117 protein-coding genes, 3 tRNA genes, 1 pseudogene and 3 riboswitches (1 of these 124 cut by a window edge) are annotated in these 111527 nt (G+C 61.5%); of the genes and pseudogenes, 54 read left to right on the forward strand and 67 right to left on the reverse strand.

What is annotated here, in order from left to right; genetic code table 11:
- Positions 1-501, reverse strand: a protein-coding gene (locus LUA85_RS08550; RefSeq protein WP_231466484.1) for an IS5 family transposase whose coding sequence is annotated in 2 segments (ribosomal slippage) — positions 1-189 and positions 189-501 — 768 coding nt in all (it extends 266 nt beyond the left edge of the window). Because the reading frame shifts where the segments join, the coding sequence is not laid out codon by codon here.
- 55 nt (positions 502-556) lie between these two features.
- Between LUA85_RS08550 and LUA85_RS08555 the strand changes: the two genes are divergently transcribed.
- The 3 genes from LUA85_RS08555 (at position 557) to LUA85_RS08565 (ending at position 1875) form a co-directional block, all read left to right on the forward strand.
- Positions 557-724, forward strand: coding sequence for a hypothetical protein (locus LUA85_RS08555; RefSeq protein ID WP_231466483.1), 168 nt, complete (start codon positions 557-559; stop codon positions 722-724).
- A 75-nt stretch (positions 725-799) separates the two neighbouring features.
- Entirely contained in the window at positions 800-1486 is a 687-nt protein-coding gene (locus tag LUA85_RS08560; RefSeq protein WP_231468764.1) for a DUF433 domain-containing protein, read from the forward strand.
- Positions 1483-1875: a hypothetical protein gene (locus LUA85_RS08565; protein WP_231468766.1), complete on the forward strand. Its 393-nt coding sequence runs from the start codon at positions 1483-1485 to the stop codon at positions 1873-1875. The genes LUA85_RS08560 and LUA85_RS08565 overlap by 4 nt, the downstream gene beginning before the upstream one ends.
- A gap of 75 nt (positions 1876-1950) precedes the next feature.
- Here the strand turns inward: LUA85_RS08565 and LUA85_RS08570 are convergent.
- Positions 1951-2040, reverse strand: a tRNA-Ser gene (locus tag LUA85_RS08570).
- A 131-nt stretch (positions 2041-2171) separates the two neighbouring features.
- Between LUA85_RS08570 and LUA85_RS08575 the strand changes: the two genes are divergently transcribed.
- The 11 genes from LUA85_RS08575 (at position 2172) to mazG (ending at position 12294) form a co-directional block, all read left to right on the forward strand.
- A complete protein-coding gene (locus LUA85_RS08575; protein ID WP_231468768.1) occupies positions 2172-3200 on the forward strand; it encodes a lytic transglycosylase domain-containing protein in 1029 nt (342 codons plus the stop codon).
- Positions 3184-4119, forward strand: coding sequence for an SPOR domain-containing protein (locus tag LUA85_RS08580; RefSeq protein WP_231468770.1), 936 nt, complete (start codon positions 3184-3186; stop codon positions 4117-4119). The genes LUA85_RS08575 and LUA85_RS08580 overlap by 17 nt, the downstream gene beginning before the upstream one ends.
- Before the next feature lie 46 nt (positions 4120-4165).
- A complete protein-coding gene (locus LUA85_RS08585) occupies positions 4166-5341 on the forward strand; it encodes a D-alanyl-D-alanine carboxypeptidase family protein (protein WP_231468772.1) in 1176 nt (391 codons plus the stop codon).
- Positions 5338-5970, forward strand: a complete 633-nt coding sequence (gene tmk / locus LUA85_RS08590; RefSeq protein WP_231468774.1) for a dTMP kinase — start codon at positions 5338-5340, stop codon at positions 5968-5970. The genes LUA85_RS08585 and tmk overlap by 4 nt, the downstream gene beginning before the upstream one ends.
- A complete protein-coding gene (locus LUA85_RS08595) occupies positions 5967-6932 on the forward strand; it encodes a DNA polymerase III subunit delta' (protein ID WP_231468776.1) in 966 nt (321 codons plus the stop codon). The genes tmk and LUA85_RS08595 overlap by 4 nt, the downstream gene beginning before the upstream one ends.
- A 47-nt stretch (positions 6933-6979) precedes the next feature.
- On the forward strand, positions 6980-8545 hold the full coding sequence (gene metG, locus LUA85_RS08600) for a methionine--tRNA ligase (RefSeq protein ID WP_231471806.1): 1566 nt from the start codon (positions 6980-6982) through the stop codon (positions 8543-8545).
- On the forward strand, positions 8545-9321 hold the full coding sequence (locus tag LUA85_RS08605; RefSeq protein ID WP_231471807.1) for a TatD family hydrolase: 777 nt from the start codon (positions 8545-8547) through the stop codon (positions 9319-9321). The genes metG and LUA85_RS08605 overlap by 1 nt, the downstream gene beginning before the upstream one ends.
- A complete protein-coding gene (locus LUA85_RS08610; RefSeq protein ID WP_231468778.1) occupies positions 9318-10085 on the forward strand; it encodes an MBL fold metallo-hydrolase in 768 nt (255 codons plus the stop codon). Before LUA85_RS08605 ends, LUA85_RS08610 begins: the two co-directional genes overlap by 4 nt.
- Positions 10082-10252, forward strand: a complete 171-nt coding sequence (locus tag LUA85_RS08615) for a hypothetical protein (protein WP_231468780.1) — start codon at positions 10082-10084, stop codon at positions 10250-10252. Before LUA85_RS08610 ends, LUA85_RS08615 begins: the two co-directional genes overlap by 4 nt.
- 143 nt (positions 10253-10395) lie before the next feature.
- A complete protein-coding gene (locus LUA85_RS08620; RefSeq protein ID WP_231468782.1) occupies positions 10396-11391 on the forward strand; it encodes an IS30 family transposase in 996 nt (331 codons plus the stop codon).
- 126 nt (positions 11392-11517) lie between these two features.
- Positions 11518-12294 (forward strand): nucleoside triphosphate pyrophosphohydrolase, encoded by a 777-nt coding sequence (gene mazG, locus LUA85_RS08625; RefSeq protein ID WP_231468784.1) that lies wholly within the window; start codon positions 11518-11520, stop codon positions 12292-12294.
- Here the strand turns inward: mazG and hflX are convergent.
- The 7 genes from hflX to dusB form a co-directional block, all read right to left on the reverse strand.
- Positions 12271-13620 carry a GTPase HflX gene (gene hflX / locus LUA85_RS08630; RefSeq protein ID WP_231471808.1) on the reverse strand — a complete coding sequence of 450 codons (1350 nt, stop codon included), beginning with the start codon at positions 13618-13620 and terminating at the stop codon, positions 12271-12273. The genes mazG and hflX overlap by 24 nt on opposite strands.
- The gene (gene hfq / locus LUA85_RS08635; protein WP_231468786.1) at positions 13617-14198 is read right to left on the reverse strand and encodes an RNA chaperone Hfq; all 582 of its coding nucleotides are present in this window, start codon (positions 14196-14198) and stop codon (positions 13617-13619) included. Before hfq ends, hflX begins: the two co-directional genes overlap by 4 nt.
- 168 nt (positions 14199-14366) lie before the next feature.
- Positions 14367-15752, reverse strand: a complete 1386-nt coding sequence (locus LUA85_RS08640) for a sigma-54 dependent transcriptional regulator (RefSeq protein ID WP_231468788.1) — start codon at positions 15750-15752, stop codon at positions 14367-14369.
- Between the two features lie 11 nt (positions 15753-15763).
- Positions 15764-17962 (reverse strand): ATP-binding protein, encoded by a 2199-nt coding sequence (locus LUA85_RS08645; protein ID WP_231468790.1) that lies wholly within the window; start codon positions 17960-17962, stop codon positions 15764-15766.
- A gap of 117 nt (positions 17963-18079) precedes the next feature.
- Positions 18080-19516 carry a sigma-54 dependent transcriptional regulator gene (locus tag LUA85_RS08650; protein ID WP_231468792.1) on the reverse strand — a complete coding sequence of 479 codons (1437 nt, stop codon included), beginning with the start codon at positions 19514-19516 and terminating at the stop codon, positions 18080-18082.
- Entirely contained in the window at positions 19513-20634 is a 1122-nt protein-coding gene (locus LUA85_RS08655; RefSeq protein ID WP_231468793.1) for a nitrogen regulation protein NR(II), read from the reverse strand. Before LUA85_RS08655 ends, LUA85_RS08650 begins: the two co-directional genes overlap by 4 nt.
- On the reverse strand, positions 20631-21686 hold the full coding sequence (dusB, locus tag LUA85_RS08660; protein WP_231468795.1) for a tRNA dihydrouridine synthase DusB: 1056 nt from the start codon (positions 21684-21686) through the stop codon (positions 20631-20633). Before dusB ends, LUA85_RS08655 begins: the two co-directional genes overlap by 4 nt.
- 100 nt (positions 21687-21786) lie before the next feature.
- Between dusB and LUA85_RS08665 the strand changes: the two genes are divergently transcribed.
- The 3 genes from LUA85_RS08665 to LUA85_RS08675 are packed head-to-tail and all read left to right on the forward strand — an operon-like array spanning position 21787 to position 24023.
- Entirely contained in the window at positions 21787-22947 is a 1161-nt protein-coding gene (locus tag LUA85_RS08665; RefSeq protein WP_231468796.1) for a bifunctional 2-C-methyl-D-erythritol 4-phosphate cytidylyltransferase/2-C-methyl-D-erythritol 2,4-cyclodiphosphate synthase, read from the forward strand.
- A 19-nt stretch (positions 22948-22966) separates the two neighbouring features.
- The gene (locus tag LUA85_RS08670; RefSeq protein WP_231468798.1) at positions 22967-23515 is read left to right on the forward strand and encodes a hypothetical protein; all 549 of its coding nucleotides are present in this window, start codon (positions 22967-22969) and stop codon (positions 23513-23515) included.
- Between the two features lie 4 nt (positions 23516-23519).
- The gene (locus tag LUA85_RS08675) at positions 23520-24023 is read left to right on the forward strand and encodes a CinA family protein (protein WP_231468800.1); all 504 of its coding nucleotides are present in this window, start codon (positions 23520-23522) and stop codon (positions 24021-24023) included.
- Here the strand turns inward: LUA85_RS08675 and LUA85_RS08680 are convergent.
- Positions 23984-24445, reverse strand: coding sequence for a type II toxin-antitoxin system RatA family toxin (locus tag LUA85_RS08680; protein ID WP_231468802.1), 462 nt, complete (start codon positions 24443-24445; stop codon positions 23984-23986). The genes LUA85_RS08675 and LUA85_RS08680 overlap by 40 nt on opposite strands.
- A 16-nt stretch (positions 24446-24461) precedes the next feature.
- Positions 24462-25400 (reverse strand): lipoyl synthase, encoded by a 939-nt coding sequence (lipA, locus tag LUA85_RS08685; protein ID WP_231468804.1) that lies wholly within the window; start codon positions 25398-25400, stop codon positions 24462-24464.
- A gap of 66 nt (positions 25401-25466) precedes the next feature.
- Here lipA and LUA85_RS08690 point away from each other — a divergent pair, with 66 nt between their 5' ends.
- Complete coding sequence (locus tag LUA85_RS08690; protein ID WP_231468806.1) at positions 25467-26120, forward strand: carbonic anhydrase; 654 nt, start codon at positions 25467-25469, stop codon at positions 26118-26120.
- Between the two features lie 80 nt (positions 26121-26200).
- On the opposite strand, the gene LUA85_RS08695 is transcribed toward LUA85_RS08690, so the two are convergent.
- The gene (locus tag LUA85_RS08695; RefSeq protein ID WP_231468808.1) at positions 26201-27526 is read right to left on the reverse strand and encodes a lipopolysaccharide assembly protein LapB; all 1326 of its coding nucleotides are present in this window, start codon (positions 27524-27526) and stop codon (positions 26201-26203) included.
- Between the two features lie 313 nt (positions 27527-27839).
- Here LUA85_RS08695 and gyrA point away from each other — a divergent pair, with 313 nt between their 5' ends.
- Both gyrA and LUA85_RS08705 read left to right on the forward strand, forming a co-directional pair.
- Positions 27840-30590: a DNA gyrase subunit A gene (gyrA, locus tag LUA85_RS08700; RefSeq protein ID WP_231468810.1), complete on the forward strand. Its 2751-nt coding sequence runs from the start codon at positions 27840-27842 to the stop codon at positions 30588-30590.
- Positions 30587-30940, forward strand: coding sequence for a DUF952 domain-containing protein (locus tag LUA85_RS08705; RefSeq protein WP_231468812.1), 354 nt, complete (start codon positions 30587-30589; stop codon positions 30938-30940). The genes gyrA and LUA85_RS08705 overlap by 4 nt, the downstream gene beginning before the upstream one ends.
- Here LUA85_RS08705 and LUA85_RS08710 read toward each other — a convergent pair.
- The gene (locus LUA85_RS08710; RefSeq protein ID WP_231468814.1) at positions 30937-31593 is read right to left on the reverse strand and encodes a lysoplasmalogenase family protein; all 657 of its coding nucleotides are present in this window, start codon (positions 31591-31593) and stop codon (positions 30937-30939) included. The two genes, LUA85_RS08705 and LUA85_RS08710, sit on opposite strands and share 4 nt — an antisense overlap.
- Positions 31594-31660: 67 nt before the next feature.
- Between LUA85_RS08710 and trmFO the strand changes: the two genes are divergently transcribed.
- Positions 31661-33028, forward strand: coding sequence for a methylenetetrahydrofolate--tRNA-(uracil(54)-C(5))-methyltransferase (FADH(2)-oxidizing) TrmFO (gene trmFO / locus LUA85_RS08715; protein ID WP_231468816.1), 1368 nt, complete (start codon positions 31661-31663; stop codon positions 33026-33028).
- A gap of 3 nt (positions 33029-33031) precedes the next feature.
- On the opposite strand, the gene LUA85_RS08720 is transcribed toward trmFO, so the two are convergent.
- Complete coding sequence (locus LUA85_RS08720; protein ID WP_231468818.1) at positions 33032-33505, reverse strand: EF-hand domain-containing protein; 474 nt, start codon at positions 33503-33505, stop codon at positions 33032-33034.
- Between the two features lie 84 nt (positions 33506-33589).
- Positions 33590-34177 carry a hypothetical protein gene (locus LUA85_RS08725; RefSeq protein WP_231468820.1) on the reverse strand — a complete coding sequence of 196 codons (588 nt, stop codon included), beginning with the start codon at positions 34175-34177 and terminating at the stop codon, positions 33590-33592.
- A gap of 276 nt (positions 34178-34453) precedes the next feature.
- On the opposite strand from LUA85_RS08725, the gene LUA85_RS08730 reads away from it, so the two are divergent.
- The 3 genes from LUA85_RS08730 to LUA85_RS08740 are packed head-to-tail and all read left to right on the forward strand — an operon-like array spanning position 34454 to position 37604.
- Positions 34454-36346: a Tad domain-containing protein gene (locus LUA85_RS08730; protein WP_231468822.1), complete on the forward strand. Its 1893-nt coding sequence runs from the start codon at positions 34454-34456 to the stop codon at positions 36344-36346.
- Entirely contained in the window at positions 36343-36939 is a 597-nt protein-coding gene (locus LUA85_RS08735) for a TadE/TadG family type IV pilus assembly protein (protein WP_231468824.1), read from the forward strand. The genes LUA85_RS08730 and LUA85_RS08735 overlap by 4 nt, the downstream gene beginning before the upstream one ends.
- Positions 36936-37604: a TadE/TadG family type IV pilus assembly protein gene (locus tag LUA85_RS08740; protein WP_231468825.1), complete on the forward strand. Its 669-nt coding sequence runs from the start codon at positions 36936-36938 to the stop codon at positions 37602-37604. The genes LUA85_RS08735 and LUA85_RS08740 overlap by 4 nt, the downstream gene beginning before the upstream one ends.
- A gap of 53 nt (positions 37605-37657) precedes the next feature.
- Here the strand turns inward: LUA85_RS08740 and LUA85_RS08745 are convergent, their stop codons facing one another.
- From LUA85_RS08745 to LUA85_RS08765, 5 genes are all read right to left on the reverse strand, one after another.
- Positions 37658-39022 carry a pyruvate dehydrogenase complex E1 component subunit beta gene (locus tag LUA85_RS08745; RefSeq protein ID WP_231468827.1) on the reverse strand — a complete coding sequence of 455 codons (1365 nt, stop codon included), beginning with the start codon at positions 39020-39022 and terminating at the stop codon, positions 37658-37660.
- A gap of 1 nt (position 39023) precedes the next feature.
- Complete coding sequence (pdhA, locus tag LUA85_RS08750; protein WP_371823662.1) at positions 39024-40151, reverse strand: pyruvate dehydrogenase (acetyl-transferring) E1 component subunit alpha; 1128 nt, start codon at positions 40149-40151, stop codon at positions 39024-39026.
- Positions 40152-40377: 226 nt separating this feature from the next.
- Positions 40378-40454: transfer RNA gene (locus LUA85_RS08755), tRNA-Arg, on the reverse strand.
- Positions 40455-40520: 66 nt separating this feature from the next.
- A tRNA-Arg gene (locus tag LUA85_RS08760) sits at positions 40521-40597 on the reverse strand.
- A gap of 14 nt (positions 40598-40611) precedes the next feature.
- The gene (locus tag LUA85_RS08765; RefSeq protein ID WP_231468829.1) at positions 40612-41076 is read right to left on the reverse strand and encodes a (deoxy)nucleoside triphosphate pyrophosphohydrolase; all 465 of its coding nucleotides are present in this window, start codon (positions 41074-41076) and stop codon (positions 40612-40614) included.
- Between the two features lie 59 nt (positions 41077-41135).
- On the opposite strand from LUA85_RS08765, the gene LUA85_RS08770 reads away from it, so the two are divergent.
- Both LUA85_RS08770 and LUA85_RS08775 read left to right on the forward strand, forming a co-directional pair.
- Positions 41136-41318 (forward strand): Flp family type IVb pilin, encoded by a 183-nt coding sequence (locus LUA85_RS08770; protein WP_231468831.1) that lies wholly within the window; start codon positions 41136-41138, stop codon positions 41316-41318.
- A 97-nt stretch (positions 41319-41415) separates the two neighbouring features.
- Positions 41416-41595: a Flp family type IVb pilin gene (locus tag LUA85_RS08775; RefSeq protein ID WP_231468833.1), complete on the forward strand. Its 180-nt coding sequence runs from the start codon at positions 41416-41418 to the stop codon at positions 41593-41595.
- A gap of 293 nt (positions 41596-41888) precedes the next feature.
- Here the strand turns inward: LUA85_RS08775 and LUA85_RS08780 are convergent, their stop codons facing one another.
- From LUA85_RS08780 to LUA85_RS21595, 5 genes are all read right to left on the reverse strand, one after another.
- Positions 41889-43367: a M48 family metalloprotease gene (locus LUA85_RS08780; protein ID WP_231468835.1), complete on the reverse strand. Its 1479-nt coding sequence runs from the start codon at positions 43365-43367 to the stop codon at positions 41889-41891.
- A gap of 107 nt (positions 43368-43474) precedes the next feature.
- On the reverse strand, positions 43475-44419 hold the full coding sequence (locus LUA85_RS08785) for an acetyl-CoA carboxylase carboxyltransferase subunit alpha (RefSeq protein WP_231468837.1): 945 nt from the start codon (positions 44417-44419) through the stop codon (positions 43475-43477).
- Positions 44420-44451: 32 nt separating this feature from the next.
- Positions 44452-45345: a tyrosine recombinase gene (locus tag LUA85_RS08790; RefSeq protein ID WP_256448238.1), complete on the reverse strand. Its 894-nt coding sequence runs from the start codon at positions 45343-45345 to the stop codon at positions 44452-44454.
- A 2-nt stretch (positions 45346-45347) separates the two neighbouring features.
- On the reverse strand, positions 45348-47243 hold the full coding sequence (locus tag LUA85_RS08795; protein ID WP_231468839.1) for a hypothetical protein: 1896 nt from the start codon (positions 47241-47243) through the stop codon (positions 45348-45350).
- Entirely contained in the window at positions 47240-47371 is a 132-nt protein-coding gene (locus tag LUA85_RS21595) for a hypothetical protein (RefSeq protein WP_256448239.1), read from the reverse strand. Before LUA85_RS21595 ends, LUA85_RS08795 begins: the two co-directional genes overlap by 4 nt.
- Before the next feature lie 94 nt (positions 47372-47465).
- Here LUA85_RS21595 and LUA85_RS08800 point away from each other — a divergent pair, with 94 nt between their 5' ends.
- On the forward strand, positions 47466-48047 hold the full coding sequence (locus LUA85_RS08800; protein ID WP_231468841.1) for a shikimate kinase: 582 nt from the start codon (positions 47466-47468) through the stop codon (positions 48045-48047).
- Positions 48038-49147, forward strand: coding sequence for a 3-dehydroquinate synthase (aroB, locus tag LUA85_RS08805; RefSeq protein WP_231468843.1), 1110 nt, complete (start codon positions 48038-48040; stop codon positions 49145-49147). The genes LUA85_RS08800 and aroB overlap by 10 nt, the downstream gene beginning before the upstream one ends.
- Positions 49148-49164: 17 nt before the next feature.
- Here the strand turns inward: aroB and LUA85_RS08810 are convergent, their stop codons facing one another.
- From LUA85_RS08810 to LUA85_RS08895, 18 genes are all read right to left on the reverse strand, one after another.
- Positions 49165-49947: an enoyl-CoA hydratase-related protein gene (locus LUA85_RS08810; protein WP_231468845.1), complete on the reverse strand. Its 783-nt coding sequence runs from the start codon at positions 49945-49947 to the stop codon at positions 49165-49167.
- Positions 49948-50010: 63 nt separating this feature from the next.
- The gene (locus LUA85_RS08815) at positions 50011-50979 is read right to left on the reverse strand and encodes a glucokinase (protein WP_231468847.1); all 969 of its coding nucleotides are present in this window, start codon (positions 50977-50979) and stop codon (positions 50011-50013) included.
- Positions 50980-51029: 50 nt separating this feature from the next.
- A complete protein-coding gene (gene edd / locus LUA85_RS08820) occupies positions 51030-52853 on the reverse strand; it encodes a phosphogluconate dehydratase (protein WP_231468849.1) in 1824 nt (607 codons plus the stop codon).
- A complete protein-coding gene (locus tag LUA85_RS08825; protein WP_231468851.1) occupies positions 52850-53476 on the reverse strand; it encodes a 6-phosphogluconolactonase in 627 nt (208 codons plus the stop codon). Before LUA85_RS08825 ends, edd begins: the two co-directional genes overlap by 4 nt.
- The gene (gene zwf, locus LUA85_RS08830; protein ID WP_231468854.1) at positions 53469-54917 is read right to left on the reverse strand and encodes a glucose-6-phosphate dehydrogenase; all 1449 of its coding nucleotides are present in this window, start codon (positions 54915-54917) and stop codon (positions 53469-53471) included. Before zwf ends, LUA85_RS08825 begins: the two co-directional genes overlap by 8 nt.
- Before the next feature lie 206 nt (positions 54918-55123).
- Positions 55124-56758 (reverse strand): alpha-amylase family glycosyl hydrolase, encoded by a 1635-nt coding sequence (locus LUA85_RS08835; RefSeq protein WP_231468856.1) that lies wholly within the window; start codon positions 56756-56758, stop codon positions 55124-55126.
- A 175-nt stretch (positions 56759-56933) separates the two neighbouring features.
- Positions 56934-57941 (reverse strand): zinc-binding dehydrogenase, encoded by a 1008-nt coding sequence (locus tag LUA85_RS08840; protein WP_231468858.1) that lies wholly within the window; start codon positions 57939-57941, stop codon positions 56934-56936.
- Positions 57942-57951: 10 nt separating this feature from the next.
- A complete protein-coding gene (locus LUA85_RS08845; protein ID WP_231468860.1) occupies positions 57952-58809 on the reverse strand; it encodes an SDR family NAD(P)-dependent oxidoreductase in 858 nt (285 codons plus the stop codon).
- Positions 58810-58841: 32 nt separating this feature from the next.
- Positions 58842-59375, reverse strand: coding sequence for a 2,4'-dihydroxyacetophenone dioxygenase family protein (locus LUA85_RS08850; RefSeq protein WP_231468863.1), 534 nt, complete (start codon positions 59373-59375; stop codon positions 58842-58844).
- Positions 59376-59382: 7 nt separating this feature from the next.
- Positions 59383-59919 (reverse strand): 2,4'-dihydroxyacetophenone dioxygenase family protein, encoded by a 537-nt coding sequence (locus tag LUA85_RS08855; protein ID WP_231468865.1) that lies wholly within the window; start codon positions 59917-59919, stop codon positions 59383-59385.
- A gap of 11 nt (positions 59920-59930) precedes the next feature.
- Entirely contained in the window at positions 59931-60464 is a 534-nt protein-coding gene (locus tag LUA85_RS08860) for a 2,4'-dihydroxyacetophenone dioxygenase family protein (RefSeq protein ID WP_231468867.1), read from the reverse strand.
- Positions 60465-60523: 59 nt separating this feature from the next.
- A complete protein-coding gene (locus tag LUA85_RS08865) occupies positions 60524-63025 on the reverse strand; it encodes a TonB-dependent receptor (protein WP_231468869.1) in 2502 nt (833 codons plus the stop codon).
- A gap of 161 nt (positions 63026-63186) precedes the next feature.
- Positions 63187-64116 (reverse strand): helix-turn-helix domain-containing protein, encoded by a 930-nt coding sequence (locus LUA85_RS08870; protein WP_231468871.1) that lies wholly within the window; start codon positions 64114-64116, stop codon positions 63187-63189.
- A gap of 14 nt (positions 64117-64130) precedes the next feature.
- On the reverse strand, positions 64131-64394 hold the full coding sequence (locus LUA85_RS08875) for a hypothetical protein (RefSeq protein WP_231468873.1): 264 nt from the start codon (positions 64392-64394) through the stop codon (positions 64131-64133).
- Positions 64355-65389, reverse strand: coding sequence for an MFS transporter (locus LUA85_RS08880; RefSeq protein WP_231468875.1), 1035 nt, complete (start codon positions 65387-65389; stop codon positions 64355-64357). The genes LUA85_RS08875 and LUA85_RS08880 overlap by 40 nt, the downstream gene beginning before the upstream one ends.
- A 118-nt stretch (positions 65390-65507) precedes the next feature.
- A complete protein-coding gene (locus tag LUA85_RS08885) occupies positions 65508-66053 on the reverse strand; it encodes a VOC family protein (protein ID WP_231468878.1) in 546 nt (181 codons plus the stop codon).
- 58 nt (positions 66054-66111) lie between these two features.
- A complete protein-coding gene (locus tag LUA85_RS08890) occupies positions 66112-67152 on the reverse strand; it encodes an NAD(P)-dependent alcohol dehydrogenase (RefSeq protein ID WP_231468879.1) in 1041 nt (346 codons plus the stop codon).
- 71 nt (positions 67153-67223) lie between these two features.
- The gene (locus LUA85_RS08895; RefSeq protein ID WP_231468881.1) at positions 67224-68024 is read right to left on the reverse strand and encodes an IclR family transcriptional regulator C-terminal domain-containing protein; all 801 of its coding nucleotides are present in this window, start codon (positions 68022-68024) and stop codon (positions 67224-67226) included.
- Positions 68025-68134: 110 nt separating this feature from the next.
- Here LUA85_RS08895 and LUA85_RS08900 point away from each other — a divergent pair.
- From LUA85_RS08900 to LUA85_RS08920, 5 genes and pseudogenes are all read left to right on the forward strand, one after another.
- Positions 68135-69355: pseudogene (locus LUA85_RS08900) on the forward strand (Tm-1-like ATP-binding domain-containing protein).
- Positions 69356-69362: 7 nt separating this feature from the next.
- Complete coding sequence (locus LUA85_RS08905; protein ID WP_231468883.1) at positions 69363-69809, forward strand: biotin/lipoyl-containing protein; 447 nt, start codon at positions 69363-69365, stop codon at positions 69807-69809.
- Positions 69806-71140, forward strand: a complete 1335-nt coding sequence (locus LUA85_RS08910; RefSeq protein WP_231468885.1) for an acetyl/propionyl/methylcrotonyl-CoA carboxylase subunit alpha — start codon at positions 69806-69808, stop codon at positions 71138-71140. The genes LUA85_RS08905 and LUA85_RS08910 overlap by 4 nt, the downstream gene beginning before the upstream one ends.
- Positions 71137-72609, forward strand: coding sequence for a biotin carboxyl carrier protein (locus tag LUA85_RS08915; RefSeq protein ID WP_231468887.1), 1473 nt, complete (start codon positions 71137-71139; stop codon positions 72607-72609). The genes LUA85_RS08910 and LUA85_RS08915 overlap by 4 nt, the downstream gene beginning before the upstream one ends.
- Positions 72606-73448, forward strand: a complete 843-nt coding sequence (locus LUA85_RS08920; protein ID WP_231468888.1) for an HAD-IIA family hydrolase — start codon at positions 72606-72608, stop codon at positions 73446-73448. The genes LUA85_RS08915 and LUA85_RS08920 overlap by 4 nt, the downstream gene beginning before the upstream one ends.
- A gap of 29 nt (positions 73449-73477) precedes the next feature.
- Here LUA85_RS08920 and LUA85_RS08925 read toward each other — a convergent pair whose 3' ends face one another.
- A complete protein-coding gene (locus LUA85_RS08925) occupies positions 73478-74380 on the reverse strand; it encodes a DMT family transporter (RefSeq protein WP_231468890.1) in 903 nt (300 codons plus the stop codon).
- A 306-nt stretch (positions 74381-74686) separates the two neighbouring features.
- Here LUA85_RS08925 and LUA85_RS08930 point away from each other — a divergent pair, with 306 nt between their 5' ends.
- The 4 genes from LUA85_RS08930 to LUA85_RS08945 all read left to right on the forward strand — a co-directional run bounded on the left by LUA85_RS08930 (position 74687) and on the right by LUA85_RS08945 (position 79627).
- Positions 74687-76306, forward strand: coding sequence for a hypothetical protein (locus LUA85_RS08930; protein WP_231468892.1), 1620 nt, complete (start codon positions 74687-74689; stop codon positions 76304-76306).
- A 58-nt stretch (positions 76307-76364) separates the two neighbouring features.
- Complete coding sequence (locus tag LUA85_RS08935) at positions 76365-76574, forward strand: hypothetical protein (protein ID WP_231468893.1); 210 nt, start codon at positions 76365-76367, stop codon at positions 76572-76574.
- Positions 76571-77965: a 50S ribosomal protein L11 methyltransferase gene (locus LUA85_RS08940; protein ID WP_231468895.1), complete on the forward strand. Its 1395-nt coding sequence runs from the start codon at positions 76571-76573 to the stop codon at positions 77963-77965. The genes LUA85_RS08935 and LUA85_RS08940 overlap by 4 nt, the downstream gene beginning before the upstream one ends.
- Before the next feature lie 123 nt (positions 77966-78088).
- Positions 78089-79627, forward strand: coding sequence for a CpaF family protein (locus LUA85_RS08945; protein WP_231468897.1), 1539 nt, complete (start codon positions 78089-78091; stop codon positions 79625-79627).
- Here the strand turns inward: LUA85_RS08945 and LUA85_RS08950 are convergent.
- Complete coding sequence (locus tag LUA85_RS08950; RefSeq protein ID WP_231468899.1) at positions 79624-79842, reverse strand: hypothetical protein; 219 nt, start codon at positions 79840-79842, stop codon at positions 79624-79626. The two genes, LUA85_RS08945 and LUA85_RS08950, sit on opposite strands and share 4 nt — an antisense overlap.
- Before the next feature lie 60 nt (positions 79843-79902).
- Here LUA85_RS08950 and LUA85_RS08955 point away from each other — a divergent pair, with 60 nt between their 5' ends.
- Positions 79903-80817 carry a DMT family transporter gene (locus tag LUA85_RS08955; protein ID WP_231468901.1) on the forward strand — a complete coding sequence of 305 codons (915 nt, stop codon included), beginning with the start codon at positions 79903-79905 and terminating at the stop codon, positions 80815-80817.
- A 91-nt stretch (positions 80818-80908) separates the two neighbouring features.
- Positions 80909-81040: a hypothetical protein gene (locus tag LUA85_RS21600; protein ID WP_256448240.1), complete on the forward strand. Its 132-nt coding sequence runs from the start codon at positions 80909-80911 to the stop codon at positions 81038-81040.
- 62 nt (positions 81041-81102) lie between these two features.
- On the opposite strand, the gene gcvPB is transcribed toward LUA85_RS21600, so the two are convergent.
- The 13 genes from gcvPB to LUA85_RS21605 all read right to left on the reverse strand — a co-directional run bounded on the left by gcvPB (position 81103) and on the right by LUA85_RS21605 (position 92288).
- Positions 81103-82659 (reverse strand): aminomethyl-transferring glycine dehydrogenase subunit GcvPB, encoded by a 1557-nt coding sequence (gene gcvPB, locus LUA85_RS08960; RefSeq protein ID WP_231468903.1) that lies wholly within the window; start codon positions 82657-82659, stop codon positions 81103-81105.
- Complete coding sequence (gene gcvPA, locus LUA85_RS08965; RefSeq protein ID WP_231468905.1) at positions 82656-84014, reverse strand: aminomethyl-transferring glycine dehydrogenase subunit GcvPA; 1359 nt, start codon at positions 84012-84014, stop codon at positions 82656-82658. The genes gcvPB and gcvPA overlap by 4 nt, the downstream gene beginning before the upstream one ends.
- Before the next feature lie 4 nt (positions 84015-84018).
- The gene (gene gcvH / locus LUA85_RS08970; RefSeq protein ID WP_231468908.1) at positions 84019-84390 is read right to left on the reverse strand and encodes a glycine cleavage system protein GcvH; all 372 of its coding nucleotides are present in this window, start codon (positions 84388-84390) and stop codon (positions 84019-84021) included.
- Complete coding sequence (gcvT, locus tag LUA85_RS08975) at positions 84390-85544, reverse strand: glycine cleavage system aminomethyltransferase GcvT (RefSeq protein ID WP_231468910.1); 1155 nt, start codon at positions 85542-85544, stop codon at positions 84390-84392. Before gcvT ends, gcvH begins: the two co-directional genes overlap by 1 nt.
- Positions 85545-85577: 33 nt before the next feature.
- A riboswitch (glycine riboswitch) is annotated at positions 85578-85701 on the reverse strand.
- Positions 85702-85802: riboswitch (glycine riboswitch) on the reverse strand. It lies immediately after the preceding riboswitch.
- Positions 85803-85855: 53 nt separating this feature from the next.
- Entirely contained in the window at positions 85856-86533 is a 678-nt protein-coding gene (locus LUA85_RS08980; RefSeq protein WP_231468912.1) for an NAD(P)H-binding protein, read from the reverse strand.
- Entirely contained in the window at positions 86526-87701 is a 1176-nt protein-coding gene (locus LUA85_RS08985; protein ID WP_231468914.1) for a deoxyguanosinetriphosphate triphosphohydrolase, read from the reverse strand. The genes LUA85_RS08980 and LUA85_RS08985 overlap by 8 nt, the downstream gene beginning before the upstream one ends.
- Positions 87702-87705: 4 nt before the next feature.
- Positions 87706-88395 (reverse strand): aspartate/glutamate racemase family protein, encoded by a 690-nt coding sequence (locus LUA85_RS08990; protein WP_231468917.1) that lies wholly within the window; start codon positions 88393-88395, stop codon positions 87706-87708.
- A gap of 119 nt (positions 88396-88514) precedes the next feature.
- Positions 88515-88841, reverse strand: a complete 327-nt coding sequence (locus tag LUA85_RS08995) for a hypothetical protein (protein WP_231468918.1) — start codon at positions 88839-88841, stop codon at positions 88515-88517.
- Entirely contained in the window at positions 88841-90253 is a 1413-nt protein-coding gene (locus LUA85_RS09000) for an NAD(P)(+) transhydrogenase (Re/Si-specific) subunit beta (protein ID WP_231468920.1), read from the reverse strand. Before LUA85_RS09000 ends, LUA85_RS08995 begins: the two co-directional genes overlap by 1 nt.
- Complete coding sequence (locus LUA85_RS09005; RefSeq protein ID WP_225007534.1) at positions 90253-90537, reverse strand: NAD(P) transhydrogenase subunit alpha; 285 nt, start codon at positions 90535-90537, stop codon at positions 90253-90255. The genes LUA85_RS09000 and LUA85_RS09005 overlap by 1 nt, the downstream gene beginning before the upstream one ends.
- A complete protein-coding gene (locus LUA85_RS09010) occupies positions 90537-91013 on the reverse strand; it encodes an endonuclease domain-containing protein (RefSeq protein WP_256448242.1) in 477 nt (158 codons plus the stop codon). The genes LUA85_RS09005 and LUA85_RS09010 overlap by 1 nt, the downstream gene beginning before the upstream one ends.
- Positions 91010-92140, reverse strand: a complete 1131-nt coding sequence (locus tag LUA85_RS09015; protein WP_231468924.1) for an NAD(P) transhydrogenase subunit alpha — start codon at positions 92138-92140, stop codon at positions 91010-91012. Before LUA85_RS09015 ends, LUA85_RS09010 begins: the two co-directional genes overlap by 4 nt.
- Before the next feature lie 7 nt (positions 92141-92147).
- Entirely contained in the window at positions 92148-92288 is a 141-nt protein-coding gene (locus tag LUA85_RS21605; RefSeq protein ID WP_371823663.1) for an aa3-type cytochrome c oxidase subunit IV, read from the reverse strand.
- Positions 92289-92450: 162 nt separating this feature from the next.
- On the opposite strand from LUA85_RS21605, the gene LUA85_RS09020 reads away from it, so the two are divergent.
- From LUA85_RS09020 to LUA85_RS09025, 3 genes are read left to right on the forward strand one after another with little or no spacing between them, the layout of a single operon-like run.
- The gene (locus tag LUA85_RS09020) at positions 92451-93869 is read left to right on the forward strand and encodes a sigma-54 dependent transcriptional regulator (RefSeq protein ID WP_231468926.1); all 1419 of its coding nucleotides are present in this window, start codon (positions 92451-92453) and stop codon (positions 93867-93869) included.
- A gap of 20 nt (positions 93870-93889) precedes the next feature.
- The gene (locus LUA85_RS21715; protein ID WP_371823664.1) at positions 93890-94141 is read left to right on the forward strand and encodes a hypothetical protein; all 252 of its coding nucleotides are present in this window, start codon (positions 93890-93892) and stop codon (positions 94139-94141) included.
- A complete protein-coding gene (locus LUA85_RS09025) occupies positions 94075-94656 on the forward strand; it encodes an SDR family NAD(P)-dependent oxidoreductase (RefSeq protein WP_371823665.1) in 582 nt (193 codons plus the stop codon). The genes LUA85_RS21715 and LUA85_RS09025 overlap by 67 nt, the downstream gene beginning before the upstream one ends.
- On the opposite strand, the gene folP is transcribed toward LUA85_RS09025, so the two are convergent.
- From folP to LUA85_RS09040, 3 genes are all read right to left on the reverse strand, one after another.
- On the reverse strand, positions 94653-95756 hold the full coding sequence (folP, locus tag LUA85_RS09030; protein WP_231468928.1) for a dihydropteroate synthase: 1104 nt from the start codon (positions 95754-95756) through the stop codon (positions 94653-94655). The two genes, LUA85_RS09025 and folP, sit on opposite strands and share 4 nt — an antisense overlap.
- A 108-nt stretch (positions 95757-95864) precedes the next feature.
- Positions 95865-97022 carry a site-specific DNA-methyltransferase gene (locus LUA85_RS09035; protein WP_305799987.1) on the reverse strand — a complete coding sequence of 386 codons (1158 nt, stop codon included), beginning with the start codon at positions 97020-97022 and terminating at the stop codon, positions 95865-95867.
- 206 nt (positions 97023-97228) lie between these two features.
- Positions 97229-97870: a ribonuclease HII gene (locus tag LUA85_RS09040; RefSeq protein WP_231471812.1), complete on the reverse strand. Its 642-nt coding sequence runs from the start codon at positions 97868-97870 to the stop codon at positions 97229-97231.
- Positions 97871-97880: 10 nt separating this feature from the next.
- Here LUA85_RS09040 and LUA85_RS09045 point away from each other — a divergent pair, with 10 nt between their 5' ends.
- Positions 97881-99023: a PQQ-dependent sugar dehydrogenase gene (locus LUA85_RS09045; protein WP_231468930.1), complete on the forward strand. Its 1143-nt coding sequence runs from the start codon at positions 97881-97883 to the stop codon at positions 99021-99023.
- Here LUA85_RS09045 and LUA85_RS09050 read toward each other — a convergent pair.
- Positions 99020-101353 (reverse strand): S8 family peptidase, encoded by a 2334-nt coding sequence (locus tag LUA85_RS09050; RefSeq protein ID WP_231468932.1) that lies wholly within the window; start codon positions 101351-101353, stop codon positions 99020-99022. The two genes, LUA85_RS09045 and LUA85_RS09050, sit on opposite strands and share 4 nt — an antisense overlap.
- A 93-nt stretch (positions 101354-101446) precedes the next feature.
- On the opposite strand from LUA85_RS09050, the gene LUA85_RS09055 reads away from it, so the two are divergent.
- The 8 genes from LUA85_RS09055 (at position 101447) to LUA85_RS09090 (ending at position 105758) form a co-directional block, all read left to right on the forward strand.
- Complete coding sequence (locus LUA85_RS09055; protein ID WP_231468934.1) at positions 101447-102124, forward strand: pyrimidine 5'-nucleotidase; 678 nt, start codon at positions 101447-101449, stop codon at positions 102122-102124.
- Between the two features lie 60 nt (positions 102125-102184).
- Positions 102185-103021, forward strand: a complete 837-nt coding sequence (gene dapD, locus LUA85_RS09060; RefSeq protein WP_231468936.1) for a 2,3,4,5-tetrahydropyridine-2,6-dicarboxylate N-succinyltransferase — start codon at positions 102185-102187, stop codon at positions 103019-103021.
- A 98-nt stretch (positions 103022-103119) separates the two neighbouring features.
- Positions 103120-103278: a hypothetical protein gene (locus tag LUA85_RS09065; RefSeq protein WP_231468939.1), complete on the forward strand. Its 159-nt coding sequence runs from the start codon at positions 103120-103122 to the stop codon at positions 103276-103278.
- A gap of 26 nt (positions 103279-103304) precedes the next feature.
- Positions 103305-103658, forward strand: coding sequence for a hypothetical protein (locus LUA85_RS09070; RefSeq protein WP_231468941.1), 354 nt, complete (start codon positions 103305-103307; stop codon positions 103656-103658).
- Positions 103659-103779: 121 nt separating this feature from the next.
- Positions 103780-104184 (forward strand): DoxX family protein, encoded by a 405-nt coding sequence (locus LUA85_RS09075; protein ID WP_231468943.1) that lies wholly within the window; start codon positions 103780-103782, stop codon positions 104182-104184.
- Positions 104185-104297: 113 nt separating this feature from the next.
- Positions 104298-104603 (forward strand): alkylphosphonate utilization protein, encoded by a 306-nt coding sequence (locus tag LUA85_RS09080; RefSeq protein ID WP_231468945.1) that lies wholly within the window; start codon positions 104298-104300, stop codon positions 104601-104603.
- A 46-nt stretch (positions 104604-104649) separates the two neighbouring features.
- Positions 104650-105141 carry a hypothetical protein gene (locus LUA85_RS09085; protein WP_231468947.1) on the forward strand — a complete coding sequence of 164 codons (492 nt, stop codon included), beginning with the start codon at positions 104650-104652 and terminating at the stop codon, positions 105139-105141.
- A gap of 230 nt (positions 105142-105371) precedes the next feature.
- Positions 105372-105758 (forward strand): hypothetical protein, encoded by a 387-nt coding sequence (locus tag LUA85_RS09090; protein ID WP_231468949.1) that lies wholly within the window; start codon positions 105372-105374, stop codon positions 105756-105758.
- A gap of 7 nt (positions 105759-105765) precedes the next feature.
- Here LUA85_RS09090 and LUA85_RS09095 read toward each other — a convergent pair whose 3' ends face one another.
- From LUA85_RS09095 to LUA85_RS09105, 3 genes are all read right to left on the reverse strand, one after another.
- Positions 105766-106056, reverse strand: coding sequence for a hypothetical protein (locus LUA85_RS09095; protein ID WP_231468950.1), 291 nt, complete (start codon positions 106054-106056; stop codon positions 105766-105768).
- 175 nt (positions 106057-106231) lie between these two features.
- A complete protein-coding gene (locus LUA85_RS09100) occupies positions 106232-106621 on the reverse strand; it encodes a nuclear transport factor 2 family protein (protein ID WP_231468952.1) in 390 nt (129 codons plus the stop codon).
- 54 nt (positions 106622-106675) lie between these two features.
- Positions 106676-106882, reverse strand: a complete 207-nt coding sequence (locus tag LUA85_RS09105) for a cold-shock protein (protein WP_183612510.1) — start codon at positions 106880-106882, stop codon at positions 106676-106678.
- A gap of 297 nt (positions 106883-107179) precedes the next feature.
- On the opposite strand from LUA85_RS09105, the gene LUA85_RS09110 reads away from it, so the two are divergent.
- Together LUA85_RS09110 and LUA85_RS21610 are read left to right on the forward strand one after the other, a co-directional pair.
- Positions 107180-107635 (forward strand): YaiI/YqxD family protein, encoded by a 456-nt coding sequence (locus LUA85_RS09110; RefSeq protein WP_231468954.1) that lies wholly within the window; start codon positions 107180-107182, stop codon positions 107633-107635.
- A 65-nt stretch (positions 107636-107700) separates the two neighbouring features.
- Positions 107701-107835 carry a hypothetical protein gene (locus LUA85_RS21610; RefSeq protein WP_256448243.1) on the forward strand — a complete coding sequence of 45 codons (135 nt, stop codon included), beginning with the start codon at positions 107701-107703 and terminating at the stop codon, positions 107833-107835.
- A gap of 59 nt (positions 107836-107894) precedes the next feature.
- Here the strand turns inward: LUA85_RS21610 and LUA85_RS09115 are convergent, their stop codons facing one another.
- Positions 107895-108365, reverse strand: coding sequence for a hypothetical protein (locus LUA85_RS09115; protein WP_231468956.1), 471 nt, complete (start codon positions 108363-108365; stop codon positions 107895-107897).
- 136 nt (positions 108366-108501) lie between these two features.
- Between LUA85_RS09115 and LUA85_RS09120 the strand changes: the two genes are divergently transcribed.
- Positions 108502-108996 carry a hypothetical protein gene (locus LUA85_RS09120; protein WP_231468958.1) on the forward strand — a complete coding sequence of 165 codons (495 nt, stop codon included), beginning with the start codon at positions 108502-108504 and terminating at the stop codon, positions 108994-108996.
- Between the two features lie 379 nt (positions 108997-109375).
- Here LUA85_RS09120 and thiC read toward each other — a convergent pair whose 3' ends face one another.
- Positions 109376-111316, reverse strand: a complete 1941-nt coding sequence (gene thiC / locus LUA85_RS09125; RefSeq protein ID WP_231471813.1) for a phosphomethylpyrimidine synthase ThiC — start codon at positions 111314-111316, stop codon at positions 109376-109378.
- Positions 111317-111369: 53 nt separating this feature from the next.
- A riboswitch (TPP riboswitch) is annotated at positions 111370-111477 on the reverse strand.
- Between the last annotated feature and the right edge of the window lie 50 nt (positions 111478-111527).

The raw sequence follows: 111527 nt of genomic DNA on the forward strand, positions 1-111527 counted from the left end.
TGTCTGCCAGCACGATTGTTCCGGCGCCAACGTGATTGAGTAGATCGTCAGCCGCTTGCCCGTCGTGGCTTTGCCCGGCAGTCAGGCTGAGCCGGATCGGGAGGCCTTGCCCATCGACGACCGCGTGGATTTTGGTGGTGAGCCCGCCTCGGGAGCGACCGAGACAATGATCTCGATCCCCCTTTTTGCCGTCGCAGCCTGTTGGTGCGCCCGGATGGAAGTGCTGTCGATCATCTGGATATCGCCATCATGGGCGGCGGTGATGGCGTCCATCATTCGATCCCACACACCGGCTTTTCGCCATCGCACGAAGCGATTGTAGCAGGTTGTGCGCGGGCCATAGCGTTCCGGCAAGTCTCGCCACGGCGCCCCTGACCGCAGCACCCAGAAGATGCCATTCAGCACACGCCGGTCATCGACACGTGGCACGCCTCTAGGCTTGTTGGGCAACATTGGTTCGATCACACGCCACTCGAAATCGGTCAGGTCATATCGGCTCATCCAGTCCCTGAATCAGCTTTCGCTCAACAAGGAAAGGCGTGTTACGATGAACCCTATGAAGCCCTGGATGTCTTGGACGCTATTCTTCTTTGCCGCTGCCTTGATCGCATTCTTCAGCGGTGAGCAGTGGAACACCCGACTTATCGTGTTCCTGATTCTGACAATTCCGATTGTCATCTGGGCGGTGCGACAGATCAAGAAGGCTCAGACACCGTCGCGTTAATGGGTTCACGGCCTAGATGCAACCTGTCATCGGAAAGCTCTAGCGCCAAGTGCTCGGTCGGGGCATGGAGTGCATATGAGCGACGCGGCATTCGGAGTTGGCATCTATACCGTCGGTGAGGCGGCGCGGATGATTGACATGCCCGCGCGCAATCTCAGGCGCTGGCTTTCCGGCTATGACCATGATGGCAAGCATGAAGCACCTCTTTGGCACCCTCAATATGACATTGAAGATGACGAATCGCTGATCATTGGTTTCCGCGATTTAGTCGAGGCTCGCATTGTAAATTCCTTGCGCGGGCTGCGAATTGGACTGCCCACGATCCGGCGCTGCATTGCTCGCGCGCGCGATCTCATTGGCGATGATCGTCCTTTCTCGACTAGGCAGTTCAAAACAGACGGAAAATCTCTGTTTCTGGAAATATGGCGCGACGTTGGCGAACCCGAATTGATAGATCTTCGGAGTCTCCAAGGTGTTTTCTCTCGCATTGTCGCCCCTAGTCTCACTGGACTAGAGTTTGACGATGAGGCTGCTCGCCGCTGGTGGCTTTTAGACGGAAAGCGAACAATTGTTGCCGACCCGGAGCGTTCGTTTGGCCAGCCGATTGTGGCCGAGTCTGGTATTCCAACAGAGCGGCTGGCGCAGGCTGTGAGAGCAGAAGGCTCTGTGGAGGCTGTGGCGAAGTTGTTTGAGTTGCGACCGAAATTGATCCGGGATGCACTTGAATACGAAATGACGCACGCTCCCCGTAAGGCCGCGTGAAACTGCTCGTTGATAACATGTTCCCGGCACGGCTGGGGCGCGGGCTAGGCCAGCTTTTTTCTGGCTATCACCACGTTGAGCACATCAAAGACAAATTCAACACTGGCTCTTTGACGGACGAAGAATGGATAGTCCGACTAGGCAAAGAAGGGGGCTGGGCGGTTCTGTCCGGTGATCGCCGGATTGTTTCTAAACGACCATCCCGCGATTTGTTTCTTAGGAACAATCTTGTTGGATTTTTCCCGCTGCCAGCCGTCATAGACATGCCATTTACCAAGCAAACTGCCCGAATACTTACGGTATGGCCAGTAATGGAGGCGATCACGACTTCAACCGATCGCGGATGCTTCACGATTGGTGCTTCCGGCTTGAAACTGCAAGGCCTCTAGCAACTGATCTATTGGGGAGCCTTTATGGGAACTGCACCCTCAAATTTGAAAAACTCTAATTAAATCAATAGGAATTGGCGGACAGGGTGGGATTCGAACCCACGGTGAGCTTCCACCCACGACGGTTTTCAAGACCGTTGCCTTAAACCACTCGGCCACCTGTCCGCACGATTTTGGCGCCCTGAATCAGCGACAGCCAGAATCGCTTTGCCGTTAGCGGCTTCGCGGTCGGTCGCAAAGGGGATTCCCATCGCAAACTATCCGTGCGACACCGAGGCATGAAATTTTCAACGGGTATGAAGGCATTCCGAGCCGCGTTCGTGGCGGCGCTGGCGCTTGGGCTTGCTGGGCCGGCTTCCGGGCAGGTCGATGCGGAAGAAGCGGGTTTTCAGGGTTATCTTCAGCTTCTGGCCGCCAGAGCGCGGGGTGAAGGCGTACGAGAATCGACAATCTCGCAAGTGATGGCCGGGCTGACGCTCAACCAGCGGGTGATCCAGCTCGATCGCAGTCAGCCCGGATCGACGACCGGCACGATTCCGGCGTTCGAACCCTACCGTCGCAGCCATGTCGACGCTTCGAGGATTGCGCGGGGCAGGCGACAATTTGCTGCGGCCGTAGGGCAGCTTGGCTCGATCGAGCGACGCTATGGCGTACCGGGACCGATCATGCTGGCGATCTGGGGCCACGAAACCGATTACGGCGGCTATACCGGGAACTTCGACCTTCCGCGCGCGCTGGCCTCGCTGGCCTATGAAGGCCGCCGCCGCGAACTGTTTGCCGATGAATTTATCGCGGCCATGAAAATGGTTGACCGGGGAGTGCCGCGTTCGAAGCTGGTGGGTAGCTGGGCAGGCGCCTTTGGCAACCCGCAGTTCCTGCCGTCTGTCTATCTTCGCGTTGCGCAGGACGGCGATGGCGATGGCTTTGCCGACATCTGGAACAATCGCACCGATACGCTTGCCTCGATCGCCAATTACTTCCGTGATGCCGGTTGGCGGACGGGCCAGCCATGGGGCGTGGCGGTGACCGTGCCGGACGGGCTGGATCGCACAAGCCTTGGCACAACATTGAAGAGTCCGCGTTGCGTCCGTGTTTTCGACCGGCACACAGGATGGAAGACCATCCGCGAATGGCGGGCACTGGGACTCTTTCCAAAATCCGGCAATTGGCCTGCGGATGATGTGATGGCCAGCCTGCTCGAACCTGATGGGCGCGGGAAGACTGCCTATCTGCTAACCGGAAATTATAGGGTTATCCTCGATTACAACTGCTCGAACTTTTACGCCTTGTCCGTGGGACTTCTTGCAGATGAAATCAGCCGCTAGCTGGATTGCCCTTTCCGCCGTCGTTGCAACTGCCGCCTGTGGTGGCGCAAATGACGAAATTGCGCCAGTTTCCGCCGCGGAAGTGCGTGGGCCTGCGGGGGACTACCCCATGGTTCTGGGCGAGCCATTCATGATCGACGGCGTGACCTACACGCCCGCCGATACGCTCAATTACGATTCGGTCGGCTATGCCGAAACAGATGCAGCAGAGGGCATCAGCGGGTCGCACCGTACGCTTCCCTTGCCCAGCTATGTCGAGGTCACCTCGCTTGAGACCGGCCGAACGATCCTTGTGCGGATGACCCGGCGTGGCCCGATGCAGGGCAGCAACCTCGTTTCGCTGTCGCCTCAGGCATGGGCGCAACTTGGCGCGCCGCCAATGTCGCGGCTTCCCGTGCGGGTGCGCCGGGTCAACCCGCCAGAAGTCGAACGCGCGTTGCTGCGCAGCGGATCGCAGGCGCCCGCGCGAATGGACACGCCGCCGGGCCTGCTCGCGGTATTGAAGCGCAAGCTTGGGATCGCGCCAGCGCCAGGTCTGGCTGCAACGCCGCCTGCCCCTGCCGAGGCGGGGAAAGCAGTTAGCGTGCCTGCGGCGGCGGCCTTACCAAGAGCTGCCGCGAAGCCATTGCCCAAATTGCCTGCTCCTGCGTCTACGGCAACAGCAGCGATGCCCGCGCCGAAACCGGAGGCAAAGCCGGTTGCCACTGCCGAAACCGGTCTGTTCGTTCAGGTCGGCGCTTTTTCTTCGAAAGATCGTGCCGAAGCCGCAGCCAGAAGCGTTGGCGGTTCAGCCGCGCAGGCGGGAAAGTTCTGGCGTGTGCGAACCGGGCCGTACAAGGATCGTGGACAAGCAGATGCAGCGCTGGCGAAGGCGCGGCGGTCGGGCTATGCCGATGCCCAGGTCGTGACCGTGCCTTGAATGCTTGAGGCGCTCGGCGGCCCTGGATGACGTCGGGGAATGTGTCTTGCCTTCTAAACTGGTTGCAACTGCGGTAAGTGCCAGCCTTGCGGCAATCCCGGTAAAGGCCGCTGCGCCTCAACCTTTTGCCACACCGCCTGAACTGGCAATGCCGGTAATCGATGCGCCGATTGCATTGCTGGTCGATGTGGGATCGGGTCGGGTGCTTTATGCGCGCGATGCACACCGTCGCTTTGTTCCAGCATCCATAACCAAGATCATGACCAGCTATGTCGCCTTCGACATGCTGACCAAGGGCAAGTTGCGGCTTGACCAGCGGATTCCGGTCCGCCCGGAAACATTCCGGCAATGGAACCATGTCGGCAGCACGATGTTCATACCCGCCAACGCCACGCCAACCGTCGCCGAACTGCTGGAGGGCATCGTCACCGTTTCGGCAAACGATGCCTGCGTCGTGCTGGCAGAAGGCGCAACCGGTTCTGTTCCGGCATTCACGGCGCTGATGAACGCCGCTGCCGCCGACCTCGGCATGCGCGACAGCCATTTCAACACACCGAACGGATGGATGGACGAAGGCCAGACTTATGTCTCGGCGGCAGATCTGGCAACGCTCAGCAGTGCGTTGATGACCCGGTTTCCAGACCTTTATCGTCAGTTCTACGGTCATTCACAGATGACGTGGAATGGCATCACCCAGCCCAATCACAACCCGCTTTATGGCATTACCGAGGGCGCGGACGGGGTGAAGACCGGCTTCACCAATGAAGCGGGCTATGGCTTCGTTGGGTCAGCCGAGCGCAAGGGCCGCCGACTGGTGATGGTCCTTGGCGGGTATGACCGGCCGAAGGATCGTGGCCGGCAATCGCGCGATTTCATCGAGTGGGGGTTTTCGGCCTGGGCCGCGCAACCGCTTTTTGCCAAAGGTGCGCGCGTGGGCGAGGCGGAGGTGCAGGGCGGGCTTGAACGTACCGTCCCATTGATCGCGCCCCGTGCGCTTTCGGTAACCTCGCCAGCGGGGCGCAAAACGGCGTACACGCTGTCCATTCGCTACAAGGGTCCGCTGAAGGCTCCGATCGCGGCGGGAGAGACGGTTGCCAGCCTGCTTGTGCGGGTTCCGGGTGAACCTGTCCATGCCTTGCCGCTTGTCGCTGGCGAATCCGTGCCCAGGGGAGGCCTCTCCGCCCGGATGCGCGATGGCGCGATGCGGATCGTGGGACTGTGATCGCAGGCCGTTTCATCGCGCTTGAAGGCGGGGAAGGCGTCGGCAAATCCACGCAGGCGCGATTGCTGGCGCAAGATTTGCGCGCGCGCGGTTTTGACGTGGTGATCACCCGCGAACCGGGCGGCACCGCCGGGGCAGAAACCATCCGCTCCCTGTTGCTCACCACCGAAGGCGAAGGCTGGGGTGCGCGGGCCGAGGCACTGCTGTTCGCAGCCGCCCGCGCCGATCATGTCGAAAAGCTCATCCGTCCCGCTCTGGCGCGCGGTGCATGGGTGATCTGCGATCGCTATGTGGACAGCAGCCGGGCCTATCAGGGCGGTGCAGGGGGCCTTTCCGATGCCGATGTGCTGGCGCTCCACGGCATCGGCAGCGAAGGCCTGCTACCGGACCGGACATTGTTGCTGACGATCGATCCGGCAGTTTCGGCGCAGCGTCTCGCACTGCGAGACGGCGACAGCGCGGATCGCATCGGCGGGCGCGATGCGCGGTATCACGCTGGCGTGGCGGCGGCGTTCCTTCGGTTTGCTGCCGAAGAATCGCGACGATTCGCCGTTATCAATGCGCAAGGCACACCCGATGAAGTTGCCCGGCGCGCTTTCGCCGCAATTGCCGACCTGATTGCGCAATGACCGCGCTGATCGGCCATGATGACGCCTGGCGGGAATGGCATGCCGCGATGGCTGGCAGTCGCATGCATCACGGGTGGATACTTTCCGGGCGCGAAGGGCTGGGCAAGTCCATGTTTGCGCATGCAGCGGCGGCTGAACTGATGGCAGAGCAGGGCGTGTCACAGCCACCTGTCGAAATGCACCCGGACATTCTCACGCTGCGCCCGCTCCCCGCCAATGATGACGAGGTGAAGAAACGCGACGACGGCAAGGCCTTCCTGACCAAGCGGAACATCTCGGTCGATCAGGTGCGCGAAATCCAGCGCCGCCTGAACACGCGGCCGACTCTGGGTTCGCGGCGCGCGGTAATCATCGACGCCGCCGATCAGCTTGAGAAGGGCGCGGTCAATGCCCTGCTCAAGAGCCTTGAAGAGCCGCCCCAAGGCACGTTTTTCCTGCTTGTCGTCCATGCGCTCGGACGCTTGCTGCCCACTGTCCGATCACGCTGCCAGATCCTGCGTTTCCACACGCTGACCGATGCTGAAGTGGCCCGCGCGCTCGACTCCGTGGCACCGCAACTCGACAGTGCGACAAGAACCGCCGCGCTCGCCGTTGCCGGAGGATCGCCGGGAGCGGCGCTCGCCTTCGCCGAACAGGATCTTGCCAAGGCACAGGCCATCTTCACCAGCCTTGTCGAACGTGGCGATCCCGACCTTGCATTGCGCGGAGCGTTGGCAGGGGCGCTCGGCGCTCGGCCGGATCGCGAACGGCAGATGGCTGCGATAGAGGCCGCACGGATGACCGTCGTGCGCGCTCTGGCTCATGCCAGCGATACGGCAACGCTGCGCCTGGTCGAGGCGCATGCGCGTCTGGTCAAGCTGGCGGCCGAGGCCCCGATCTACAACTTCGATACTGGAATGCTGCTGATGGAAATCGGCTCCTTGCTGGCATCGGCCGCGCCGACTAGGGAAGACGTTCGATAAGACGCAGAATCCTTGCACGAGCGCGACGCATGAAAGTGACCGGCCCGATGGGCGAACCCTTCTACATTACCACTGCCATTTCCTATCCCAACGGCAAGCCGCACATCGGCCATGCTTATGAAGCCATTGCGGCAGACGTCATCGCCCGGTTCCAGCGGGCGATGGGGCGCGATGTCCGGTTCCAGACCGGCACCGACGAACATGGCCTGAAGATGATGCAGAAGGCACGCGACCTCGGCATCACGCCAAAACAGCTGAGCGACGAAATGTCATCGCATTTCATTGCGATGTGTGACGAACTCAATGTATCGTACGATGTCTTTCTGCGTACCACCGAAGATCGCCATCATGCGGCATCTCAGGAATTATGGCGCAGGCTCGAAGCCAATGGTGATCTCTACCTCGATCGCTACGAAGGCTGGTATTCGGTGCGCGATGAAGCGTTCTACGATGAAAGCGAACTTGTTGCAGGGGAAAGGGGTGAAAAACTTTCCCCGCAAGGCACCCCGGTCGAATGGACGGTTGAGGAAAGCTGGTTCTTCCGCCTGTCGAAATATACCGAACCGCTGCTTCAGCTTTACAATGGCCAACCCCAGTTCATCCAGCCCGACGGCCGCCGCAACGAAGTGATGCGTTTCGTCGAAGGTGGTTTGCGCGATCTTTCGGTTTCGCGGACCAGTTTCGATTGGGGCGTGAAAGTGCCCGGCAGCGATGGCCATGTCATGTACGTGTGGGTCGATGCCCTGACAAACTACCTCACCGGCTTGGGCTTTCCAGACGAAAACGGCGATTTTGCAAGATATTGGCCTGCAAATCTCCATTTGATCGGCAAGGATATCGTCCGTTTCCACGCCGTGTACTGGCCTGCCATTCTGATGAGCGCGGGCCTGGCCGTGCCCGCGCAAGTGTTCGGCCATGGCTTCCTGCTCAATCGCGGCCAGAAGGAATCGAAATCGCTGGGCAATGTCACCGATCCGCTGGAACTGGCGGAGCGTTTCGGTGTCGACCCGCTACGCTATTTCCTGATGCGCGAAGTGGCATTCGGGCAGGATGGTTCCTATTCGCCCGAAGCGATCGTGACCCGCTGCAACGCTGAACTGGCGAACAGCTACGGCAATCTTGTTCAGCGCGTTCTGTCCATGATTTTCAAAAACATGCATGGTGAACTTGAAGCGTTTCCGAGCATTGCTGCCGATGACGCGCTATTGGCAATGGTTTTCGCCGCCTGCCGCGAGGAACTGCCTTGTGCGTTTGCCGAACTCAATTTTTCCGGCGGGATCGACGCCTGGATGCGCGCGGTGTTTGCGTGCAATGCCTATGTCGATGAACAAGCGCCCTGGACATTGCGCAAGACCGATCCCGACCGGATGAAGGCTGTCCTGCTCACGCTGTTCATGGCCATCCGCGATCTTACCATCGCAATTTCCCCTGTTGTTCCAAGTTCCGCTGCGAAGGTGTTGGATCAAATCGGAATTCCGCTGGAGGAACGTGGGTTCCCCGCCCTGACCGATGCCGATTGGTTCATGGCGCGTGTCGCCACAGGGGAGAAGCTGGGCCAGCCGACACCGGCATTCCCGCGCCTGGAACTGCCTGAGGATGCGACCGCCGCATGATGCTGATCGATTCGCACTGTCATCTCAATTACAAGGGTCTGGTCGAAGATCAGGCCCAGGTGCTTGGCCGTGCGCGCGAAACCGGGGTGCGCGGGTTCCTCAACATCTCGACCCGGCAGAGCGAATGGGCCGCCATCGTCGCAACGGCAGAACGCGAAAGCGATGTATGGGCCAGTATCGGCATTCATCCGCATGAAGCCGATGCCCATGCCGATCTTGGTGAAGCGGCATTGCTGGACGCTGCTTGCCATCCGCGTGTGATCGGTATTGGCGAAACCGGGCTGGATTACTATTACGATCATTCAGACCGCCAGGTTCAGCAAGACCTGTTCCGGGTGCATATCCGGGTCGCGCGCGAAACCGGACTGCCGCTGATCATTCACACGCGCGAAGCCGAGGATGACACGACGCGGATCATCGAGGACGAAATGGGGAAGGGGGCCTTTCCTGCACTGATCCACTGCTTCACCGCATCGGCAGACTTTGGCAAGCGCATGCTGGAACTTGGCCTCACAATTTCGATTTCCGGGATCGTGACATTCAAGAATGCTAAAGACTTGCAGGCCATTTCTGCTGAACTTCCTGAAGACCGGCTACTGGTGGAAACGGATGCGCCATTCCTCGCGCCGGTGCCGCATCGCGGTAAGACCTGCGAGCCTGCCTTTGTCGCCGATACGTGCGCCTTCGTGGCCGGACTTCGTGGCATGACCAGCGGAGCGCTCGCCGATGTGACCGGAGCAAACTTCTTTCGCCTGTTTTCAAAGGCGTCACTGTGAAGTTGCTTGTTCTGGGATCGGGTACATCGACAGGTGTACCGCGCATCGGCAACGACTGGGGTGATTGTGATCCTGCCGAACCGCGCAACCGGCGCAGTCGGGTCGCCATCATGGTCCAGGGCAATGACGGCAGCCGCCTGCTGGTCGACACGCCAACCGACTTGCGCCAGCAATTCCTGTCGTGCGGGATCGACAGTGTTGACGGCGTATTGTGGACGCACGATCACGCCGATCATTGTCACGGAATCGATGACCTGAGGCCGCTGCGCTATGGCCGTGCCGGACCGATTCCGGGCTATGCCGCAGCGGAGACGGTGCGCCGCTTGCGCCAGCGCTTCGGCTATGTGTTTGCTGGGCAGCATGGCTATCACACGCTGTGCGAGATCGATAACCTTGATCGGGTACGCATGATTTGCGGCATTGGGATCAACCACTGCCAGATGCCGCACGGTCCCGCGCAATCGACGGCGTTTCGTTTCGATCAAGACGGAAAATCAATTGGTTACGCGACGGACTTCAGCGAGATTACCGCCGAGATGGTCGCGTTGTTCGATCGCGTGGACGTACTCGTCGTGGATTGCCTGCGTCGGAAACCGCATCCCACGCACGCGCATCTCGACATGTCGCTCGAATTGATCGAGGCTGCGCGCGTCGGCCAGGGCATCCTCACGCATCTCGACAAGTCGATGGATTATCGGACACTGTGTGCCGAAACGCCCAGTCATGTTCAGCCGGCATTCGACGGGATGGAGATCGAGATTTGAGCGGCGACGACATCGTCAGGATGATCGGGATCATCGGGGCGCTGGTGCTTGTTTCAGCGGGGCTCCGCGGACGCCAGATCGGGTTGTCGGATGGGTTGCGCATGGCAGCGCTTTGGGCATTCGTGTTCGTAGCAGCGGCTTTGACGTTTTCAGTTCTGGGCTGGTAAATCGGCGACAAAGTCGATGTTAATTTTACATAATCTCTATTATCAATCCGCTGGACATGGATCGGGGCGCGGTGGATTCTATCTGGAAGTGCGAATTTCGAGGATTTCTGGGACTTTGAGAGTCCCTCTCGGAAGGATGCCCCATGTCGCGAAGCTACCACCAACTGGACCTGGACGAGCGCGAACTGATTTTTCGCATGCGTGATGCGCGTACGCCGGTACGGCAAATTGCCGCTCGCCTCGGGCGGCACGTCTCGACGATTTATCGCGAGTTGAAGCGGAACTTCTTCTACGATGAAGACGCATGGTTTCGGGGTTACTTTCCCCGGGTCGCGCATCGCATAGCGCGATCGCGACGGATGTGCGGCGGCAAGATCGCGCGCAATGCAGTCCTGGCCACCAGCATTGCCGAAGGCCTGCGCCTGGCGTGGTCGCCTGAGCAAATAGCCGGTCACGCCCGGATGGCCGATGGTGACGCCAAGGTCTGCCACGAAACGATCTACCAGTACGTCTACAGCCCCGAAGGTCGCCGGCAAGATCTGTGGCGGCACCTGCCTCGAGCTCGCAAGAACCGGCGAAGGCGTTATGCGCGAAAACCCCGGGGTCTCAACATACCTCTCGCCAATACCATTGCGGAGCGTCCCGTGGAGATCGGCTCACGAGCCAGTTACGGTCATTGGGAGGGTGATCTGGTCGCGTTCCGCAAGGAATTTGGCAAGGCGAACCTCACCTCACTGGTCGAACGGCGGAGCCGATTTATCGTGCTCATCCGCAACCCAAGTCGGCACTCTTCCGGCGTGATGACCGGTATCGAACGCTGTTTGCGCCCCCTTCCCCCCGCATTGCGGCGCTCGATCACATTCGATCGCGGCACGGAGTTCTCAGGCTACAGAGCGCTCAAGACAAGCCTTGGCGTCGATGCCTACTTCTGCAAACCGTCGGCACCCTGGCAGAAGGGCAGCGTTGAAAACGGCAATGGCCGCCTAAGGCGTTTCCTGCCTCTCGATACGGATCTGGCAGAAATCCCGGACAGCCATCTGCAATCCGTAGCCGACCGCCTCAATCGCACGCCGAGGAAGTGCCTTGGCTACAGAACACCTTTGGACGTCCTGACCGAGGAGATCATCAGAGCCGGATGAAATTTTGCCGCCGGGGGTGGGGCTCGCCCCACCCCCGGCAAAGTGCTACCCAACCAATCGACTTTCGCACCTCAAATGGAAATCACACCGTTCTTCTTCCCAATGCCCGTTTCACGAGGCCCCTACATGGCAAATTCCAACCTGATCCGCTTGCTCTCGATCATGGCGCGCCTGCGTGATCGGGAACGCGGCTGCGAATGGGACTGCGCGCAGACCTTCGAGACCATCGCACCTTACACGATCGAGGAAGCTTACGAAGTCGCCGATGCCATCGCACGTGCTGACATGCCGTCGCTCCGTGAGGAATTGGGTGATCTGCTGCTCCAGGTCGTGTTCCATTCTCGCATGGCCGAAGAACAAGGTCTGTTCGCCTTTGACGATGTGGCCGCAGCCATTGCGGACAAGATGGAAGCGCGCCATCCCCACGTCTTTGGTGGTGAGACCGACGCGGGCCAATCGCGTGACGAGCGCTGGGAAGCAGCCAAGGCCGCCGAACGTGCAGCCAAGGGAGCGTCGAGCGCAATGGATGGCGTCGCTATAGCGCTCCCGGCCTTGATGCGCGCCGAAAAGCTGCAAAAGCGCGCTGCACGGCAGGGCTTCGATTGGGCGGACGCTCATGGTGCTGCAGAAAAGGTCACCGAGGAACTGGAGGAATTGCATGATGCCCGTTCTCACGAAGACCGTGTGGCCGAGGCCGGCGACCTGTTGTTTGCTGCCGTCAACGTCGCGCGGAAGTATGGCGTAGCGCCCGAAGATGCCTTGCGCACAGCCAATGCCAAGTTCGAGCGTCGCTTCCGGGCTATGGAAGCCTTGGCCGAGGGCGGTTTCGCCACCCTTTCGCTCAACGATCAGGAAGCGCTGTGGCAGGCCGTAAAGCGATCAGAGGCTGGTGAAGCGGCCTAGTTCCCTGGGCGTGAGGCGCACCTTTATCCGCATGGCCGGTTCGCCCCCCTCACCATCCAGTTGATGTTCTTCAACGATATCGCCGTGCGCGTGAAGCCATGCGAGCCGCTGTCCGTCTGAAAGCGGAACAGTCAAATCGAGCGTCTGGGCAGCGCCGGTCAGCATTTCACCGAGCTTTTCCAGAAACGCCTCCACCCCCTCGCCCGTCAGTGCCGAAAGCGGGGCGGTCGGAATGTCGGCGACCTTGGCGGCGATGATGTCCTTGCGCATCGCCTGCTCTTGCGCCGTCAGCAAGTCCCACTTGTTCCATACCTCGATGACCGGAATGGCGGTGCCGCCATCGGCATTCACGCCAAGGTCCGCTAGGATCTGCTCGACTTCGGCCTTCTGGTCAGCCGTCGCCGGATTGGCGACATCGCGAACGTGCACGATAATGTCGGCAGCGGTCACTTCTTCCAGCGTGGCGCGGAAAGCGGCGACGAGTTGTGTCGGCAAGTCGGAGATGAACCCGACGGTGTCCGACAGGATGGCCTTGTCCACACCGGGGAGCCGGATCGCGCGCATCGTGGGATCAAGTGTGGCGAACAGCAGATCCTCGGCCATGACCGTTGCGCCAGTCAGGCGGTTGAACAGCGTCGATTTTCCAGCGTTGGTGTAGCCGACCAGCGCAACTACGGGCCACGGCGCACGCTGGCGTCTTTCGCGATGCAAGCCGCGCGTACGGCGAACCTGTTCGAGTTCCCGACGCAGGCGCGCCATGCGGTTTCGGATCAGGCGACGGTCAGCCTCGATCTGGGTTTCGCCCGGCCCACCCAGAAAGCCGAAGCCGCCGCGCTGGCGTTCAAGGTGCGTCCATGATCGGACCAGCCGCCCCGCCTGATAATCGAGATGAGCGAGTTCGACTTGAAGCCGACCTTCCGCAGTCGCCGCGCGCTCCCCGAATATTTCAAGGATCAAGCCGGTTCGGTCGATCACCTTGCGCTTGAGCTTGTCTTCCAGATTGCGCTGCTGGATGGCTGAAAGCGCCCCGTCCACAATCACGAGTTCGGCATCGGACTGATTGCAGGCAACGCCGATGCGCTCCACCTGCCCTTCGCCGAACAGTGTTGCAGGCCGGACGGCACGGATCGGCAGGATGAACGAATCCACCACCTCGATGCCGATCGCACGGGCAAGGCCCTGCCCTTCTTCGAGCCGGGATTCAGCATCTGTGCCGAAGCCGCCCCCCCGTTGCTTGATATCGGGGAGGACGACTACGGCACGCGCGCCACGGGTGACTTCACCGGCAACGTCGCCGGTATTATTGCCAAATTCGAAAGTGCTCAGGAATCCTCGCCATCCCAGTCGCCGGTAAGATCAACGTGACCGGCAGGCTGAATTGTAGAAACGGCATGCTTGTAGGCGAGTTGGACATAGCCTTCGCGCTCAAGCAGCATGCAGAAAAGATCGTAAGACGCCACTTTGCCCTGCAGCATCACGCCGTTGACCAGGAACATGGTCACCTGAACGCCGGAATCGCGCACACTCGACAGGAACACTTCCTGTAGCAAACGCGCCTTCTTGCCGTTTTCCTCGCCAGATGTCTGGAAGTGGGCAACCGACAACTGCTGACCCGGCATGATCGTGGAAATGGCATGCTTGTAAACAAGCTGAGACTGGCCATCCCTGCGTAAAAGGATCGAGAAATTGTCGAACCAGGTGACGATTCCCTGTAGCTTGACGCCCTTTACCAGGAACATCGTGACAGGAACCTTGTTCTTGCGGAGATGATTGAGGAACAGATCCTGAAGGTTCTGGCCCTTGCCGCCGGTAGGTCCCGATGCAGGGGCAGGCGTTGCGCCTTCCACTACAGGAGCAGGTTCAGCCTTCGCGCGCGGGCGTGCGGTAAGCGTTTTTCCGGTCATTTCTCGTGACTCCGTTTTCTATTGGCTTGGCCCGTTAAATAGGCCTCGCGATCTGGCCGTTACAGCTTGCGCTGCAATTGCCGGGTTCATCATGATTGTATGTCGCCATTCGCTTCAGGTAAACCTGGGAAATGGCGCATGGCTCCTAATTCATGCGTATGCGCACACCTACTCGTCATCCTCGCCTTCACGCCGATCAGCCATGCCGAGCAGCTTGAGCTTGCGATGCAGGGCTGATCGCTCCATCCCGATAAAGCTCGCCGTCTTCGAAATATTGCCCGAAAACCGCCTGATCTGGACCTTCAGGTACTCCCTCTCGAAGTTCTCGCGCGCCTCGCGCAGGGGCACACCCATCAATGCCGAGCCGCCGGATTCGCCGCCCATCGGCGTGGCCACAATTTCCGACGGGAGCATATCGCCATCGATCCGCGCCAGCCTGTCACGCGGGGCAAGGATGATCGTGCGCTCTATCACATTGCGCAACTGGCGGACGTTGCCCGGCCAGTCGTAGCTTTGCAGCGCCGCCATGGCTTCAGGCGTAACCGCGGGGGGGGCAACGCCCTGTTCATTGGCATATCGCGCGAAGAAATGGTCAACCAGTGGCGGAATATCCTCGCGCCGCTCAATCAGTGACGGAATCGCAACGGGTACGACGTTCAGCCGATAATAGAGATCCTCACGGAAGCGCCGCTCGGCAATTTCCTTTTCCAGCGGTCGCGAAGAGGATGAGACGACCCGCACATCGACGCGCAACTGCCGATGCCCCCCGACACGCGCAAACGCCTGTTCGGTCAGCACCCGCAGGATGCGCGCCTGGCTCGATGCAGGCATGTCCGAAACCTCGTCGAGGAACAGCGTTCCACCGTCGGCCATTTCCAGAAGGCCCGCGCGGACGAGTTTGCCGTCCACTTCCTCGCCAAACAGTTCCTGCTCGAAACGCTCTGGTGTTATCCGCGCGGAATTGACCGTGACAAAGGCATTCTGCGCACGTGGGCTCCATGAATGGAGCAGGCGCGCGGCCACCTCCTTGCCCGATCCGGCAGGCCCCGTGATCAGCAGCCGACTGCCGGTATTGGCAACCCGCTTCAGCGTGGCCCTGACCTGGTTGATCGCCGTGCTGTTGCCGGTGAATTCGTCAGCCATGACGAAACCCTGGCGAAGGCGCGCGTTTTCGCGGCGCAAGCGCTCTGTCTCGGTCGCGCGCTCCACCAGCAGCAACAGACGTTCGGCTTCGAAGGGCTTTTCGAGAAAGTCCATCGCGCCGCGACTGATCGCCGAAACCGCGGTGTCGATATTGCCATGGCCCGAAAAGATGATCACCGGGAGTTCGGGTTCGCGCTTCTTGATCTCGTCGAGCACTTCCAAGCCGTCCATCGGACTGCCGTGAAGCCACACGTCGAGCAGCACGAGACTGGGGCGACGCTCATCGATTGCGGCAAGGGCTGCGGTGCTGTCGGCCGCCAGGCGGCAGCCATAGCCTTCGTCGCTCAGCACACCCGCCACCAGTTCCCTGATGTCGCGTTCATCGTCGACGATGAGGATATCGAGTGCCATGTTGGGTCCTGTCAGTCCTGTTCGGTGCCGGTGTTGGCAGAGTTCAATAGCGGGTCGCGGGCGAAGGTCATGGTAACGCGGGTGCCCCCGGCAGGCTCGGCAATGAAGGCCATCTCGCCGCCATGTTCCTCCACGATCTTGTGGACGATTGCGAGGCCGAGGCCGGTGCCCTTCTCACGGGTCGTCATGTAGGGTTCCAGAATGCGTTCGCGCTCTGCGGGCAAACCGATGCCATTGTCCGTCACGCTGACGGTTACAGCCTCATCGTTGCCGGAAAGTGCAACCGTGATCTTTCCACGGTAATCAACATCCGCAGTTTTTGATTTTGTTTCAATCGCTTCAACGGCATTCTTCAGGACGTTGGTCATGCACTGACCAAACTGGTGTCGATCACATTGAAGCGGATAGTGCGGCTCTTCGCCGGAAAAGCTGTAGGCGATCCGGGTGTGTGCGACTTCTTGCAGGAACAGCGATTGCCGCACCAGGTCACTGGCGTCTTCCGCACGGAACACAGGCTTGGGCAGCCGCGCGAATGAGGAGAATTCATCGACCATCTTGCGCAGGTCACCCACCTGCCGGATGATGGTGGCGGTCAGTTCCTCGAACAGTTCGGGGTCGGTCTCGATCTGGCGGCCATAGCGTCGGCGCAAGCGTTCCGTAGCCAGCTGGATCGGCGTCAGAGGATTCTTGATCTCATGCGCGATGCGCCGCGCCACGTCTGACCACGCCGCGCGCCGCTGGTCCAGCAACTGACGCGTGATGTCCTCGAACGTGATGACATGCCCGTTGCTGTCCTTGGCCACGCGGACCGCCAGAGTCCGCAGGTCCCCGGCCAATGGATGCTGGATCACGTTGTTGGGCTGGCCCGATGCGACCAGTTGGGCGAACACCGGCGAAACTTCGGCGAGGGGCTTTCCGATCGGCGTCTCGGCGTCGGGTGCCAGCAGCAAACGTGCGGCGGAAGAATTGATCAATTGGATACCACCGTCGCGCCCGATCGAGACGATTCCGGCGGTGATCGATTCCAGCACCGCTTCGATGAAGGCGCGACGGACTTCAAGCTGCGCGTTGGCCGACACGAGCGCCTGCGTCTGCCCCTCCAGTTGCCGGGTCATGCGGTTGAATGCGCGGGCCAGCAGGCCGATCTCATCAGTGCCGCTGCTTTGCGCCACGCGCATCGCGAAATTGCCGCTGCCGATGGTGCGCGCAGCGGATACGAGTTCGGCCAGCGGGGCCACCTGCCGGTCGGCAAAGCGCAATGCGGCCCACACCGCCACCCCGACCAGGGCGAGGCTGATGAAGAACAGCGCAATGTTGAACCGCAATTGCAACGCGCGCGCGCGCGTCGTCAGCATGTCATAGGCCTTGAGCACGGTCTGCGCCCGTTCCCACTGCTCAAGCGCCAAGGCGTTCGAATTGCGCGCCGCGTAAAGGTAGATGCCCCTGCTCTTGTCGACCGGCGTGACCGCTTCGATCCTTTGCGCGGACGCGTTCACCACCACCGCCTCACCCGCATCGAGCCGCTTGAGATCGGCCGCCGAAACGCGCTGCCGATTGTCCGACTTTTCGGGATCGACGATCGCTGCCGTCCGCAGCGAGCCATCGGGCGCACGTTCGAGAATGGCGGATTCGTTCAACTGGCGACTGAGAACCTGGAATGAATAGCCTTCGGCAAATTCGGTAGAGGTGATCGCAGCCTGATCGAGATAGTCGCGGATGTCGCCGGCCATGGTGACGGTCTCGTTGCCGACATCGCGCAACTTGTCTTCGTAATAGCCGCGCGCAAGCTGATTTGCATTTTCCAGCATCCCGCGCGAATTGTCGGAAAACCAGAACTCGACGCCCGATTGGAACAGGATCGAGGCAAAGACCACGACCAGCAGCGTCGGCACCGCCGCAATGAGGGAGAACAGCCAGACGAGCCGAACGTGCAATCGGCCGCTGGAACCCAGGACGCTGCGCGTCGCCCGATGAATGGCGAGGCGCCGGCCGCCAAGCACGAGCAATCCCATTGCCGGAACCAGGGTGCCGATCAGCAATGTGGATGTCAGCCGCGAAGGCAGTATCTGGCCTTCGCCGCTCGATCCCGTCAGGGTCAGCCAGCTGACCGCGATCATCAGGGCAAAGACAGCCGATGTGGCAAGTTCGAGCAGCAGCAGGATATTGGCGCGCCTGAGGCTGACAAGCACACGCCGCCACCACCGTGGCATGCGACGTACTTTTGCTGACCCCTTTTGCTGCATAGTTGCCATATAACAACACCCCCTGTTGCAAGATTGCAAGAGGAAACCGACGAGCGTCGGTGGCGGTGCTGCAAGGCGAGTGAATCAGTCCCTGATTGCGTAGTCGTCGATTGAAATACCAAGATCGGACAATCGCTTGCGCAAGGTATTGCGATTGATTCCGAGGATTTGAGCGGCGCGAAGCTGATTGCCGCCGGTCTGGCCAAGCGTGTTGATGAACAACGGACGCTCAAATGCAGCAAGGGCTGCATCGTAAACCTCCCCCGGCTCAGGCGCGTTTACTTTAAGCCAATGGGTGACCGCCTGTTCCAGGTCGGCAGGGCCGCTGCCGGTCGGTTCGGTCATTCTTGCAGGCGTTCCGTTGTCGGTCTGCGCCAGCAACGGTTCGATGGACGCTGCGTCGATCACTTCGTCGCGCGCCAGAAGAGCAAGGCGATAGATGAAGTTGCGCAGTTCGCGCACGTTGCCGCGCCATGGTTGCTGCGCGAGAATATGGGCGCCGGCTTCGGTAAGGTGCCGTCGCGGCAGGCCCTCTGCGGCAGCCCGCGCAAGGAAATGGCGCGAAAGGGCTTCGATATCGTCAACCCGGTCGCGCAGCGGCGGCAGTTCGATGGGCACGACTGCAAGCCGGTAATAAAGATCTTCGCGGAAGGTGCCCGCGGCGATCATCGGCAGGAGATCGCGGTTGGTGGCGGCAACGATCCGGCAATCCAGTGTGATCTCGTCGCGCCCGCCCACCCGGCGAATCCTGCCCGATTGCAGTGCCCGCAACAACCGGGTCTGGGCCTGCATCGGCATGTCGCCGATTTCATCGAGGAACAGCGTCCCGCCGCTCGCCTGCTCGAACTTGCCTATGGATCGCGCTACAGCCCCCGTAAAGGCACCTTTTTCGTGCCCGAACAGCTCGCTCTCGATCAATTCTCCCGGAATTGCCGCCGTGTTTACCGCAATGAACGGGCCAGACCGGCGGTTGCCCAACTGATGAATGGCTTCTGCGACCAGTTCCTTGCCCGTGCCGGATTCACCCAGGATCAGAACCGTGAGATCATTGCGCAGGACGCGGGTGATCATGCGATAGACCGCCTGCATTGCCGCGCTGCGGCCCACCAGCGGCAATCCTTGCGGTACATCCTGCGGCACGTCAAACGCTTCGGCTTCTGCCTTGCCGATGGCCTGCGTCACCGTGCGGATCAATTCTTCCAGATCGAACGGTTTCGGGAAATATTCGAACGCTCCGGTGTCACTGGCACGAACCGCGGTATCGAGCGTGTTCTGGGCAGACAGAATGATGATCGGCAGGCCCGGATCGGCTTCACGCACCCGCCCGATGGTTTCGATACCGTCGCCATCGGTCAGCATTACATCGGTCAGCAGCAGGCGATAGGCATGGCCCGCAAGAAACCTGTCGCGCCCTGCAATGGAATCGCAGTGATCGACGGTAAAGCCTTCGGCTTCCAGCGCGGCGGTGATGACCAGCGCAATCGAAGCGTCGTCTTCGACCAGCAGGATGCGCTTGCTCATACCACGTCTACCGATCCAGCCACGGGCAAATGCACGCGAAAGTGGGTCCATCCGCCCAGTTCATCGCGATCATGGGTGATGCGGCCGTTCATCTCGCGCACCAGTTTCTGCACCAGCGCCAGCCCCAGCCCCTGTCCATTCTTCTTGCCGGTCACGAAAGGTTCGAAAATGTGATCGCGCAATGCCTGATCGATGCCCGGTCCGTTATCGGAAACGCGCAGTTCGATCGGCAGGCGCAACGGTTTTCCACCCGGCCCTGCATGCAACTGGATACCGCTGGCAAAGCGTGTGCGAACCACAATCCGTGGCGCCGATTGCTCGTGGCAGGCCTCGCGTGCATTGCTCATCAGGTTCAGCAGCACCTGAACCAGCGAATCCGGGTTGGCCATGATCGGCGGCAGCGAAGGATCGAACTCTTCCTCGATGGCCACGGGTCCCGGAGCGCCAGCGGCGATTACCGCCTGTGCCCGTCGCACGGCTTCATGCAGGTTGCACGATTGCGCAGGCTCGGTGCGGCGGCGCGAGAGCGATTGCATCTGGTCGATCAGCTTGGCGATACGGTCCACCTCGGCCGTGATCAGGCCGGTCATTGCACGGTCCCGCTCGGACAGTTTGCGATCAAGCAACTGTGCCGCGCCGCGAATGCCTGCCAGCGGGTTCTTGATCTCATGCGCCAGCACTTCAGGCGCGCGCAGGGCTATGCCTTCCCCCCCGCCCGCGCCCCGCCCGTCACCGGATAGGGCTTCCACGCCGACGCCTTCGTGGAGCATCAGCAATTGCCAGCCAGGACAATAATTCACGGGGCTGGTCATCACGTCGAACCGGCGCGGTGCCTGCCCCCTGATCTGCACGCGCACCCCGCGCGCGAACAGCTGCGCCTCGCCCTCGGCCAGACGGCCCAGGATCAGCGGTTCGTCGAATTCGAACAGCTCAGCCACCGATTTGCCAAGAAGGCGCCGGGCGCCCTGCCCCATCAGTTGCTCCGCTGCAGGGTTCACGGCCGCAACGATCAGGTCTGGATCAAGCTGAAGCAAGGCCAGCGGCAGGCTGGCCACAACGCGCTTCGGATCGGGCTTCTGGCTCGGTTCCTGCCGTCGCCAATCCGGGAGCGCTATCATGCCGCTGCGCGCCGCTCCGCCGGAGCATCCGCGCCATGCGCCAGCTGGTGTTCGATAGCGCGGCCATAGAAGTCTGCAAGGCTGGCAAGAACTGCGTCAGGATCGTCGATGAAGTTCACCTTGTTGCGGAAGTCGGCCGATCCATGCAGCCCCTTGGTGTACCAGCCAAGGTGCTTTCGCGCCATGTTTACACCCGTCACCGCGCCATAATGCGCCTGCATCGCGTGATAGTGCTCCACGATCAGTGCGTATTGTTCGGGCAAGGTCGGGTCGGACATCCGCTCACCCGTTTGCAGCCAGTGCATCATCTGCCCCAGCAGCCAGGGACGGCCATAGGAACCGCGCCCGATCATCACGCCATCGGCCCCGCTCTGCTCTATTGCAAGTGCCACATCCTCGATCGTGCAGATGTCGCCATTGACGAGCACCGGCACCGAAACCGCATCCTTCACCCGGCGCACAAAGCCCCAATCGGCATTGCCCTTGTAAAGCTGGTTGCGGGTGCGGCCATGGACCGTGATCATCTTCGCGCCCAGATCCTCGGCAATCCGCGCGAGTTCGGGCGCGTTGAGGCTGTCATGGCACCAGCCCATGCGCATCTTGACCGTGACTGGTACGTTCACGGCCTTCACCGTTGCCTCGATCAGCCGCGTGGCCAGCGGAATATCGCGCATCAATGCCGAACCCGCATCGCCGTTGACGACCTTGCGCACCGGACAGCCCATGTTGATGTCGATGATCGCCGCGCCCTTGTCTTCCGAAAGCTTGGCAGCCTCGCCCATCTGAACCGGATCGCAGCCGACAAGCTGCATCGAAACCGGCTCCTCGGTCGGATGCCAGGCGGCCTTCTGGATCGACTGGCGCGTTTCGCGGATCGCGGCGGGACTGGCGATCATCTCGGTCACGTTCAGCCCCGATCCGAAGCGGCGAACGATGGTGCGGAATGGCAGGTCCGAAACCCCGGTCATCGGGGCGAGCACCACCGGCCAGTCGACGGTGACGGGACCGACCTTGATGGGCTTGAGCTGAGGAGGAACCGGAACTTCGGACATGCGTAAATCTGCCTAAAAAACAGGCACGCGCATAGTCGATTGCAGGCAGGACGGCAAGGCTGTTGCTCCTTGCCGCCCTGCGCTGGTAGAGGCGCGCCGAATGAACGCGTCATCCTCACTTTCCGCCGGAAGCACCGCAGCCATCGTCGTGGCAGCCGGCAAGGGCTTGCGCACCGGCGGTGACGTGCCCAAGCAATTCGTGTCATGGCGCGCAAAGCCCTTGCTGCGCCATTGCGTGGAAGCGCTGGCCAAAGCCGGAATCTCGCCCATCGTCATCGCCATCCCGCCAGGCTGGGATGATGTAGCGGCGGCTTCAGTGATCGGAATTGCAGGCGTCCGTTTTGTCCATGGCGGTGAGACCCGGCAGGAATCGGTCCGTCATTCGCTGGAAGCCCTCACCGCAGAATTCCCTGCCCGCGTGCTTATCCACGATGCCGCTCGTCCAGTGCTGCCTGCCCATGTGATCGATGGTCTGCTTGCCGCGCTGGCCGAACATGATGCCGCGATTCCCGTGTTGCCGACAGTTGACAGCATGGTCCGCGGCGAACATGGCCTGAGGGCGGAAACCGTGAACCGCGATGGACTCTATCGCGTACAGACCCCCCAGGCCTTTGCGTTCAAGGCGATTCTCGAAGCGCATCGCCAGTGGGATGGTGCACCTGATGCCGGAGACGACGCGCAAGTCGCCGTCGCGGCGGGGCTGGCCGTTGCTCTTACCCCCGGTGATGAAGCCTTGCGCAAGGTGACGTTCGCAGCAGACTTGCAGGAGCAACCGATGAACCGCCCGCCCCGCACCGGCATGGGTTTTGATGTCCATCGCCTTGTCGAAGGCGAAGACTTGTGGCTGTGCGGGGTCAAGGTTCCCCACGCAAAGGGCCTTTCCGGCCATTCCGATGCCGACGTTGCCATTCACGCGTTGGTCGATGCACTGCTCGGCGCGATAGCGGCGGGCGACATTGGCGATCACTTTCCGCCTTCCGATGCACAGTGGAAAGGCGCCTCGTCCGATCGTTTCCTTGTCCATGCCCATCAGCTTGTCATCGAAGCGGGCTATCGCATCGCCAATGTCGATGTGACGATCATCTGCGAGGCACCCCGGATCGGTCCGCACAAACTGGCAATGCGCCAGGCGCTTGCCCGCATTCTCAGGATTGCCTTGGGGGCCGTCTCGGTCAAGGCGACGACCACCGAACGTCTGGGCACCACCGGGCGCGGCGAAGGAATTGCAGCGCAGGCCGTTGTCACCGTTTTTGCGGATTGACCGTGCAGGAGTTGAACCGATGAAGCTTTCCCGGACCATATTTGCAACAGGTGCCCTCATCGCACTCGCGCAGGCGCAGGTTGCCCACGCAGCCGCAAACAACGCCTGCCTCAGCGAGGCCGAAGTGGGCGGCATGATCAGCTACGCCCTGCCTTCGGTGCTTGACGGGGCGATGAAGGCCTGCAAGCCGCACTTGTCGTCCAGCGGCTTTTTCGCCACGCGCGGCAGTGCCTTCGCCGGGCAATATGCCGCGCGCAAGGATACAAGCTGGCCGATCGCCAAGAACGCATTCCTCAAGCTTGGGGGCACCAAGGACGCCTCGCTGAACAACACGCTCAAGGCGCTGCCCGATAGCGCCCTGCAACCTTTCGTCGAAGCGATGGTTTCGGAAATGGTCGGTGGTGAAATCAAGCCGGATCAATGCACCGCCATCGAACGTGGCGTACGCATCCTGTCTCCGCTTCCTGCTGAAAACACCGCGGAACTGATCACGTTCGTGGTCGTGCTGGCGGACAAACCGAAAAACGGCAAGCCGTCGTCGCTGCCGATCTGCAAGGCTGCGAACTGATATCATGGACAGTATTCTTCCCGCCGAAATCGGCAATCTTGCGCGCCGCGTGATCGAGGAAAACGCCAAGCTCGGCCGCAAACTTGCCGTGGCCGAAAGCTGCACCGGCGGGCTGGTTGCTGCTGCGCTGACCGAAATTCCGGGAAGCTCTGCGGTGCTCGATCGCGGATTTGTGACCTATTCTAACGAATCGAAGATGCAGGTTCTGGGTGTGTCCGAAGACGTGATCGACACGTTCGGCGCGGTTTCCATCGCGGTTGCATGGTCGATGGCGCAAGGCGCGCTCAAGAAGTCGGGCGCCGATGTTGCCGTGGCCATTACCGGCGTGGCGGGGCCGGATGGCGGCTCGGATCAGAAGCCGGTCGGCACGGTCGTCTTTGCCTGCGCCCGCAAGGACGAAGATCCTGAAGCGACCAATGCCGAACTGAAGTTCTTCGATGGCGTCAAGACGCGCGCCGACGTGCGTTATCAGGCGACGCTGGTAGCGCTGGAACTGCTGTTGCCGTAAAGCTGCTCCGCCCGCTTTTCGAACGCGGCCACCATCTTGCGAAATGCGCTGTCGAGATACTGGCCCGCCAGCTTTTCGAAGATGGCGTTGCGAAAAGCGAAATCGACGCAGAAATCGACGGTACACCCGCCATTTGCAGCCGGAGTGAACGTCCAGTCGTTTTCTAGGCTCTTCAGCGGGCCTTCGATATATTCGACCTTGATCGTGCGCGGGCGATCCTTGACCACGCGCGAGGTGAACTTTTCGCGCAGCGCGCTGAACCCCACCAGCATATCGGCAATCATCACCGTCTCGCTGTCAGACTTGATCCGAGTGGCTACCACCCAGGGCAGGAATTCGGCATAGCGGCGCACGTCGGCGACCAGATCGTATATCTGTTCGGCCGACCATGGCAGTTCGCGCGTTTCGACGATGTGCGGCAAGGGACTGTCCTTTGCCTCAGGCCTTTTGCGAAGCCTTGGCGAGCTGTGCTTCACGCGCGGCGCGCATCTGCCGAAAATCGTCGCCGGCGTGATAGCTCGATCGTGTCAGCGGGCTTGCCGCAACTTGCAGGAATCCCTTGGCGCGGGCAATTGCGCCATAAGCGTCGAAGGCTTTCGGCGTTACGAATTCGATCACCTTGGCATGCTTGGGCGTGGGCTGGAGGTATTGCCCCATGGTCAGGAAATCGATCTGCGCGCTGCGCATGTCATCCATCACCTGATGCACTTCGAGACGCTGTTCGCCCAGCCCCAGCATCACGCCCGACTTGGTGAAAATGCGCGGATCATGCCGCTTGACCTGCTCCAGCAGTCGCAACGAGGCATAGTAGCGCGCGCCGGGGCGGATCGTCGGATAGAGGCGGGGAACCGTTTCAAGGTTGTGATTATACACATCCGGCCCGGCATCGACGATCGCCTCGACGGCGGCCTCCATCTTGTTGCGGAAATCGGGCGTCAGGATTTCTATGGTTGTGTCCGGCGTCATTTCCCGCAGCGCCTTGATCACCTTGACGAAGTGGCCCGCACCGCCATCCGGCAGATCATCCCGGTCGACCGACGTGATGACGATGTGCGTCAGCCCCATCTTGGCCGCTGCCGTGGCGACATTGATCGGCTCCAGCGGGTCGACCGCGCGGGGCATCCCGGTCTTGACGTTGCAGAACGCACAGGCGCGTGTGCACACATCGCCCAGTATCATCACCGTGGCGTGCTTCTTGGTCCAGCATTCCCCGATATTGGGACAGGCTGCCTCTTCACAGACCGTATTCAGTCCCAATTCGCGCATCAGGGTGCGCGTTTCGCCATAGCCCTTGCTGGTAGGGGCCTTGACGCGGATCCAGTCAGGCTTGCGCTGGCGTTCGGGGCGCGGAACGGGGTTGGAGGCTAAGTCGTTCATCACGACCAGATAGGCGCAACTTCCAGCACTTGAAAGTCCCAATCTATGCGAGCATTAGCGCAAGGCATGAACCATGAAGTCACACCCGAACTCGATCGGCTGATTGCCGGATACCGCCGCTTCCGTGAACAGGCCTGGCACCCCAGGCTTGAACGCTGGGCGGAACTGAACGACGGCCAGCAACCGCAAACCATGGTTATCGCCTGTTCAGACAGCCGGGTAGATCCGGCGCAGATATTCGATGTCGATCCCGGCGAGATATTTGTCGTTCGCAATGTCGCGGCCATGGTCCCGCCATTCGAGACGACACCGGGCCATCACGGCGTTTCAGCGGCATTGGAATTTGCGGTGCAGGTCCTGAAGGTCAAGGAAATCCTCGTCATGGGACACGGCCTTTGCGGGGGCTGCAAGGCGGCCCTGACGCAGGATCTCAAAGGCACAGAGCCAGGCGAAGGCGGCTTTATCGCTGACTGGATTTCGTTGCTCGACGGCGTCCGGGACGAGGTCGTCAACACGCATGGCACCACTGGCCGAGACGCGGAACGGGCGATGGAGCACGCCGGCGTTCGCGCCAGCATCGCCAACCTGCGCACGTTTCCCTGCGTGAAGCGCAAGGAGTCGCGTGGCGAATTGCGCTTGCGCGGGGCATTTTTCGCCATTTCCGACGGCCTGTTGCACATTCTTGATGAATCGACCGGAGATTTTTCTCCGGTAAGGTAAGGCGGCAGCGCATCGCTATTCAAATCAAACAGGGCGGCCCGTGCAGGCCGCCCTTTTCATTCACTACGCTTTGGAACCGATCAAGGCATCGCCTGTGTGGTGGCAAAGGCCGACCACAACCGGGCCAGCGGTGCGCGAACGCCGCCAACCTGTGCGAACGAAGCCTTGGCTTCTTCGAACTTGTCCAGATCGACTTGCGCGATGCCCAGGCGGGTCAGCGCGCGATCCTTGTCGATACCGCCTTTTTCGATCGCCATCTTGTACATTTCCTCAGCCTTTGCGGCTTCGTCGTACGAGAGGTAGGCGTCGGCCATGGCCATCGCGCTCTTGCCGTCCTTGCCCGCGCGGGCTTCACGATCCAGTGCAGGCAGCGAAGCCTTGTCCGGTCCGATACGGCCCTTGGCCTGCGACATGGCGTCCGCCAGGAATGGGTCGTTCGCCTTCAGCACACCGGCCTTGAGACCCATGTCACCAACCTTGACCACTTCGCCAGGCAGACGACGAGGGTCAGCTGCTTCGATGTATTCGACATATTCGCGCTCAACGTACTTCGGATCGTTCTGCAGCCCGCCCGAACGCAGCAGCAACCGGCCCAGATCCAGTGATTCCTGATTGGTGAAGGTGCCGAATTCGCGCACCAACTGCGCAGCCGCCAGCCAGTTGAGTGCGTTCGGATAGTTTTCGACCATCATCGTCGACCATGCGACAGCCTGCGGCCCCAGCTTGTTCTGATACGCGATCACGTTGGCGCGCTTGAACCAGCCTTCGGGAACCGGTGCACCAGCAGCCTTGCGCGCAGTGACAGCCATGTTGAGCGCCTCGAGCGCCTGCGGGTACTGCTTCTGCTGGGCATAGGCGTCAGCCAGCAATTCGGCGGCGCTTTCATCCTGGTAGTTTGCCTGGACGACCGGAGTCAGCGCAGCAATCGCGGCAGGAAAATCCTTGTTGCCATAGGCAAAGTTACCAAGGAAGAACTGGTATTCCATCATCTTGTCAGCCGGAACCAGTCCGCTGTCGAGCATGTTCTTCATGCCGCGCTGGCGCATGGCAACATCGTTCAGCGTGCCGCCGATGCTCACACCCCAGCCACCAGCGGCCATGCGATCAAGCGGGGTCTTCACGGCTGCTTCCGCAGCGCCCAATTCCGCCGTCGCATTGGCAAGAAGCGCCTTCTGCTCATCGGCCGAAGCGCCCTTCTTCTTGGCTTCGTCCAGCGCGGTCATGGTTTTCTGGATAGGGCCGGCCGCTGCAACGAACTCCTTCGAGTACGATCCCTTGGCGTCCTTCTTTTCCTTTTCCTTGGCAACCGCTGCGGTCGCGCCGACGGTCAATGCGCCTGCGCCGATGCCGGTGGCGAGCACAAGGGCCATGGCCGTCTTGCCGATCAACCCAAAAGTAGCACGCATAAAATCTCGTCTCCTGTTCGACCGGATGCGGCGGCGGGGGAACTTGCCCCGCACCATGGCGCACCCTGTGTCCTCTCACCTTCAGACGTTCCGCATGTGGCGCGGAATTTCGGCCTTGGCAACGGGGTGAGCGCTATCCTTTTCACCTTGAACGTCAATTGAATGACACCTCGTCCGAATATTCAGGCAATCCGTCGCAAGTGTGGAAAACCGGGGCCAAAACCGGGGCATCCGGCCGGTCTTGCTGGTCATCGCGGGTCATTTGTCCTAGGGCCTGACGCATCCTTGAAACAAAAACGAAAAAGCCACCACAGTGAGCGACGATACCACCATCATCGACCCCCCCGTCCCTGCGCCCGAAGGCGAATTCCAGCGGATCGACATCGTCGATGAAATGAAGACCAGCTACCTCGATTACGCGATGAGCGTGATCGTCAGCCGCGCACTGCCCGATGTGCGCGATGGGCTGAAGCCGGTCCACCGTCGCATCCTGTGGACCAGCCACGAAAACGGCTTCGTCTCCACGAAGGCCTATCGCAAATCGGCACGTATCGTTGGCGATACGATGGGCAAATATCACCCGCATGGCGATAGCGCGATCTACGATGCCCTTGCGCGCATGACGCAGGACTGGTCGATGCGGCTGCCGCTGCTCGATGGTCAGGGCAACTTCGGCTCGATGGACCCCGATCCCCCGGCCTCGATGCGTTATACCGAAGTGCGCCTTGCCAAGGTTGCGGATTCGCTGCTGGCCGATATTGAAAAAGACACGGTCGATTTCACGCCTAACTATGATGGTTCGGAGCATGAGCCGCAGGTCCTCCCCGCGCGCTTCCCCAACCTGCTGGTCAATGGCGCTGGCGGTATTGCAGTCGGGATGGCGACCAACATCCCGCCGCACAATCTGGGCGAAGTGATTGACGGCTGCCTTGCCTATATGGACAACCCGCTGATCACGATCGACGAACTGATCCAGATCATCCCGGCCCCCGACTTTCCAACCGCCCCCTTGATCCTCGGCCTGTCGGGCGCGCGCAAGGCCTACCACGAAGGCCGCGGTTCCATCATCATGCGCGCCCGCCACAAGGTTGAGGAAGCGCGCGGTGATCGCCGGGCCATCGTGCTCACCTCGATCCCCTATCAGGTCGGCAAATCGGGCCTTGTCGAAAAGCTGGCCGAAGCCGCCAAGGACAAGCGTATCGAAGGCGTCTCGGATATCCGCGATGAATCGAGCCGCGAAGGCGTGCGCGTGGTCATCGAACTGAAGCGCGATGCCACGCCTGAAGTCGTGCTCAACCAGATCTGGCGCAATACGCCGGCACAATCCAGCTTCCCGGCCAACATGCTGGCAATCCGTGGTGGCCGGCCTGAGGTTCTGAACCTCAAGGACATCATCGAAACTTTCGTCCGCTTCCGCGAAGAGGTCATCACCCGCCGCACCAAGTTCGAACTGAACAAGGCGCGGGACCGCGCCCATATCCTGCTCGGCCTCGTCATCGCGGTGACCAACCTCGATGAAGTGGTGCGGATCATCCGCGGTTCGCCCAACCCCGCTGCCGCGCGTGAAACGCTGATCGCGCGCGAATGGCCGATGGGCGAGATCGCGCCTTATATCAAGCTGGTGGAGGCGATCGAAGACATTGGCGTGGCCGATGCCGCAACCTATCGCCTGTCCGATGTGCAGGTCCGCGCGATCCTCGAACTGCGCCTGCACCGCCTGACCGCGCTGGGCCGTGACGATATCGGCGGCGAACTCGAAGGCCTTGCTGTCGCCATCACCGAATACCTTTCGATTCTGGCAGATCGTGTAAAGCTCTACGGCGTGATGCGTCAGGAATTTCTGGAAGTCCGCCAGGCCTACGCAACGCCGCGCCTGTCTGAAATCATGCCTGCTGCCGATGGCATCGAGGACGAAGACCTGATCGAGCGCGAGGACATGGTCGTCACGATCACGCTCGACGGTTATATCAAGCGCACCCCCCTCTCGACCTTCCGCGCGCAAAACCGTGGTGGCAAAGGTCGCAGCGGCATGGCGACGAAGGAAGAAGACGCCGTCGCCACGATGTTCGTCACCAGCACGCATACGCCGGTGCTGTTCTTCTCCACCGCAGGCAAAGTCTATCGGCTCAAGGTGTGGCGTCTGCCCGAAGGCGGGCCGACCACGCGTGGACGGCCGGTCGTCAACCTGCTCCCGGCGCTCGACAAGGACGAGACCATCGCCACCGTTCTGCCCTTGCCAGAGGACGAGGCCGAATGGGGCAAGCTTTCGGTGGTGTTCGCCACGGCCAAGGGCAACGTCCGCCGCAATTCGATGGACGCCTTCGCCAATATCCCGTCGAACGGCAAGTTCGCGATGAAGTTCGACGCAGATGAAGACGGTACGCCCAACACCGATCGCCTGATCGGCGTGGCCCTGCTCGAAGCTGCCGACGACGTGCTGCTCGCCACGCGGGCAGGCAAGGCCATACGCTTTGCCGGCGATGAAGTGCGCGAATTCACCAGCCGTACCTCCACTGGTGTTCGCGGCATGACGCTCAAGGGCGATGATGAAGTCATCTCGCTCTCGATCCTCCACCGCGTCGGCGCCAACCCGGACGAGCGCGAGGAATACCTCCGCTTCGCTCCGTGGAAAGGCGAAAAGGACGGCGAGATGGCGGATCAGGAACGCTATGCCTTCATGGCCGAGCGTGAACAGTTCATCCTCACCGTGTGCGCCAACGGCTATGGCAAGCTGTCGTCTGCCTATGAATATCGCCGTACGGGGCGCGGTGGCCAGGGCATCACCAATATCGACAATATCGGTCGCAACGGCCCGGTCGTCGCCAGCTTCCCGGCAACCCAGGCCGATCAGCTGATGCTGGTGACCGATCAGGCCAAGTTGATCCGCCTGCCGTTGTCGTCGCTCCGCGTGATCGGGCGTGGATCAGCAGGCGTCCGGTTGTTCACCGTGGCCGATAGCGAACACGTCGTCAGTGCAGTGCGCCTTGCCGAAGACACCGAAGCAATCGATGAAGTCGAAGCTGACATGGGTGAGGCAGGTTCAGACGAGAACGCACCGGAATGAGCGAGTTGCCCACCGTCGCTTACAAGGTGCTGACCGGCGCGCAGATGGCCGCGCTGGAAGCCGATGGCACGTTCAAGGGCGCGCCGGTCGATCTTGTGGATGGCTACATCCACCTGTCGACCGCCGCGCAATTGACCGAAACGGTGGACAAGCACTTCGCCGGGCAAAGCGACCTGCGTGTCGTGGCGGTCGATCTCGATGCGCTTGGTGACGCCGTCCGGTGGGAGCCGTCACGCGGCGGGCAATTGTTCCCGCATATCTATGCCGAAATGCCCCTGAACGCGGCCCTGGCCTATGGTCCGCTTGAGCGCGATGCGGATGGACGGGTTGAACTGCCCGTCGCGGGTTAGCCTGCGCTGAACGTGCCTCGCTTGCGCAAGGTGGCGATCACCCCTGTGCAAATCAGGAACTGCCCGAAATAATACAGCGGCCAGATCAGCATGCCCGGCAGGGCGCTACGTGCCCAAGGCCCCATCTGCGCGAAAATCAGCAGATCCGAAGCGACAAACATCATCGCTCCCACGCCCACGCGATAGCGCTGAAAATTGCTCAGCCAGGCGGCCGCAGCCATCCCGGCAAGGCCCAGCGCATAAAGCGTCACATCCATCGCATGGGTCAATTGCCATGAAATCATCGGGACGCCGATCAGCGTGGCAATTGCTGCGGATTTCTGGCTTGCCGTCAGATAGGTCCGCCGATGCCGCAGATAGAGCGCTATCGCCACAAGATGCCCCAGCAGAAACGCCGTCGCGCCGCCGACAAAGAACACCTCCAGCGCCATGTCGCCAACCGCGCCCAGCGCCATGATCAGCGCCAGAAGATGCGCGTCGCGGGAAGGATGATGTGCCCACGCATAGACCGCCAGCAACGCTACGCCCGCGCCCTTCCACACGATCAGCCATAGTCCCGGCACCTGACCCTTGGCCGCCAGCCAGTAGCTCACACCCGCAACCAGGCTGGCAACAAGCCACGGACGTTTTTCGATCAGCGCACGACCTGGCACGTGGTCCCTTCCCTCTTGTTCCTACGTCGGTCTTGCCGCAGCGCCACCGCAATGCCAAGGGCAAGCCATGACACATCAGGTCCACATTATTGGCGGCGGCATGGCCGGAAGCGAAGCGGCGTGGCAGCTTGCGCGGCGCCGCATTCGGGTGCGGCTTTCGGAAATGCGCGGAAGCGGCGATACGACGGCGGCTCACAACGGCGATGGTCTCGCCGAACTGGTCTGCTCTAATTCCTTCCGCTCCGATGATCACGAAAAGAACGCCGTGGGCCTGCTACACCATGAAATGCGCGGCTGCGACAGCCTGCTGATGGCCGCTGCCGAAAAGGCGCGCGTTCCGGCCGGCTCCGCGCTGGCGGTGGACCGCGACGCATTTTCCGCTGAAGTCGAACGCGCCCTTGCTGCACAACCGACACTGGAAATCGTGCGCGAACGCGTGGACGTTCTGCCCTCCGATGGCCTGACCATCGTGGCGACAGGTCCCCTCACGGCGCCCGCCCTCGCTGGCAGCATCGGCGCGGCAACGGGCGCAGACTCGCTTGCGTTCTTCGATGCCATCGCACCCATCGTCTATCGCGATTCCATAAACATGGACGTGGCGTGGATGGCCTCGCGCTGGGACAAGGGCGCCGAAGCCTCACTGGCGCTGGGCGGTGACGGGCGCGACTACATCAACTGCCCGATGACGCGCGAGCAGTATGAGGCCTTCTGGGCCGAGCTGGTCAACGGTGAGAAAACCGAGTTCAAGGAGTGGGAAGCGAACACGCCCTATTTCGATGGCTGCATGCCGGTTGAGGTCATGGCGGCGCGCGGCGTGGAGACGCTGCGCTTCGGCCCGATGAAGCCGGTCGGCCTCGACAACCCCCACTGGGCCACGCCCGAACATCCCAATGGCCGATGGCCCTATGCCGTGGTGCAATTGCGCCAGGATAACAAGCTGGGCACACTGTGGAACATGGTCGGCTTCCAGACCAAGCTGAAACATGCCGAACAAGTCCGCGTGTTTCGCACGATCCCCGGCCTTGAAAACGCCGAATTCGCGCGGCTCGGCGGGTTGCATCGCAACACCTTTCTCAATTCGCCCACGTTGCTGGACCGCCAATTGCGCCTGAAGTCCGCCCCGCACATCCGTTTTGCCGGGCAGATCACCGGATGCGAAGGTTATGTGGAAAGTGCATCGGTCGGCCTGCTGGCCGGCCTGATGACGGCGGCGCAGATCACCGGGCACGACTGGACCCCGCCGCCACGCACCACGGCGCTAGGCGCGCTGCTTTCGCACATCACCGGCGATGCCGAGGCCGAGACCTATCAGCCGATGAACGTCAATTTCGGGCTGTTCCCGCCCCTGCATGATGTGAAGAAAAAGGCACGCAAGGAGGCCTATACCGAACGCGGCAAGGCCGACATGACAGTATGGATCGCCACTCTGCCCTGAATCTCACTTGCAGGCGCATTTCTGCTTTTGTCTGGGCTTCGGCTTGGGCCGCGTCGTCGCAAACTCCTCACGGCTCAGCCACAAGTCCGCGTTGCCATCGGCAAACCTGAACTTGTCCACCGTGGTATGTGCCCATTCCTCGAAGGTCAGCAGATTGTTGCCATCCTTGTCGAGCTTGCGAAAATCCTTGGCGCGCGCCGCCAGCATTTCATTGCGGGTAATGCGGCCGTCCCGATCCTTGTCGAGCATGTTGAACCGCTTCGTCTCGCGCCCCACCTCGGTCGCCTCTGGCGGGGCGACGCCGACAAGCCCCTCGACATCGGCGGTGGGCAATTCTTCAGGCTCTGCTTCGGGCGCATCCTGAACGGGCAAGGCAGGCGCTTCGCCAAAGCCCGTTTCCGCGCGGCCTTGCCACCAGAACACCCCGGCGGCGACCAGCATAAGGGCTGCCAGCCCGCCCAGCAAACCACGCAGCATGTCCAACACTCCAGAACCGGAGCATCGACTTAGCCTGTCTCGCCTGCCCGATGCAGCGGGAAATCGTTCCGCTTTGGCAGGATTTCAGCGGCCCAGCAATCCGACCCGCATCAGCACGGCAAAGTCAGTCAGCGATCGGCTTGCGCCACCGCTCTGCTCCCGCACAGCAAAGGCGCGCAGCACCGACAGGGGCCGCATCTTGCGCGAGAGACGCGGCACCGAGGCAACTGGCAGGACAGGGTCAATCATTTGCCTGGCAACCAGCCTCACCGCTTCGCCATCTGCGGCATTCACAAGCCGCGCCAACGCCTCGAACGCTGCGATCCGTGCCGTAGCCAGCGCTCCGCCGCCATCCTCGCCTACGACCGCCGCTTCCCAACCATCCACCAGTCCGATCAGCGCGGCGGCCTCCGGCTCCCACACGTGCAACCGCAATAGCAGCGGTTCGCCCTTGGGCCATTTCGCGGCAGGTTCAGTCAACCGGTCGCGCCACCACGCCAGCCGGATCTGGATCATCAACGGTTCGCGGCCGGGCCGTGCGGTATCGGCAAGCCGGTGCTGCAAAAGCAGCAACGCCTCCCACGCCGGTCGCGCCGATTTGTCGGCATAGACCAGCGCCAGGCGCTCGACCGGATCGAGCGTATCAGCAGGGTCTGGCGGGCTGGGTGGCATGCTTGAATGACCTTCGGTTCGGGTGGAGCCTATGGCGCTCCCGGTCCCGCCACGCAACGCGAACTATCCGGCATGTGCTTTTTATGGAATGCCCCGAACCATCAAGCACCAGGGGCACGCACCCATTTTTCCGATGAGTTAACGATAAATCGACCGCCGGAGCACGACGATTCACGGGTATTATATCCATATTAACCATGATCGTTTCCCGTTATCTTACGCGTTATCCCTTAGCGCGGTCCCATGGACCAAGGCTTTCCATCCCGGCACCGGCCCATGCACACCGCAAAGGCGTTTGGCAGGGCAGCCGCGCGCGCGCTCGCCGCGTTGCTGCACGATCGGTCCGGGAACGCCCTGATGATCCTGGCCTTTGCCGTGGTCCCCCTGCTCGCGCTCGTCGGATCGAGCATAGACATGGGTCGCGCCTACCTCGTCCAGTCGCGGCTCCAGCAGGCTTGCGATGCGGGTGTGCTCGGCGCCCGCAAGGAAATGGGCGCGATCGAGAATTTCGATGTCGATCGTGACAGCGCCGCGATCACGACCAAGGGCAATCGCTTCTTCAACGTGAACTTCGCCGACGGTATCTACAATTCGATCGACCGCACGTTCGAAATGGCGGTCGAGGACGACATGTCGATCAGCGGCACCGCCTCCGTCATCGTCCCGACCGACATCATGCAGTTCTTCGGCAAGGACGAAATCACCGTCGATGTCGATTGCCGCGCCGAACTCAGCATCCCCAACACGGATATCATGATGGCGCTTGATGTCACCGGCTCGATGGCGGAAAGCACACCCGACGATTCCTCACCGAAGATCACCGTGCTGAAGGCCGTGGTGAAGCAGTTCTTTGCCACCATGGAGGCGACCAAACAGCCCGAAAGCCGCATCCGCTATGGCTTCGTGCCCTATTCCACCAACGTCAACGTGGGCAGTCTGCTCAAGGACGAATGGGTTGTCGATTCGTGGACTTATCCATCACGAACACTGACCGGCACCGGCACAAGTGGCGGGTTGTACGGATATTACAGCGCTGTCTCGCCGGTTTCAGGCACATATGGCACGACCACCTCGACATTCGCGGCGACCCGCGCACCAGACGGGAGCTATTCGTGCAACCGCCCCGCCAACACGATGACCACCAACACGGTGCTGGTCTCCACCACTACCGAAGCCGTGACCAACCCCAACGGCACACGCACTTACTACACCTACAACCGTACGCGGAACGGCAATGTCTATTCGGCCAGTCTTTCGGGAACCACCTGTACGCTCTCGACCACGGCCTATGTGAATTACATCGACACCTACAAGTACATTACCGAACCCGGCGTGGGCACCGGAACCGCATGGCTGTACAAGGACATCACCAAGGATACCTCAGCCTGGCGCACGGAAACCAACGGCTGCATCGAGGAGCGCTCGACCTACGAGATTGACGACTACGATAACGTCGATCTTACGCGCGCTTACGATCTGGATATCGATCTTGTCCCGGATTCAGCTGATCCTGATACGCAATGGCGGCCAATGTACACGTCGCTGATCTATGAACGGGCAAAGCCGTGGAGCGGCGGCGGCTCGTTCAGCACGGCCGAAGTTACCACCAATCAGGAATATATTTCGCCCTACGTTGCAGGTTTTGCGGCTTGCCCCACAGCGGCGAAGAAGTTGCAGGTCTGGACGCAGGATGATTTCGATACCTACATCGACGGACTGGTCGCTGCGGGCAGCACGTATCACGATATCGGCATGATCTGGGCCGCCCGCCTGTTATCGGGCACCGGAATATTCGCTGCGGAAAATGCCGATACATCGGCCCGCCAGCGTACAAGCCGTCACCTGATCTTCCTGACCGACGGACAGACCTCGTCGCTTGACGTCAGCTACAGTTCCTACGGCGTCGAACCCTTGGCAAAACGCCGATGGAGCGAGACATCGCCGCTGACGCTTACCGAGACCATCGAGAAGCGATTCTCGTTCGTGTGCGATCAGGCCAAGAACAAGACCATGACCGTCTGGTTCGTCGCGTTCGGCACAGATCTCAATCCGATGATGACGCAGTGCGCAGGCGAAGGCCATTACTTCAGGGCCGGAAACGCAACGGAACTGGAAGACGCCTTCCGCAAGATCGCCAAGTCGATCGGTGATCTCAGGCTTTCGCAATGATGCGCGGCAAAGCCCTTTATCCGGTCGGCGGTGATGAAGCAGGCTCTGCGGCAGTCGAATTTGCGCTGATTTCGCCGGCGCTGGTGTTGGTGCTGATGGGCCTGTTCGATATGGGTTACACGCTCTACGCCGGGGTCATGCTGCAAGGTGCGATCCAGCAGGCAGCACGGACCTCCACTGTCGAAGGTGCCGGAACCGCGCTCACGTCGATTGACGATGATGTCGAAAGCCAGATCCGCCGGGTCGTTCCCAATGCCGAAATCGAATTCAAGCGGAAGGCCTATTCGAATTTTTCGGACGTGGCCCTGCCCGAAGATTTTACCGATACCAACGCCAACGGCGTATGCGATGCGAACGAACCGTTCGAAGACGCCAACGGCAGTGGGACCTGGGATCGCGATCGCGGTGCCGATGGCCTTGGCGGCGCACGCGATGCGGTGCTCTATACGGTCAGCATGACATACCGCAGGCCGTTTCCGATGGCCTCCCTGATCGGCCTGTCTGAAAACGTCTCTGCGCAAGCCAGCACCGTGCTGCGCAACCAGCCTTACGATCTTCAGAACAGCCTCGCCAAGCTGGGGAACTGCGAATGAGCCACCCGGTTCCTTTCCTCACCCGGTTGCGCAAAAACGCATCGGGTGTCGCCGCCGTCGAATTCGCGCTCGGCCTGCCGATGATCCTGACATTGGGCTTGTGGGGTGCGGAGTTGGGCAATCTTGCGGTCACGCATATGCGTGTCAGCCAGGTCGCCATGCAGGTTGCCGACAACGGTTCGCGAGTTGGCGATGTATCGATGCTCGAAAACCTCAAGATATATGAGAGCGATATCAACGACCTGCTGGTGGGCGCAAAGGTCCAGGGCGGCGGACTGGATCTGTTCGAAAACGGCCGCGTCGTCATCAGCAGCCTTGAAGTGGTCGATGGCACCGAAGACACCCAGTACATCCACTGGCAGCGTTGCAAGGGCAAGCGCAACTTCCAGTCGCGCTACGGCCCTGCCGGCACTGGCGCCGACGGATCATTGAGCGGGATGGGACCTGCGGGCGACGAGGTTACCGCAAGCAAGGACGAGGCCGTCATCTTCGTCGAGATCGAATATGCCTATCAGCCCATCGTTTCGGCAAAGTTCGTGCCTGCCAGCCCCATTCGCGTAACCGCTGCCTTCAACGTCCGCGACGACCGCGACCTTACCCAGATATACCAGCGCGATGCAGGTGAGCCAGATCCCGTTGCAGACTGTAACGTCTACACCGGATAAAAAGAGGGCGCGCAGTCACCCGCACGCCCTCTCAATTCCGTAGCAGGACGGCTTCAGCGATAGCAGACCTTGCGCACCGCGTCGGCAATGCGGCCAGCATCGATCAGCGCTGCCTTCTCAAGATTGGCGGCATAAGGCAGCGGCACGTCTTCGTTGCAGACGCGCAGGACCGGGGCATCGAGATGATCGAAGCCTTCTTCCATGCAGATCGCCATGATTTCCGAAGCGATGGAACAGACGGGGAAACCCTCTTCCGCCACGACAAGCCGGTTGGTCTTGGCAAGCGAAGCCAGGACGGTATCCTTGTCCAGCGGGCGCAAGGTGCGCAAGTCGACCACCTCGGCATCAATTCCTTCGGCAGCCAGCGTTGCCGCAGCTTCCAGCGCAAGTCCGACGCCGATCGAATAGGATACGATTGTCACGTCCTTGCCTTCACGGACGATCCGCGCCTTGCCGATGGGCAGGACGAAATCATCCATCTGCGGCACATCGAACGTGCGGCCATAAACGAGTTCGTTTTCAAGGAACACGACCGGGTCTTCGCTGCGGATCGCCGCCTTGAGCAAGCCCTTGGCGTCAGCCGCGTCATAAGGCGCGATCACGATCAGGCCGGGCACGTTGGCGTACCACGGTCCGTAATTCTGTGAATGCTGCGCGCCAACGCGACTGGCCGCGCCATTGGGACCGCGGAACACGATCGGGCAACGCATCTGGCCGCCGGACATGTAATTGGTCTTTGCCGCCGAATTGATGATGTGATCGATCGCTTGCATGGCGAAGTTGAACGTCATGAATTCGATCACAGGACGCAGGCCGCCCATCGCGGCGCCCGTACCGATCCCGGCAAAGCCATATTCGGTGATCGGCGTATCGATCACCCGCTGCGGGCCGAACTCGTCGAGCAGGCCCTGGGTCACCTTGTACGCGCCCTGATATTCGGCCACTTCCTCGCCCATCACGAAGATACGGTCGTCGGCGCGCATTTCCTCCGCCATGGCATCGCGCAGCGCTTCGCGCACGGTCGTGCCGACCATGGCCGTGCCTGCCGGCACTTCGGGATCGGCTGCGGCGGCCGGAACCGGGGCGACGGCAGGCTTTGCGGGCGCCGGTGCTTCGGATTCTGCGGCTTTCTGCGCAACGGCTGGGGTCGCCACCGGGGCAGGCGCGGCCTCTTCGCCTTCACCCTGGATCGTGGCGATCACGGTGCCGACCTTCACGCCTTCGGTGCCCTCTGCGATCAGGATTTCGGCAATCGTGCCTTCGTCCACCGCCTCGAATTCCATCGTCGCCTTGTCGGTCTCGATTTCAGCGAGGATGTCGCCGGATTTCACTTCATCACCGGCCTTGACCAGCCACTTGGCAAGGGTGCCCTCCTCCATCGTCGGAGAGAGAGCGGGCATCTTCAGTTCGATCGCCATCTCAGTACTTCCCCACCAGCACATCGGTATAAAGCTCGGCCGCATCCGGCTCTGGTGAGCTTTCCGCGAAATCTGCCGCCTGCGCGACAGTCTGGCGAATGCGCTTGTCGATTTCCTTGATCTTGTCTTCGGTCACGCCACGCTTGATCAGTTCGGCCTTGGCCGCCTCGATCGGATCGTGATTGTCGCGCATGTCCTGCACTTCTTCACGGCTGCGGTACTTCGCCGGGTCCGACATCGAATGCCCGCGATAACGGTAGGTCTTGAGTTCCATCAGCACCGGACCATTGCCCGCGCGGACATATTCCAGCGCCACTTGCGCGGCCTGCCGCACTTCCAGCACGTCCATGCCGTTCACGTCCATGCCCGGAATGCGGAACGCGGTGCCGCGGCGGTAGAAATGCGTTTCAGCCGATCCGCGCTTGACCGCGGTGCCCATGGCATAGCCGTTGTTTTCCACCACGAAGATGATCGGCAGCTTCCACAGCGCCGCCATGTTGAAGGTTTCGTAAACCTGTCCCTGGTTCGATGCGCCATCGCCGAAATAGGCCATGCACACGCCACCATCGCCCCGGTACTTGTGCGCAAAGGCAAGCCCTGCACCCAGCGAGACTTGCGCGCCGACGATGCCGTGACCACCGAAAAATTTGTGTTCGGTGCTGAACATGTGCATCGAACCGCCCTTCCCGCGCGAAATGCCTGCGCCGCGCCCGGTCAGTTCAGCCATGATGACATTGGGATCGATGCCATAGGCCAGCATGTGGCCATGATCGCGATACCCGGTGATCACGCTGTCGTGGCCTTCCTGCAACGCCGATTGCAGGCCCACCGCCACGGCTTCCTGGCCAATGTACAGGTGGCAGAACCCGCCGATCAGACCCAGTCCGTAAAGCTGGCCCGCCTTTTCCTCAAAACGCCGGATCAGGACCATCTGCTCGTAGAACTTCATCAGTTCTTCGTCGGATGCGTCATAGCGCTTGTTGTTCGCATGGGCCTGCTGGAGGCTGTGCAGCGCGAAGGCCGCTTCATCGGCCACGGACGAGGCAATGACGGGTTGACCTGCCACATCTGACGCGGCGGCGGGGTTCACGGCGGGCTTGATGGCTCTGGGCCTGGCGGGCTTTGCCAAGTCTGGGTTTCCTTTTCTGGCACCTCAGGTTCCGTAAGGTCGGAACGCATGCAGATTCCTATACCTGAGACCGGCCCGTTCGCAACGCTGTTCGATCGTCACGAACCTTTTGCGGATACCTATGCCAATTTCGCAAACCGCAACGGTTCGCCTTTCGCAGCCGCAGCATATCAGAACACAAAAAAGCCCGCACATGGCGGGCTTTATGGAACAGGCTGGTGGCGGTTGGTGCACCCGGAACGATTCGAACGTCCGGCCCTCAGATTCGTAGTCTGATGCTCTATCCAGCTGAGCTACGGGTGCCCACCAACATTATGTGGAACGCACTTTCATGCGATCCTTTCCCACATTTTCTCCATCGGGAGAGAATGGTGCACCCGGAACGATTCGAACGTCCGGCCCTCAGATTCGTAGTCTGATGCTCTATCCAGCTGAGCTACGGGTGCTGGGAGACGCGCCTTTAGGCAGGTCTTTTCCCTTTGGCAACCCCTTCAAGCAAGGGAATCAACGCCTGCGCCAGAGGCACGTCGAGTGGAGGCATCGGCAGGGTGCAGAACATGTCTGGAGACACCCATGCAATCTGCGTCCCCGTCTCCAGCGCTGCGGGAACACCTTGCCAGTGACGTGTCGTGTACAACAGCAACAGCAACGATCGCTTGCCCGCGCCTGCCCGGTCACTCGCAAAGGTCAGCGGCACCAGATCGGGCTTGGCGACCGCCACGCCCAGTTCTTCGTCGATTTCCCTTACAAGCGCTTCTTCAGGTGTTTCACCTGCATCCAGCTTCCCGCCCGGAAACTCCCAAAGCCCGCCGTGTGCCTTGTTGGGAGGCCGCTGCTGCACCAGCACCTTTCCTTCGCCCGACACCATCGCAAGCGCGACCACGATCAGCACTGTCGACATTTCTTCCATCACGTGTGGTTCCATCAACCTTTTCTTAGGCACCTGCGCATAGAACCGACCGTGCCGCAATCTTGGGAATGATCGTGAAGAACCTGCTTCTGAAAGTCTTTCGCAGTGAAAGCGGTGCCACTGCCATCGAATATGGCTTGCTGATCGCATGTATCGGCATGGCCACGGTTTTTGGCATGAAGTCGTTCTCAGATTCGATGTACAACATGTACCTCACCGTCAATGAGAATACTGCCCAGAAAGTTGCGGGCAATTAACGGCTTCTTAGGCTTTGATACGTACCTCTACGAATGCTCGCTCCGGGGACAAAATTGGGGCGGGACGGGAATGAAGACACACTCTAGGAGACCGACCATGAAGCTTTTCCGCAACCTGCTCGCCAACAACGAAGGCGCCACTGCAATCGAATACGGCCTGATCGCAGCTCTCGTCGCTGTTGCCGCCATCGGCGCAATGGGTGCCCTGGGTGACTCGCTGGGCAACACCTTCAACGGTGTTTCGGACGAAATGGACAACGCGCTTCCTGAAGCTTAATAGCGCGAGGCGCCCAAAGCGGCGCCGATCCAGACCAGAAAGAAGGGCGTCCCTCACGGGGCGCCCTTTTTCGTTGGCGATCATGGCGTTTGCAAACATTACGTCGTCATTGCGAGGTGGCGAAGCCGACGAAGCAATCCAGAGTCTGCGCTAACCACTCTGGATTGCTTCACCTCGCTGCGCGAGGCTCGCAATGACGAAGCTATGACTTGTATTTGCAAGCGACATAATCGCGTTTTCGTTGGCGACCATGGCATCTGCCAAGCCCTGTGGAATCGCCGATTCCGCCGCACTCAATAGATGACGATCTTGACCTTCTGCCCCGCAGCCAGCTTGCTCGACGCGGTCAGCCCGTTCAGCACAAGAAACCGCTCCAGCGCCTTGTCAGTATAGGCCATCCGCTTCGCCATCGTTTGCACAGTGTCGCCAGCCTTTACAGTCACCACCGACAATTTGCGGGGACGAACGGCGGAAGCCTCGGTTGCGCTGATGCGCCTGATCGATCTGAACATTGTATCGAACTGCGATGCCTGCCCGGCCTGGCTGATCGTGGCGAAATGGAACGCCTGATTTGGCGCCCATTCATAAGCGAACACGACAACGTCCACCTGACCGCTGCCACTTGTTGCGCGCGTTGCACCATAGGCAGCCTTGATACCGTTGACGGTGGTGGTCTGGACGGAATCGGGGCGCATCTGCTGATCGCTCAACCCGGCAAACACGGTGTTCACATAAGCGCTGAGATCGCCGCCATAGGCCGCCGTAGAAAACTCGCCCTTGCCGCTTTGACCAGAGATGGAAACCGCGCGCGTACCATTCACCAGATAAAAGCCATTTGGCGCCTGAAACGCCATGCGGAATGCCGGGTGCGTGAAGTTCGAGCCGTCGACGATGCCCTGCGCCGGATCATCGCCATACGTCAGGCCGTTAACGCCCGCGAGGAAGACATCGCGGTTGGTCTTTCCGGGTTTCGTGCCCGCCCGCGTCAGCGCTGCGCGAACGCGCGATGCCGGATCAGGGTGAGTGCTTGCCCACTCCGGCACCTGATTCGTGGTGCCCTTGATGCTTGCGTCCAGCGCATTCTGGTTCGCGAGGCTTTGCAGGACCGATGACATCGCCCGCGGATCGTATCCGGCCCGTTGGAGATAGGTTATTCCCAGGTTGTCAGCCTCTGTTTCCTGCCCGCGCGAATATTTGAGCGTGAGCAACTGGCTGCCCGTCGAGAAAATCTTCTGCCCGATCTGGCCCAGCGCATTATTGCCAAGGATTGCACCCGAAAGCAGCGTACCCAACGCTCCGATGATCGAATTGCGCGTCGCCGCGCTCTGCCGCTTGGCCGCATGGCGCGCGGCCACATGGCCCACTTCATGGCCCAGAACACCGGCCAGTTCGGCCTCGTTGTTCATCAGCGCCGCCAGTTGGCGCGTCACATAGACGTACCCGCCCGGAATGGCGAAAGCATTGTTTACCGGGGAGTTGAGCAAGGTGACGGTAAAATCGCCCTTGGCATTGCTGAGGCCCGATTGCACCGCGATGGTCTTGCCCACGTTCTGCACATAGGTCGCCTGGGTGCCCGTCATGGCCCCGCCGAATTCCTGCAAAAGCTGCGGATGCGCCTCGGCCCCCTGCTTGCGATCAGCGGCGCTGATTGACTGGATTGCGCCTTGCGCGCTGGCTGGATTGCCATTCTGCCCGGCACAAGCAGGCAGGATTACCGCCGCTGCTGCGGAAACTGTCAGGATTGCAGCGCGTGAACGAAAATTGACGGGCATCGGTCTCTCCCTGTCGGCCAAGCGTTATGGAACGCCTGCGCCCTGATGGACGTCGTAACAACCCGCTTGTCGCAAATAGAGTTCCCCAGCGCCAGAGTCTCGTGACGTCAGGCGCCGATGCGCAGGAACCGCTCCGCGCGCAGCGCCCGCAATTCGTCAGCGGTCCTGCCCGAAAGCGCGTCCAGTTCCTCGCCAATCGCCGCGCCCAATGTGGCACAGGCAAGCGCAGGATCGCGATGCGCCCCCCCCACTGGTTCACGCACGATCCGGTCGATCACGCCCAGCCCCAGCAGGTCCTGCGCCGTTACCTTCATCGCCTCCGCAGCATCTGCCGCCTTTTCGGACGTGCGCCACAGAATCGAAGCGCAACCTTCGGGCGAGATCACCGAATAGATCGCATGTTCCAGCATCAGCACGCGCTCGGCGCTCGCCAGCGCAACCGCGCCGCCCGATCCGCCTTCACCAACGATCGTTGCCACCATCGGCACACCAAGGCCAAGGCAGGCCTCGGTCGAACGGGCGATGGCTTCCGCCTGCCCGCGCTCTTCGGCTTCAACGCCGGGAAACGCGCCGGACGTGTCGACCAGCGTCACCACCGGCAGCCCGAATCGGCTTGCCATTTCCATCAGGCGGATCGCCTTGCGATATCCCTCAGGCTTGCCCATGCCGAAGTTGTGGCGGATGCGGCTTTGCGTATCGTTGCCCTTCTCGTGCCCGATCAGCATCACGCGACGCTCGCCCAGCCTGGCAAAGCCGCCGACGATGGCCTGATCCTCGCCATAAAGGCGATCGCCGCCCAGCGGCAGGAAATCGGTAAAGATTGCCTCGACATAATCCTTGAAGTGCGGGCGCGCAGGGTGACGCGCCACTTGCGTCTTCTGCCACGGCGTCAGCGCCTTGTACGTGCTGGCCAGTAGTTCGGCAGACTTGGCTTCAAGCCGCCGGATCTCGGAACTGATGTCAATATCCCCGCCCTGCGCGGTCTGGCGCAGTTCGGCGATGCGGGCTTCGAGCGCGGCGACCGGCTTTTCGAACTCGAGATAGGAAATCATGCCGCTTCCGCTAAGCGCGCGCGCGGCTCTGGTCAACCGGTAGACGCGTTGCCAAGCGGATGACGCTGATTGACCAGCGCCACAAGGCGGGCCGAATCGACGTGAGTGTAAATCTGCGTCGTGGCGATGTCGGCGTGGCCCAGAAGGGTCTGGAGGACGCGAAGATCGGCTCCGCCCTCCAGCAAATGCGTGGCAAATGCATGGCGCAACACGTGCGGGCTGACGGTTTCCGGGTCAAGCCCCGCCCGCCCCGCCAGATCGCGCAGAAGCTGAAACAGCCGTACCCGCGACAAGTGTCCGCCTTTGGGGCTGGGAAAAACGAAGCGCCCCCCCTTCCCCCGGATCGCCAGCCATTCGGACAGCGCCCGCACTGCCCGCGCGGAAACCGGCACCATCCGCTGCACCCCGCCTTTTCCGGTGATCGTCAGGAAAGGCGCATCGCGCGGAACGGCGGCTATCGGCAATGAAACAAGCTCTGTCGCGCGCAAGCCCGATCCGTAGAGCAGCTCCAGCAACGCCAGCAGCCGCAAGCCCTCAGGCGTCCCGGCGCAGGCATCTGCTTCTGCCGTTGCAAACAAGGCAGAAATCGCGGCATGATCGAGCAACCGGGGCAAGGGCCGACGCGTCCGCGGGCGGGGAAGCGCCGAGGACGGATCGTCCTCGCGCAGACCCTCATCCACCAGAAACCCGTAGAACTGTCGCAGCGCCGATGCCTTGCGCGCCAGTGATGACGGGGCAAGATCGGCCCATGCGGCCGCCAGCCCGGCAATATCATCGCGGCCTGCACCTGCCAGCTCGCCAACAGTCTGTGCGGCCTGCGCCAGATCGCGGCGATAGGCCGCGAGCGTATTGGCCGCCGCCCCGCGCTGCGCCGCCAGCATCGCCAGAAAACTCTCGACCTCCGGTTCGGCTGGGGCCTTTGTCACCGTCAGACGCGCGAGACTGCTTCGGCTGCGATCATCCGCGCCTCGCCATCCAGCCCCACGCGATGCAGCGCAGAAACGATGTGATAGAGATGCAGCGGCGTCATCCGGTCCCAGCGTTCCCCTTGCATGCCGAATGCAGCCAGTAGCGAAACCAGCGCCGGATTGTTCGATGCCGCCGCCGCGTCGATGGCGCGGGTCCAGCGGGTCTGGCGGGTCAGATCGACGCTCAGCTTTTCGGCAAAGCCGCGCGCGGCTCCGGCATCGACCCGCTCAAGCCCCATCAGGCCCGCCAGCAGGAACTGCGACCGCAGAGCGCCTTCCGAATCGTCCTCGTCTGCAAAGGTATTGAGGCCTTCATTGCCGACCTGTGTTGCCCGGCCAGGATTGGCGATGACCGCCAGTCCCCATCCTTCGCTGCCAACAGGCAGAAACGGCGCCCATTTCAAGGCATTGCGATCCAGTCCCGCGGTCAACATCGATGCCACCAGCGATGCCGCGCTGTCTGACAACGCTTCGCTGGGTACAAGCCGCGCTGCCGCATGGGATGTCAGCACCAGCCCCGAATAGGCCCGGTCGGGATCGCTGCCATCGCCCCACAGGCTGCGGATCGCCTCCATGCGGTCGCTTGCGGCCTTGGCAACATACGCGCTGCGCAGCGTCTCTGATCGCTTGGTCCATTCGTCTGTGTCACCGCTTGCCGCATTGGCATCGCGCAGCGCATACAACTGGCTGTAGAGGTCGATCATCGCCTGCGCCGACAGAATCCCGCGCGCGGCTGCCACGTCGGCTGCCGCTGCGCGCGAAGCCAGCGGCAGCATCGGCGCGCGAACCGCTGTCAAAGCATAGGCTGCGCCTGCATTCCTGCGCAGCGCTTCAGGCGGTTCGAGACCTGTCGCGAACGACATGCCGATGCTCCACGGCGTCAGGTTTTCAATGCCGTCCCATTCGATTTTCACCGCCCGCCGCGCGTTCAGCGCCGCACCGGCGAATTTCTGCGCCAGCAGAATGTCGGTCTTGTTTGCCGTCCCCCGGCGCAGGGCGCGATCGAGCTGCGCCATGCCCGACGATCCCTCGTCCGCAAAGGCAGAACATATCGCCCGCGTAAGGTCCCATTCCCAGCCCGGACGCCCCGATGCGGTCAACGCCGTAATCGGACACAGACCAACCGGATCGGACGTAGCGAGAAAGCTCGCCATTGCCGCGTCTTCCAGATCGCGCGTGAAATTGCCGCTGTCCACCGACTGCACCAGCGCCCGCGCTGCATCGGCCTCGCCCATGCGCAGCAGCAGTTGCGCGCGGATCGCGGCCCAGTCTGCACCGTTCATCCCCACCGGCGTCGCAAGCCGGCTTGCCAGAGCGCGCCGCGCAAGGATGTGCCCCCAGCGCGAAACAAAGCGCCCGCGCGTACCGGCTATCACACCTTTGACGAAAGGCCCGTTCAGGTAATGCGTGGACGCCGCCGGAAATCCGCCTTCGCGCTGGTCGATCACGCCCACGATATCAAGGCTGCGCTGCCCCGATGGCGGAATGTCGAACTTCGGCTTGGCAGATTCGATGAGCTTTTCCAGCAATGCCGGATCGATCGAATTGAGCAGAGCCTGGTCTCCGCCGCCCGATACCCTTCCATTCGGCACGGACCCTGCGGAAGGAACCGGCTGCACCACCGGCGTCGAAGTGGGCGTGATCGTACCGGCCGGAGTAGCTGCGGTGGCACTCGCCGAAGGTCGTGGCGCAGGTGTCGTCGCCCGCGCCGGAGCAGAAGATCGCTGGGGAGCCGGGCGCGCAGGTGCTGGCGCATTGTCGAACCCCGGCGGCAGCAGCGATTCCTGCGCAACCAGCGTCCCGGAAATCGCCGCAAGCGCCGCAACGCCGCCAAACCAGAGCGCGCGCCGGGTCATTGTGCCGTCGCTCCGGCGCTTACCGGCTGTTCGATCCATCGCATCGGCTGCGCCCCACCCTTGATCCAAGCCATCACCACGATAGCAGCCAGCACCACTGCGCCAACCGCTGCAATCATCTTCTTCACGCGCATTACGCTCCCGGCAGGCGCAAACGCCAGCAAAGTGTTCCTGCAGGCGATACTTGCAACGGGCACTAGCGCAAGTATAGGCGACCCGGCAATGGAACTTGGCGCAGCCCCCCTCAGCTCGTCCGAAATCGCCCGCATCGCGCGGCGGATCGACCGGCCGTTGGTGCTTGTCGGGATGATGGGCGTTGGCAAGACCACCATCGGGCGCAAGCTCGCATCGATGCTCCACCTGCCATTTGTCGATGCCGACGAAGAGATCGAGCGCGCGGCACATATGCCGATCCCTGAAATCTTTGCAACCTATGGCGAATCCTACTTCCGCGATGGCGAACGGCGCGTAATCGCGCGGCTTGTCGGCACCGGTCGTTATGTCGATCGCAAAGTGCTGTCGACCGGAGGGGGTGCCTTTGTCGATGCCGCGACCCGCGCCCTCGTGCTGGACAAGGCCATCGCCGTCTGGCTCGACAGCGATGTGGAAACCCTTGTCGAACGCGTTGCCCGCAAGGCAAACCGGCCCTTGCTGAAGAACGGCGATCCACGCGCAATCATCAGTCGCCTGAAGGATGAGCGTGAACAATTCTATTCACAGGCGCCCATTCACGTCATCAGCACAACGCACCCGCACCAGGTAACCGCTTCGCGCATTCTCAGGGCAATCGACCAATGGCTGTAATCCCCGTCGCCATCGCAGGCGCACCCTATGAAGTGCGGATACAAGCTGGCGTTCTGGCCCGCGCTGGCGAACATTGCCGACCTTTCCTGCGCAAGGATCGCGTGTCCGTGATCACCGATGAAAATGTCGCGGGTCAGTGGCGTCAAACCGTTGCCGCTTCGTTCGATGCTGCCGGTATCCGCAGCGAATGGCTGGTCCTGCCCGCGGGGGAAAGCACAAAAAGCTGGGAACACCTTGCGCGCACGGTCGACTGGCTGCTGGAACAGGAGGTCGAGCGCAAGGACCGGATCGTCGCGCTTGGCGGCGGCGTGATCGGCGACCTGACCGGCTTTGCCGCGTCCATCGTCAAGCGGGGCTGCGGCTTCATCCAGATCCCCACCACGCTGCTGGCGCAAGTTGATTCCAGCGTTGGTGGCAAGACCGCGATCAACACGCCCGCGGGCAAGAACCTCGTCGGCGCGTTCCATCAGCCCGCGCTGGTGCTTGCCGATCCGCTGGCTCTCGATACGCTGCCCTTGCGCGATGTTCGCGCGGGCTATGCCGAAGTGGTCAAGTACGGCTTGATCGACGATCCGGCGTTCTTCCAATGGTGCGAGGCCCATGGCGCGAGTGTGCTGGCGGGCGATCATGCCGCGCGCGAATACGCCATCGCGCACAGCGTTGCGGCCAAGGCGCGGATCGTGGCGGCGGACGAAAAGGAAACCGCAGGCGTTCGCGCCCTGCTCAACCTCGGCCATACGTTCGGTCATGCGCTTGAAGCCGAAACCGGCTTTTCCGACCGCCTTCTCCATGGCGAAGGCGTTGCGCTCGGCATGGTACTTGCCGCCCGTTTTTCAGCACGGCAGGGAATGATGAGCGGCGAGGATGCCCAGCGCGTCGTCGCCCATATCGGCGCGGTGGGCTTGCCTGCATCGCTTCTGGCCCTTGGCCTCACATGCAACGGTCGGCAGCTTGCCGATCACATGCTGCATGACAAGAAAATGGACGCAGGCACCCTGCCGTTCCTGCTGATGCGCGGGATCGGCCAGACGTTCCTTGCAAACGATGTCGATCTTGCCGATGTCGCGGCGTTCCTTGACGAGGAACTTACCCCCCCTTAAGCGCGGTAAGGACCGGCCTACTTTCCGGCGAACAGCGGTTTGCGCTTTTCCAGGAATGCGGCAGTGCCCTCATGCGCATCGGCGCTGTCGCCTGCGCGCTTCTGGCCCTCGGCTTCGGTCTGCAACGCGCTGGCATAGTCCGCCATGAGCGCCGCGTTCAGGTTCTGCCGCATGATCCCCAGCGCCACCGTCGGCCCGGCAGCCAGCCTGGAGGCCAGCGCCAGCGCCGCGTCCTGCAATTCGTCATCGTCCACGGCTTTGTAGATCAGGCCCCAATCCTCGGCCATTTCCGCACCGATCTTTTCGCCCAGCATCATCATGCGGGTGGCCCGCGCCTTGCCGATCATGCGGGGCAAAGTCCACGATGCGCCGCCATCGGGAACCAGCCCGATGTTGACGAACGCCTGCAGGAAATAGGCGCCACGCGCCGCCAGTACGAAATCTGCTGCCAGTGCTATCGAACAGCCGATCCCGGCAGCCGCGCCATTCACCGCGCAAATCAACGGCACATCAAGCCGGGCCAGCGCCAGCATCATGGGATTATACGCTTGTGCAAGGGCGTCATGGGCACCCTGACCGCCGGCGATGGAACTGCTGCCCTCCGCCGCAAGATCGGCCCCGGAACAGAAAGCACGGCCCGCTCCCGTAATCAGCACCGCACGCGCACCATCAAGCGAGGCCACGGCACCGGCAATCTCCAAGGCCATCGATGGCGGGCAGGCATTCAGGCGATCGGGGCGATTCAGCGTGATTTTCAGGACATCGCCGATCCGCTCTGCGAGAATGGTCTTGTATTCCATCGTGAACACCCTTGTCAGCCTTGGCACTTGGCCGCACCTACCCGCTCGTCAGACCAATTGCCATCATGTGCCGTGCTTCTGGGCAAATGCGGCCGCTGCGCCAAACAGGCCCGGCTGGGGATGCGTGATCAGCTTCACCGGGATTGCCGCCATCAGTCCCTCGAACCGGCCCTTGGCCCGAAAGCGGTCAGCAAAGCCGGACTGGATCAGCACATCCTTGATCCGCAAACCAAGCCCCCCAGCCATGACCACCCCGGTCGCGCCATGCGCCAGCGCCAGATCACCGGCAACACTGCCCAGCGAAAGGCAGAAGCGGTCAACCGCCGCCGCTGCCAGGCTGTCCTTGCCCGCTGTGCCCAGTTCCCACAATTCGCGGTCGGAATGCGGCGTGAACGGCCCGCCGTGCAAAAGCGCCAGCGCCTCATAAATATCAACTATTCCCGGCCCTGCCACCACGCGTTCCACCGAAACGCGGCGATGACGCTTGCGCAGGCCCGCAAGTATCGCGTCCTCGATGGAATCGAGCGGCGCGAAATCGATGTGCCCGCCTTCGGTTGGCTGAACACGATACTGCGCGCCATCGCGCCACAATTGCGCAACACCAAGGCCGGTGCCGGGTCCCACCACGCTGATCACGCCCTGCCTTGGCAATGCCACGTCAGGGCCACTCAGATGGACGAAATGCGTACTGTCGGCTTGCGCCACGGCATGCGCCACAGCGGCGAAATCATTGACCACCACATAGGCATCAGCACCCAGTTTTTCAGGGATCAACGCAGGACGGATGATCCAGGGATTGTTGGTGAAGCGGATGATTTCCCCGCCAACTGGCCCCGCCACCGCGATGGCCGCAGCCCTGGGCAGACCACCGCCCGCGATCCGGCCGAACTCTTCCCAGGCAAGCTGAAACGATCCATGCTCGGCGGTCTTGAGCGTAACCGCATCCCCCAGCGACACGACCCGGCCATCGGCCACTTCGGCCACCGCAAAACGCGCGTGGGTTCCGCCAATGTCGACGGCAACAACCTTCATCCTGTCCCCCAACGGCGGATGCCCGCCATTCCAGTCAACGTCCGGTCCAGTCAAAGTCCGGCGGCTGCCAGCATGGCCGAACCACCGCGCTCGGCAGGGTCCGAATGGCGCCGCATCAGCGCGAACAGTTCGCGGCCCACGCCCTCGGCATTGCCCGAAGCAACAGCCTGCTCCCGCGCGTTCCATTCTGCAGCAGACACCAGTGCTTCCAGCATGCCGCTGTCGGCGCAAACGCGCACCACATCGCCATCGCGCAGCTTTGCCAGCGGCCCGCCGTGATAGGCCTCAGGCGAGACGTGGATCGCCGCCGGAACCTTGCCGGAAGCGCCCGACATGCGTCCATCGGTCACCAGCGCCACCTTGAACCCGCGATCCTGGAGCACGCCCAGCGGCGGCGTCAGCTTGTGCAGTTCGGGCATGCCATTCGCGCCGGGTCCCTGAAACCGGACGACCACAACCACATCACGCTCCAGTTCGCCCGCCTTGAACGCGGCGAGTACGTCGTTCTGTTCGTGGAACACCCGGCACGGTGCCTCGATGGTCCAGCGGGAAGGATCGACCGCGCTTACCTTGATCGTTCCGCGCCCCAGATTGCCCTTGAGCAGGCGGAAACCACCCTCTGCCTGAAATGGCGCTTCCACCGGGCGCAGCATCTTGTCATCGCCCGAAGTGGCCGGAGCTGGGTTCCAGCGTAGCGCATCACCGTCCATCACCGGCTCCTGCGCGCCTTCGGCCAGCGATGCGCCATAGACCGTGCGGATATCGGCATGGGCGAGGCCCGAACCGATCAATTCGCGGATCACGTAAGGCATACCCCCGGCAGCGGCAAAGGCATTCACATCGCCCGCTCCGTTGGGATAGACATTGGCGATCAGCGGCACCACGCGGCTCAATTCATCCATGTCGTCCCAGTCGATCTGGATGCCCGCCGCCCGTGCGATGGCAGGCAGATGAATGACATGGTTGGTCGATCCGCCCGTCGCCAGCAGCCCGACGATGGCGTTGACGATGGCCTTTTCATCCACGCATACGCCCAGCGGGCGATAATCGTCACCGTCCCAACCGATCTGCGCCACGCGATGCACGGCGGCGCGGGTCAATTCCTGGCGCAGCTTCAGGCCGGGCTGGACGAAGCTTGATCCGGGCATATGCAGCCCCATCATCTCCATCATCATCTGGTTGGAATTCGCCGTGCCGTAGAACGTGCAGGTGCCTGCGGTATGATAACTGGCGCTCTCGCTTTCCAGCAGTTCGTCGCGCCCCACCTTGCCCTCGGCGTAAAGCTGGCGGACGCGCACCTTTTCCTTGTTGGCAAGCCCGCTCGGCATCGGTCCTGCGGGCACGAGGATTGTCGGCAGGTGACCGAAGCGCAGCGATCCGATCAGCAGGCCGGGCACGATCTTGTCGCAAATGCCCAGCAACAGCGCGCCTTCGAACATCGCATGGCTTAATCCCACCACTGCTGCCATGGCGATCACATCGCGGCTGAACAGCGATAGCTCCATCGAATCCTGCCCTTGCGTCACGCCATCGCACATGGCCGGAACCCCGCCCGCCACTTGTGCCGTCGCCCCCACTTCGCGCGCAAAAAGCTTGATCTGTTCAGGATAGCGGCCATAGGGCTGATGCGCCGAAAGCATGTCGTTATAAGCGGTGACGATGCCGATGTTCATCGTCTTGCCCGATTTGATCAGGGCCTTGTCATCACCCGCCGCAGCAAAGCCATGCGCCAGATTTCCGCATGAAAGCTGTGGCCGGTTCAGCCCGCTGTTTCGCGCCCGTTCGATCAAATCAAGATAGGCCGCGCGCGATCCGCGCGAGCGTTCGATGATCCGTTGCGTAACGCGCTCGACAGTGGGGTTCATGGCCATCATTCGCTCCAGTAAATCGTGACCGGCGGGCCGCACCCGCGCAGGAAATCCGCCACGGGATAACTATCGTCCCCCGCCAGTACGCGTTCGATCAGCGCCTTTTTCGATGCCCCTGTCACAACAAGGATAATCGCCTTTGCGGCTTTCAGCGCGGGAACGGTCAACGTCAGCCTGTCGAACGGCGCTTCGGGCGGCAAGGGGATCGGCGTTGTGGCCATCACCGTGGGGCCGGGACGGACGTGGGCCGCCATTTCGGGAAACAGCGAGGCGACATGCCCGTCCTCGCCCATGCCCAGCCACACCAGATCGAACGGTGCAACCTCAGCGCCTTCCACAAGCCGTTCGAATGCGGCGCCTGAACTGCCCAGCGCGGCGAAAATCTTGCCGAAATTGCTGGCGGGATGATCGTCAGGAACGCAGCGATCATCGGTCAGCGCAATCGTCACGCTGCCCCAGTCGAGCGGCCGGTCCTTCAATAGCGCCAGGACCTTGATCGGCGTCGATCCACCGGTAAACGCGATTCGTTTGTGGCCGGGTGCCGATACGGCCTGTGCGATCCGCTCGGCCACCGCCGCCGCATCGCCCGGCTCGGCCCAGGTCACCGTCACAGGCGCAAGGTCAGTCATTCCAGCTTCGTCCGTCGCGTTCTGTCAGTGCAATCGCGGCGTTCGGGCCCCAGCTTCCGGCGACATAGGGTTTGGCCTCCATGTCCGTTTCGGCCCAGACCTTGCGGATGCCGTCCACCCAGCGCCACTGCGCTTCAACTTCATCGCGGCGCACGAACAGGGTCTGTTCGCCCTCGATCAGATCGAGCAGCAGGCGTTCATAGGCGATGCGTCGCCGCGCCTTGGCAAACGCGGTGGTCAGCGACAGGTCGAGATTGACCTCGCGCAAGGTGATGCCGCCTCGGTCCAGCCCCGGCTCCTTGGCCATGACCTGCAACCGCACATATTCTTCCGGCTGCAAGCGGATGACCAGCCGGTTGGCGCGCAGCCGCCCGCCGCGTTCCGCAAAGACATTGTGCGGCACCGGCTTGAACTCGACCACGATTTCGCTGCGCCGTTCGCTCAGCCGCTTGCCGGTGCGCAAATAGAACGGCACCCCGGTCCAGCGCCAGTTGTCTACATGGGCCTTGATCGAAACGAAGGTTTCGGTTTCCGACTGTTCGCCAAGGTCTTCCTGATACCCGTTGACCGAAGCACCCCTGACCGCGCCCGACCGATACTGTCCGCGCACCATTTCCTCGGCCTTCACCGGACGCAGGGCGCGCAGCACTTTTACCTTTTCGTCGCGGATCGATGTGGCATCCAGATTGGCGGGTGGTTCCATCGCGGTCAGTGCCAGCAATTGCAGCATGTGATTTTGCACCATGTCGCGCAGCGCGCCGGTATCGTCGTAAAACCCCTTGCGCCCTTCAAGACCGACCGTTTCACTGACCGTGATCTGCACATGATCGATCCCGCCTGAATTCCACAACGGTTCGAACATCATGTTGGCAAAGCGCAGCGCCATAAGGTTCTGGACCGTTTCCTTGCCAAGGTAATGGTCGATGCGGAAGATCTGTTCCTCGGCAAAGGCGGCGGCCACCGCATCGTTGATCCGCGTGGATGATGCCAGATCGTTGCCCAGCGGCTTTTCAAGCCCGATCCGCACGTTGCCATGGGCAAGGCCCGAACGGCGCAAGCCCTCGATCGTCGGCTCGAACAGAAAGGGCGCGGTCGAAAGAAAGATCGAAAGCCCGCACGACGTATCGCCCAGCTTGGCGGCAAGACCGCCAAACCCGTCAACATCCGAAGCATCGAGCGTCTGGTATTCAAGCCGATCGAGGAAAGACGCCAGCTTGGCCTCGTCGCGCCGGTCATCGGGCAGGAACTCCGCCAGCGCCTCACGTGCAAATTCGCGAAATTCCGCATCGTCATGTTCCGAACGCGCGGTGCCCACTATGCGCAAGTCGGGGCGGATCAGTTCATCTTCGTGCAGCGCGTAAAGCGAAGGCAGCAGCATCCGGCGCGAAAGATCGCCGGTTGCACCGAACAATAGCAGCGCGGAACAGCTTGTCTGTATCATCGGCGCAATTCTCCCATGGCGTTGCAGGCCGTAGTACCGGGGCATCCGCCGCACTGCGACACTGCCCTAGCCCCATAAACATCCCGGTTCAGCACGCATAAGTATGCAGGATAGCTATGCATGGAAAAGCGGGCACCGATGATTGTGCATCGCACCATCGCAAACCGCAATCCCGCACGATACTACAACTTCCGATCAGGTCGGCATCAGGGGCGTTCTTCGATGATCAATGCTCCGAAGGGTGGCAATTGCCCGATCGAAGCACCATTGACCGCGCTCAGCACGGTTCCGTCCTCGCCCAATCCGGCGGGCCATGCAACCGCCCTGCCCGAAAGATTGAATAGCGCCGCAATCACCTGATGGCCCGATTTTCGCCGCACTGCCAGCAAGCTGTCATCTGCATGTAGCACCGTGAAATTCCCGATGCGCAAGGCCGGACACTCACGCCGCAAGCGCACAAGCGCAGTTGTCAGGTTCAGCATCGACCCGGTGTCGGCTTCCTGCCGGTCCACCGCACGGGCAAGGTTGTCCTCCCCCACAGGCAGCCACGGCGCACCCGATGTAAAGCCCCCCTCGGCCAGTTGCACCTGCCAGGGCATCGGTGTGCGCGCACCATCGCGCGATAGCGTCAGTGGCCAGTTGGCAATGGCTTCGGGATCCTGCAATTGCTCGAACGGAATATCCACCTGCGTCAAGCCAAGCTCTTCGCCCTGATAGACGATGATGTTGCCGCGCAACGTGGCAAACAACATTGCCTTGATCCGGCCGAACGCCTCGCGTTCCTCCGGCAAACACCAGCGCGAAAGCGCGCGCGGCGCATCGTGATTCTCAAAAGCCCAGCTCGGCCAGCCCATGCCCGGCTCATCCGGCCATTTCGCCACGGCCTGCCCCACAAACCGGGGCGTCAATGCGGGTGCATAAAGGAAATCGAAGCCATAGGCGCTGTTGAGATGCGTCTCTCCGGCGGTGTAGGCCTTCATTTCCGCTTCGGCCAGATCGCCACCCACTTCGGCCACGGTGAACACCGCGCCATATTCGTCACAGACTTGGCGTACGCGCTCGATAAACGTCAGGATGCCGGGATGCGACTGGTTGAATATCTTCAACTGGAAATCGAACGGTCGCGTCTTGCGCCGCCCGTCATCCGGGGCGGGCGGATTATCGCGCATCTCCAGATCGTGCATCAGGAAGTTCAGTGCATCCAGCCTGAACCCGTCCACGCCCCGATCCAGCCAGAACCGCATTGCCCCCAGCAGCGCTTCCTGCACTTGGGGGTTGTGCGCGTTCACCTGCGGCTGGCTTGAAAGGAAATTGTGCAGGTAATACTGGCACCGCCGCGCATCCCACGTCCACGCCGGGCCTCCGAATACCGATTGCCAGTTCGTCGGCGGCGATCCATCCGGCTTGGGTTCGGCCCATACATACCAGTCGGCGCGCGGATTGGTGCGATCCTGCCGACTTTCCACGAACCATGAATGTTCGTCAGACGTATGCGCGAATACCTGGTCGATGGTCACCTTGATGCCAAGCTCATGCGCCCGCTTCACCAGCACATCGAAATCGGCAAGCGTTCCGAAGATCGGATCGACATCGCAATAATCGGCCACATCATAGCCGAAGTCCTTCATCGGCGATTTGAAGAACGGCGAAATCCATATGGCATCGACGCCAAGCCGCGCCACATGCTCCAGACGCGAAGTGATTCCGGGGAGGTCGCCGATCCCGTCTCCATTCGAATCGCAGAAGCTGCGCGGGTAGATCTGGTAGATCGCCGCCCCCTTCCACCATGGCGCACTTTCGCTGGCTTCAGGGGCATTCGTGCGTTCGGGGCCGGATGTCATGGCTGTGCAGTTCCCAACGGGGCATGGATACCTGCGCAGGGCTGCCAAAGGCCAGCCAATCAGGCAACACCTTCTGTCAGCAATCGTATGCGCAGAAGGCGATATGCTGTTCACTTACACGGTGAGCCGAACCAACTACGCCTCCACCACCATCGGCATCGCCACCTGAAACGCCTCAGGCCGCCGGATCTATCAGCACCTTGCACTGGCTGGTCCGGCGGCGCAGGCTTTCGAATATGTCGGGCGTCGCACCCAGAGAGATCGTATCGGTCACCAGCAGGCGCGGCTCCACCGCCCCGCGATCCAGCGCATCGAGCGCCGCTTCATATTCCTGCCGTGTGAAAAATGCCGATGTCACAAGTTTCACTTGCTTGGATAGCATCGCAAAGCTGTTGAACGTATCAGGCCGGGTGCATAGGCCGAGCAGGAGGATGGTGCCATCATGGCGCACTTGCTCCACCGCTTGCGCGATCAGTCCCGGCACCCCGACGCATTCGAACACAACGTCCGCCTTGCCACCCAGCGCGCGCTCCGCCGCCCCGACCGGATCGGCAGGCTCCACCACAAAATCATGCGCGCCCATCTGCGAGGCCCGCATGCGCTGCCATTCACTCAGGTCCTGCACGACCACGCGCCCCGCTCCGAACCGCCTTGCCCAGAAGGCCACGGCAAGCCCGATCGGTCCCGCGCCGAGCACCAGCACCCTGTCGCCGATCGTCATCCGGCTCAGCGCAATCCCATGCAGCGCCACCGCCAGTGGCTCGACAATCGCCCCGTCTGCAAGGCTGGCGCTTTGTGGCAGGCGGATGCACTGGTTCGGGCGGGTCAGCGCGTATTCGGCATAGCCGCCGCCCTGCAGCCCGAACGCTTGGCACCACTGCACCGCGCCGGTCCTGCACGCATGGCACTGCCCGCAGCTTTTCAGCGGGATGACCGAAACCAGATCGCCGGTCGCCAGCCCTTCCACACCCTTGCCCAGCGCAACTACCTCGCCCGCGAATTCGTGGCCGAGGATCGAACCGGCACCCTGTCCGTATGCCGGGTCCTCGGTCATATGCAGATCCGATCCGCAGATGCCGCAGCGCCCCACCTTGACCACCACATCGCCTTCGCCCGGCACCGGGTCGGGTACGGTTTCCAGCATCAAGGGCTGGTGCAGCCCCTGCATCACGGCGGCGCGCATGGTCTGGTCCCTACTTGAACTTGCCGAGCATCATGCCACCGTCGATCACGCAGTGGCTGCCCGTCATGTAATCCGATGCATCCGATGCCAGCAGCAATGCCAATGGCTTCAGCTGATCGGTTTCCGCAACTTTGCCCAGCGGCACGATGGCATCCCACGCGGCTCGCGCTACCGGGTCTTTCTTCAGCCAGCCACCGCCGATGTTGGTCACAAACGGCCCCGGCGCGATGGCGTTTATGCGGATGCCGAACTCGGCCAGTTCCAGCCCCAGCGCGCGCACCATGTGCAGCACCCCGGCCTTGGCGGGCATATAGGGAAGCCCCACAATCGGCTCTGTCACCAGCCCCGCATTCGATGCGGTCGCGATGATCGCACCGCCGCTCCGGCCATTGCGCCTGCCGTCCTGCTTCATGATCCGCACCGCGTTGCTCACGGTATAGAACACCCCGTTCAGGTTGATCTGGATCGACCGGTCCCAGCGCTTGGGATCATACGTATCGACCTGCCCATCGGGATTGCGATGCCCGGCCGGATTCCAGAAACCTGCGCCTGTATCGACACCCGCATTGGCAAAGCAGATATCCAGTCCGCCATAGGCTGCATCGTGCGCGTCGAACGCCGCGGCAACCTGATCCCAGTCCGAAACATCGACCTTTGCTGCGCGAACCTCGGCACCTGCCGCCCGCAATCGCGCCGCCTCGCGCTCGGCTCCGTCGGCATCGATATCGGCCAGCGTCACCAGCGCACCGGCCTCCGCCATCGCCTCGGCATAGGCCAGCCCTATGCCCGATGCTGCACCGGTCACGAAGGCGCTGCGGCCCTTGATGTCGAACCTGTCGAGCGTTCCCATTGGCATCCCCATGTTCATTTCAATTCAGGCTTGCACCCAGGTAGCCACCGTCAGAGGTAAAGCGCCGGATTGATCGCAATCCCATGCTCTTTGCAGTAGCTCTCGTAGTGATTCATGAACCACCACACGTCGAGCGTTTCGACATGGTTGCCGTGCTCGTCGAAAAACTCGTTTGCGCCCTGCATGTGGAACAGCGCCTTCATCCCGTTTGGATCGTCGGTAACCAGCGTGTGTGCCGTGCCCGGCGTTTCGGTGATGAATTCGCCGGCGCGGCAGATCCAGTCGTATTCAAGGTAACGGAACGATCCCTCCAGCCCCACCGCCCACACCTTGCCGCCGTGCTTGTGGGTGCCGATCACACCCGGACCCTTGATCCACAGGATGTTGACGTAGATGTTCTCCCGAACGTCGAAGGCCAGATGCCGGATCGCCGCATTCGGCCCGAACGGAACCCACGGGCTTTCGGCATCGGATGATCCGACATAGGTCCCTTCCACGCCCCTGGCGCGGATCAGGTCGCCGTACAGTTCCGGCACTTCTACAATCTTGTATGCCCCGGATGGGGGCGCTTTCATCGTGCCCATATGGTCCTCAGAGATAAAGCTTGGGGTTGATCGCAATGCCGTGCTCGCGGCAGTGCGTTTCGTAGTGATTGATGAACCACCACACATCGGTGGTATCCACCAGCACGGCATTCTCGTCGTAGAAGTCGATCGGGCCTTGCATCCATCCGAACAGCTTGCAGCCCTGCGGATGGTCGGTCACCAGCGTGTGACTTTCGCCCGGCGTCTCCAGGATCAGCCCGCCCGGCGATGCCACCCAATCATATTCGAGATAGCGTACGCTGCCTTCAAGGCAGACCATGGTGATCGTGCCGCGATGGAAATGCGTGCCGATCACGCCCGGCCCCTTCACCCACAGGATGTTCGAGAACAGCCCTTGCCGCACATCGAACGCCAGATGCTTGATCGCAGCATTATCGCCGAATGGCACCCACGGGCTGTCCACATCGGTCTGCGCATCGATATAGCGCCCGCCGGGGCTGAGCCGCGCCACCAGTTCCTTGTGCGCAAACGGCACGTCAACGATCTCGGCCTTGCTCGAAGGCGGCGCGGTCATCACGGTCATGGGAAATCCTCTCAGCGGATCAGGGTGTCGACATAATCGGCGCCTATGCCGACCTTGTCGTAATGTTCGCGCGCGGCCTTGATGTAGTCGAACACATCGTAATGGCCGGTGGTGTTGCCATCCTCGTCCAGCCACATCAGCGGGCCGGAAACGACGAAGAACACTTTCATCGGATCTTCGTGTTCATAACAGACCAGCGTGTGGCTCTCGCCCGGCGTTTCGTACACGAAATCGCCTGCGGTCGCGGTCCAGTCGTGTTCGAGATAGGCCCACTTGCCGCTGATGGTATAGGCCCAGATCGGATGCGGGTGGTAATGGCGGTTCACCAGTCCCGCCTCCTTGCTCATCAGCACATCAGCCCACATGTTTTTCGATGGGCTGATCCACACCGGCTTGGAAAACACTGTTTCCGAAATCGGCACCCAATAGCGTTCGTCGCCCTCGGCAATCTTGGGCAGATAGACTTCCGGCAGGCTGCCCTCGCGGAACACTTTTTCCACCGGCTTCAAGTCTCTCCAGAATTCCGTGTGTGCCGCTTCAGGCATGGTCTCTCTCCAGATCGTCCGGGCGGAGCGGAACTCCGCCCGGAACCTTCATGTTATGCTTAGAACTCGACGCCAAGACGCGCGTACCATTCGCGCGGGCGGCTGTACGTGCCGTAGAACTGGCCACCGGCGATCTGCGCCTGCCCGGTCACCAGATACCGCTCGTCGGTGAGGTTGGTCGCGCCCACTGTCACGTCCCAGCTTCCGCCCGACTTGTAGGTTATGCTGCCATTGACAATGTCGGTCGGTGCACGCTGCAGGAGATAGGCCCGCTCCGTATCGTTCCAAAGCGCCGAACTGTGCGTGTAGTCCGCCAGTACGACCAGCCTGGAGTCACCACCAAGACCCACTTCATAACGCGGGCTGATGTTGAATTTCCATTTGGGCGTCTTGGGCAGATCGCCACCGGGGATCACGCCTGCCTGGAACGGATTGGGCGCAACCTGCGCGCCTGCCAGGACCGAGGTGTAATAGGCGTCTGTGTATCCGACCGAAGCGTTGATCAGGAACCCATCGACTGGCGCTGCAACCACCTCGACTTCGAAGCCCTTGATCCGCGCGTCGCCTGCGTTCTGGATGGTGGGGGATACGCCCTGCTGGAAGTTCAGCTGGATACCCTTGTATTCGGTCGTGAACGCTGCCGCATTGATCTGCAGGCGACGATCGAGCAGCGTCGACTTGATGCCCACCTCCCAGGTCGTTGCCTTTTCCTCGTCAAAATCCGGGGCTGTGGGCAGCGGATTGGAAAGGCGCGTGGTCCAGCCGCCGGTCTTGTACCCCTTCGACCAGCTGGCGTAGAGCATCACGTCGTCAACCGGATGATACTGTACGCCGATCTTGGGCGAAAAATTGCTGAACGCCTTTTTCTGCCTGCCCGCAATGTAGTAGCGCAGCGGCTCACCCGGATTGGGGAACCCCGCAGCAATGCGGCAGGCGTCGGAGATCGGGTTGATCGAAGCGCATTCAGGAACACCTACCTGATTCAGAATCTTGTAGGTCAGACCGTTGGCATCGCCCTGGAAGCCTTCAAATTCCTTGTCTTCCTTGGTATATCGGCCGCCGATCGTAATGCCGAACTGCTCGGTTGGCCGATAATCGATCTGACCGAAGAACGCGTAGTTCTTGGTGGACAGGTCGTTCGGCCCATCGACCTGAAGCAGACCTTCGGCGAAAGTCACATAGTCGTGCAGATCTCCCGCTTCCTTGAAGAAGTATGCGCCCAGCACATAGTTCAGCTTCTTGTCCAGCGCCGAGCCGTTGAGTTGCAGTTCCTGGCTGAATTGATACTGGTTCATCGTGAAGCTGGTGTGCAGGAAGTTGAGCGGCGAACCGTCAATGTCCATCCCCACATTCCAGTGCAATTCGCGGTAGGCCGTGATCGACTTCAGCATCACGGTGTCGGAAAGATCGAACTCGACCGTGCCCGAACCACCGTATGACGTCAGCTTCGAATAGTTGTTGCCATTGGCGTAGCTGGTGTCGATGTCGCTGGTGACGAAGCGGTTGTCGTAAGGCAGGCGGTCGTTGTTCGGATCGGCGTCCACGTTCACGCCGAACACGGTCGGGTTGTCGAAGATCGAGGTAAGGCCGCCGATCCCGCCAAGATAGGCAAATGAAGGCGGGCCGCCGCCGCAATCGCCAACGACAATGCCCTCGATTGCGCAGTTATACGTCCCGGCAAAAACGGCAGGGGTTGTGCTTATCACGCGGTTGGCAAGCTGGGACTGATCCACCTTCATGTAATCGCCCGAAAGCGAGACCCGGAAATTCGACTTGTTGTCGAAACGCAGCTTGCCACGCAGGTTCCAGGTATTGTCGCCGCCTTCACTGCCGTATCCGATGTTGCCGTAACCTGCGGCCTTGTAATTCGTGACGGGTGTGGAATCGAAGTTCGATGCCCCTGGAAACGGAATGCGCTTGACGTAGCCATCGCGGTTCTTGGTGGCAAAGCTCACCGAAGCCGCAAGGCTTTCGGACAGCGGCAGGTCAACCGTTCCACGCGTTTGCAGCAGGCCGAAGCGCCCGGTTGTGACATCGCCCTTGAAGCGGAATTCATCGCCCGGATCGTGCGTCACGATAGAGATCGCACCACCGATGGTATTGCGCCCGAACAGCGTGCCCTGCGGTCCCTTGAGCACTTCGATGCGCTCGACGTCTGGCAGGTCCTGATTCGCGCCAACTGAACGGGCAAGATAAACGCCATCAAGATAGACGCCCACGCCGGGGTCGATATTGAACGCAAAATCGTTGGCACCGATACCGCGAATGTAGGCGGAAAGTACCGCGCTCGATCCAGAGAACGGTGTGCCCGCGTCAAGCGTCACGTTGGGTGAGATGTTAGACAGAGATGCGACGCTGCTGACCGCGCGCTCCTGAAGCGCATCCGCACTGAACGCCGAAATCGCGATGGGAACGTCCTGGACATTTTCCGCACGCTTTTGTGCAGTAACGACGATCTGCGCGATCCCGCCGCCAGGCTCGCTCTCGGCCTGATCCTGTGCATGTGCCGGCATCGCGATGGCTGCTGCCAACGCTGCTACGGAAACCGAAGCAAACTTCATGATTTTCCTCTCCCTGTTCATACCCGTTGTCGCAGGACGATTGCTTTTGAACCTGCATTACTGACTGCTTTTTAGAGGGGTGCCTGGTTGTTCGCTTGCACTGGCGCGCAAGCCAAACAGGACTGCGGCGCAAGGCCCCGATAAAGCCGCGATCCCGGAAGCTATTTGCCCAGACGCCAGTCGCGGGGTGCAACGCCAAAATGATGACGGAAACACCGTGTGAAGTAGGCGCTGTCATTGAAACCCAGATCGAATGCGATCTCGGTGATGCTGGCATCGGGCCGCGCCACCAGCCGGTCCGCCGCCCGGCGGAGTCGCTGATCGACGATATAGGCGGTCGGCGTCGTTCCCATCGCTGCGAACACGTTCTGCACCGTCCGTACCGAAATGCTGCACCCGTCCGCAATCGATGCCGTGCGCAGCATCGGGTCTTCCAGATTGGCCATGACCATTGTCAGAACGCGCTTGCGCAATGCTGCTTCACCAATGTCGGCCATCGGGCGCTGCGCTCCGCGCATGGCCAGTGCGACAAGATCATAAAACACCGCATTCACGCCGGTTTCCCATTCGGGATCTTCGGCGGATCGCTCTCCTTGTTGCCACAGTGAAAGCAGAAAGTCGTGGAACACCCGACCGCCCGGTGTTGCGCCGCACATCCGTTGCAGCAAGGCATCGTCCACGCCGGGAAACCTTTCCGCCAGCGGTGCGCGCGGAAACTCCACGACCAGCATTTCGTGTCTGGTCAACTGGATCGAATAGGGCACGTGCGGTGTGGCCAGAACGAAATCGCCTGGTTCCAGCGCGCATTCCGCATTGCGTTGACCATGGCTGCTGGTGCCCCGGCATTGCAGATGCAGGATCAGCCGCTCGGCATCCTGCACCACCGGCGTTCGCCCCACTGCTGAACGCGTTGAATCGGTTCGGATCATGTCAAGATCGCCAACCCGCCATGTCAGCATCCGCCCGGCAAAATCCTCACCCGGCACGTTTATGAAAGTGCCGGTAAAGACCCGGTCGGCTATCTCGTTCCAGTATCGTGCCCGGTCTGCCGGGGCCACGTCCCTTGTGTGGAATTTGAGAAGCGCACTCATGTTCTTCTCCCGTATCAATAACCGGCTGCGAGTGCCGGAGACTTGCGTCGCGCCACGACGCGCGGCGCGGATTCGATCAGGCCCAGTGTGCAAATTCCCGCAAGCACCGTGCAGCAAAGCATCAGCCAGAGCGGCGCATCCAAACCATAGGCATCGGCCAGACCACCGGCGAACAGCGGGCCGAGAACGCCGCCCAGCACTTCGCCCGCGCCCATGACCACGCCGGTCAGCGTCGCAGTCAGGCGCGGATCGACTGACTCCGCAGGGATCGTCGCCATGAACATCGGGAACAGGCCATTAAACCCCCTCCAAAGAAGAAGATTGCCGCCAGCACCGCGGTCGGTCCCTGATAGTAGATCGTGCTCAGCGGCAGGATCACACCAAGGAACGAAAAGAAGATCATCACCGGGCGCCGTCCGATCGCATCCGAGATTGCCGGCACCACGAAGCTGCCCAGCCCTGCCGAAATGCCCAGCGTTGCCATGAGCCAGCCCATGGTTTCCGGCGCGAAACCGCGCTCCCTGGTCAGGAACAGCGGCATGAACGCCCAGCACACGACAAGATAGGACACCAGCAGGATCGATATCAGCGCGCACAGGATCACATTGCGATGGGCAAAAGCGTCGCGCAGCGTGACCTTGGGATTGTCATGGTCGAGCGCTTCGATCGGCGGTTCGCGCAGCGTGAACCAGATCAATGCTGCGGTCACCAGGCCCGGCAACGCGGCAAGATAGAACCCGGTCTGCCAGCCGACCGCAACGGCTACCGGCACCAGCAGGACGGGCGCAAGGCCGGACCCCAGCAGGTTCGATCCCAGGTTCTGCGCCACGCCCATCGCCATGCTGCGTCGCTCCGGCGCGACCTCAGCCACGATCATCGAATGGCTTACCGGCATCACACCGCCTTCGGCCGCGCCCATCAGCAGCCGTGCACCCAGCAGCATCAGGAATGACGATGCTGCGCCGGAAATGAACGAGCACAGGCAGAACGCCACTGTTGCAATGACGATCACCGGCTTGCGCGATCCCAGCTTGTCCGAAATCCGTCCGACCGCCAATCCTGAAAGCGCCCACGTTAAAGACAGCGCGGAGCTGAACATGCCGACCTGGGTGTTGCTCAATTGAAGGTCCGGTTGCACGAACGGCATCAGGAAATTGAGCGCATTGCGATCAAAGAACAGGATGCCGAAATTGAGGCTCAGCAGCGCGGTCACCCATATCTGGTAACCCCTGCCGCGCGCCTCTCCGGCATGATTGTTCGCACTGGCCAGCATCGCTTTCTCCCAAAAACCTCTTCGTCGGTTCCTTGCCGACATTGCCTTCGTTCTAGGTTGCCTTCGCACTCCTCTCTTGCATTGGCGCGCAGCCCGACCGGGACCAGCGCGCATCGGGTCAAATGAATGGTCGCACCGGGTCGGTCCCATCCCAATCCAGCGACGCGCGCCACATCACGGTAAAGTGTGAATCCATGCCCGGCGTGGCAGGGATCAGCTCAAGAAATCCCGGCGCGGCTGCATCGCCGCGCTCAAGATAGGCGACGCTGCCCCCGGTCGGCACTGCTGCACGAAAGGCCAGTTCATACCCCCGCGCCACATAACCGGGCAGGTCGGCGTCCACGTCGGCACACGCAATGCCAAAGTGGTGGAAGCCATATCCGCGCTGTTTCACCGTTTCGCGATAGACCGATGGATGGTCATCCAAAGGCTGGATCAGTTCGATCTGCATGTGTCCGGCAAAGCCCATCGCGATGGTCACATCCGCCGTGGAAGGTGCACCGCGATAGAGCTGGTCCGGCCCCAGAAAGTGATCGAGCAGAAAGAACGGCCCGGCACCGCAATCGCGCTGGAAGTGGGTGATGGAGGCGCGGATGTCCTGCACCACAAATGCGGTTTGCATCACGCCGCCAAAAGGCTGGCCAAATCCGAGCAAGCTCGCCATCGTCTATCCTCTCCTGCGCCCCCGCCTCTGTGGGCGGTCGGCGCTTTTCTGTACCGGATCAAAGCGTTATCGCGACTTTCCCGAAAAGTGCCGCCGATGATTGGTAAGCGTAAGCATCCAGCGCCTGTTCGACCGAAAATGCCCGATCCACCACCGGCTCGATCCCGTGCGCGTCGACAAAATCGTTCAATCGCCGTGCCATGCCCTTGGACCCGACGAAAATTCCCCGGATCGAAGCGCCCTTGAACATCAGCCCGTGGGGCGATGTATTGCCCTCGCGCGTCAGCACACCGATCAGCGCGATTTCCCCCGCAAAACCAACCGCAGCAATACTCTGCGCCAGCGTCCCCGCGCCGCCCACTTCGATGACATGATCCACCCCGCCGCCCGCAAGCCGCGCCGCCTCCGCGCCCCATTCGGGCGTGGTGCGGTAATTGATCACATGGTCCGCGCCCATCGCCGAAACCCGCGCAAGTTTCTCGTCCGACGACGATGTCGCGATAACCCGTGCGCCCGCAGCCTTGGCAATCTGCAACGCCAGCAGCGAGACCCCGCCCGTGCCCAGCACAAGTACGCTCGCGCCGGGCTTGACCGGACGCGGGCCTTCCATCAGCGCGTTCCAGGCGGTCACGCCCGCACATGGCAGGCAAGCGGCCTGCGCGTACCCAAGGCTCTGTGCAATCCGCACCACACCCCGTTCGGGCAACACGACATAATCCTGCAGCATCCCCGGCGCAGGTGGCGCGCCCAGTGCCACGCCCATGCCGGGATTGGGCGCCCCGTCCATCCAGTCCTGAAAGAATATCCCGGCCACGCGGTCGCCCACGGCAACCGTCGTCACCGCTTCACCCACCGCAGCAATTTCGCCCGCTCCGTCTGAAAGCGGCACCGTGTCATGGGGCACCACACCGCCCATATACAGGCCAAGCGGTATGATCTGGTCACGATAGTTGAGCGAACAGGCCCGTACGCGAACCAGCACCTCGCCCGGTCCCGGCTGCGGCACTTCGGCATCAACCAGACGCAGATCGTTCAGCGATGTTGCGCCCTTGCTTACCAGCCATTGCCGCATCGTTTCCTTCTCCCTGCATGGGATCATCACCCATTCGGCGTCAGGAATTAATCAGCAAGACAAACAGATTTCACCAGGTGAACCAATTTTTCCAGTTGTTAGTTCGGATTGATCTCAAGCGCCCGTCCGATCGACTGCGCCGTCGCCTTCAACGCATCGAGATGCCGCTGCACCACTTGTTCGTCAGCACCCCGGCGTCCGGGCCAGGTCACATTGATCGTCGCGATCGGCGCGCCGGCCACCGTGATCGGCACCGCCATGGAGCGGCGTCCGTCGCGCAGCACCAGTTGCTTCGACCTGTCCGGCCAGGGCAGCGTCGGATCGCGCGTGGCATAGCCGCGCTGACGGACCTGCTCCAGCATGCGCCGCAAATCCGCCTCGCTCCCTTCGGGCGCGTTGCGCGGGCGCAGGCGATCAATGATCGAATCGCGCTCTGCATCGCCGCACGCCGCAAGGTAGGCGCGGCCGGTTGCGGTATGGATGTACGAAAGCTTGATCCCCACCGGGCCAAGGATTGCCGAATCCAGCCGGAACAGCGGACTGTTGGTCTCAAGGATCTCCATGTGATCCAGCCGCGGTGCGGCCAGCACGGAAGGCCATGCCACCCGCGTCGACAGCGCCTTCATGTGCGGGGATGCCACTTCGGCAATATGCGCGGACGACGTTACCGGAGCGCGTTCGATCGAATCGACATGTGGCAGATAAGCGCCATCGGCCAGCCTTTGCCAGACCAGCCCTTTTTGTCCCAGCGTCACCAGCATGCGCAGCAGCGTCGCCTTGGGTAGCGCGGTCGCCAGATGCAGTTCGTGCAGGCTTGCCGCCTTGCGGGTCTGCACCTCCACCAGCACATCCAGCCCGCGCTCCAGCGCGCGCACGGTCTTGACCTTGCGGTCCAGCATGATCCCTCTCCCGGTGAATTCAATGTTTCACCTTATGGAACGCAAAATCCCGAAACCCCCGTGCAAAGTCAACCATAGTGTCGCAGCTAGGGGGAACGGAGAGGATAACCATGACCGCAAAGCCGAGTGTGCTGTTCATCTGCACCCAGGATACCAAGGACGAAGAAGCCCGTTTTACCCGTGCCGTGCTGGAAGCGGCAGGCGTAGACGTGGTCCACCTCGATCCCAGCGTCCGCCGCAGCCACGGCGGGGCAGAGATCTCGCCCGAAATGATTGCACAAGCCGCGGGCACCACCATCGAACAGGTCCGCGCGCTTGGCCATGAAGGCAAATGCCAGGATGCGATGATCCGGGGCGCAATCGCCGCTGCCCATGCTTGGACGGCGGAAAGGCCGGTCAGCGGCATCCTTGCCGTCGGCGGCTCGATGGGGTCGGCGCTTGCGGGCGCGCTGATGCAGACCTTCCCCTACGGGCTGCCCAAGCTGATCGTGTCCACCATGGCCTCAGGCTTCACCAAGCCCTACATGGGGGTGAAGGATATCGCGATGATGAACGCGGTGACCGATATTTCCGGCATCAACACCATCAGCCGCGATGTTTTTCGCAATGCTGCCCACGCCGTCGCTGGCATGGCCAGAGGCTATGATCCAGACCCCGGCCCAGGCAGGCCGCTCGTTCTCGTCACCATGCTGGGCACCACCGAAGCCAGCGTAAGGCGCATCCGCAAGACGCTGGAAGGTGATGGCTGCGAAGTGATGGTGTTCCACTCCTCCGGCGCTGGCGGCCCCACGCTCGACGGCCTAGCAACCGACAAGGATGTGGCACTGGTGCTCGATCTGTCGCAGACCGAAATCCTCGATCACCTCAACGGCGGCCTTGCCGATGCGGGGCCTGATCGCGGGCGCGCAGCCTTGCGCAAGGGCATCCCCACGATCATCGCACTGGGAAATGCCGATTTCATCATAGGCGGTCCGCTGGAAATCTCACGCGCACAGTTTCCCGGACGGCGCTATCACGAACACAACCCGCAACTCACCGCCGTCAGAACCACCGTCAGCGATCTTGAATAGCTCGCCGATCACCTTGCCGCCAATGTGCGCGATGCCAAAGGCCCGGTCCGCGTATTCACTCCGCTACAGGGCTTTTCCAGCCACGACAGCAGCGCGGGGCATCTCCTCGACCTTTCCGTACCCGGTCCCTTCGCCGCATATCTGCGCAAGGTGATGCCCGATACCGTGCCGGTTACTGCCATCGACGCCCACTTCAACGATGAAGCCTTTTCCGATGCGGTAATCGCCGCATCGCGCGAAATGCTGGCTGCAAAGGCCTGAACTGACAATGTCCGACGAACTCCCCCTGACTCATGAAGACGTGGCCGAAATTGCGGCCATCCTCGAAAAATCGGGATACCGCGAAATCGATCTGGCAACCCGCCGCTTCCGTTTGCGCGTGGCCAGAGACGACAGTGCGGAAGGCGGCCTGACACAGGAATGGCAGTGGGCAGGCGCAGCGGTCGAAGCCACGACCGCCGCCGTCACGACGGAAAGCCATTCCGATGCCATCTGCTCGCCCCTGCCCGGCACGTTCTATCACGCCCCCCAGCCCGGCGCTCCGGCCTTCATCCAGCCCGGCGACGAAGTCGGCCCGGAAACCGTCATCGGCATCGTCGAAACGATGAAGCTGATGAACCCTGTCCACGCCGGACGCAGCGGTACGGTTGTGGAAATGATCGTTCCCGATGGTACGCTTGTCGCCAAGGGGCAGGCTCTGGTGCGTCTCGCATGATCCGCCGTCTGTTTATCGCCAATCGCGGCGAAATCGCGTTGCGCATCATCCGCACCGCCCGCCGCATGGGGATTGAAACCGTGCTCGGCGCGTCGGAAGCAGACGCGGCCTCGTTGCCCGCGCAGCAGGCCGATCATGTCGCCATCGTCGGTCCGGCCCCATCGTCGCAAAGCTATCTTGCCTTCGATCGCGTTGTCGCGGCAGCGATGGCCGCAGGATGCGATGCCATCCACCCCGGCTACGGCTTCCTGTCGGAAAACGCCGCGTTCGCCCGCGCCGTCCTGACCGCGGGAATGCGATTTGTCGGGCCTGAAATCGCCACGCTTGAAGGCATGGGCGACAAGCTCGCCGCCCGCGCGCTCGCCGTTGAAGCGGGACTGCCGGTTCTCCCCGGTGGCGAAGCCGCCACCCGCGCCGATGTCCATACCCGCGCTGCGCAAACCGGCTATCCCCTGTTGCTCAAGGCCGTGGCGGGGGGCGGCGGCAAGGGCATGCGCCGGGTTGATCGCGCAGAAGATCTCGATTCCGCGCTGGATATGGCGCAAGCCGAAGCACAGGCCGCATTCGGCAATGCAGCGGTCTATGTCGAACGGTTCGTCGCGCGCGGCCGCCATGTCGAAGTGCAATTGCTTGGTGACGGCGCCAGCGCCATTCATCTCGGCACACGCGATTGCTCGATCCAGCGCCGCTTTCAGAAGCTGGTCGAAGAAGCGCCCGCCCCCGCCATGCCCGAAACCGCACGTGCCGCCATCGAAGACGCAGCGGTGCGCCTCGCGCGCCACTTGCGCTATCGCGGCGCAGGCACGGCTGAATTCCTTGTCGATGCCGATGATTTCTCGTTCTTCTTCCTCGAGCTCAACGCTCGCATCCAGGTGGAGCACCCGGTGACAGAAGCAATCACCGGCGTCGATCTGGTGGAACAGCAACTGCTGGTCGCCGCTGGCAGGCCGCTCGCCCTTACCCAGGCCATGATCCGTCCGGTCGGCCACGCCATCGAAGTGCGCATCAACGCCGAAGACCCTGAAGCGGATTTCCGGCCCTCACCCGGTCGCGCAACCCGCGCAGCATGGCCTGCGGGCGAAGGTGTGCGCGTCGATACCCATATCGCGAACGGCGGCGAAGTCCCGCCATTCTACGATTCACTGATGGGCAAGCTGATCGTCCACGGCGCAACCCGCACCGAAGCGGTCGATCGCCTCACCCGCGCACTTGGTAACCTTCACATCGAAGGCCTGCCCACCACGGCATCGCTCCATCGCCGCATTGCCATCGACCCCCGCTTCATCGCGGGCGGTGTCAATACCGGCTTCCTCGCAGGGCTTGCCCAATGACCGAAATCAGACTTGTCGATGTCACCATGCGCGATGGCAACCAGAGCCTGTGGGGTGCAACCGGCCTGAATACCGCGCACATGCTTCAGGCCGCCGCATTGACCGAGGCCTGCGGTTTCCGCGCGATAGATTTCAGTTCTTCCAGCCATATGGCCGTGGCCGTGCGCTATTTCCGAAACAATCCTTGGGAACGCATGCGGCGGATGCACGCCGCCATGCCCTCAACACCGCTGCAATTCATCACCACCGGCCTGCGTTTCATTGCATGGCAGCAGGCCGATCCCGAATTCATGCGGCTCGTCTATCGCGCGCTGCAGGCCAATGGCATCGGCCGCTTCGTCCTGCTCGATCCGATGCATGAAGTGCCGGCCGTGATCGAAGCCGCCAGGCTGGTGAAGCAGGAAGGCAACGCGGAAGTCATGTGTGCGCTAACCTTCACCCTGTCCGAAATACATACCGATCAATTCTACGCCGATTTCGCCCGCGCCGTCAGCCAAAGCGGCAATATCGACCTCTACTACATCAAGGATCCGGCAGGCCTGCTCAGTGTCGATCGCGTCCGCACGCTGGTCCCGGCGATCAAGGCGGTGATCGGCAACAAGGCCTTGGAGATCCACGCGCATACAACCGTCGGTCAGGGCATGCTCTCCAGCCTCGAAGCGGCAGAACTCGGCATCTCTGCCATTCACGTCGGCATCGGTCCGGGAGGTGACGGATCGTCACTTCCCGAAGCCAACCGCATGGTCGCCAATCTTGAAGAGGCAGGATTTGCCGTCGGGATAGACAAGGCGGCGCTCGCCCGTCTCACCGCCTACTGGAACAAGGTTGCTGCCGCCGAAGGCCTGCCCCCCGGCCGACCGCAGAATTTCGACGCCAGCTTCCTGCGCCACCAGATCGCCGGTGGCGTCATGACGACCATCGCGCGCCAGCTGGAAGAACTGGGCCTGTCTGACCGGATGAGCGCGGTGATCGCGGAAACCGGCCAGGTCCGCGCCGATCTTGGCTTCCCGATCATGGTCACGCCATTCCCGCAGATGGTCATGACCCAAGCGCTGTTCAACGTGATCGGGGATCAGCGTTACGCCCAGGTTTCCGATCAGGTGATCCGCTATTGCATGGGCAAATTCGGCAAGCCGACTTCGCCGGTCGATCCTTCTGTGCTCGCCACGATCATGGACCGTCCCCGTTCGCGCGAGCTGGAAAGCGAACCGATGTTTCCCGCCCTTTCAGATTTGCGCCGCCAGTTCGGCACCCATTTGCCGGACGAGGAATTTCTGCTGCGGGCCGTCATGCCGGGCGATCAGGTCGATGCCATGCTCGGTGCAGGCCGGTCACGCGCGACTTACACGCCGGAGGCCGCGCCGATCATTTCGTTGCTGCGCCAGCTCGCCGCCCGGCCGCAAGCGCGTGACATCGTGGTGGAGCGCGGCGCTTTCCGCATGGCCCTTCACGCCGGAGCTTCGCTTTGAATATTTCCGCAGACCTCAAGGCCCGACTTCGCGATGCGGCAGGCTATATCTTTGACATGGACGGCACGATTGCGCTGGGCGATGCCAGAAGCGGGGGCCACCGCGCGCTTCCCCATGCCATTGCCGTGCTCGAAGCGCTGAAGGCCAGCGGCACCCCTTACGTCGTATTCACCAACGGCACCGCCAAGCCGCCAACCGCTTATGCGCAATCACTGCGCAACGCAGGCCTCCCGCTGGAAGACAGGCAGATGCTCACGCCTTCGTCGTCTGCTGCGATCTGGCTCGGCAAAACCGGGCACACCAAGGTCCGCGTCCTCGGCAATCCCGGATGCGCCAGCCCGCTGATCGACGCCGGTCTTGAAGTTGTCGGCCCCTCGGAGCAGGCCGAAGGGGTCCAGGCGGTCTATACCGGATGGTTCCGCGAGTTTGATTTCCAGTCCCTCGAAGCCGGATGCCATTCGCTTTGGCACGGCGCAAAGCTGGTCACTGCCAGCAACGTCCCTTTCTTCGCCACCGAAAATGGCCGCGCGATCGGGGCCAGCTTCCCAATCAATGCCATGCTCACCGCGATGACCGGCAAGCGGCCCCGGATTCTTGGCAAGCCATCGCGGATCGCGTTTGAAACCGCCATGCTGGTGATGGGATTGCCGCGTTCCGCCACCAAAGATGTCGTGGTGGTTGGTGATGATCCCGCACTCGAAATGCGCATGGCGAACGCAGTGGGCGCCCATTCGCTGGGCCTGGCAACAGGCGTCATGGCGCCTGTTGCGCAACTGCCTGAGAAAGACCGCCCTTCGGCGTTGCTGCCCCACCTTGGCCCGCTGCTACATACCCTCTAGCCCCCAACATCCCTTTTGTTCGAAGCACATCAGTCGGTCATTACCGGGCCGGACGGTGCCTTTCCGCTGCGCCACAGGTATAGCCCCGCAGCCACGATCACGCTTGCCCCCAGCATCGCCACGGCATCCGGGCGTTCGCCGAACAACACCCATCCAAACATGCCGGCCATGATCAGTTGCACATATGTCATCGGCGCAATTGTCGCTGCATCCGCGCGCGTTGCCGCAAGGTAGAGCGCTGCGTGCGCCACGGTTGCGCTCACCGCCATGAACGCGCATTTCGCCACCACGATCGGGCTGGGCGCGGTAACGGCAAAAAACGGCAAGCCGCTGAAATGTCCGGCCAATGTCGCTGCCATCAGGAAAATCGTTCCGATAAGCGCAACATTGAACTGCATCGCCAGCGCGCTTCCGGTCCCGGCCACCTTGCGGTTGGCGATCATCAGGAATGCCATGCCGCAGGCAGAAATCATCGGTAGCAGCGCCGCCCAACCCAGCACTCCGAAATTCGGCCTTAGTATAATCAGCACACCTGTGAACGCAATCGCACTCGCGATCCACGTTTCGCGGCGCAAAGGTTCGGACAATACAGCCGCCGCCAGAAGCGCGGTAATCATCGGACTGGTGAAGGAAATTGCCGTCGCTTCGCCAATCGGCATCAACTGCACCGCACTGAAGAATGACACGGCCGACACCGCCACGCCAAACCCGCGCAAAACGTGCCAGCGAAACCTGGGAAAGGCAAAGCCTGGCCGCCCCTCGCGCACGAACAGCACGATACCCAGCCCTATCGTTCCCAGCAGATATCGCAGCGCGGCAATCCCCGTACCAGGCCACATTCCCGCCATGCTCTTGACCATGGCATCGCCCACCGAAAGCAGCGCGAACCCGAACAACGCGAACGCAAGGGCAGACCTGTGATTATCCTGCAAGGCGGAGTTCCTGAAAATTGCGGTGAACGCATGGCGCGAGGCTACGACCCTTCTCTACGATCCGACAAGGTTATGCTCCAGACCAAAGTGCAAGCCTTTACTTCGAGTTAACCACAACTGCCTACAAACCCTGATCGAGGTGGCAGTAGCGGCACCGACGGGGGCGTAATGACCAAGCTTATCATCCAGATCCCTTGCCTGAACGAAGCGGCTCAAATGGGCCTTCCGTTCGCGCCCGATATGATTGGCGCAGTATTGGGCCAGCACCGCTAACGCTCACTCGAAATTCAGGATGCGACGACTGCTGTGACAACGATAAATCTGGATGATCCACACAAGCGTGAATGGTCACTGGCAAGTCTGGCCTTTGCGGCCTTTGGTATTGGCTTTCTGGCAAGCCTCTTGAACCTCTTGAACTTCAATAAATATCCGATTTTCCGTGCAGAAGTTTTGATAATTTCTGTGATACTTCTCGCAATTGCAGCAATCGCAGCGGGAATTTACCGTGCAGCCCAGCCGCGAATTTCGTTCGCTATTACAGGAATTTTCGGCGCCATAATTACTGATCTTTCCACAGATATTAGCACAAATGTATTTTTCACCATTATTTTATGCATTGCTGCATCTGCGTGGTTTCAACCGCGCAATGTCCTTAAACTCATCATTGCAGCGTTTGGTTCAGTGATGTTGTTCCAGTCGGTCGCGTTGTTAATTGGTTACGGTAAACCACCAGCCCAGTCGAATGAAGCCAAACGGCTGCAAGATCCGAAAATGGCAGACAACCGATTGACTCCGATCGTTCACCTGGTGCTTGACTCTTATATGGGCCTTGAAGGGATGAACTCATCCGAAGGCAACTTTGGGAACCTGCGCGCCGAGCAGGAACAATTCTATCTGTCACGCGGTTTCCAGATTTATCCGCAGGCCTACAGCCGTCACGGCAAAACGGTCAATTCATTGCCAGAGTTCCTGTCCTACGGCAAAGGCCCGCACGCAACGCAGCCGCGCAACGTGCAGTTCACAGTTGCGCCTCCACTCGATTATTTTCTCGATCTTGATCGCAAAGGGTATCGTACGACGGTTAGCACACCATCATTTGTAGACCTGTGCGTCAACCAGCCCCTGACGGCCTGCAACAACTATAACAGTTCAGACCTGTCTTCGATGGCAAGTTCGGATCTGTCGGCAACGGAGCGGGCCAAAGTGATCGGCCTGACCATGCTGGAACTTTCAAACTTCGCGGCGATCATCACTGCCACGGTCGACACCCAGATCGCAAAGTTGCGCGGCTCGCATGAGCGCAAGCTGTTCAACCGGACCAAGCTCTACTCTCTGACAGGCTTCCAGCAACTTGATGCCTTCACCCGCGAACTTGCCAGCCTCAAGCGTGGTGAAGTGCGCTTTGCCCATCTGCTGCTGCCACATGATCCCTATATTATGGATGACCGTTGCAGGCTCCTTTCCGAACGTCAGTGGATTGACGAACATGGCCCTGCAGACTTTGCCAAACGGGATGCCGCCTATGCCCGGCAGACCCGCTGCATGACCAATGGCGCATTGCGCCGCCTGATCGCTGAACTCGACAAAACCGAAGCGGGTCGCGCCGCTATCGTACTTATTCAGGGTGACCACGGTTCGCGCACAGTCGACCATGTACCGCTTGCAGACGGAACCCGGCCAAGCCTTCGTGCGATGACAATGACGCATTCAGCGTTTTTCGCCATGCGCATTCCGGGTGAACCATCTGCGTCAGTCCAGGGTCGCTATGCGCTCGATGAACTTTTCGGTGCGTTCGCTGTGGCAGGATTTTCCTCTGCTCCGCGTCCTGTTTCCCATTCTGCGGAGGTATATCTGATGGACGGAAACTGGATACCGAGACAACGGATTGCCCTGCCCGAGTTTACGCAGAAATTTACCAAGAATTAGGAAGGTTTGTTTACATCTTCAGTCCGTACCCGATATCCAATTTACAGGAGAAGTAACGATGATTGCAAAAACCGCGATTTCGGTGGTGGGCACATTGGCTATGCTCTCGGTGGCAGCTCCCGCCCATGCCTATCTTGATCCTGCCACCGGCAGCATCATCGTGCAGGCTGTGATCGGCGCAATCGCGGGTGGTACGCTGATGTTCCGCACTTCACTGCATCGCATCAAGTCATTCTTCGTGCGCGGCAACGCAAACGGTGAAAAATGAGCACAGCCGCAGCCATTGTTGAAGGCGGATCATTTCGCGACCCAGGCGGGCGCGTTTTCCGCGCCGGGGAGGCGATCCTGCGCACCGTGACGGACACGGCAGCGGAAAACTTCGCCGCTGTCAGCCAGTCTGGCGTCCTGCGCCGACTTGCCGATGCTGGCACACTGGTCGACTTTGCCGACGTGACCGAGCAGGCTACGGCTTATGGTCTTGACGCGGCGAAGTATCTGCTTGCGCATCCCCGCATTCCGTTCATCTCATACCCCTATGAATGGAGTTTTAGCTTGCACAAGGCGGCGGCGCTGGCGCACCTTGAGTTGCACTTGTCGCTGCTAAAGGACGGTTTCACGCTCAGCGACGCCACAGCCTATAACGTCCAGTTCGACGGCGTACGCCCCGTGTTCATCGATCACCTCTCAATCCGTCCGTATCAGGAGGGCGAGATCTGGGCCGGACACCGCCAGTTCTGCATGCAGTTTTTGAATCCGCTGCTGATGTGGTCCATTCTCGATTTGCAGCCCAGCCAGTGGTTCCGTGGATCACTTGAAGGTATTGCGCCTGAAGATCTGGCAAAGCTGATCCCTCTGCGCAAACGGCTCAACCTGACCGTGCTGACTCACGTCATTGCGCAAGCCGCTATGCAGAAGCGGTCGGTCAAGACGACCACAGGTTCTGCCCGCTATCGCACCGCAAAGCTTCCGCGCATGAGCTTTGAAGGCATGCTGCATGGCTTGCGTTCCCACATCGCGAAGTTGGAAGTGCCGTCGCATCGTACCGTTTGGGGCGATTATGCCGAGAACACCAGCTATTCGACCCCCGAAATGGAAACCAAGCATCGTTTTGTGCGGGAAATGGTTGCGGCAGTTCAGCCCGAACTGCTTTATGATATCGGCTGTAACAGTGGTGACTATTCGATCGCCGCGTTGGAAGCTGGGGCAAAATCGGTCATCGGTTTCGATTTTGATCAGGGTGCCCTGGAAATTGCATATCGCCGCTCGCACGAAAAGAACTTGAAATTCCTGCCCTTGTGGCTTGATGCTGCCAACCCTAGCCCATCGCAAGGTTGGGGTCAGGCCGAACGCATGGGTTTTTCAGGCCGCGCTGCACCAGAAGCATTGCTGGCGCTGGCAGTCATCCATCACATTGCGATCGGACGCAATGTACCACTGGATATGGCGACGGACTGGCTCGTTTCACATGCACCGGCAGGGGTTATCGAATTTCCGCACAAGGCTGATCCGATGGTTCAGACCCTACTGGCGCAACGCGATGATATTTTCCCGCATTACGACAAGGACAATTTCGCGCAAATTCTCGGCAAGAGGGCGCGCATCGTCAAGCAAGTCGATGTTCTGCCGACCCGTACGCTGTTCTGGTATGATCGGGGCTGATGCTTGCAGCATTCGGCCAACTTAGTCATTTTTCAATGTTTGCCAGCTATTGATCATGCTGGACGACCGGCGGCCGCGACGGTGCGCCTAGGCAGCGGCCGAAGTTAGAGGGAAAGACGCGAGATGAGCGCATTTGGTCGACGCAATGGGGCGGGAAGCGCGCTTGGCGCTGCAAGAGCGCAGTTCGGCATTGCCCGCCCCATGAAGTCTGGCGAACAAGCGGCCGCCTCAAACAATGCGCCGCTTCCCATGCCGATGGGGGGAGAGCAATTTCCGCCGCTGCCTGCGCTCGACCCGGCAGATGCGCCGGTCAATGCTGCATCGCTGAAGGCCGATGCGCTGACCCGGCTTGCCGATCGCGCCAATGGCGTGAACGAGGGCAATTATCAGGCCGAGGGCTTCGAGGCTTCGGTGCACAAGATCAAGGAGCAGGTGCTGCCGCGCCTGCTGGAGCGGGTCGACCCCGAAGCGGCCGCCACGCTGACCAAGGACGAACTGTCCGAAGAATTCCGGCCGATCATCCTTGAGGTGCTCGCAGAACTCAAGGTTACCCTCAACCGCCGCGAACAGTTCGCGCTGGAAAAGGTGCTGATCGATGAGCTGCTCGGTTTCGGGCCGCTGGAAGAGCTGCTCAACGATCCCGACATCTCGGACATCATGGTCAACGGACCGGAGCAGACCTACATCGAAAAGAAGGGCAAGCTCGTGCTCGCCCCGATCCGCTTCCGCGATGAAAGTCATCTGTTCCAGATCGCCCAGCGCATCGTCAACCAGGTCGGCCGCCGCGTCGACCAGACCACGCCGCTCGCCGACGCCCGCCTCAAGGACGGCAGCCGCGTCAACGTGATTGTGCCGCCGCTCAGCCTGCGCGGCACCGCGATTTCCATTCGTAAGTTTTCCGAAAAGCCGATCACGATCGACATGCTGCGCGATTTCGGCTCGATGTCGGACAAGATGGCCACCTGCCTGAAGATCGCCGGTGCTTGCCGGATGAACGTGGTCATCTCCGGCGGTACGGGTTCGGGCAAGACGACGATGCTCAACGCCTTGTCGAAGATGATCGATCCGGGCGAACGTGTGCTGACCATCGAAGACGCTGCCGAACTTCGCCTGCAACAGCCGCACTGGTTGCCGCTGGAAACCCGCCCGCCGAACCTGGAAGGCCAGGGCGCAATCACCATCGGCGATCTTGTGAAGAACGCGCTGCGTATGCGTCCTGACCGCATCATCCTGGGCGAAATTCGCGGTGCGGAGTGCTTCGATCTGCTTGCCGCGATGAACACCGGCCACGATGGATCGATGTGTACGCTCCACGCCAACAGTCCGCGCGAATGCCTTGGCCGTATGGAAAACATGATCCTTATGGGCGATATCAAGATCCCCAAGGAAGCGATCTCGCGCCAGATCGCGGAATCGGTGGATCTCATCGTCCAGGTCAAGCGCCTGCGCGACGGTTCGCGCCGCACAACCAACGTGACCGAAGTGATCGGCATGGAAGGCGACGTGATCGTCACGCAGGAACTGTTCAAGTTCGAGTATCTGGACGAAACCGATGACGGCAAGATCATCGGCGAGTTCCGCTCGTCCGGCCTGCGCCCCTATACGCTTGAAAAGGCGCGTCAGTTCGGCTTCGATCAAGCCTATCTCGAAGCCTGTCTCTAACCTGCGAACCATTCACGCATAGCAAGGCCGAGCAACACGATCGCAGCAAGGAACGCGATCAGATAAACCGTCGTCCATGGCATGAAGCCCACCGCATCAAGATTGGTGCGGCGCAAACGGCGGCGTTCTGCCCATGAGGCTGCCAGCGCCACGATCAGCGCGATGGCACCGATGGCGGCGTGAAATTCCCATTCGTGCACGAACCAGATGTCCATTTTGCGCCCATGGGCAAGTAAGCGCTTGATCGCAAGAGGGCTTAGCCTATGGCCTCGCCCATGGCCCCGCCTTCGCATGATCGTCCGATGTTTGCGCTTGCGTTGCGCCTGTCAGCCACCGTCATGTTCGCGTTGATGCTGCTGCTGGTCAAGCTGACCGGCGAACGCGGCATCGCCTTGCCCGAAACACTGTTCTGGCGGCAATTGCTGCCGGCACTGGCAATATTCGGGTGGCTGCTGGCGCGTGGACAATTGCACAGGCTGAAAACGAAACGACCATGGGTTCACGCGCGGCGCGCGCTGATCGGCGGAACGGGCATGTTCCTCACCCTTGGCGTGGTGCGCGTGTTGCCGCTGGCCGAGGCAACAGTGCTGGGATTCACCGCGCCGATGTTTGCGGTTATCCTTTCGGTCCTGCTGCTGAAAGAGCGTGTGGGGGTTTGGCGATGGTCTGCCGTCCTTGCCGGACTGATGGGTGTGCTGGTGATCGCAGGACCGGGCGGAGCAAGCTTGCCCATGTTTGGCGTGGCCGTGGGCATCGGCGCTGCGTTCATGGTGGCGCTTGTGACCGTCCAGGTCCGTGATCTTGGACGAACCGAAGAGCCGTTGACGGTCGTGTTCTATTTCTCTGCCCTCAGCGCCCCGCTGCTGGGCCTGTTCCTGTTTCGAACCGGCGCCAGCCATGACATGACGGGGTGGCTGATGCTGGGCGGGATCGGCCTGACTGGCCTTGTTGCGCAGATCGCGATGACTGCGTCGCTGCGCTATGGCAGTGTGTCCAGCGTGATCGTGGTAGATTATATCCAGCTCGCCTGGGCCACGCTGCTGGGCTGGCTGGTATTCGATCACCTGCCGCCAGCTTCGACCTGGGTTGGCGCGCCGATCATCATCGGTGCAAGCCTGCTTATCGTATGGCGCGAACATGCCCTGGCAAAAGCCCACGCTGCCGCCCCGAATACCGCCCCGGCAGCCTGACGGAACCGCTTGGACATCGCAGCGTTCTCACCATCGTCCAGTCCGTGAAGCGCCGTCCGCGCTTCAACGCATGTTTCGAAAGGTGAAAACCATGATCCGCAAGTTCGTAATGGCCACGATGATGGGCGGCCTCCTGCTGGGTGCCACGGCCTGCAACACCGTCAAGGGTGCGGGCCAGGATCTTGAATCCGCCGCCAACAGTACCGAAGAAGCCATCAATTAAGCCGCCTGCCAATCAGCAGCAGAAATGGCCACCGCGGCGTTTCCACGGTGGCCATTTTCATGTCATGCGTCCTTGTAGACCAGCTTCGGTTTCCGCGCGGCCAGCGTCTCGTCCAGGCGGCGTCGCGGAGCGAGATGCGGGGCGCTTTTCAGCAATTCATCCCCTGCTCTTGCCCGCCCCGCCAGCGAGCGCATGGCACCGATGAACTGATCCAGCCCGGCCTTGCTCTCGGTCTCGGTCGGTTCCACCAGCATCGCCCCGTGGACGACCAGCGGGAAATAGACCGTCATCGGATGATAGCCTTCGTCGATCAGACCCTTGGCCAGATCGAGCGTCGAGAAGCCCTCGGCAAAACCGTTATCGCTGAACAGCGCTTCGTGCATGCACGGTCCCGCGGCTCCGAACGGCGCTTCCAGAACATCGTCGAGACTGCGCAGCACATAGTTTGCGTTCAGTACGGCGTCGCCCGACACCTGCCGCAATCCGTCGGCGCCGTGGCTGAGGATATAGGCCAGCGCACGGGTAAACATGCCCATCTGGCCGTGGAACGCGCACATCCGCCCGAATGCCTGCGGGTGTTCGAGATGGGCATCCTCCTCTTCTATAAGCTTGATCGAGCCATCGGCCTGCCGTGCGGTGAATGGCAGCGGACCGAACGGGCTGAGTGCTTCGGAAAGGACGACCGGACCGGAACCCGGACCGCCGCCGCCGTGCGGTGTGGAGAAGGTTTTGTGCAGGTTGATATGCATGGCATCGACGCCAAGATCGCCCGGACGAACCCGGCCGACGATGGCGTTGAAATTCGCCCCATCGCAATAGACGTATCCGCCAGCGGCATGAACCGCATCGGCAATCACCTTGAGATCGCGCTCGAACAGCCCGCAGGTGTTGGGGTTGGTGATCATCACGCCTGCAACATCGGGACCGAGCCGCCCGATGAGCGCGGCGGTATCGACGCGGCCGTCGGGCGTGGCGGGGATGTTTTCCACGCGGAAACCAGCGAAAGCGGCGGTGGCAGGATTGGTGCCATGCGCGCTTTCAGGCACGAGGATCACGTCGCGCGGATCGCCCTTGGCCTCCAGCGCGGCGCGAATGCACAGCAACCCGCACAATTCTCCATGAGCACCGGCTTTTGGCGTCATGGCAACGCCGTGCATGCCGGTCAATTCGATCAGCCAGAACGCGAGTTCGTTGATCACCGACAGCGCCCCCTGCACGGTCTGGACCGGCTGCAACGGATGGACATCAGCAAAACCCGGCATCCGCGCCACCTTTTCATCAAGGCGCGGGTTGTGCTTCATCGTGCATGAACCGAGCGGGAAAACGCCCAGGTCGATCGCGTAGTTCTGGCGCGAAAGGCGCGTGTAATGGCGCACGGTTTCCGGCTCTGACAGGCCCGGAAGATTCGGTACGTCCTTGCGCAGATTGGGGCCGAGTGCCGAAAGATCGAAGTCTGCCACGTCATCGAAATCCACGCCGGAGCGACCGGACGATCCGATTTCGAACAGCAGCGCTTCTTCCAGTTGTAGCGCGCGATTGCTGGTAAAGGTTTCGATGGTGCCGCCTGACGAGGCTTCGCCCATCGCCGGACGCCAGCCCGAAGGATTGAGTTCGTTCATGCCAGCACCTCCCCAAGCGCCGTTGCCAGCGCTGCGATATCATCCTGTGTCGTGCATTCCGTGGTAGCGATCAGCAGCCCGCGTGAAAGCGCATCCACCTGCGGATAGAGCCGCCCCAGCGAGACCCCGCCCAGCACATCGGCTTCCGCAAGATCACGCACGACCTGCCGCGCGTCCCTGGCCAGCTTCACCGTAAACTCGTTGAAATAGTGCGTGTTGATCACTTCAACGCCCGGAACCTGAGAAAGCTGCTCCACTGCCTGCCGCGCGCGCATGTGGCTGAGCCTGGCCATGTTCGAAAGCCCGGTCCCGCCCAGCAAGGTCATGTGGATCGAAAACGCCAGTGCACACAGCCCGGAATTGGTGCAGATGTTGCTCGTCGCCTTTTCACGCCGGATGTGCTGTTCACGCGTGGACAATGTAAGCACGAAGCCGCGCTTGCCATCGGCGTCCACCGTTTCCCCGCACAACCTGCCAGGCATCTGCCGCACAAACTTTTCGCGGCAACCGAACAGGCCAAGGTAAGGCCCGCCAAATTGCAGGCCGACGCCGAGCGACTGCCCCTCGCCCACCACGATATCCGCGCCAAGACTGCCGGGGCTTTCCAGCAGGCCCAATGCGACCGGTTCGGTCACCACGGCGATCAGCAAGGCACCCTTGGCCTGCGCTGCGGCAGCAATCGATGCAAGATCGGGAATACGCCCCAGCACATCGGGGTATTGCACCACGACACATGAGGTTTGCCCATCGATCTTCGCAATCAGTGCCTGATCGTCGGGTTCGGCCACAAGGTCTGGCGCGGATGTATCAAGCCGGTCACCGGTGAACTTTGCCATGGTGCGGGCGGTTTCGACATAGTGCGGATGCAGTCCGCCCGACACGATCGCATTGCTTCGCCGGGTGATCCGCGCCGCCATCGCGATGGCTTCCCAGCATGCGGTTGAACCATCGTAGAGCGAGGCATTGGCAACGTCCGTACCGAACAGGCGCGCAACCTGCGTCTGGAATTCGAACAGCACCTGCAACGTGCCTTGCGCAATTTCAGGCTGATAAGGCGTATAGGCTGTCAGGAATTCTCCGCGCTGGATCATGTGATCCACAGTCGCCGGAATGTGATGGCGGTATGCGCCTGCGCCCAGAAAGAATGGCACCGATCCGGCAGTGGTGTTTTTGGCCGAAAGTCGCGCCATGTGGCGTTCGACCGCCATTTCGCTGGCGTGGTCGGGCAGGCCCGCAATTGGCGCCGTAAGGCGCGCATGTTCGGGCACATCGGCAAACAGTTCGTCGACAGAACCCGCGCCAACGACCGAGAGCATCGCGCTCCGGTCAGCGTCCGTCAGGGGAAGATAGCGCATCGGATCACAGCCCCGCGACGAATGTCTGATAGCTGGCCTCGTCCATCAGGCCATCGAGTTCGGCCAGGTCAGACAGCATCATCTTCCACAGCCAGCCCTCGCCCTCTGCATCGGAATTGACCAGTTCGGGCTGGTCTTCGAGCGCGGCATTGACCACCGTGACCGTGCCCGAAACGGGCGCGTAAACATCGGACGCAGCCTTCACGCTGTCGACGACGGAAGCGCTATCGCCCTTGGCCACCGCAGCATCCACCGCAGGCACTTCGACAAACGTGATGTCGCCCAACTGGCTCTGCGCATAATCGGTGATGCCGACAGTGGCTTCGCTGCCTTCAACCGCGATCCATTCGTGGTCCTTGGTGAAATAGCGGGTCATCATGCGGCTCCTTTGCGGTGATAGCGGTGGGGAACGAATGGCATCGACGCGACGGTGGCGGACAGCATGCGTCCACGCACATCGATGGAAAGCGGGGTGCCGGGGGCGGCATGTTCGGTGGCAACGAAGGCCATGGCAATCGGGCGTTCGAGGCTGGGAGAAAACCCGCCCGAAGTGACAATGCCGACTTTGGTATCACCGGAATATACCGTCGCACCCTCGCGCGCGGCCATGCGGCCTTCGATCACCAGGCCTACCCGACGTGTGGATGCGCCGGTGGCGATCAGTGGCAGGATATGATCCGCGCCGGGAAATCCGCCTTCGCTGCGGCGGCGCTTGTTGATCCCGAACAGCAGGTCGGCGCTGACCGGATCGACGGTGTCGGTCATGTCGTGTCCGTAAAGCGGCAGGCCCGCTTCAAGGCGCAAGCTGTCACGCGCGCCCAGACCGATCGGCTTCACTTGCGGTTGCGCACAGATCAGGTCTGCCAGTTCTGCGGCGTTTTCCGCCGGAACCGAGATTTCGAAGCCATCTTCGCCGGTATAACCCGACCGACTGATCCAGGCATCGACCCCGCCCAGCTTGAACTGGCCACCGCGCATGAACGTGAGTGCCGACAGAGGATATTCGCCGGTAACCAGCGGGGCGAGGGCCTCGAAGGCTGCCGGCCCCTGCAAGGCGAACAGCGCTGTATCCTCAAGATGATTGAGCGTCACTTCATCGGGCAGATTTTCGCGCAAATGGGCAATGTCGTCCCACTTGGTTGCGCCGTTGACGACAAGGTCGAACCCAGTCCCCCAGCGGGTAACCATCAGGTCATCAAGAATGCCGCCCTCGGCGTTCAACAGCAGCGAATAGCGCACCCCGCCCAAGGGGAGCGTCGAAAGATCGATGGGAAGCACCGCTTCAAGCGCGGCCTCGGTGCCCTCGCCCGAAACGTAAAGCTGGCCCATGTGCGAAACATCGAAGAACCCGGCAGATTGCCGCGTCCACAGATGTTCGGCGATGATGCCCTCGAACTGCACGGGCATCCAGTAGCCCGCGAAGTCCACCATGCGGCCACCGCGCGCGCGGTGCCAGCCATCGAGTGGAAGCGCCAGCGGGCCGAGCGGCTCGGCATCGTCGGTCGGATCAATATCGTATGTGTCGCTCACAAATCAGTTTCCCGTACAGTTCAGACGCCATTCGGCGCCCCCTCTGTCACGGAAACCTGAGAGCTTTCCCCCACCTTCCTCTCCAGAAAGGCTTCACGAGGTTACCCCTTCGGCGGCCCCCCTCTGTCGAGAAGTGGCACTTTCCAGAGCGTCGCTATCGACCCACGCGGTCCATTTGCCTGAGAGATTCCGGGGCGGTTGCTCCTTCGGCGTCTCTCGATCCTGAACGAATCGAGAGAACTCTCCCGCGCGATCAGCGACGCTGCCTTGTCGCGGTGGTGCGGCCCCAAGTCAACCGCGCCCGATCATCCTTATCCCCGGCGCAAGATTCGCCGGAAATCGTCGTGTTCAAGAACGTGGCGGCCACGCTGCCTGTTGCCCGCCAGTGTCAGGATCACCCGTGCAAGATCGCCCGCCCGTGCCGATCGGTACTTGCGCAGGGAACCCTGCATGAGCAGATCGAGCACCGGACTGAAAATGGCGCCCCAGCGCTCCGCCGGGCGTGGCGGTCCGTCGCGGTGGCCGCGCAGCAGCCCCGGCCGCAGGATATCGAGCCTGTCGAAGTGCAGCTTCGCCAGCTTGTCCTCCACCTCGCCCTTGACCGAGCGGTAGAAATTTTTCGACGAGAACCGGGCGCCTACCGATGACACCACGATCAGTTGCTGCGCCCCCGCAGCCTTGGCCGCAGCAGCACATTCCAGCACCAGATCGTGATCCACTGCCCGGAATGCTGCCTTGTCTCCGCCCACGGCCTTGATCGTGGTGCCAAGTGCGATGACGACCGCATGAGGACGGCCGGCGGCAATGGCATCGGGCCAGTGCCCGGTATCGGACAGCAGCATTTCCATGCGCGCGCCCTTGGGCAGCGGCACTTCGCGGCGGGCAACGGCGACCAGATGAATGTCATGCCGCCCTACCGCCTCAGCCATGACCGCGCGCCCGATCAATCCGGTAGCACCGACGAGAACCACACGCGTCTGCTCAGGCATTGCGCAGCCCCTCAGGCGCTTCGCCGAACAGGCGAGCATAGCTGTCGATAGCGTAACGATCGGTCATGCCGGAGATGAAATCGGCGATGTGCCGTGTGCGCGCGGGCTGTGCTTCGGGCAGCGTCGCTCGCCAGCTTGGCGGCATCTGCGAAGGATCGGAGACGTAAGCCGCAAACAGCGCTGCGATCACGTCGCGCGCACGGTCTGCCGTCGCGCGCTGTTCATCGTGCAGGTAAAGCCGGTCGTACATGAACCGCTTGAGCGCGCGCTCCTCCTCGCCCATCGCACTCGAAAATGTGGCAATCGGTGCGGTCAGCGCGCGTACATCCTCGACGCTGGCGACGCCCGTTTCGGCAATGCGGTGGCGGGTCTGTGCGATCACATCGTTGACCATCCGCCCGATCTGCCCACGCACAAGTTCGCGCAAGGCCCGCTCCTGTGGTGCGCCGGGATAGCGCCGCTCTATCAGTCGCCACTGATCGGCAACCGATGGCAGTTCCAGCAGATCGTCAAGACACAGGAAGCCCGCGCGCAAGCCATCGTCAATGTCGTGATTGTCATAGGCTATATCGTCGGAAATCGCAGCCACCTGAGCTTCGAGCGAGGCAAATGTGGTCAGGTCCAGGGGATAGGCTGCATCCAGTTCCTTCAGCGCCCACGCAGGCCCCAGAACCGGTCCATTGTGCTTGGCAAGGCCCTCCAGCGTCTCCCACGAAAGATTCAGTCCTTCATGCTCACAGTAAGGGCTTTCGAGCCGCATCAGGACGCGCAAGGTATTGGCGTTGTGATCGAATCCGCCGGCATCAGCCATCGCGGCTTCAAGCGCATCTTCCCCCGCATGGCCGAACGGCGGGTGCCCGATGTCGTGGGCAAGGCACAGCGCCTCGGTCAGATCCTCGTCCAGCCCCAGCGCCCGCGCGATCACGCGGCCGATTTGCGCCACTTCAAGGCTGTGCGTCAACCGGACGCGGTAGTGATCGCCATCGGGCGCGATGAACACCTGCGTCTTGTGGCGCAAGCGGCGGAACGCGATGGAATGAATGATCCGGTCGCGATCACGCTGGAAATCGCTGCGCGGACCGCGCGTGGATGCGCCATCACTGCCAAATTCCCGTCCGCGTGACCGCAACGGATCGCTGGCATAAGGCGCGCGGCCTTCGAAGATCATGGGTTTACCCGATAATCCAGTCAACTGCCGCCTCGGCATGGATGCGGGTGCAGTCATAGATCGGCAGGACATTGGCATCGACGTCGATCACCATGTCAAGTTCGGTGCAGCCCAGAACAGCTGCCTGCGCGCCGCGATTGCCCATGGAAGTCAGCATCGTCTTCAGCGTCCGCTCCGCTGCGCGCGTGGCCTTGCCCTGCATGAGTTCTTCGTAAATGATCCGGTCGACTTCCTCGACCTCTTCCATCACCGGTGGCAGCAGCGTCACCCCATGAGCGACAAGGCGTTTGCGGTAGAAGCTTTCCATCACGACGTTGCGTGTGCCCAGAAGCGTTGCGCTGGTCACGCCATTGGCCTGCATCCTTGCGCCCACCACATCGGCAATGTGGATCACCGGCACGGACACAGCCTCGGCCACCTTGTCATAGACCTTGTGCATCGAATTGGCGCCGATCAGCAGCGCGGTCGCTCCGGCCTGTTCAAGGCGGCGCGCGCTGTCCGACAAGACATCGGCGGCATGCGCCCATTGTTCCGGCGTGGACAGGCGGACCAGATCGGTGAAATCCAGACTTTCGATCAGCAGTGGCGCACTGGCCAGCTTGCTTGTCCGCGCCTGCACCAGCTGGTTGATGTCTTCGTAGTATGTGCGGGTCGAAACCCAGCTCATCCCGCCGATAAGGCCGATCTTGCGCAAAGTCAGATACTCCCCAGGCTGTTCGCTTCCGGCCTTAGGCAAGCGGGCGCGGCAGGTCCAGAAAAAGGCCGACGGATTTGAGTCTCAACCGCATATGTCGAAACGAACCGCTGAAGGATTCAATTCTTTTCCGGTGCCAGCCCCATGGCACAAAGCGCGGCGGCGCTGGAGGTGACGCCCAGAAGTTCCGCATCGCCAAGCCGCTTCACCGTTGCCACATAGTCTGCCAGCCCTCGCTTGGTCCCTTGCAGGGCCTGCAACCGCTGCAACTGCCCGATGGACAGGCGATCGGTCATTCGTTCCGCCATGCAGGCGGCGTTGGAATCCGAAAGCCCGGCATCGACCAGTGCCGATTTCACGCGGCCCTCGGCCAGCTTGGCAGGCGCGCAAGCCCCCATCAGCCCGACCCCTGTAAGGAGGACGGCAGCGAGGACGCGCCCCATCATCAATGCCCCAGCGACTTGACGATGTCCTCGACCATTTTCTTGGCATCGGCGAGCAGCATCATCGTCTGGTCCATGTAGAACACGTCGTTGTCGACACCGGCATAGCCGACCCCGCCCATGCTGCGCTTGACGAAGAAAATCGTCTTGGCCTTATCCACATCGAACACCGGCATGCCGTAGATCGGGCTGGATTTGTCGGTCTTGGCTGCCGGGTTCACCACATCGTTCGCGCCGATGATGAAGGCGACGTCTGCTTGCGCGAACTCGCTGTTGATGTCTTCCAGTTCGAACACTTCGTCATAAGGCACGTTGGCTTCGGCCAGCAGCACGTTCATGTGGCCGGGCATACGGCCCGCGACCGGGTGGATGGCATATTTCACGTTGACGCCATGGGCCTTCAACTGATCGCCCATTTCGCGCAGCGCATGTTGGGCCTGCGAAACCGCCATGCCGTAGCCTGGAATGATGATGACGTTTTCGGCTTCCTTCATCATGTAAGCCGCGTCTTCGGCCGAGCCGCGCTTCCACGGGCGCTGTTCGCGCGCCTCGCCGCCGCCCGCTTCGGGGCCTGCACCGAAACCGCCTGCGATCACCGAAATGAAGCTGCGGTTCATCGCCTTGCACATGATGTACGAAAGGATCGCACCCGACGACCCCACCAGCGCGCCGGTGATGATCATCGCGGTGTTGTGGAGCGTGAAGCCCATCGCCGCCGCTGCCCAGCCCGAATAGGAATTGAGCATCGAAACGACCACCGGCATGTCCGCGCCGCCAATCGGGATGATCAGCAGGAAGCCGATGATGAACGACAGCACGGTGATCGCCACGATCACCCACTGGCTCTGGTCCTGCGTGAAGTACGCCACCAGACCGAGGATCGCGACCAGCGTGCCAAGGTTCAGTACATGGCGACCCGGCAGCATGATCGGTGCGCCGCTCATCTTGCCTGCCAGCTTCAGGAACGCGATGATGCTCCCTGAGAACGTGATCGCACCGATGGCAATGCCAAGGCCCATCTCGATGCGGCTCTGCACCTCGATCACGCCATCTGCACCGGCAATGCCGAACGCGATGGGGTTAAGATAAGCGGCAAGGCCAACCAGCACCGCCGCAAGGCCCACCAGCGAATGGAATGCAGCAACAAGCTGCGGCATGTCGGTCATCTTGATCTTGCGCGCGGTGACGAATCCAACGCCACCGCCGATGACCAGCGCGCCGACGATTTCGGGCAGGCTGGCGATCGAGTGCGTGTAAAGCGTGGTCACCATCGCAATCGCCATGCCGATCATGCCATAGCGGTTACCCGCGCGTGACGTTGCCGGACTGGACAGGCCGCGCAGCGCAAGGATGAACAGAACACCCGAAACAAGGTAGGCCAGTGAGGCCCACGAAGGAGTTGCGATGTGCTCCATCACTTCTTCTCCTTCTTCTTGTACATCGCCAGCATGCGCTCGGTCACGGCAAAGCCGCCAAAGATGTTGACCGAAGCCAGCACCACCGCGCCAAGCCCCAGCCACTTCGAGACCGCCGAACCCTCAGCCGCCGCAGCAACCAGCGCGCCGACCACGATCACCGAGGAGATCGCATTGGTCACCGCCATCAGCGGCGTGTGCAGCGCGGGCGTGACCGACCAGACGACATAATAGCCCACGAAGCAGGCCATCACGAAGATCGAGAGAATTGATATGAAGTCCATTATTCCCCTTCCTCCCCGGCACGGGGAGGGGGACCATCCGCAGGATGGTGGAGGGGACTCTCCGCCCGCGCGGCAATGGCGTCGGCAGTGCCAACGACGTCCGCGAGAATGCGCTTCGCCGAAACCCTCAAAACCCTGTACCCGTTATCTGCCAGGAACTTGAACCTGATGTCGTCTTTGGTGGCGCGTTCGGTATCGTGAACCCACCCCTCGACCTCGATGACCAGCCTTGCGGCTGAACAATAGAAGTCGGCGATGTAGGGGCCAACCGGATGTTGCCGGCGGAACTTCAGTCCCCTTGGCCGTTGCCGCAGCACTTGCCACAACATGACCTCAGGCTTTGTCATTTCCCGCCTGAGTTGGCGGGCGCGGTAAACAACGTGGCGCTGCGATGGAGGAGAAGCCCCTCCACCCCCCTTCGGGCGGTCCCCCTCCCCGTACCGGGGAGGATTGGCGACACCGCCGGGTGCGATCACCCCAGCAGCCTCTCGCTGACCACCTTGCCGCCCTGCGTCAGGCGGATGGCGTTGCCGATTTCCTCGTCCAGAACAGGCTTGCCCTGCTCCTTATCCCAGAAAGCCGAGAGGAAGTTGTAAAGATTGCGACTGAACAAGGCCGATGCGTCCGCCGCCAGATGTGCCGGCGTGTTCGAATAGCCGACGATCTTGACGCCGTGCTTTTCGACCACCTGATCCGCGACAGAACCCTCGACATTCCCACCTTGCGAAACCGCCAGATCGAAGATCACCGAACCCGGCTTCATCGTGGCGATCTGGACATCGGAAATCAGCCGCGGTGCAGGCCGTCCCGGAATCAGCGCGGTGGTAATCACGATGTCCTGCTTGGCGATGTGCGCCGAAACCAGTTCGGCCTGCGCCTTCTGGTATTCCTCCGACATTTCGGTAGCGTAGCCGCCCGCGCCCTCGCCCTCGATCCCGGCGACGTTTTCGACGAAGATCGGCTTGGCGCCGAGCGACTGGATCTGTTCCTTCGTCGCCGAGCGCACGTCGGTTGCCGAGACTTGCGCGCCAAGACGGCGGGCTGTGGCTATGGCCTGAAGCCCGGCAACACCGACACCCATGACGAAAGCCTTGGCGGCTGAAACCGTGCCCGCCGCCGTCATCATCATCGGGAAAGCGCGACCATAAAGGTTGGCGGCAACCAGAACTGCCTTGTAGCCCGCAAGATTCGACTGCGACGAAAGGATGTCCATCGATTGCGCGCGCGTGATGCGCGGCATGAATTCCATCGCCAGCGCTTCAAGTCCGGCAGCGGCATAAGCTTCCACGCGGTCACGCCTGCCGAACGGGTCCAGCCCTGCCACGACCCACGCGCCTTGCTTTGCGCCGACGAGCAGGTCTGCTTCGGGACCTTGTATGCCAAGCACGATGTCGGCATCTTTGGCGGCATCGGCCACGACGATTTCAGCGCCAGCGGCACGATAATCATCGTCACCGATCGAAGCACCTGCGCCGGCGCCGCTTTCAACGACAACGGTTGCACCAAGGGCGATAAATTTCTTCACGGTTTCCGGCGTCGCCGAAACCCTGCTCTCCCCACTCGCGCGTTCCCGAAGAACGGCGATTCTTGTTGCCCCCGTCACCTGTCGGTTACTGGATCACGAGGATGACGATGAGGACCAGGACGCAAATTGCTGGTGTGGACCACTTCACGAGGTTTACGAAGCCTTCGTAAGTGGCGTTGGCAGCTTTCATATCATTTGCAGAAGCCATTTTCATCCCCAGATTCATGCCGGAATTCGCGCGTCGTGCAGACGCGACGCGTGTGCTCTAGCGACCGCGCGGCGGTTGCTCAAGGCCGGAACTGTCCGATCGCGCTTAATCGGGTCTTTACCCTATGCAGCTAATGATCCGCTCCTGTCGCCAACCAGGGGGGAGTCAATAGACCAGGTCATGCAGGAGCCAGAACAGCGCCTTCTCATGCTCATCGACGATGAACCCGCGCAATGCCGCCTGATTTCAGCGCTGGCATCGCGCGAGGGGTGGCGCACGATCATTGCGCGCGATTCCGAAAGCGCCATCGCAACGCTGGGCACACGCCAGGGCATGCAGCTTGGAGCGATCATCCTCGATCAATGGGTGCCGGGCGACGACGCCTGCGCCCTGATAGCGGAACTCAAGGCCCGCCGCCCCGCCCTGCCGATCCTGATGCTGACGACCAGCGCCTCGCCGCTGCTGGCGGTGGAGGCGATGCGCGCAGGCGCCACCGATTACCTGATCAAGCCGGTCGCGCCCGAACGATTGCTTCAGGCCCTGCGCAGCGCAACCACGCGTGAAGTGGATGCGTGCGAATTGCAACCGCTGACCGAGAAGATCGGCGCGACGCTCGATTTCGATTCGATGATCGGGGCAACGCCTGCCTTCCGCGCTGCGCTGGCCGTATCGGCCAAGGCCGCGCGGACACATGGCACTGTACTGATCGAGGGCGAGAGTGGCACCGGCAAGGAAATGCTGGTCCGTGCGATGCATGCCGCCAGCCCCCGCTCCAAGACAGCGCTGCGCACGGTCAACATCGGCAGCATTCCGGCCAACCAGATCGAATCGGTCCTCTTCGGCCACGAAAAGGGTGCGTTTCCCGGCGCGTTCGAACGCCACATCGGCGTGTTGCAACACGCCGATGGCGGTACGCTGGTGATCGATGAAATCGACCGCCTGCCCGAAACGATGCAGGAGCGCCTCGTGCGGTTCCTGGAACGCGGCGATGTACAGCCTATCGGTGCGCGCCATTCGTTCCGCGTCGATGTACGCCTTATCGCCTGCGCCAACGCCGGCCTGCGCGATCTGGTCGAGACCGGCGATTTCAGCGCCGAATTGCATGCCCTCCTGACCCAGACCCAAGTATTCCTGCCGGCACTTCGCCAGCGTTCGGGCGATATTCCGGCGCTTGCCCGCCACTTCCTCACGCGCATCGGAGAACAGCCCGGATTGCGCGCGCTGGGCATAACCGATGGCGCGCTGGCGCTGCTGGCCGCCTATGACTGGCCCGGCAACGTCCGCCAGTTGCAGGCCACGCTGTTCCGCGCCGCCGTATTCTGCGATGGCGAGGCCTTGACAGCGCAGGATTTCCCCAATCTTTCCAACCTCATCGGTGAAAGCAGCCGCCGCGCACCCAGTGTCACCGACGGCGCGGGCGTTACCCTGTTCGCCCCCGATGGCAACCTGCGCCCGCTGGAAGAGATCGAGGCCGATGTGATCCGCCTTGCCATCGGGCATTATCGCGGGCGGATGACCGAAGTGGCGCGCCGCCTGGGGATCGGACGGTCCACCCTTTACCGCAAGCTTTCGGAACTTGGCATCGACAACGCCGCCTGACCCGCGCTAGCCGTGCGGGCATGACGAATGAATCGGAATTCAAGGGCAAGGTCGCGCTGGTTACCGGCGCGGCATCAGGCATTGGCGCGGCAATGGCGCGCTGGCTGGATGATCGCGGCATTGGCCGGTTGATCCTGATCGACATGGACCGAGCGGGGCTGGATGCACTCGATCTTTCGTGCCCTGTGATCGCGCGGGCGGCGATGTGGCGGACCCTTCACTGTGGAAGCTGCTCGAACGCGACTTGCCTCAACTCGACTATGCCGTGTTGAACGCCGGAATCGCCAGCAGCGGCGAGATTGTCGACCTCGATATCGCCAATTGGCGCAAGACCATGGCGGTGAACCTCGATGGCGCGTTCCTCTCGCTCAGGACCGCGCTCCAGGCGATGAAGCGGCAGGGCAGCGGGTCGGTGGTCCTCACGGCATCAGTCTCAGGGATCAAGGCTGCGCCCGGCACCGCCGCTTATTCCGCCTCGAAGGCCGCCACGATCCAACTGACCAAAGTGGCAGCGGCGGAAGCAGCGGCATATGGTGTACGGGTCAACGCCATCGCACCGGGCGGAGTGGACACCGGCATGTGGGACCGCGCCGAATGGTTCGCCCCCCTGGTCGAGCAGCACGGCGGGCGGGCACAAGCACTGGCGGCCATGGCCGAGGAAGCGACACCACTGGGGCGTTTTGCCAGAGCGGACGAAATTGCCGCGCAGATCGGCTTCCTGCTGTCGGACGCCGCAGCAACGATCACCGGCACCTGCCTTGTCAGTGACGGCGGCGTTTCGCTTTAGGGCAATTGCCCGAAATCGGTCAGCGCCGCATCGCGCAAGCCCCGCCACACGTGCAGCGCCTGCACCGTTTCGGCCACGTCATGCACCCGAACGATCTGGCATCCGGCGTCCATGGCCTTGATTGCCAGCATGACCGATCCCGCCATGCGTTGGTGCGATGGCACTTCGTTGGACAGGGCGCCGATCAGGCGCTTGCGGCTGGCCCCGAACAGAATCGGTTGCCCCAGCGCATGAAACAGCGGTAATGCGTTGATCAACATGAGGTTTTCGGCCAAACACTTGCCAAATCCTATGCCCGGATCGAGCAGGATCTTCTCACGCATAATCCCTGCCGAAAGAGCCGCATCGCGCCGTTCGCGCAAGGCATCGAACACGTCGAGCACCACGTCGGCATATTCGCCATCTGCATGAAGATCGCCTGCATCGCCCGGCGCGTGCATCAGCACGACCGGCGCTCCGCTGCGGGCGATGATCTCGGCCGTGCGCTGATCGTGGCGCATAGCTGACACATCGTTGACGATATGCGCGCCCGCCGCCAGCGCCGCTTCGATCACCGTCGAACGACGGCTATCGATGGAAATGGCGGCGCCGCTGGCCGCCAGACGCTCGATCACCGGGACCACGCGTTTGATCTCGTCGCCCTCCCACACAGCCGCCGCGCCGGGCCGGGTGGATTCCCCGCCGACATCGATGATGCCTGCACCCGCTGCCAGCATCGCATGGGCGTGGTCGAGTGCCGCGTCAGGCTTGTCGAGAAACTTGCCGCCATCCGAAAAACTGTCCGGCGTGACGTTGAGAATACCCATGATCTGCGGCTGATCGAGCCGGATCATGCGCGCGCCGCATGTCAACGGCGCATGAACGCGGCGCAAATTGTCCCACTGGATCGAGGCTTCCTGCCCCAGCGCATCTGGAAGCGCGGAAATTGCGCGTGGCAGTTCGGCAACGCCAAGTCGCTGGCGCGAAAGCACTTTGCCGCCTTCTCGCACGATCAGGGCAAACCTGCTGGCATAGACCAATCCGCCGCCAAGGCGGATCGCCTCACCCTCTTCCGACTGAGGGCTTTCGGCCAGCGCAATTGGACGAATATAGACGTTCATAATTGCTGCGTCCCCGCGAAGGCGGCGACCTCAGGCATTCGCCCGCAAGGTTCCGCCTCAAGGCATGAAGCCCCCGACTACGCGGGGGGGCGGTGTGGTTTCAAGCGCTCAATCCTCGACGGCGAGCAGATACAACTGGCGCAACGCGTCAATCGGCTTGATCTCGCCCTCGTGGTCTACATGCCAGAAAGTCCATCCGTTGCACGACGGCGCGCCCTGAAGCTTGGCGCCGAGGCCGTGGATCGAGCCGATGTCCGCCCCCGATTGCAACGAACCATCGGCGCGGACCACCGCACTGAACGCACCCTTCTTCGCCGTCAGCCGCATGCCGGGGGTCAGGTAACCGCTTTCCACCAGCGCGCCGAACGCCACCTTGGGGGCAGAGCGCTTCGACTGCATCGTAACCAGCGCGCTTTCATCCAGCGGCAGGGCCAGTGCGATGCGCTCTTCGGCAACCTCGATGTAATCCGCCTCGCGTTCGCAACCGATCCAGTCGCGGCCAAGCCGCTTGGCGACTGCGCCGGTGGTGCCGGTGCCGAAGAACGGGTCGAGCACGACATCGCCCTTGTTGGTCGTGGCCAGCATCACGCGATAGAGCAGCGCTTCCGGCTTTTGCGTGGGGTGCGCCTTGGTGCCGTTGCGGCGCAGGCGTTCCGGGCCGGAACAGATCGGCAGGACCCAGTCGGACCGCATCTGCAATTCATCGTTCAGCGTCTTCATCGCGCGATAATTGAAGGTGTACTTCGATTTCTCGCTTTTCGACGCCCAGATCAGTGTCTCGTGCGCGTTGGTAAAGCGCGTACCCTTGAAATTGGGCATGGGATTGGCCTTGCGCCAGATGATGTCGTTCAGGATCCAGAAGCCCAGATCCTGCAGGATTGTGCCCACGCGGAAGATGTTGTGATAGCTGCCGATCACCCAGATCGAACCATCGGCCTTCAGCAGGCGATGCGCCTCGGCCAGCCATTCGCGGGTGAACTTGTCATATACAGCAAAGCTGGAGAACTTGTCCCAGTCATTGGTCACCGCATCCACATGACTGCCATCGGGGCGCGCCAGATCGCCACCCAGTTGCAGGTTATAGGGCGGATCGGCAAAGATCATGTCGATCGAACCATCGGGCAACTTGCGCATTTCCTCGATGCAGTCGCCACGCAGGATACGGTTGAGCGGCAGCGCGATTTCGCTCTTGATGACCTTTGCCGGTGCTGCCCGAAGCGCGCGCTCGCGAACCTTGGGTGACCGTTCCTTCAATGCGACTGCCATGCTTTGCCCTGACCCCTGAATTTCCGGGCCACTGGTGAGTCATTGCGAGTCCGCCGTCAAGCCACGACTCGCCGGATTCTGGCGAGTCGTGGCGGAAGACTTGCGAGAACGGAACGAGTCCAGATCGACATGTAGAGTCCTGCGCACAGGTGCGGACTCAACATCTGGTGGTGTGCCATGCCGGACTCACCGCGAAATTTATTTTGTTACAGGAGCTGGAGTTGCGCCACAGGAGCGAAGCTGCGGCGATGCAGCGGGGTGGCGCCATGGTGGCGCAGCGCTGCCAGATGCTCCGGCGTGCCATATCCTGCATTGCGTTCCCACCCGTAATGCGGATGATCGAGCGCGGCCTGCCGCATGATCCTGTCGCGATGCTCCTTGGCGATGATCGATGCTGCTGAAATGCATGGTTCCAGCGCGTCGCCGCCTACGATGGGCCGCGCGGGCCAGCACCATTCGCTGCGCCGTCCCTGCGGCGTAAGATTGCCGTCGATCAGGACTTCCCCAACCACCTCGTGGCCTTCGAGCTGTTCACACAGCGCCGCCACGGCCAGCGTCATCGCCAGCATGGTTGCGCCGAAGATGTTCAGGCGGTCGATCTCTTCGGGTTCGACGACGCCCACCGCCCAGCGGCAGCGGCGCTTGATCTTCTCTTCCAGCCCGGCACGGCGCAGCGCCGTCAGCTTCTTGGAATCGTCCAGCCCTGCGGGGCGTGGCTTGCACAGGATCACCGCGGCCGCCACCACCGGCCCGGCCAGCGGTCCCCTGCCCGCTTCATCCACGCCGACGATCAGGCCGGATGAGTCACCGGGCAAAAAGGTTGTGGCACTGTTGGCGTTGCGGGGCATTGTAGAGGCCATGACGAATCCGATCCTGCGAACGCTATCGCCCCTCACCCTTTTCCTCGCAAGCTGCGGCGCTTCGATTTCCGCGCAAGATGCCACCACGGCGGAACCGGACGCGGCGGGCCTTGCCGTTGCCGACATCGCCACGTTCGACGAACCGTGGGCCATGGCTTTCCTGCCCGGTACCAACATGGCGCTGATCACGGAGAAGAAGGGCAAGCTCAAGCTGTGGCGCGAAGGCGATACCACTACCGTAGACGTCAGCGGCGTCCCCGCAGTCGCTTACGGCGGACAGGGTGGCTTTGGCGATGTCGTCGCCGCGCCCGATTATGCGACGACCGGCATGGTCTATCTCAGCTGGGCCGAGGCGGGCCAGGGCGAAACGCGGGGTGCCGTTATCGGACGCGCCAAACTGGTCATGGGCGAAAAGCCCGGTCTTGAGGGGCTGACAGTCATCTGGCGCCAGGCCCCCAAGGTTTCGGGGCGCGGACACTATTCGCATCGCATGGCATTTTCGCCCGACGGCAAATATCTGTTCGTTTCATCGGGTGATCGGCAGAAGTTCACCCCGGCGCAGGATCTGACCGTGAACCTCGGCAAAATCCTGCGTCTCATGCCTGATGGCACCCCTGCGCCCGGCAATCCTTTTGCCGATAAAGGCGGCGTCTCGGCGCAGATATGGTCTTACGGCCATCGCAATGTGCTTGGTCTGGTCTTTGCGCCCGACGGCCGCCTGTGGGATATCGAGCATGGACCTGCGGGAGGCGATGAAATCAACCTGGTCGAACCTGCGAAAAACTATGGCTGGCCGCTGGTTTCCGATGGCGATCACTATGATGGCAAGCCGATCCCGCGCAACGCCACACGGCCCGACCTCGCCCAGCCCGCAATCACCTGGAATCCGGTGATCGCGCCGGGTAACATGATCCTCTACACCGGCAAGACGTTCCCCGAATGGCAAGGCCAAGGCCTCATCGCGGGCCTTGGATCGGGCGGCATCGTGCGCGTCGGCATCGAAGGCAGCAAGGTGCGCGAACTCGAACGCATCGACCTTGGCAATCGCATCCGAGAGATCGAACAGGCGCCCGACGGATCGATCTACGTGCTGGAGGACGGCGAAGGCGCAAAACTGCGCCACATCACGCCCAAGCGTTAAAACCCTGACGACCAGCGCAGGGCAAGGCCCGCATCGTTTGGCGCGTCCACGAAGTGGCCGGGTTGGCGTCGCCAGAACAGGCTTGTCGAAACCAGCCCCCCACCCACAGGCGCAGACCACGCCGCTTCGGCTGCGATCTCGCGCCCTTTGGGGGCGAGCGACAGCGGAACGTGTCGAAAGCCTGCGGTCATTGTCTCATAGCTCCAGCTGACAGGCAGGTTGAGCGACAATCCTCCGCTTTCCACGCGAAGCGGTTGCGAAATTCGCAGGGCGAGCCGGTCATCGGCAAGAAGTGCCCCCTCGCGGGCGATGTCGACCGACCACGACGACGACACGAGGCCCGATCGCGCATCGGCAATCTCGCCACCGTCGATCCATGTACGACCGACATTGGCCATCCCGGTCAGGCGCCAACGCGGGCTGACGTGCCACATGATCCCCGGTTCGAACATCGCGGTCGTTGCTCCGCCGCCGCCCAGCACATCGGCAAAGCGCGCGCCCAGTACGCTGCGCTCCTCGCGCATCAGGCCCAGTCCCATCCACCAGTCCAGTTCACCGCGCCGCTTGCCATCGATCACCATCCCGAACCGGGTCAACCGGTCCGTGCGCAGGTTTCGTACAGTTGCCGCAACCGGCAGTTCCGCGCGCTCGGCGCTGACGGTCACGCCCAGCCCACCAAGGCGATAGCGCGCGGCAAGGCCGATTGTCGGACGTTCGCCAAGGCTTGTGCCCATCCCCGCCACCAGAAACGACGGTTCGATACGCCGCTGCAATTGCGCGGCCATGCGGTTCCCCGCCACGTTCCAGCCCAGCGCCAGATCGAGCGAAGGCGCAAGCCGGGTGACAAGGCTGGACGCGAGCACTCGTGCCCGCTCACGCTCTCCCGCAGCCATGCGCAGGGGCACGGCACCAAACCGGCGATCGATGGTGAACGCCAGCGAAGTGCCGTCTGCCTGCAACGACACGGGCCTCGTGGGTACACTGAGCGCCTCTATCAAAGGCTGGCGGCGATGCGCCATGCGCAAGCCCTGTGCAAGCTCGATACCATAAGCGCGGCCATAACCATCGAGCATGATCGAGCCGAGCGCGGCCGAACTGACCGCATCACCCATCGCACCGCTGGTCGTCCCGGCCAGACTTTCAAGCGAGATCGCCACATTGGTGCCGGCGATGCTGGTGCTGCCCTGTGGCGAAAACGCACGGGCAATATCGAGTATGCCGCGACCGTATATCGGATCGGTCCCCTCGGCACCCGCATCGCGCGCCGTTGACAGCAAAAGGCTGACGATCTGTTGCGCCGTGAGATTGGGAAACGCCTGCGCGAGCAGCGCTGCCGCGCCGGAAACCTGTGGCGCGGAAAAGCTGGTGCCGTTGACCAGCGTGACAAACTCGCCCTCGGCGGTCGTGGTCCTTTCGATCTCGCCATTACTGTAGACGCAACAGACTCCCTCCCCCTGCGCCATCAGGACGGAAGATGCAGAAGTGCCGGGCTTGTTGCTGAAATCCGATACAACGCCAGCCTGATCGACCGAACCCACGATGATCACATTGCCGCCGCCTGCCTGCAACAGCGAGACGGCAAAAGGATCGGGGTTGGCGGGATCGATACCCGCTTCGGTGCTGGTGCCCTCGTTCCCGGCAGAGACAACCACGACCAATCCCGCAGCCACGGCCCGTCCTACTGCCGCGCGCAACGTGGCGTCAGCTGCATCGCCGCCCAGAGAGAGGTTGACGACCCTGGCGCCCGCGCGCACGGCGGCATCCAGCCCCGCAGCGATGTTCGTGTCGGAAAACGTGCAGCCATCATCGCCCATGCAGGTGCCCGGCGTATCGGCACGCAGCATCTGCACGGTCGCGTTCCAGGCAATGCCCATCACGCCTGTACCATTGTGCGCCGCCGCTGCGACCAGAGCCACTTGCGTCCCGTGATCGTCTTCTGCATTCGTCAGCGCACGGCTTCCGGTAACATCGCGCGATGCTGAGGATATGCGGCCGGCAAACTCCGGGTTGGTCGTGTCCAGACCGGAATCGATAATTGCAATGGTCGTTCCCTGTCCGCTTGCGCCCGCTTCCCATGCGGTGATAGCGCCATGAAACGATGGTCCATCAGACCTGCGGTATTCCGAAGTGTTGAAGCTGACAGGCGTGGGTATCGGGGCTGGGGTCGGCGTTGGCGTGGGTGTTGGAACCGGTGTTGGCGTTGGCGTCGGCGCCGGTGACGGCGTACTCGCAACACCGCCGCCGCCACCGCACGCAGCAAGGCTCGCCATCAGCGCCAGCGCAGCCACCTGTCCGCCAATTCTCAACTGTTGCCCTGCCCGATCTCGCATTCCTCGATCCCGCCAAGATAGCATTGCTGAAGCCATACTGATAACCGGGCTTCCGTAAATGCCGTATGACACTGCATTGGACAGGAAACCTGCATGCCCTTCGATCCCACGCGCGTCGATTGCTGGATATTCGATCTCGATAACACACTCTACCCCCCTTCGACGCGCATGTTCAACCAGATCGATCTTCGCATGGGCGCGTTCATCGAAAACCTGCTGGGCTGTGATGCGGTTGAGGCGCGCCGTGTACAGAAGCTCTATTTCCACGATCACGGCACCACGCTTTCGGGCCTGATGCATTATCACGCGATCGATCCGCATGAATTCCTGGCCTTCGTCCATGATATCGACATGGCCCCGCTTGCCGCCGCCCCGCGCCTTGGCGAAAAGCTGGCCAACCTTCCGGGCCGGAAGCTGGTGTTCACCAATGGCGATGCCGATTATGCCGCCCGCGTCCTGGGCGCGCTTGGCCTGGCCGGAACCTTTGACGGATTGTGGGACATCCACGCGATGAACTATCGCCCGAAGCCCGAACCATCCGCTTATGCCGGACTGGTCGAAGCCTTTGCGATCACGCCCGAAACCGCCGTTTTTGTCGAGGACATGGCCTGCAACCTGTCACCCGCCAAGGCGCTGGGCATGCAGACCGTGTGGCTTGATCTTGCAACCGAATGGGGTGACCGGGCAAAGGATGACGCGGCCATAGATCTGATCATCGACGACATCGACGAATGGCTGGCAACGCTTGCCGATCAGGCGTCGCTGCGGTAGGCGGCGCGCGAATTCGCTTTCCCATCCTGCACCAAGACAGACACCCGACGGAGAAACACCATGACCGCGCACCTGGAAGCCGCCATCGAAGCCGCATGGGAAGACCGCGCCAATGTGAACCCCGCCAGCGACGACGTGCGCCAGGTGGTCGAGGCGGCGTTCGAACTGCTTGAAAGCGGCAAGGCCCGCGTCGCAGAAAAGGTGGACGGCCAATGGCAGGTCAACCAGTGGCTCAAGAAGGCCGTGCTGCTGTCGTTCCGTCTGAACGATAATGTCGTGATAGACGGTGGTTCGGGCGGTGCACCTGCGTTCGACAAGGTGCCGTCCAAATTCGCTGGCTGGGATGACGCCCGCTTCCGCGAAGCCGGTTTTCGCGTGGTGCCCGGCGCTGTCGCGCGCAAGGGGGCGCACATTGCCAAGGGCGTGGTGCTGATGCCCAGCTTCGTCAACATCGGCGCATTTGTCGATGAAGGCACCATGGTCGATACCTGGGCCACGGTCGGATCGTGCGCGCAGATCGGCAAGAACGTCCACATTTCGGGCGGCGCAGGCATTGGCGGTGTGCTTGAACCGTTGCAGGCTGGCCCGGTAATCATCGAGGACGGTGCGTTCATCGGTGCGCGGTCGGAAGTGGCCGAAGGCGTGATCGTGGGCGAAGGCGCAGTTCTTTCAATGGGCGTCTATCTTGGCGCATCGACCAGGATCGTCGATCGTGCGACTGGCGAAGTCCACATTGGCCGTGTACCGCCATATGCCGTGGTCGTCCCCGGTGCGATGCCAGGCAAGCCGCTTCCCGATGGCACACCGGGACCGTCGCTCTATTGCGCCGTGATCGTCAAGACTGTGGATGCGCAGACCCGCAGCAAGACCGGAATCAACGAGCTCCTGCGAGATTGAGCGACAATTGCCGCTACGTCGGCAAACGGCAGGCAGGAACAGCGCGCGTCTCCAAGCGTAGTTTAACCAAGCACGGTTACTACCGAAGGAGATGCGCCATGGAACGCCAAGGCCCCGAAACACATATCACCACCGAAGAAGCCCGCAGCGGTCAGGGCCTGAACGTCGTCCGCTGGATTCTCGCCATCAGTCTGTTTCTGGCAGTGGCGGCATTGACCATCATCTGGGTTACCGGTGCATTGGTAACACCACAATAAATTTTGAAAATGCCGGAAGGGGCGTTGTGACAATCGGTTGGAAACTCGATCGGACTCAACGCTCCGTCCTGCTTGATGCCTTTCCGCCGCGCTATGCCAACCTGGTGGCAGATCACGTCACCATCGCAGTGGACGGAACAAAACTTCCGCAATCCGCGATCAATCCCGTCCTCATCGGTCACACGGATGATGGAAAAGGTGTAGAGGCGATGATCGTGGCAATCAACGGTTCTACTTCGCGGCCCGATGGCAAGGTCTGGCATATCACTTGGTCCCTTGCCGAGGGCCGGGCAGCGCGCGAAAGCAATGATATTATCGCCGAATACGGCTGGCGTGAACTTGCGCTGCTGCATTTGAAGCTCACGCCTGCGCACTGGTGATTGACCTTGATGGGGAATGCAGCAATGGTCATTGCATGCTGCAAAACGCCAGGATGCTTGAAAGCTACATCAAGCCTCTGTGCGCAAAGCAGGGCAGCCGGGGCGGGCTGGTGTTCTTGTCATGATGCGGCAGCTGTTTCGCACCGTTCTGGCTCTTGCCTATTTTGCGGCGGGGGTGATTCACATTATCGCACCCCGCCCGTTCCTTTCGATCATGCCGGATTGGGTGCCTGTGCCCGAAGCGGTTGTGTTCTGGACCGGGATAGCAGAGATTGCGGGTGCGGCGGGATTGTTGCAGTCGCATTCGGCATCGTTACGCCGCGCTGCGGCAATCGGCCTTGCTTTGTACGCAGTCTGCGTTTTTCCAGCCAACATCAATCATTTCATGCTGGACATGGCACGGCCCGATAACGGCGCGGGGTTCGGCTATCATGTTCCACGCATGTTCATTCAACCACTGCTGGTGTGGCTGGCGTTGTGGGCAGGCCATGTAACCGAATGGCCTTTCCGCACACAAGGCACCTGAAGTCGTGTGGGTTGCTGGCGGAAAGATAATCACCGACGCGGCCCGCTGATGCGCTTTTGCTGGTCATTCTGCGCGCGCAATGGCACGGACGCGTGAAATTCGGGGGGCAAGACATGAGCAATGACGAAGACTACGTCTATGACGATGATAGCGGCGAATGGATGACGGCAGCGGAACTGGCCGCCCGGCAATCGGCAGCGAATACCGTCGAGGTGCGCGATGCGGTCGGCAATCTGCTGGCCGACGGCGATCAGGTCACCCTCATCAAGGATCTGGAGGTCAAGGGTGCCGGGCAAACGCTCAAGCAGGGAACCCTGATCAAATCGATCCGTCTGACCGGCGATGCGCAGGAGATCGATTGCAAATATCCGGGAATCAAGGGCCTTGTCCTGCGCGCGGAATTTGTTCGCAAGCGATGACCTGCAGCATGGGCGGACGAAGGAATTTGTAGGTGTTGCTCCCTAAATGAGAGCCAATGCCTCGCACACAGAATCAACCATCCTGTTGATTTATAAAGAACCTTGGGCAGCAGTTGCAAAACGAACAACCGGAGCGCCCGCAATTACAATTGCCGCATTGCGCTCACCCTCTATGCTGCAATGCAACAAGATAAGGGTGCTGAAGGCAATCTTTCCTTGTCCATCAGGAGACATTGCCATGTTTAATGCTTCGTTCGCAATCACCGCCGCCGCCCTTCTGCTCGCCGCCCCGGCTGTCGCCAGCGCAGCAGAATCCGAAACCGGAAGCTTCACGCATCAGGGCGTGAAGTATGATTACACCGCTGAACAGCAGGGTGAAGTCAAGGTTCTCAAGGGTTCTGCCTATGCCGGCAAAGTGCCTTTCGAACTCCGCGTGACAAAGCGCACCGTTACCGGCCGCTTCAATGGCCGTCCTGTTGCGTTCGACGTCAAGGACATCAAGCCGCTGACAAGCAAGGCGGCAACGCTCGCCGATTGAAAGCGTAGCAATACGGGGCTTCCCCGCGATTTTGCCACACGCAATACCGTGCGCAATATCAAGGCAAGTGCGAAACCCGTAAGCCGCATCAGCTTTCCGCTGGCCCGGTAGGATCACGGGGCGCTCCGCAAGGGGCGCCCCGTTTCCGTTTATGACACAAGGGCCGGAACCTGCACCGCTCTCCACCATTTTGATCGATGATGGATTGAACGGTGGAAGCAATGCTCAAGATGAAAAAGGCCCTGACCTGCGTCGTGGCAATTGGTGTCCTCGTCGGCATCGTATCCGCGCAAGCGGTGCCCACGAAACTCGTGTCTGTGCAGGACCGTCGATCAGAGATTGCGGCCGCAGAAGACTATCCCGAAATCGTGGCGGTGAGTTACGATGCCATGACCGGTCCCTATTTTGCGCCCAGGGCGTATACTGCGATCGCACCGATTATCCGCGAGCCAGCCTTTGAAGAGCTGGTCGAGCCGGAAGATGAATATCAGGCAGTGGATCAACCATTGTATGATTCTGCGGTGGAAGCAGGTGACTATGCCCGCAGCGAGGCCCGAACCGAACGGGAAATCGTGGAGGTGCAGGACCCGCCAGTTGAACTATTCATCGAAATCTGAAACGGCGTCACCCTCTCGGCCCGCCCAGCACCCGAACATCCAGACCGCTTCCGGCATCTGTGGCACCATGGCGTTCGCGGATCACTCCGCATTCAGCCTTGATCGCGGCATCGTCGAGATCACGATCAATCACGTAGCGGGCGATCACCATGCCGTCTGATACATCGGTCACGCAAATATAGCGGATTGCCGATTGCGCCGACAATTCATCGAGATCGATTCCGTCTGCAAGCGTCCACGATTTCCCACCATGTGAATGGATGGCACGGTCGCAATAGCGGCATGTTGACAGGAGCATGCCGTCCTCACCCCGATGCTTTCGGGAAGACGGCACATGGATGCGCGAATACCAGCAGTGTGTAAGGGTATGGGATGTTGCAGGCCGGATCAGCATTGTTACACCATCAGGCAATATGGTGAAAATCGCGGCAACGGTGATGTAAGGGAATTTGCGCGGGCGGGTCGATGGGGCGTCAGGCAAGCGTTACGAAAATTTCCGCGATGAGAAGCCACTCTTCCCGGACATTTCGCCATTTTGCGGCATAAGCGCCCGATGCCGAAGGCGCAGCCTGATCGTCGGCAATCCCCCGCCAACGGCCATACTCCATGGCAACAGGTTCCACCGCGGAGGCAATGACGGTTTCGGTGGTGCGGGTATAGACAGTGCGCGGCGTTGCGGAAAATTCGCGTTTCCAGGCAAGGGATTGCGCCTTGCGACCGGAGATCACGGCGCTATCCGTGCCGGCGATCATCACAACGTCGGGCGAAAGTATCGCGTTGATCGCGGTAAGATCGGCTGCGGCAATGGCGCGATTGAATTCAGCGCGGCGCAGGCGAATCTGGATTTCGGCAGTCATCGACAAAGGATCATTCCCGGCGGCGAGCGATAGGTCCGGCCGCCGGGAATGTTTTTCAAATCAGGCCGAAGCGAGATTGACGGCCGAAGCCTTGCCATTGCGGCCGGTTTCGACTTCGTAGCTGAGGCGCTGGTCGCGCTCAAGCGTGGCCATGCCGGCTGCCTGGACGGCCGAGATGTGCACGAAGCTGTCAGTGCCGCCGTTGTCAGGCTGAATGAAGCCATAGCCCTTGTCGGTATTGAAGAATTTCACGGTGCCTACTGGCATGAGCTGTTCCTTTCGAGAACGATGGTTGCCCGGCCGCAAAAGCGCGAACGGGCCGTGCGTCGGATCGTCATTCGAAAGGAAGTCGTCGTCAAAAGCCGCCAGTGCCGACCCGTAAAGGCCCGAAAAGGCGGAGATTTTCTGCCGAAGTCCGTTGGAAAGTTCAACGTCAGCAACGGCCCACTAGCACGCTCACCATGCTTTTCCTAATCATTCCGGGATGGCGCGGGGCAAGCCGACGGGGTGGAGTACCGCCCTGCCGCATTGGCGCAGGGCGGGATTAGCGGTTATGCAACCGGGATGAACGATTCCCCGATCATCCTCATCGATGGCGATGCCTGCCCGGTGAAGGAAGAGGCCTACAAGGTCGCATTTCGCCGCAATGTGCCCGTCACCGTCGTCAGCAATTCACCGTTCCGGGTGCCGGTGCACCCACTGGTAAAGCGGGTGGTCGTCAACGATGGATTCGACGCCGCCGACGACTGGATTGCCGATGCTGCGCATGCAAAATCGGTCGTCATCACTGCGGACATCCTGCTGGCCGGGCGCTGCCTGAAAGTCGGCGCGCATGTGCTCTCGCCCGCGGGCAAGCCTTTCACCACAAGTTCCATTGGCAGCCAGATTGCAACGCGCGCGATCATGGCCGATCTGCGCGCGGGCGGCGACATCATTGGCGGCCCTGCCCCGTTTTTCAGGACCGACCGTTCACGCTTCCTGCAATCGCTTGATGAGGTGTTGGCGCGGCTTTCGCGTTAACGTTCGCTATTGCCCGGCAAAGCGCCTAGCCCCACCGCAGGGCAACCGCCCGCCGGAGAACGATAATGGCGAAGAGCCAGAAGAAATCGAGCAAGGAAATCCGCAAGCCAAAGGCGGAAAAGCCCAAGAAACTCAACGCGTCCAATCCGTCGCAGAAGCCGGGCGTGGTGGCCGGGCTGGATAACATGAAGCGGACGTGAGCGGCGAAGACTGACCGGCGCTCTCGCCCCCTCCCGCGAACGGAAGGGGGTGACCGGCATCAGCGGCAGCGGACGTTGCTGCGATTGCTGCGGTTTCCGCTATCGACCGCTGCGCCCACCGCAGCTCCACTGATGCCGCCAATGATGGCGCCCAGAACCGTGCTGTCACCAGGAGCGATGATCGCGCCCGCCGCAGCGCCACCCAGACCGCCGACGATCAACCCGGTCGAGCCGTCCGAACGGCGGCAGTAATAGCGATTGTCCCGCCCGCGATAGACGCGATCTTCATACGACAACTGCCGTTCGCGATAGCGCGAATTGTTGCGATAGTAACGATCCGCCTCATAGCGGCCATAACGAGGATCGGGATTGTTGTAATCGTAGCGTCCATTCTGTTCGTAATAGCCGCGATCGTAATATCCCCATTCGTCGCCATTGGCGTAACCGGGGCGATCGTAACAGCCATTGCTGGCGCAGGCTCCGGTCAATGTGGCGGCTGCGAGTGCGGTGAGCATCAGGGCCTTGTTCATGGCGCCTTCTCCGTTGCTTGAGCGGGGCGCGATGACGCCCGTTGTGTTTATCGCAATGGATGGCGGGCATGGACGTTCCCGAAAGTGGCAGGCGATGGTTGCGCGGCGAAGGCCGATTGCTTAAATCAGGACGGGCATGACCCCGATTTCCTTTCGATCCCGCCTGCGCGCATTCCAGACGATGCGCGGCGATCCGCCAGAGGCGGGGTTCATCGCCGATCTGGAATTCCTCGAAAACCGTGATCTTGACCTGTCGGTGCGGCTTGGCGCGATGCTGGGGTTCAATGCGCTGCTGATCACCATCGGCACACATCCGATATCGGCCAGTCCCGGCGCGCCGCTATCGGTGGATGCGGCAAGCCAAGGCGCGTTGGTGCTCGCCAATCTGGTTGCCCTGGCGCCGTTGGTGGTGTCCTGCTTCCTCGCCTTGCGCGCAATGCTGTTGGGTGAAGAGTTCGACGCCGATGGCCTTGAAGGTGATGCCGCGCTGCGCCAGCGCCTGTTCGCCAGCTTCGTCCATTCGATCGACGCCCAGGCCCGCCTGCTCCGCCACGCGATCCGCTGGACCATCGCAGGCGGCGCGCTGACGCTGCTGGTGTGGGCGGCGATCTTGTTTGAGAAGGTGGTTTAGCGCTGGCAGCGCCCCACACATCGCGTCGTCACCCTGACCTTTTTTGGCAATTATCCCACAAAGGGTCGCGTCTCTTTCGCCATGCTGAACTTGTTTCAGCATCTATCTCTCGCCACGAACCGCCGTATGTGGGGATGGATGGACCCTGAAGCAAGTTCAGGGTGACGGGTTTTGGGGCGTTGTTTGGGCTGGGTTTGTGTTTGGGGAGGGCCACCACCCCCAACCCCCTCCTCTGAAGAGGAGGGGGCTTTTTTGTTGGGGCGACGTCGCCCTGCACACTCCGCTGCGACTAAGACTTGCTGTGCAAGCCTAAGTCTCGCTCCCCTCCCCCCTTAGACAGGCTCAGGATGAGCGGGAGGGGTTGGGGATGGGGTTGGCCTCAGTCGTGTTCCCGTCCCCCTGCGCCGATGTAGAGTTCGCGGCCGCCTTCGTGGTACTTTTCGCTCATGGCTTTCATGCCGGCTTCGGCGTCTTCAGGCGTAAGGGCGGGTGCCCCTCCACCATGCTGCGCATGGTCCCCCTCCCCGGTCGGGGAGGATGCGGCGAGGAAGGAGGTGGGGTCCTGGTTCTGCTTGGCGGCGAATTCGCGGACTTCCTGGCTGATCTTCATCGAGCAGAACTTCGGGCCGCACATCGAGCAGAAGTGGGCGGTTTTGGCGCCTTCTGCGGGCAATGTCTGGTCGTGGTATTGCTCGGCTGTTTCGGGATCGAGTGACAGGTTGAACTGGTCGCGCCAGCGGAATTCGAAGCGGGCCTTGCTGAGCGCGTCGTCGCGGACTTGGGCCGCGGGATGGCCCTTGGCGAGATCGGCGGCGTGAGCGGCGAGCTTGTAGGTGATCACGCCGACCTTCACGTCATCACGGTCAGGCAGGCCGAGGTGCTCCTTGGGCGTCACGTAGCAAAGCATCGCGGTGCCGTACCAGCCGATTTGCGCCGCGCCGATGCCGCTGGTGATGTGATCGTAGCCCGGCGCAATGTCGGTGACCAAGGGGCCGAGGGTATAGAACGGGGCTTCGCCGCAAGCCTCAAGCTGCTTGGTCATGTTCTCCTTGATCTTGTGCATCGGTACATGGCCGGGGCCTTCGATCATGACCTGCACATCTTCGGCCCAGGCGCGCTTGGTGAGTTCACCCAGGGTGTAAAGTTCAGCGAACTGCGCTTCGTCGTTGGCATCATAGATCGAGCCGGGGCGCAGACCGTCACCCAGGGAATAGGCGACGTCGTAGGCCTTCATGATCTCGGTGATTTCATCGAAGCGTTCATAAAGGAACGATTCCTTGTGATGCGCAAGGCACCACTTGGCCATGATCGAACCGCCACGGCTGACGATCCCGGTCATGCGGTTGGCGGCAAGCGGGATGTACGGCAGGCGCACACCCGCGTGGATGGTGAAGTAATCGACGCCCTGTTCGGCCTGTTCGATCAGGGTATCGCGGAACACTTCCCACGTCAGGTCTTCGGCCACGCCGCCGACCTTTTCGAGCGCCTGATAGATCGGCACGGTGCCGATGGGCACGGGGCTGTTGCGGATGATCCATTCGCGCGTATCGTGAATGTTGCGGCCCGTGGAAAGGTCCATCACGGTGTCCGCGCCCCAGCGGATCGACCAGACCATCTTGTCGACTTCGTTGGCCACATCGGATGCGACGGCGGAGTTGCCTATGTTCGCGTTGATCTTGACGAGGAAGTTGCGGCCGATGGCCATAGGTTCGGATTCGGGGTGATTGATGTTGCTGGGGATGATCGCGCGGCCACGGGCGACTTCATCGCGCACGAATTCGGGCGTGACGTAATCGGGGATCGAAGCGCCCCAATCCTGGCCGTCGCGGATCAGCGCTTCCCTGGCCTGCTTGCGGCCGATGTTTTCGCGGATGGCGACATATTCCATCTCCGGCGTGATGATGCCCTTTCGCGCGTAGTGCATCTGGCTGACGTTGGCGCCGGCCTTTGCGCGCAAGGGGCGCTTGACCACGTTGGGGAATGCAGGGACGCCGGCGGAGCGGTCCGGGCCTTTGAGACCGTTGTCTTCGGGCTTGATCTCACGCGCGGCGTAATCTTCCACATCGCCCCGCGCGATGATCCAGTCCCGGCGTAATTGGGGCAGACCGGCAGCGATGTCGATGGTGGCAGTCGCATCGGTATAAGGACCGGACGTATCATAGACGCGCACCGGCGGTTCGCCGCTGGAGGGTTCAAGGCTGATTTCGCGCATGGCGACGCGCACATCGGGGAAGCGCAGGCTTTCGACGTGGATCTTGCGGCTGCCACGGATCGGGCCGGTGGTGACGCCGATCTCAAGCTTGGAATTGATGTCGGCCATGCGCTCATCCTTGTTCTGGACGGAACGGGGGCGCAGGTCCTTCGACAAGCTCAGGATGAGCGGACCTCCCTCCCTCCGCCCGTGCTAACGGGTTCAGGTTCGACGGGTCGGGCAGCGTGACCTGCCCCTCTCAGCCAGCACTGGCTCCCCGGGGTATGAGGGGCTTTTAAGCACAGTAAGGGCGGACGGCAACCGGGCATTGCTTGCTTGG

Source organism: Novosphingobium sp. CECT 9465, assembly GCF_920987055.1.
In the GTDB taxonomy this organism is placed as follows: Bacteria; Pseudomonadota; Alphaproteobacteria; order Sphingomonadales; family Sphingomonadaceae; genus Novosphingobium.

Bases quoted from the DNA above. Each gene is read 5' to 3' on its own strand.
- LUA85_RS08555 (WP_231466483.1), top strand. From the start codon at position 557: ATGAAGCCCTGGATGTCTTGGACGCTATTCTTCTTTGCCGCTGCCTTG.
- LUA85_RS08560 (WP_231468764.1), top strand. From the start codon at position 800: ATGAGCGACGCGGCATTCGGAGTTGGCATCTATACCGTCGGTGAGGCG.
- LUA85_RS08575 (WP_231468768.1), top strand. From the start codon at position 2,172: ATGAAGGCATTCCGAGCCGCGTTCGTGGCGGCGCTGGCGCTTGGGCTT.
- LUA85_RS08580 (WP_231468770.1), top strand. From the start codon at position 3,184: ATGAAATCAGCCGCTAGCTGGATTGCCCTTTCCGCCGTCGTTGCAACT.
- LUA85_RS08595 (WP_231468776.1), top strand. From the start codon at position 5,967: ATGACCGCGCTGATCGGCCATGATGACGCCTGGCGGGAATGGCATGCC.
- metG (WP_231471806.1), top strand. From the start codon at position 6,980: ATGGGCGAACCCTTCTACATTACCACTGCCATTTCCTATCCCAACGGC.
- LUA85_RS08605 (WP_231471807.1), top strand. From the start codon at position 8,545: ATGCTGATCGATTCGCACTGTCATCTCAATTACAAGGGTCTGGTCGAA.
- LUA85_RS08620 (WP_231468782.1), top strand. From the start codon at position 10,396: ATGTCGCGAAGCTACCACCAACTGGACCTGGACGAGCGCGAACTGATT.
- mazG (WP_231468784.1), top strand. From the start codon at position 11,518: ATGGCAAATTCCAACCTGATCCGCTTGCTCTCGATCATGGCGCGCCTG.
- hfq (WP_231468786.1), bottom strand. From the start codon at position 14,198: ATGACCGGAAAAACGCTTACCGCACGCCCGCGCGCGAAGGCTGAACCT.
- LUA85_RS08640 (WP_231468788.1), bottom strand. From the start codon at position 15,752: ATGGCACTCGATATCCTCATCGTCGACGATGAACGCGACATCAGGGAA.
- LUA85_RS08645 (WP_231468790.1), bottom strand. From the start codon at position 17,962: ATGCCACGGTGGTGGCGGCGTGTGCTTGTCAGCCTCAGGCGCGCCAAT.
- LUA85_RS08650 (WP_231468792.1), bottom strand. From the start codon at position 19,516: ATGAGCAAGCGCATCCTGCTGGTCGAAGACGACGCTTCGATTGCGCTG.
- LUA85_RS08655 (WP_231468793.1), bottom strand. From the start codon at position 20,634: ATGATAGCGCTCCCGGATTGGCGACGGCAGGAACCGAGCCAGAAGCCC.
- dusB (WP_231468795.1), bottom strand. From the start codon at position 21,686: ATGTCCGAAGTTCCGGTTCCTCCTCAGCTCAAGCCCATCAAGGTCGGT.
- LUA85_RS08665 (WP_231468796.1), top strand. From the start codon at position 21,787: ATGAACGCGTCATCCTCACTTTCCGCCGGAAGCACCGCAGCCATCGTC.
- LUA85_RS08670 (WP_231468798.1), top strand. From the start codon at position 22,967: ATGAAGCTTTCCCGGACCATATTTGCAACAGGTGCCCTCATCGCACTC.
- LUA85_RS08675 (WP_231468800.1), top strand. From the start codon at position 23,520: ATGGACAGTATTCTTCCCGCCGAAATCGGCAATCTTGCGCGCCGCGTG.
- lipA (WP_231468804.1), bottom strand. From the start codon at position 25,400: ATGAACGACTTAGCCTCCAACCCCGTTCCGCGCCCCGAACGCCAGCGC.
- LUA85_RS08690 (WP_231468806.1), top strand. From the start codon at position 25,467: ATGAACCATGAAGTCACACCCGAACTCGATCGGCTGATTGCCGGATAC.
- LUA85_RS08695 (WP_231468808.1), bottom strand. From the start codon at position 27,526: ATGCGTGCTACTTTTGGGTTGATCGGCAAGACGGCCATGGCCCTTGTG.
- LUA85_RS08705 (WP_231468812.1), top strand. From the start codon at position 30,587: ATGAGCGAGTTGCCCACCGTCGCTTACAAGGTGCTGACCGGCGCGCAG.
- trmFO (WP_231468816.1), top strand. From the start codon at position 31,661: ATGACACATCAGGTCCACATTATTGGCGGCGGCATGGCCGGAAGCGAA.
- LUA85_RS08720 (WP_231468818.1), bottom strand. From the start codon at position 33,505: ATGCTGCGTGGTTTGCTGGGCGGGCTGGCAGCCCTTATGCTGGTCGCC.
- LUA85_RS08725 (WP_231468820.1), bottom strand. From the start codon at position 34,177: ATGCCACCCAGCCCGCCAGACCCTGCTGATACGCTCGATCCGGTCGAG.
- LUA85_RS08730 (WP_231468822.1), top strand. From the start codon at position 34,454: ATGCACACCGCAAAGGCGTTTGGCAGGGCAGCCGCGCGCGCGCTCGCC.
- LUA85_RS08735 (WP_231468824.1), top strand. From the start codon at position 36,343: ATGATGCGCGGCAAAGCCCTTTATCCGGTCGGCGGTGATGAAGCAGGC.
- LUA85_RS08740 (WP_231468825.1), top strand. From the start codon at position 36,936: ATGAGCCACCCGGTTCCTTTCCTCACCCGGTTGCGCAAAAACGCATCG.
- LUA85_RS08745 (WP_231468827.1), bottom strand. From the start codon at position 39,022: ATGGCGATCGAACTGAAGATGCCCGCTCTCTCTCCGACGATGGAGGAG.
- LUA85_RS08765 (WP_231468829.1), bottom strand. From the start codon at position 41,076: ATGGAACCACACGTGATGGAAGAAATGTCGACAGTGCTGATCGTGGTC.
- LUA85_RS08775 (WP_231468833.1), top strand. From the start codon at position 41,416: ATGAAGCTTTTCCGCAACCTGCTCGCCAACAACGAAGGCGCCACTGCA.
- LUA85_RS08780 (WP_231468835.1), bottom strand. From the start codon at position 43,367: ATGCCCGTCAATTTTCGTTCACGCGCTGCAATCCTGACAGTTTCCGCA.
- LUA85_RS08785 (WP_231468837.1), bottom strand. From the start codon at position 44,419: ATGATTTCCTATCTCGAGTTCGAAAAGCCGGTCGCCGCGCTCGAAGCC.
- LUA85_RS08795 (WP_231468839.1), bottom strand. From the start codon at position 47,243: ATGACCCGGCGCGCGCTCTGGTTTGGCGGCGTTGCGGCGCTTGCGGCG.
- LUA85_RS08800 (WP_231468841.1), top strand. From the start codon at position 47,466: ATGGAACTTGGCGCAGCCCCCCTCAGCTCGTCCGAAATCGCCCGCATC.
- aroB (WP_231468843.1), top strand. From the start codon at position 48,038: ATGGCTGTAATCCCCGTCGCCATCGCAGGCGCACCCTATGAAGTGCGG.
- LUA85_RS08810 (WP_231468845.1), bottom strand. From the start codon at position 49,947: ATGGAATACAAGACCATTCTCGCAGAGCGGATCGGCGATGTCCTGAAA.
- LUA85_RS08815 (WP_231468847.1), bottom strand. From the start codon at position 50,979: ATGAAGGTTGTTGCCGTCGACATTGGCGGAACCCACGCGCGTTTTGCG.
- edd (WP_231468849.1), bottom strand. From the start codon at position 52,853: ATGATGGCCATGAACCCCACTGTCGAGCGCGTTACGCAACGGATCATC.
- LUA85_RS08825 (WP_231468851.1), bottom strand. From the start codon at position 53,476: ATGACTGACCTTGCGCCTGTGACGGTGACCTGGGCCGAGCCGGGCGAT.
- zwf (WP_231468854.1), bottom strand. From the start codon at position 54,917: ATGATACAGACAAGCTGTTCCGCGCTGCTATTGTTCGGTGCAACCGGC.
- LUA85_RS08835 (WP_231468856.1), bottom strand. From the start codon at position 56,758: ATGACATCCGGCCCCGAACGCACGAATGCCCCTGAAGCCAGCGAAAGT.
- LUA85_RS08840 (WP_231468858.1), bottom strand. From the start codon at position 57,941: ATGCGCGCCGCCGTGATGCAGGGGCTGCACCAGCCCTTGATGCTGGAA.
- LUA85_RS08845 (WP_231468860.1), bottom strand. From the start codon at position 58,809: ATGAACATGGGGATGCCAATGGGAACGCTCGACAGGTTCGACATCAAG.
- LUA85_RS08850 (WP_231468863.1), bottom strand. From the start codon at position 59,375: ATGGGCACGATGAAAGCGCCCCCATCCGGGGCATACAAGATTGTAGAA.
- LUA85_RS08855 (WP_231468865.1), bottom strand. From the start codon at position 59,919: ATGACCGTGATGACCGCGCCGCCTTCGAGCAAGGCCGAGATCGTTGAC.
- LUA85_RS08860 (WP_231468867.1), bottom strand. From the start codon at position 60,464: ATGCCTGAAGCGGCACACACGGAATTCTGGAGAGACTTGAAGCCGGTG.
- LUA85_RS08865 (WP_231468869.1), bottom strand. From the start codon at position 63,025: ATGAAGTTTGCTTCGGTTTCCGTAGCAGCGTTGGCAGCAGCCATCGCG.
- LUA85_RS08870 (WP_231468871.1), bottom strand. From the start codon at position 64,116: ATGAGTGCGCTTCTCAAATTCCACACAAGGGACGTGGCCCCGGCAGAC.
- LUA85_RS08875 (WP_231468873.1), bottom strand. From the start codon at position 64,394: ATGGCGACGATCCCTGCGGAGTCAGTCGATCCGCGCCTGACTGCGACG.
- LUA85_RS08880 (WP_231468875.1), bottom strand. From the start codon at position 65,389: ATGCTGGCCAGTGCGAACAATCATGCCGGAGAGGCGCGCGGCAGGGGT.
- LUA85_RS08885 (WP_231468878.1), bottom strand. From the start codon at position 66,053: ATGGCGAGCTTGCTCGGATTTGGCCAGCCTTTTGGCGGCGTGATGCAA.
- LUA85_RS08890 (WP_231468879.1), bottom strand. From the start codon at position 67,152: ATGATCCCATGCAGGGAGAAGGAAACGATGCGGCAATGGCTGGTAAGC.
- LUA85_RS08895 (WP_231468881.1), bottom strand. From the start codon at position 68,024: ATGCTGGACCGCAAGGTCAAGACCGTGCGCGCGCTGGAGCGCGGGCTG.
- LUA85_RS08905 (WP_231468883.1), top strand. From the start codon at position 69,363: ATGTCCGACGAACTCCCCCTGACTCATGAAGACGTGGCCGAAATTGCG.
- LUA85_RS08910 (WP_231468885.1), top strand. From the start codon at position 69,806: ATGATCCGCCGTCTGTTTATCGCCAATCGCGGCGAAATCGCGTTGCGC.
- LUA85_RS08915 (WP_231468887.1), top strand. From the start codon at position 71,137: ATGACCGAAATCAGACTTGTCGATGTCACCATGCGCGATGGCAACCAG.
- LUA85_RS08935 (WP_231468893.1), top strand. From the start codon at position 76,365: ATGATTGCAAAAACCGCGATTTCGGTGGTGGGCACATTGGCTATGCTC.
- LUA85_RS08940 (WP_231468895.1), top strand. From the start codon at position 76,571: ATGAGCACAGCCGCAGCCATTGTTGAAGGCGGATCATTTCGCGACCCA.
- LUA85_RS08945 (WP_231468897.1), top strand. From the start codon at position 78,089: ATGAGCGCATTTGGTCGACGCAATGGGGCGGGAAGCGCGCTTGGCGCT.
- LUA85_RS08950 (WP_231468899.1), bottom strand. From the start codon at position 79,842: ATGGACATCTGGTTCGTGCACGAATGGGAATTTCACGCCGCCATCGGT.
- LUA85_RS08955 (WP_231468901.1), top strand. From the start codon at position 79,903: ATGGCCCCGCCTTCGCATGATCGTCCGATGTTTGCGCTTGCGTTGCGC.
- LUA85_RS21600 (WP_256448240.1), top strand. From the start codon at position 80,909: ATGATCCGCAAGTTCGTAATGGCCACGATGATGGGCGGCCTCCTGCTG.
- gcvPB (WP_231468903.1), bottom strand. From the start codon at position 82,659: ATGAACGAACTCAATCCTTCGGGCTGGCGTCCGGCGATGGGCGAAGCC.
- gcvPA (WP_231468905.1), bottom strand. From the start codon at position 84,014: ATGCGCTATCTTCCCCTGACGGACGCTGACCGGAGCGCGATGCTCTCG.
- gcvH (WP_231468908.1), bottom strand. From the start codon at position 84,390: ATGACCCGCTATTTCACCAAGGACCACGAATGGATCGCGGTTGAAGGC.
- LUA85_RS08980 (WP_231468912.1), bottom strand. From the start codon at position 86,533: ATGCCTGAGCAGACGCGTGTGGTTCTCGTCGGTGCTACCGGATTGATC.
- LUA85_RS08985 (WP_231468914.1), bottom strand. From the start codon at position 87,701: ATGATCTTCGAAGGCCGCGCGCCTTATGCCAGCGATCCGTTGCGGTCA.
- LUA85_RS08995 (WP_231468918.1), bottom strand. From the start codon at position 88,841: ATGATGGGGCGCGTCCTCGCTGCCGTCCTCCTTACAGGGGTCGGGCTG.
- LUA85_RS09000 (WP_231468920.1), bottom strand. From the start codon at position 90,253: ATGGAGCACATCGCAACTCCTTCGTGGGCCTCACTGGCCTACCTTGTT.
- LUA85_RS09005 (WP_225007534.1), bottom strand. From the start codon at position 90,537: ATGGACTTCATATCAATTCTCTCGATCTTCGTGATGGCCTGCTTCGTG.
- LUA85_RS21605 (WP_371823663.1), bottom strand. From the start codon at position 92,288: ATGAATCTGGGGATGAAAATGGCTTCTGCAAATGATATGAAAGCTGCC.
- LUA85_RS09020 (WP_231468926.1), top strand. From the start codon at position 92,451: ATGCAGGAGCCAGAACAGCGCCTTCTCATGCTCATCGACGATGAACCC.
- LUA85_RS21715 (WP_371823664.1), top strand. From the start codon at position 93,890: ATGACGAATGAATCGGAATTCAAGGGCAAGGTCGCGCTGGTTACCGGC.
- folP (WP_231468928.1), bottom strand. From the start codon at position 95,756: ATGAACGTCTATATTCGTCCAATTGCGCTGGCCGAAAGCCCTCAGTCG.
- LUA85_RS09035 (WP_305799987.1), bottom strand. From the start codon at position 97,022: ATGGCAGTCGCATTGAAGGAACGGTCACCCAAGGTTCGCGAGCGCGCG.
- LUA85_RS09040 (WP_231471812.1), bottom strand. From the start codon at position 97,870: ATGCCCCGCAACGCCAACAGTGCCACAACCTTTTTGCCCGGTGACTCA.
- LUA85_RS09045 (WP_231468930.1), top strand. From the start codon at position 97,881: ATGACGAATCCGATCCTGCGAACGCTATCGCCCCTCACCCTTTTCCTC.
- LUA85_RS09050 (WP_231468932.1), bottom strand. From the start codon at position 101,353: ATGCGAGATCGGGCAGGGCAACAGTTGAGAATTGGCGGACAGGTGGCT.
- LUA85_RS09055 (WP_231468934.1), top strand. From the start codon at position 101,447: ATGCCCTTCGATCCCACGCGCGTCGATTGCTGGATATTCGATCTCGAT.
- dapD (WP_231468936.1), top strand. From the start codon at position 102,185: ATGACCGCGCACCTGGAAGCCGCCATCGAAGCCGCATGGGAAGACCGC.
- LUA85_RS09065 (WP_231468939.1), top strand. From the start codon at position 103,120: ATGGAACGCCAAGGCCCCGAAACACATATCACCACCGAAGAAGCCCGC.
- LUA85_RS09075 (WP_231468943.1), top strand. From the start codon at position 103,780: ATGATGCGGCAGCTGTTTCGCACCGTTCTGGCTCTTGCCTATTTTGCG.
- LUA85_RS09080 (WP_231468945.1), top strand. From the start codon at position 104,298: ATGAGCAATGACGAAGACTACGTCTATGACGATGATAGCGGCGAATGG.
- LUA85_RS09085 (WP_231468947.1), top strand. From the start codon at position 104,650: ATGAGAGCCAATGCCTCGCACACAGAATCAACCATCCTGTTGATTTAT.
- LUA85_RS09090 (WP_231468949.1), top strand. From the start codon at position 105,372: ATGAAAAAGGCCCTGACCTGCGTCGTGGCAATTGGTGTCCTCGTCGGC.
- LUA85_RS09095 (WP_231468950.1), bottom strand. From the start codon at position 106,056: ATGCTCCTGTCAACATGCCGCTATTGCGACCGTGCCATCCATTCACAT.
- LUA85_RS09105 (WP_183612510.1), bottom strand. From the start codon at position 106,882: ATGCCAGTAGGCACCGTGAAATTCTTCAATACCGACAAGGGCTATGGC.
- LUA85_RS09110 (WP_231468954.1), top strand. From the start codon at position 107,180: ATGAACGATTCCCCGATCATCCTCATCGATGGCGATGCCTGCCCGGTG.
- LUA85_RS21610 (WP_256448243.1), top strand. From the start codon at position 107,701: ATGGCGAAGAGCCAGAAGAAATCGAGCAAGGAAATCCGCAAGCCAAAG.
- LUA85_RS09115 (WP_231468956.1), bottom strand. From the start codon at position 108,365: ATGAACAAGGCCCTGATGCTCACCGCACTCGCAGCCGCCACATTGACC.
- LUA85_RS09120 (WP_231468958.1), top strand. From the start codon at position 108,502: ATGACCCCGATTTCCTTTCGATCCCGCCTGCGCGCATTCCAGACGATG.
- thiC (WP_231471813.1), bottom strand. From the start codon at position 111,316: ATGGCCGACATCAATTCCAAGCTTGAGATCGGCGTCACCACCGGCCCG.